Origin of the sequence: Pikeienuella sp. (assembly GCF_046290545.1) — a bacterium.
In the GTDB taxonomy this organism is placed as follows: Bacteria; Pseudomonadota; Alphaproteobacteria; order Rhodobacterales; family Rhodobacteraceae; genus Pikeienuella.
In genome coordinates this window covers 55,105-164,138 of sequence record NZ_JBKAGV010000007.1, presented here as the reverse complement: position 1 = coordinate 164,138, position 109,034 = coordinate 55,105, and the positions used below count along the sequence as shown (strand labels likewise).

109 protein-coding genes, 1 tRNA gene and 1 pseudogene (2 of these 111 only partly in view) are annotated in these 109,034 nt (G+C 70.6%); 49 read left to right on the top strand and 62 right to left on the bottom strand.

Annotation, left to right across the window (positions count from 1 at the left end):
- From ACE37J_RS05855 to ACE37J_RS05840, 4 genes are all read left to right on the top strand, one after another.
- A protein-coding gene (locus ACE37J_RS05855) for an AGE family epimerase/isomerase (RefSeq protein ID WP_409708491.1) crosses the window boundary here: on the top strand, positions 1-904 show its 3' portion. It extends 200 nt beyond the left edge of the window; 904 of the gene's 1,104 nt are visible here — the last part of the coding sequence; its start codon lies off the left edge, out of view; the stop codon is at positions 902-904.
- A complete protein-coding gene (locus ACE37J_RS05850) occupies positions 901-1,806 on the top strand; it encodes an N-acetylneuraminate synthase family protein (protein ID WP_409708488.1) in 906 nt (301 codons plus the stop codon). The genes ACE37J_RS05855 and ACE37J_RS05850 overlap by 4 nt, the downstream gene beginning before the upstream one ends.
- Positions 1,807-1,809: 3 nt before the next feature.
- A complete protein-coding gene (locus tag ACE37J_RS05845) occupies positions 1,810-3,075 on the top strand; it encodes a polysialyltransferase family glycosyltransferase (RefSeq protein WP_409708485.1) in 1,266 nt (421 codons plus the stop codon).
- A gap of 192 nt (positions 3,076-3,267) precedes the next feature.
- Positions 3,268-3,471: a cold-shock protein gene (locus tag ACE37J_RS05840; RefSeq protein WP_409708482.1), complete on the top strand. Its 204-nt coding sequence runs from the start codon at positions 3,268-3,270 to the stop codon at positions 3,469-3,471.
- Between the two features lie 9 nt (positions 3,472-3,480).
- Here the strand turns inward: ACE37J_RS05840 and gatA are convergent, their stop codons facing one another.
- From gatA to ACE37J_RS05785, 11 genes and pseudogenes are all read right to left on the bottom strand, one after another.
- Positions 3,481-4,968, bottom strand: coding sequence for an Asp-tRNA(Asn)/Glu-tRNA(Gln) amidotransferase subunit GatA (gene gatA / locus ACE37J_RS05835; protein ID WP_409708479.1), 1,488 nt, complete (start codon positions 4,966-4,968; stop codon positions 3,481-3,483).
- Positions 4,965-5,252: an Asp-tRNA(Asn)/Glu-tRNA(Gln) amidotransferase subunit GatC gene (gatC, locus tag ACE37J_RS05830; RefSeq protein WP_409708476.1), complete on the bottom strand. Its 288-nt coding sequence runs from the start codon at positions 5,250-5,252 to the stop codon at positions 4,965-4,967. The genes gatA and gatC overlap by 4 nt, the downstream gene beginning before the upstream one ends.
- Positions 5,253-5,281: 29 nt before the next feature.
- A complete protein-coding gene (locus ACE37J_RS05825) occupies positions 5,282-5,971 on the bottom strand; it encodes a ceramidase domain-containing protein (protein WP_409708473.1) in 690 nt (229 codons plus the stop codon).
- On the bottom strand, positions 5,949-7,058 hold the full coding sequence (locus ACE37J_RS05820; RefSeq protein WP_409708470.1) for a 2'-deoxycytidine 5'-triphosphate deaminase: 1,110 nt from the start codon (positions 7,056-7,058) through the stop codon (positions 5,949-5,951). Before ACE37J_RS05820 ends, ACE37J_RS05825 begins: the two co-directional genes overlap by 23 nt.
- Before the next feature lie 58 nt (positions 7,059-7,116).
- Positions 7,117-7,193, bottom strand: a tRNA-Pro gene (locus ACE37J_RS05815).
- 131 nt (positions 7,194-7,324) lie between these two features.
- Positions 7,325-7,690 (bottom strand): annotated as a pseudogene (locus ACE37J_RS05810) (MerR family transcriptional regulator); the annotation flags it as partial.
- A 4-nt stretch (positions 7,691-7,694) separates the two neighbouring features.
- On the bottom strand, positions 7,695-7,985 hold the full coding sequence (gene ihfA / locus ACE37J_RS05805) for an integration host factor subunit alpha (protein ID WP_409708467.1): 291 nt from the start codon (positions 7,983-7,985) through the stop codon (positions 7,695-7,697).
- A gap of 144 nt (positions 7,986-8,129) precedes the next feature.
- Positions 8,130-9,104, bottom strand: coding sequence for a beta-ketoacyl-ACP synthase III (locus ACE37J_RS05800; RefSeq protein ID WP_409708464.1), 975 nt, complete (start codon positions 9,102-9,104; stop codon positions 8,130-8,132).
- A gap of 24 nt (positions 9,105-9,128) precedes the next feature.
- Complete coding sequence (gene plsX, locus ACE37J_RS05795; protein ID WP_409708461.1) at positions 9,129-10,196, bottom strand: phosphate acyltransferase PlsX; 1,068 nt, start codon at positions 10,194-10,196, stop codon at positions 9,129-9,131.
- 51 nt (positions 10,197-10,247) lie between these two features.
- On the bottom strand, positions 10,248-10,454 hold the full coding sequence (rpmF, locus tag ACE37J_RS05790) for a 50S ribosomal protein L32 (RefSeq protein ID WP_409708458.1): 207 nt from the start codon (positions 10,452-10,454) through the stop codon (positions 10,248-10,250).
- 156 nt (positions 10,455-10,610) lie between these two features.
- Positions 10,611-11,243, bottom strand: a complete 633-nt coding sequence (locus ACE37J_RS05785; RefSeq protein ID WP_409708455.1) for a helix-turn-helix domain-containing protein — start codon at positions 11,241-11,243, stop codon at positions 10,611-10,613.
- A 64-nt stretch (positions 11,244-11,307) separates the two neighbouring features.
- Here ACE37J_RS05785 and ACE37J_RS05780 point away from each other — a divergent pair, with 64 nt between their 5' ends.
- The 6 genes from ACE37J_RS05780 (at position 11,308) to ACE37J_RS05755 (ending at position 16,988) form a co-directional block, all read left to right on the top strand.
- Positions 11,308-12,825 carry a class I adenylate-forming enzyme family protein gene (locus ACE37J_RS05780; protein ID WP_409708452.1) on the top strand — a complete coding sequence of 506 codons (1,518 nt, stop codon included), beginning with the start codon at positions 11,308-11,310 and terminating at the stop codon, positions 12,823-12,825.
- Positions 12,826-12,840: 15 nt separating this feature from the next.
- Entirely contained in the window at positions 12,841-13,479 is a 639-nt protein-coding gene (locus tag ACE37J_RS05775; RefSeq protein ID WP_409708449.1) for a DsbA family oxidoreductase, read from the top strand.
- 1 nt (position 13,480) lies between these two features.
- Positions 13,481-14,650, top strand: coding sequence for a serine hydrolase (locus ACE37J_RS05770; protein WP_409708446.1), 1,170 nt, complete (start codon positions 13,481-13,483; stop codon positions 14,648-14,650).
- Positions 14,651-14,672: 22 nt separating this feature from the next.
- Positions 14,673-15,164, top strand: a complete 492-nt coding sequence (locus ACE37J_RS05765) for a hypothetical protein (RefSeq protein WP_409708443.1) — start codon at positions 14,673-14,675, stop codon at positions 15,162-15,164.
- Positions 15,165-15,206: 42 nt separating this feature from the next.
- Positions 15,207-15,569: a hypothetical protein gene (locus ACE37J_RS05760; protein ID WP_409708440.1), complete on the top strand. Its 363-nt coding sequence runs from the start codon at positions 15,207-15,209 to the stop codon at positions 15,567-15,569.
- Positions 15,570-15,635: 66 nt separating this feature from the next.
- Positions 15,636-16,988, top strand: coding sequence for a PepSY-associated TM helix domain-containing protein (locus tag ACE37J_RS05755; protein ID WP_409708437.1), 1,353 nt, complete (start codon positions 15,636-15,638; stop codon positions 16,986-16,988).
- 135 nt (positions 16,989-17,123) lie between these two features.
- Here the strand turns inward: ACE37J_RS05755 and mfd are convergent, their stop codons facing one another.
- The gene (mfd, locus tag ACE37J_RS05750; protein WP_409708434.1) at positions 17,124-20,573 is read right to left on the bottom strand and encodes a transcription-repair coupling factor; all 3,450 of its coding nucleotides are present in this window, start codon (positions 20,571-20,573) and stop codon (positions 17,124-17,126) included.
- A 281-nt stretch (positions 20,574-20,854) separates the two neighbouring features.
- Positions 20,855-21,361, bottom strand: coding sequence for a hypothetical protein (locus tag ACE37J_RS05745; RefSeq protein ID WP_409708431.1), 507 nt, complete (start codon positions 21,359-21,361; stop codon positions 20,855-20,857).
- An 82-nt stretch (positions 21,362-21,443) separates the two neighbouring features.
- On the opposite strand from ACE37J_RS05745, the gene hemB reads away from it, so the two are divergent.
- Complete coding sequence (hemB, locus tag ACE37J_RS05740; RefSeq protein WP_409708429.1) at positions 21,444-22,442, top strand: porphobilinogen synthase; 999 nt, start codon at positions 21,444-21,446, stop codon at positions 22,440-22,442.
- Between the two features lie 226 nt (positions 22,443-22,668).
- Here hemB and ACE37J_RS05735 read toward each other — a convergent pair whose 3' ends face one another.
- From ACE37J_RS05735 to ACE37J_RS05700, 8 genes are all read right to left on the bottom strand, one after another.
- Positions 22,669-24,183: a UxaA family hydrolase gene (locus ACE37J_RS05735; RefSeq protein WP_409708426.1), complete on the bottom strand. Its 1,515-nt coding sequence runs from the start codon at positions 24,181-24,183 to the stop codon at positions 22,669-22,671.
- An 8-nt stretch (positions 24,184-24,191) separates the two neighbouring features.
- Positions 24,192-25,139 (bottom strand): phytanoyl-CoA dioxygenase family protein, encoded by a 948-nt coding sequence (locus tag ACE37J_RS05730; protein WP_409708423.1) that lies wholly within the window; start codon positions 25,137-25,139, stop codon positions 24,192-24,194.
- Positions 25,140-25,359: 220 nt separating this feature from the next.
- Positions 25,360-26,109: a hydroxypyruvate isomerase family protein gene (locus ACE37J_RS05725; RefSeq protein ID WP_409708420.1), complete on the bottom strand. Its 750-nt coding sequence runs from the start codon at positions 26,107-26,109 to the stop codon at positions 25,360-25,362.
- Positions 26,106-26,753, bottom strand: coding sequence for an aldolase (locus ACE37J_RS05720; protein WP_409708417.1), 648 nt, complete (start codon positions 26,751-26,753; stop codon positions 26,106-26,108). Before ACE37J_RS05720 ends, ACE37J_RS05725 begins: the two co-directional genes overlap by 4 nt.
- Positions 26,754-26,844: 91 nt before the next feature.
- Complete coding sequence (gene otnK, locus ACE37J_RS05715; protein WP_409708414.1) at positions 26,845-28,107, bottom strand: 3-oxo-tetronate kinase; 1,263 nt, start codon at positions 28,105-28,107, stop codon at positions 26,845-26,847.
- Positions 28,107-29,000 carry an L-threonate dehydrogenase gene (ltnD, locus tag ACE37J_RS05710; protein ID WP_409708411.1) on the bottom strand — a complete coding sequence of 298 codons (894 nt, stop codon included), beginning with the start codon at positions 28,998-29,000 and terminating at the stop codon, positions 28,107-28,109. The genes otnK and ltnD overlap by 1 nt, the downstream gene beginning before the upstream one ends.
- A 90-nt stretch (positions 29,001-29,090) precedes the next feature.
- The gene (locus ACE37J_RS05705) at positions 29,091-29,669 is read right to left on the bottom strand and encodes an NAD(P)H-dependent oxidoreductase (RefSeq protein ID WP_409708408.1); all 579 of its coding nucleotides are present in this window, start codon (positions 29,667-29,669) and stop codon (positions 29,091-29,093) included.
- Positions 29,670-29,734: 65 nt separating this feature from the next.
- Positions 29,735-31,048 (bottom strand): adenylate/guanylate cyclase domain-containing protein, encoded by a 1,314-nt coding sequence (locus tag ACE37J_RS05700; protein ID WP_409708405.1) that lies wholly within the window; start codon positions 31,046-31,048, stop codon positions 29,735-29,737.
- A 256-nt stretch (positions 31,049-31,304) separates the two neighbouring features.
- Between ACE37J_RS05700 and ACE37J_RS05695 the strand changes: the two genes are divergently transcribed.
- From ACE37J_RS05695 to aat, 5 genes are all read left to right on the top strand, one after another.
- Positions 31,305-32,642 carry a M48 family metalloprotease gene (locus ACE37J_RS05695; protein WP_409708402.1) on the top strand — a complete coding sequence of 446 codons (1,338 nt, stop codon included), beginning with the start codon at positions 31,305-31,307 and terminating at the stop codon, positions 32,640-32,642.
- Positions 32,643-32,664: 22 nt separating this feature from the next.
- Complete coding sequence (locus ACE37J_RS05690) at positions 32,665-33,408, top strand: DsbA family protein (RefSeq protein ID WP_409708399.1); 744 nt, start codon at positions 32,665-32,667, stop codon at positions 33,406-33,408.
- Positions 33,409-33,516: 108 nt separating this feature from the next.
- Positions 33,517-33,993 (top strand): acetyl-CoA carboxylase biotin carboxyl carrier protein, encoded by a 477-nt coding sequence (gene accB / locus ACE37J_RS05685; protein WP_409708396.1) that lies wholly within the window; start codon positions 33,517-33,519, stop codon positions 33,991-33,993.
- A 9-nt stretch (positions 33,994-34,002) separates the two neighbouring features.
- Complete coding sequence (gene accC, locus ACE37J_RS05680; RefSeq protein WP_409708393.1) at positions 34,003-35,340, top strand: acetyl-CoA carboxylase biotin carboxylase subunit; 1,338 nt, start codon at positions 34,003-34,005, stop codon at positions 35,338-35,340.
- A 43-nt stretch (positions 35,341-35,383) separates the two neighbouring features.
- Positions 35,384-36,046 carry a leucyl/phenylalanyl-tRNA--protein transferase gene (gene aat, locus ACE37J_RS05675; RefSeq protein ID WP_409708390.1) on the top strand — a complete coding sequence of 221 codons (663 nt, stop codon included), beginning with the start codon at positions 35,384-35,386 and terminating at the stop codon, positions 36,044-36,046.
- Here aat and ACE37J_RS05670 read toward each other — a convergent pair.
- The 6 genes from ACE37J_RS05670 to ACE37J_RS05645 form a co-directional block, all read right to left on the bottom strand.
- Complete coding sequence (locus ACE37J_RS05670) at positions 36,004-36,477, bottom strand: DUF2155 domain-containing protein (protein WP_409708387.1); 474 nt, start codon at positions 36,475-36,477, stop codon at positions 36,004-36,006. The two genes, aat and ACE37J_RS05670, sit on opposite strands and share 43 nt — an antisense overlap.
- A complete protein-coding gene (locus ACE37J_RS05665; protein ID WP_409708384.1) occupies positions 36,474-37,223 on the bottom strand; it encodes a class I SAM-dependent methyltransferase in 750 nt (249 codons plus the stop codon). The genes ACE37J_RS05670 and ACE37J_RS05665 overlap by 4 nt, the downstream gene beginning before the upstream one ends.
- A gap of 2 nt (positions 37,224-37,225) precedes the next feature.
- Entirely contained in the window at positions 37,226-37,669 is a 444-nt protein-coding gene (gene mlaD / locus ACE37J_RS05660) for an outer membrane lipid asymmetry maintenance protein MlaD (RefSeq protein WP_409708381.1), read from the bottom strand.
- Between the two features lies 1 nt (position 37,670).
- Positions 37,671-38,048: an NADH:ubiquinone oxidoreductase subunit NDUFA12 gene (locus ACE37J_RS05655; RefSeq protein WP_409708378.1), complete on the bottom strand. Its 378-nt coding sequence runs from the start codon at positions 38,046-38,048 to the stop codon at positions 37,671-37,673.
- 63 nt (positions 38,049-38,111) lie between these two features.
- A complete protein-coding gene (gene tgt, locus ACE37J_RS05650; protein ID WP_409708375.1) occupies positions 38,112-39,239 on the bottom strand; it encodes a tRNA guanosine(34) transglycosylase Tgt in 1,128 nt (375 codons plus the stop codon).
- A 45-nt stretch (positions 39,240-39,284) separates the two neighbouring features.
- On the bottom strand, positions 39,285-40,493 hold the full coding sequence (locus tag ACE37J_RS05645) for a methyl-accepting chemotaxis protein (RefSeq protein WP_409708372.1): 1,209 nt from the start codon (positions 40,491-40,493) through the stop codon (positions 39,285-39,287).
- 131 nt (positions 40,494-40,624) lie between these two features.
- On the opposite strand from ACE37J_RS05645, the gene ACE37J_RS05640 reads away from it, so the two are divergent.
- The 4 genes from ACE37J_RS05640 to tpiA all read left to right on the top strand — a co-directional run bounded on the left by ACE37J_RS05640 (position 40,625) and on the right by tpiA (position 43,147).
- Positions 40,625-40,975: an SUF system Fe-S cluster assembly protein gene (locus ACE37J_RS05640; RefSeq protein ID WP_409708369.1), complete on the top strand. Its 351-nt coding sequence runs from the start codon at positions 40,625-40,627 to the stop codon at positions 40,973-40,975.
- Positions 40,976-41,259: 284 nt separating this feature from the next.
- Complete coding sequence (locus tag ACE37J_RS05635; protein WP_409708366.1) at positions 41,260-41,628, top strand: HesB/IscA family protein; 369 nt, start codon at positions 41,260-41,262, stop codon at positions 41,626-41,628.
- A gap of 92 nt (positions 41,629-41,720) precedes the next feature.
- Complete coding sequence (locus ACE37J_RS05630) at positions 41,721-42,086, top strand: H-X9-DG-CTERM domain-containing protein (RefSeq protein WP_409708363.1); 366 nt, start codon at positions 41,721-41,723, stop codon at positions 42,084-42,086.
- A 317-nt stretch (positions 42,087-42,403) separates the two neighbouring features.
- Positions 42,404-43,147, top strand: a complete 744-nt coding sequence (gene tpiA, locus ACE37J_RS05625) for a triose-phosphate isomerase (RefSeq protein WP_409708360.1) — start codon at positions 42,404-42,406, stop codon at positions 43,145-43,147.
- Here the strand turns inward: tpiA and ACE37J_RS05620 are convergent.
- Together ACE37J_RS05620 and ACE37J_RS05615 are read right to left on the bottom strand one after the other, a co-directional pair.
- The gene (locus ACE37J_RS05620) at positions 43,120-43,707 is read right to left on the bottom strand and encodes a DUF6456 domain-containing protein (protein ID WP_409708357.1); all 588 of its coding nucleotides are present in this window, start codon (positions 43,705-43,707) and stop codon (positions 43,120-43,122) included. The genes tpiA and ACE37J_RS05620 overlap by 28 nt on opposite strands.
- Positions 43,704-44,249 (bottom strand): hypothetical protein, encoded by a 546-nt coding sequence (locus tag ACE37J_RS05615; RefSeq protein WP_409708354.1) that lies wholly within the window; start codon positions 44,247-44,249, stop codon positions 43,704-43,706. The genes ACE37J_RS05620 and ACE37J_RS05615 overlap by 4 nt, the downstream gene beginning before the upstream one ends.
- 199 nt (positions 44,250-44,448) lie before the next feature.
- Here ACE37J_RS05615 and ACE37J_RS05610 point away from each other — a divergent pair, with 199 nt between their 5' ends.
- The gene (locus tag ACE37J_RS05610) at positions 44,449-44,721 is read left to right on the top strand and encodes a DUF6477 family protein (RefSeq protein WP_409708351.1); all 273 of its coding nucleotides are present in this window, start codon (positions 44,449-44,451) and stop codon (positions 44,719-44,721) included.
- Between the two features lie 3 nt (positions 44,722-44,724).
- Here ACE37J_RS05610 and ACE37J_RS05605 read toward each other — a convergent pair whose 3' ends face one another.
- On the bottom strand, positions 44,725-46,281 hold the full coding sequence (locus ACE37J_RS05605) for a trimethylamine methyltransferase family protein (RefSeq protein WP_409708348.1): 1,557 nt from the start codon (positions 46,279-46,281) through the stop codon (positions 44,725-44,727).
- Between the two features lie 153 nt (positions 46,282-46,434).
- On the opposite strand from ACE37J_RS05605, the gene ACE37J_RS05600 reads away from it, so the two are divergent.
- Entirely contained in the window at positions 46,435-47,661 is a 1,227-nt protein-coding gene (locus tag ACE37J_RS05600; RefSeq protein ID WP_409708345.1) for an MFS transporter, read from the top strand.
- Here ACE37J_RS05600 and ACE37J_RS05595 read toward each other — a convergent pair.
- The 11 genes from ACE37J_RS05595 to ACE37J_RS05545 all read right to left on the bottom strand — a co-directional run bounded on the left by ACE37J_RS05595 (position 47,650) and on the right by ACE37J_RS05545 (position 58,647).
- Complete coding sequence (locus ACE37J_RS05595; protein WP_409708342.1) at positions 47,650-47,958, bottom strand: antibiotic biosynthesis monooxygenase family protein; 309 nt, start codon at positions 47,956-47,958, stop codon at positions 47,650-47,652. The genes ACE37J_RS05600 and ACE37J_RS05595 overlap by 12 nt on opposite strands.
- Complete coding sequence (locus tag ACE37J_RS05590) at positions 47,943-48,749, bottom strand: ATP-binding cassette domain-containing protein (protein WP_409708339.1); 807 nt, start codon at positions 48,747-48,749, stop codon at positions 47,943-47,945. Before ACE37J_RS05590 ends, ACE37J_RS05595 begins: the two co-directional genes overlap by 16 nt.
- Positions 48,742-49,794 (bottom strand): FecCD family ABC transporter permease, encoded by a 1,053-nt coding sequence (locus ACE37J_RS05585; RefSeq protein ID WP_409708336.1) that lies wholly within the window; start codon positions 49,792-49,794, stop codon positions 48,742-48,744. Before ACE37J_RS05585 ends, ACE37J_RS05590 begins: the two co-directional genes overlap by 8 nt.
- Positions 49,791-50,636, bottom strand: coding sequence for a hemin ABC transporter substrate-binding protein (locus ACE37J_RS05580; RefSeq protein WP_409708333.1), 846 nt, complete (start codon positions 50,634-50,636; stop codon positions 49,791-49,793). Before ACE37J_RS05580 ends, ACE37J_RS05585 begins: the two co-directional genes overlap by 4 nt.
- A complete protein-coding gene (locus ACE37J_RS05575; RefSeq protein WP_409708330.1) occupies positions 50,633-51,685 on the bottom strand; it encodes a hemin-degrading factor in 1,053 nt (350 codons plus the stop codon). The genes ACE37J_RS05580 and ACE37J_RS05575 overlap by 4 nt, the downstream gene beginning before the upstream one ends.
- A 10-nt stretch (positions 51,686-51,695) precedes the next feature.
- Positions 51,696-53,783, bottom strand: coding sequence for a TonB-dependent receptor domain-containing protein (locus tag ACE37J_RS05570; protein WP_409708327.1), 2,088 nt, complete (start codon positions 53,781-53,783; stop codon positions 51,696-51,698).
- 144 nt (positions 53,784-53,927) lie between these two features.
- Positions 53,928-55,235 (bottom strand): HlyC/CorC family transporter, encoded by a 1,308-nt coding sequence (locus tag ACE37J_RS05565; protein WP_409708324.1) that lies wholly within the window; start codon positions 55,233-55,235, stop codon positions 53,928-53,930.
- A gap of 55 nt (positions 55,236-55,290) precedes the next feature.
- Positions 55,291-56,202: a DMT family transporter gene (locus ACE37J_RS05560; RefSeq protein ID WP_409708321.1), complete on the bottom strand. Its 912-nt coding sequence runs from the start codon at positions 56,200-56,202 to the stop codon at positions 55,291-55,293.
- On the bottom strand, positions 56,199-56,585 hold the full coding sequence (locus tag ACE37J_RS05555) for a hypothetical protein (protein WP_409708317.1): 387 nt from the start codon (positions 56,583-56,585) through the stop codon (positions 56,199-56,201). Before ACE37J_RS05555 ends, ACE37J_RS05560 begins: the two co-directional genes overlap by 4 nt.
- 78 nt (positions 56,586-56,663) lie before the next feature.
- Positions 56,664-58,094, bottom strand: a complete 1,431-nt coding sequence (locus ACE37J_RS05550) for a GntP family permease (RefSeq protein WP_409708314.1) — start codon at positions 58,092-58,094, stop codon at positions 56,664-56,666.
- Between the two features lie 76 nt (positions 58,095-58,170).
- Positions 58,171-58,647: a DUF2076 domain-containing protein gene (locus tag ACE37J_RS05545; protein WP_409708311.1), complete on the bottom strand. Its 477-nt coding sequence runs from the start codon at positions 58,645-58,647 to the stop codon at positions 58,171-58,173.
- 123 nt (positions 58,648-58,770) lie between these two features.
- Between ACE37J_RS05545 and proC the strand changes: the two genes are divergently transcribed.
- Both proC and ACE37J_RS05535 read left to right on the top strand, forming a co-directional pair.
- Entirely contained in the window at positions 58,771-59,577 is an 807-nt protein-coding gene (gene proC / locus ACE37J_RS05540; RefSeq protein WP_409708308.1) for a pyrroline-5-carboxylate reductase, read from the top strand.
- A gap of 92 nt (positions 59,578-59,669) precedes the next feature.
- Positions 59,670-60,848, top strand: coding sequence for an LLM class flavin-dependent oxidoreductase (locus tag ACE37J_RS05535; RefSeq protein WP_409708305.1), 1,179 nt, complete (start codon positions 59,670-59,672; stop codon positions 60,846-60,848).
- On the opposite strand, the gene ACE37J_RS05530 is transcribed toward ACE37J_RS05535, so the two are convergent.
- Complete coding sequence (locus ACE37J_RS05530) at positions 60,806-61,291, bottom strand: NUDIX domain-containing protein (protein WP_409708302.1); 486 nt, start codon at positions 61,289-61,291, stop codon at positions 60,806-60,808. The two genes, ACE37J_RS05535 and ACE37J_RS05530, sit on opposite strands and share 43 nt — an antisense overlap.
- Before the next feature lie 114 nt (positions 61,292-61,405).
- Here ACE37J_RS05530 and ACE37J_RS05525 point away from each other — a divergent pair, with 114 nt between their 5' ends.
- From ACE37J_RS05525 to ACE37J_RS05515, 3 genes are all read left to right on the top strand, one after another.
- Positions 61,406-62,401, top strand: a complete 996-nt coding sequence (locus tag ACE37J_RS05525) for an Hsp33 family molecular chaperone HslO (protein ID WP_409708299.1) — start codon at positions 61,406-61,408, stop codon at positions 62,399-62,401.
- The gene (locus tag ACE37J_RS05520; protein ID WP_409708296.1) at positions 62,398-63,138 is read left to right on the top strand and encodes a hypothetical protein; all 741 of its coding nucleotides are present in this window, start codon (positions 62,398-62,400) and stop codon (positions 63,136-63,138) included. Before ACE37J_RS05525 ends, ACE37J_RS05520 begins: the two co-directional genes overlap by 4 nt.
- Before the next feature lie 64 nt (positions 63,139-63,202).
- A complete protein-coding gene (locus ACE37J_RS05515; protein WP_409708293.1) occupies positions 63,203-63,565 on the top strand; it encodes a DUF305 domain-containing protein in 363 nt (120 codons plus the stop codon).
- 4 nt (positions 63,566-63,569) lie between these two features.
- Here ACE37J_RS05515 and ACE37J_RS05510 read toward each other — a convergent pair whose 3' ends face one another.
- Positions 63,570-63,839, bottom strand: coding sequence for a hypothetical protein (locus ACE37J_RS05510; RefSeq protein WP_409708290.1), 270 nt, complete (start codon positions 63,837-63,839; stop codon positions 63,570-63,572).
- Positions 63,836-64,765 (bottom strand): class I fructose-bisphosphate aldolase, encoded by a 930-nt coding sequence (locus ACE37J_RS05505; RefSeq protein ID WP_409708287.1) that lies wholly within the window; start codon positions 64,763-64,765, stop codon positions 63,836-63,838. Before ACE37J_RS05505 ends, ACE37J_RS05510 begins: the two co-directional genes overlap by 4 nt.
- Before the next feature lie 168 nt (positions 64,766-64,933).
- Between ACE37J_RS05505 and ACE37J_RS05500 the strand changes: the two genes are divergently transcribed.
- Positions 64,934-65,155, top strand: a complete 222-nt coding sequence (locus ACE37J_RS05500) for a hypothetical protein (RefSeq protein ID WP_409708284.1) — start codon at positions 64,934-64,936, stop codon at positions 65,153-65,155.
- Positions 65,156-65,157: 2 nt separating this feature from the next.
- Here ACE37J_RS05500 and ACE37J_RS05495 read toward each other — a convergent pair whose 3' ends face one another.
- The 3 genes from ACE37J_RS05495 to ACE37J_RS05485 all read right to left on the bottom strand — a co-directional run bounded on the left by ACE37J_RS05495 (position 65,158) and on the right by ACE37J_RS05485 (position 67,855).
- The gene (locus ACE37J_RS05495) at positions 65,158-65,757 is read right to left on the bottom strand and encodes an SOUL family heme-binding protein (RefSeq protein WP_409708281.1); all 600 of its coding nucleotides are present in this window, start codon (positions 65,755-65,757) and stop codon (positions 65,158-65,160) included.
- 45 nt (positions 65,758-65,802) lie between these two features.
- The gene (locus ACE37J_RS05490; RefSeq protein WP_409708278.1) at positions 65,803-66,597 is read right to left on the bottom strand and encodes an SDR family NAD(P)-dependent oxidoreductase; all 795 of its coding nucleotides are present in this window, start codon (positions 66,595-66,597) and stop codon (positions 65,803-65,805) included.
- Between the two features lie 67 nt (positions 66,598-66,664).
- Positions 66,665-67,855: a phosphoglycerate kinase gene (locus ACE37J_RS05485; protein ID WP_409708275.1), complete on the bottom strand. Its 1,191-nt coding sequence runs from the start codon at positions 67,853-67,855 to the stop codon at positions 66,665-66,667.
- Between the two features lie 90 nt (positions 67,856-67,945).
- On the opposite strand from ACE37J_RS05485, the gene ACE37J_RS05480 reads away from it, so the two are divergent.
- Entirely contained in the window at positions 67,946-68,833 is an 888-nt protein-coding gene (locus ACE37J_RS05480) for a haloalkane dehalogenase (protein ID WP_409708272.1), read from the top strand.
- Between the two features lie 55 nt (positions 68,834-68,888).
- Here the strand turns inward: ACE37J_RS05480 and ACE37J_RS05475 are convergent, their stop codons facing one another.
- Genes ACE37J_RS05475 through ACE37J_RS05455 form a run of 5 tightly spaced genes read right to left on the bottom strand, consistent with a single transcriptional unit; the run spans position 68,889 to position 73,551 of the window.
- Positions 68,889-70,100, bottom strand: a complete 1,212-nt coding sequence (locus tag ACE37J_RS05475; protein ID WP_409708269.1) for an ABC transporter substrate-binding protein — start codon at positions 70,098-70,100, stop codon at positions 68,889-68,891.
- A 25-nt stretch (positions 70,101-70,125) separates the two neighbouring features.
- Positions 70,126-71,148, bottom strand: a complete 1,023-nt coding sequence (locus ACE37J_RS05470) for a branched-chain amino acid ABC transporter permease (protein ID WP_409708266.1) — start codon at positions 71,146-71,148, stop codon at positions 70,126-70,128.
- A gap of 1 nt (position 71,149) precedes the next feature.
- A complete protein-coding gene (locus tag ACE37J_RS05465; RefSeq protein ID WP_409708264.1) occupies positions 71,150-72,028 on the bottom strand; it encodes a branched-chain amino acid ABC transporter permease in 879 nt (292 codons plus the stop codon).
- A 9-nt stretch (positions 72,029-72,037) separates the two neighbouring features.
- Entirely contained in the window at positions 72,038-72,751 is a 714-nt protein-coding gene (locus tag ACE37J_RS05460; protein ID WP_409708261.1) for an ABC transporter ATP-binding protein, read from the bottom strand.
- Positions 72,748-73,551, bottom strand: a complete 804-nt coding sequence (locus ACE37J_RS05455; RefSeq protein WP_409708257.1) for an ABC transporter ATP-binding protein — start codon at positions 73,549-73,551, stop codon at positions 72,748-72,750. The genes ACE37J_RS05460 and ACE37J_RS05455 overlap by 4 nt, the downstream gene beginning before the upstream one ends.
- A gap of 245 nt (positions 73,552-73,796) precedes the next feature.
- On the opposite strand from ACE37J_RS05455, the gene ACE37J_RS05450 reads away from it, so the two are divergent.
- From ACE37J_RS05450 to ACE37J_RS05435, 4 genes are read left to right on the top strand one after another with little or no spacing between them, the layout of a single operon-like run.
- Positions 73,797-75,353, top strand: coding sequence for a class I adenylate-forming enzyme family protein (locus ACE37J_RS05450; protein WP_409708254.1), 1,557 nt, complete (start codon positions 73,797-73,799; stop codon positions 75,351-75,353).
- A gap of 4 nt (positions 75,354-75,357) precedes the next feature.
- The gene (locus ACE37J_RS05445) at positions 75,358-76,044 is read left to right on the top strand and encodes a hypothetical protein (protein WP_409708250.1); all 687 of its coding nucleotides are present in this window, start codon (positions 75,358-75,360) and stop codon (positions 76,042-76,044) included.
- Entirely contained in the window at positions 76,041-77,159 is a 1,119-nt protein-coding gene (locus tag ACE37J_RS05440) for an AAA family ATPase (RefSeq protein ID WP_409708247.1), read from the top strand. Before ACE37J_RS05445 ends, ACE37J_RS05440 begins: the two co-directional genes overlap by 4 nt.
- Positions 77,156-78,331 carry a DUF2201 family putative metallopeptidase gene (locus ACE37J_RS05435; protein WP_409708244.1) on the top strand — a complete coding sequence of 392 codons (1,176 nt, stop codon included), beginning with the start codon at positions 77,156-77,158 and terminating at the stop codon, positions 78,329-78,331. The genes ACE37J_RS05440 and ACE37J_RS05435 overlap by 4 nt, the downstream gene beginning before the upstream one ends.
- Before the next feature lie 236 nt (positions 78,332-78,567).
- Here ACE37J_RS05435 and ACE37J_RS05430 read toward each other — a convergent pair whose 3' ends face one another.
- Entirely contained in the window at positions 78,568-80,970 is a 2,403-nt protein-coding gene (locus ACE37J_RS05430; protein WP_409708241.1) for a ligase-associated DNA damage response DEXH box helicase, read from the bottom strand.
- The gene (locus tag ACE37J_RS05425) at positions 80,967-82,217 is read right to left on the bottom strand and encodes a lytic murein transglycosylase (RefSeq protein WP_409708238.1); all 1,251 of its coding nucleotides are present in this window, start codon (positions 82,215-82,217) and stop codon (positions 80,967-80,969) included. Before ACE37J_RS05425 ends, ACE37J_RS05430 begins: the two co-directional genes overlap by 4 nt.
- 220 nt (positions 82,218-82,437) lie before the next feature.
- Here ACE37J_RS05425 and ACE37J_RS05420 point away from each other — a divergent pair, with 220 nt between their 5' ends.
- Complete coding sequence (locus ACE37J_RS05420) at positions 82,438-83,877, top strand: oligosaccharide flippase family protein (RefSeq protein WP_409708235.1); 1,440 nt, start codon at positions 82,438-82,440, stop codon at positions 83,875-83,877.
- Between the two features lie 6 nt (positions 83,878-83,883).
- On the opposite strand, the gene ACE37J_RS05415 is transcribed toward ACE37J_RS05420, so the two are convergent.
- Positions 83,884-84,837: a glycosyltransferase gene (locus ACE37J_RS05415; protein ID WP_409708232.1), complete on the bottom strand. Its 954-nt coding sequence runs from the start codon at positions 84,835-84,837 to the stop codon at positions 83,884-83,886.
- Positions 84,838-84,957: 120 nt separating this feature from the next.
- Positions 84,958-85,164, bottom strand: coding sequence for a hypothetical protein (locus tag ACE37J_RS05410; RefSeq protein WP_409708229.1), 207 nt, complete (start codon positions 85,162-85,164; stop codon positions 84,958-84,960).
- A 53-nt stretch (positions 85,165-85,217) separates the two neighbouring features.
- Here ACE37J_RS05410 and ACE37J_RS05405 point away from each other — a divergent pair, with 53 nt between their 5' ends.
- Positions 85,218-85,823 carry a hypothetical protein gene (locus ACE37J_RS05405; protein ID WP_409708226.1) on the top strand — a complete coding sequence of 202 codons (606 nt, stop codon included), beginning with the start codon at positions 85,218-85,220 and terminating at the stop codon, positions 85,821-85,823.
- On the opposite strand, the gene ACE37J_RS05400 is transcribed toward ACE37J_RS05405, so the two are convergent.
- The 4 genes from ACE37J_RS05400 to ACE37J_RS05385 form a co-directional block, all read right to left on the bottom strand.
- A complete protein-coding gene (locus ACE37J_RS05400; RefSeq protein ID WP_409708223.1) occupies positions 85,810-86,973 on the bottom strand; it encodes a saccharopine dehydrogenase family protein in 1,164 nt (387 codons plus the stop codon). The genes ACE37J_RS05405 and ACE37J_RS05400 overlap by 14 nt on opposite strands.
- Positions 86,970-87,821, bottom strand: a complete 852-nt coding sequence (gene phaZ, locus ACE37J_RS05395) for a poly(3-hydroxyalkanoate) depolymerase (RefSeq protein ID WP_409708220.1) — start codon at positions 87,819-87,821, stop codon at positions 86,970-86,972. Before phaZ ends, ACE37J_RS05400 begins: the two co-directional genes overlap by 4 nt.
- 77 nt (positions 87,822-87,898) lie before the next feature.
- The gene (locus tag ACE37J_RS05390) at positions 87,899-89,596 is read right to left on the bottom strand and encodes an alpha/beta fold hydrolase (protein ID WP_409708217.1); all 1,698 of its coding nucleotides are present in this window, start codon (positions 89,594-89,596) and stop codon (positions 87,899-87,901) included.
- 103 nt (positions 89,597-89,699) lie between these two features.
- Positions 89,700-90,455, bottom strand: coding sequence for a hypothetical protein (locus ACE37J_RS05385; RefSeq protein WP_409708214.1), 756 nt, complete (start codon positions 90,453-90,455; stop codon positions 89,700-89,702).
- 121 nt (positions 90,456-90,576) lie between these two features.
- Between ACE37J_RS05385 and ACE37J_RS05380 the strand changes: the two genes are divergently transcribed.
- The 10 genes from ACE37J_RS05380 (at position 90,577) to ACE37J_RS05335 (ending at position 101,853) form a co-directional block, all read left to right on the top strand.
- The gene (locus ACE37J_RS05380; protein WP_409708211.1) at positions 90,577-91,308 is read left to right on the top strand and encodes a TSUP family transporter; all 732 of its coding nucleotides are present in this window, start codon (positions 90,577-90,579) and stop codon (positions 91,306-91,308) included.
- Positions 91,308-92,042, top strand: coding sequence for a TSUP family transporter (locus tag ACE37J_RS05375; RefSeq protein WP_409708208.1), 735 nt, complete (start codon positions 91,308-91,310; stop codon positions 92,040-92,042). The genes ACE37J_RS05380 and ACE37J_RS05375 overlap by 1 nt, the downstream gene beginning before the upstream one ends.
- Positions 92,039-92,944, top strand: coding sequence for a hypothetical protein (locus ACE37J_RS05370; protein ID WP_409708205.1), 906 nt, complete (start codon positions 92,039-92,041; stop codon positions 92,942-92,944). The genes ACE37J_RS05375 and ACE37J_RS05370 overlap by 4 nt, the downstream gene beginning before the upstream one ends.
- 89 nt (positions 92,945-93,033) lie before the next feature.
- A complete protein-coding gene (gene xsc, locus ACE37J_RS05365) occupies positions 93,034-94,812 on the top strand; it encodes a sulfoacetaldehyde acetyltransferase (RefSeq protein WP_409708202.1) in 1,779 nt (592 codons plus the stop codon).
- Positions 94,813-95,016: 204 nt separating this feature from the next.
- Entirely contained in the window at positions 95,017-96,093 is a 1,077-nt protein-coding gene (locus ACE37J_RS05360) for an acetate kinase (protein WP_409708199.1), read from the top strand.
- Positions 96,090-96,851 (top strand): sulfite exporter TauE/SafE family protein, encoded by a 762-nt coding sequence (locus ACE37J_RS05355; RefSeq protein ID WP_409708196.1) that lies wholly within the window; start codon positions 96,090-96,092, stop codon positions 96,849-96,851. The genes ACE37J_RS05360 and ACE37J_RS05355 overlap by 4 nt, the downstream gene beginning before the upstream one ends.
- A gap of 73 nt (positions 96,852-96,924) precedes the next feature.
- Positions 96,925-99,762 (top strand): molybdopterin oxidoreductase family protein, encoded by a 2,838-nt coding sequence (locus ACE37J_RS05350; protein ID WP_409708193.1) that lies wholly within the window; start codon positions 96,925-96,927, stop codon positions 99,760-99,762.
- Between the two features lie 302 nt (positions 99,763-100,064).
- A complete protein-coding gene (locus ACE37J_RS05345; RefSeq protein WP_409708190.1) occupies positions 100,065-101,015 on the top strand; it encodes an MBL fold metallo-hydrolase in 951 nt (316 codons plus the stop codon).
- Complete coding sequence (locus ACE37J_RS05340) at positions 101,012-101,539, top strand: DinB family protein (RefSeq protein ID WP_409708187.1); 528 nt, start codon at positions 101,012-101,014, stop codon at positions 101,537-101,539. Before ACE37J_RS05345 ends, ACE37J_RS05340 begins: the two co-directional genes overlap by 4 nt.
- 110 nt (positions 101,540-101,649) lie before the next feature.
- A complete protein-coding gene (locus ACE37J_RS05335; RefSeq protein ID WP_409708184.1) occupies positions 101,650-101,853 on the top strand; it encodes a hypothetical protein in 204 nt (67 codons plus the stop codon).
- 43 nt (positions 101,854-101,896) lie between these two features.
- On the opposite strand, the gene ACE37J_RS05330 is transcribed toward ACE37J_RS05335, so the two are convergent.
- Positions 101,897-103,780 carry a PhoX family protein gene (locus ACE37J_RS05330; RefSeq protein ID WP_409708181.1) on the bottom strand — a complete coding sequence of 628 codons (1,884 nt, stop codon included), beginning with the start codon at positions 103,778-103,780 and terminating at the stop codon, positions 101,897-101,899.
- Positions 103,781-103,981: 201 nt separating this feature from the next.
- On the opposite strand from ACE37J_RS05330, the gene ACE37J_RS05325 reads away from it, so the two are divergent.
- Entirely contained in the window at positions 103,982-105,544 is a 1,563-nt protein-coding gene (locus tag ACE37J_RS05325; RefSeq protein WP_409708178.1) for an FAD-dependent oxidoreductase, read from the top strand.
- A gap of 1 nt (position 105,545) precedes the next feature.
- Positions 105,546-105,740 carry a DUF2783 domain-containing protein gene (locus ACE37J_RS05320; protein WP_409708175.1) on the top strand — a complete coding sequence of 65 codons (195 nt, stop codon included), beginning with the start codon at positions 105,546-105,548 and terminating at the stop codon, positions 105,738-105,740.
- A gap of 100 nt (positions 105,741-105,840) precedes the next feature.
- Here ACE37J_RS05320 and gyrB read toward each other — a convergent pair whose 3' ends face one another.
- Entirely contained in the window at positions 105,841-108,291 is a 2,451-nt protein-coding gene (gene gyrB, locus ACE37J_RS05315; protein ID WP_409708172.1) for a DNA topoisomerase (ATP-hydrolyzing) subunit B, read from the bottom strand.
- A gap of 119 nt (positions 108,292-108,410) precedes the next feature.
- On the opposite strand from gyrB, the gene ACE37J_RS05310 reads away from it, so the two are divergent.
- Together ACE37J_RS05310 and ACE37J_RS05305 are read left to right on the top strand one after the other, a co-directional pair.
- A complete protein-coding gene (locus ACE37J_RS05310) occupies positions 108,411-108,587 on the top strand; it encodes a hypothetical protein (RefSeq protein WP_409708169.1) in 177 nt (58 codons plus the stop codon).
- 77 nt (positions 108,588-108,664) lie between these two features.
- Positions 108,665-109,034, top strand: partial view of a sulfatase gene (locus ACE37J_RS05305; RefSeq protein WP_409708166.1) — the start only. The gene runs 1,016 nt beyond the window's last position; 370 of the gene's 1,386 nt are visible here — the first part of the coding sequence; its start codon is at positions 108,665-108,667; the stop codon falls past the right edge of the window.

The window sequence follows — 109,034 nt, the reverse complement described above, 5'->3', positions numbered from 1 at the left end:
CTGGGGGACGGGCGACCTGAAGCTGGCGGAGGCGCTCTTCGCCGCGGTGCTGGAGCGCGGGTTCGAGCCGGGCTCCGGCGCCCTCGCCAGCCTCATGGCGCGGGACGGAACGATCCTCGCCGCGCCGCATGACCTTTACGACGTCGCCTTCCTCCTCCTTGCGGAGGCGGCGCTGAAGCGGGCCGGCGCGGCGCCGGGAGAGACGGGGGCCGCGGCGCTCGCGCGTCTCCGGGCCCCGCGCGGCTGGCGCGAGCGGCTCGGCGAGCCCGCCATCCCCCGCGGCCAGAACGCCCACATGCATCTCTTCGAGGCGGCGACGGCGAAGGCCGAGGCGGGGGACGAGGCCTGGCTCTCCGTGGCGGAGGAATGCCTCGCCCTCTTCCGCGGGGCGTTCCTCGGCCCGGACGGCGCGGTGCGGGAGTTCTTCGACGCGGACTGGCGGCCGCTTTCCGCCGGGCAGCGGGTCGAGCCCGGCCATGTCGCCGAATGGATCGTGCTGATCGACCACTGGGAGCGGCTGACGGGCCGCGCCTCCGGCGTCGACCTCGCCCCGCTCTGGCGCTTCGTGGAGCGGGAGACCGGCGCCGACGGGCTTCTGCCGGACGCATCCGAGCCGCGGGAGGAGAGCCGCCGCCTCTGGCCGCAGACGGAGCGGTTCCGCGCCGCCCGCGTCGCCGCCCGCCGCCTCGGCGCGGCGGAGGACCTCTCCGCCCTGCCCTTCGCCCCCTATCTCGCGACGCCCGCGCCGGGCGGCTGGTTCGACCGGCTGGACGCCTCGGGGCGCGTCACATCGTCCGTCATGCCGGCCTCGACGGCCTACCATATCGCTCTTGCGTGCCTTGCGGAGATGGACCATCAGGGCGCGGCGACGCGAAAAAAGCGAGACAGGAGACCGGAACCATGAGCAACGCCCGCCAGAAGGTGCAGGTCATCGCGGAGATCGGCTGCAACCACAAGGGCGACCTCGACATCGCGAAAGAGATGATCCGGGTCGCCGCGCATGTCTGCAAGGCGGACGTGGCGAAGTTCCAGAAGCGCTACAACCGGGAGTTGCTGCCGCCGGATCAGTACGACGCCCCGCATCCCGTGCCGGAGAATTCCTACGGGCCGACCTATGGCGCGCACCGCGAGTTCCTCGAATTCGACACGGAGCAGCACCGGGAGCTCATCGCGGAATGCCGGGCGAACGGGATCGCCTATTCCACCTCCGTATGGGACCTGACCTCCGCGAAGGAGATGGCCGCGCTGGAGCCGCCGCTGCTGAAGATCCCCTCCGCCACGAACCAGCATTACGGGCTTCAGGAATATCTCTGCGCGCATTACGGCGGGGAGATTCACGTCTCCACCGGCATGTCGACGCGCGCGGAGATCGAGGGCGTGGTGAAGTTCTACGAGGAGCGCGGGCGGGCGAAGGACGTGGTGATCTACGCCTGCACCTCGGGCTATCCTGTCGCCTTCGAGGATGTCTGCCTGTTCGAGATCGGGCGGATGATGGAGGCCTTCGGCGAGAGGGTGAAGGGGATCGGCTTTTCCGGCCATCACCTCGGCATCGCGGCGGACATCGCGGCCCTCGCCATCGGGCGGATGAAGGAGGCGGAGGGCCATGGCCGCTTCTCCCATATCGAGCGCCATTTCACGCTCGACCGGACCTGGAAGGGCACGGACCACGCCGCGAGCCTAGAGCCGGACGGGTTCCGCCGTCTCTGCCGCGACGTCGCGAATGTGGACCTTTCCCTCGCCGGGAAGCGGGAGGAGATCCTGCCCGTCGAGGCGGTGCAGCGCGCGAAGCTGAAATGGCGCGGCTGATCCGTGAAGGGGGCGTCGCGCGCGGCTGAGCCGGCGGGGCGCCTCTTCGTCGCGGAGACGGTCGGCCAGGTGCGGAACGCCGCCGCGGCGGCGGCGCAGGCGCCGGGCGGGCCGGCCGCGCTCCTCCTGCTCCTTCCCTCGGGCAATCCCGGCCTCGCGGCGCGGATGGAGGCCTTCGCGGCGGGCTCCGGCCTGACGATCCGCGCCGTCACCCTCCCCGAGACGCCGCACCGCCCCGCCCCCGCGGTGATCGCGCGCCACCTCGCCGCCTTCGCGCCCGTTGTCGAGGGGCCGGCGCCCGAGGAGCTCTGGGTCGCCAACGGCCGCTTCCACCTCGCCTGGCTCGCGGGCCGGATGGAGAGGCGCGGCGCGCGGATCGTTCTCTTCGAGGACGGGCTTTCAAGCTATCGACGCGCCGACGATCCCTCCTTCGACATGCCGGGCGCGGCGGAGGCGCTGGCCCGGGCGCGGGAGAAGGCGGGGGCCGATCTCGTGATGATCCGCCGCGCGCTCGGCAAGGGGCGCCCTGGCCGCGCCTTCGACGCCGCGCGCTGGATGGCGGGCGGCCTCGCCGAGGGCGCGGCGCGCGCCGCGATGGCCTCCGCCGCCGGCCGCGCCGCCGCGCGGCTCCGCGCCGGGCCCGAGGCCGCCGCCTTCTTCGCGCGGCGGCGGCGCTTCGACGCCGCCTGGATGGCCTTTCCCGAGGCGTTCGACGCGGCGGGCTTCGGCGTTGGCGCCGCGCGGCGGCTCGTCATCGCGCCCTCGCCCGAGGCGATCGAGCGGGCGCGGGCGGCGCTCTCCCCCGTCGAGCCGGGGGAAGCGCTGCATGTCAGCCAGGTCTATGGCGGCGGCGCATTGCGCCGGGCCGTGGCGAAGGCGCTCGCCGCCGCCGGCGCGCGCCGCCTTCTCGTCAAGGCGCATCCGCGGGAGACGGAGGCGGAGCGCGCCGCGCTCCTCGCCGATCTCGCGAAGGCGGGCGTCTCGGCGCGGAGCGCGCCCGCGGCGCTCGACGAGATGGAGGCCGAGGCGCTGATCGAGACGGGCCTCTTCCGCACGGTGTTCGGCCTCACCTCCACCGCGCTCCTGCATGGCATGGCCCGGCGGCCGGATGCCGACTTCGTCGCGGTCGGGGAGGATGCGCTGGCGCGGCTGGCGAAGGCGGGGCGCCCGGAGCGCCTGCACGAGCGTTTCGCCGCCGATGTCGCGCTCTTCGCAAGGATGCGCCGCGTGATCCTTTCCGCGCCGGGCGCCGCTTCGCCGGGGCGCTGAGCGCAACGCGCACAACTTGTCCGGAACAAGGGATTGCTTGTGATTCGGGCAGTTTCCTGCCACGTTAACGAAGCGACGTCGATGTAATCTCATCGGCTCGGCGCCGGGCCCCTCGGCCCGGAACGCGAGAAGGAGGACGTTGACGGCGCATGACCGCCGCCCACGGGCGGCCCGACTTCGAGGAGCACGTGCATGCCGACGGGCACCGTCAAGTGGTTCAACGTCACCAAGGGCTATGGCTTCATAGAACCGGCGGATGGCGGGAAGGACATATTCGTTCACATCACCGCGGTTCAGCGTTCCGGGATGGAAGGGCTGACCGAGGGGCAGAAAGTCTCCTACGAACTGGAGGAAGGGCGAAACGGCCGTCTCGCCGCCACCAATCTCAAGGCCTGACCTGCCCCGTCACCACCAGCGCTCCGGCTTCGCGGAGATACCCGCCCGATCCTCGATCGCGCGGGCGATGGAGAGCATGCCCGCCTCTTCCCAGGGGCGGCCGATAAGCTGTAGGCCGAGGGGCAGCCCCTGCGGGTCCGTCCCGGCCGGAACCGACACGCCGGGCAGGCCCGCCAGGTTCACCGTCACGGTGAAGACGTCATTGAGATACATCGCCACCGGGTCGTCCGCCCCGACCTCGCCGAGCGCGAAGGCGGCCGAAGGCGTCGCCGGGGTCAGGATCGCGTCCACCCCCGCGGCGAAGGCCTCCTCGAAATCCCGCTTGATGAGCGCCCGCACCTTCTGCGCGCGGAGATAATAGGCGTCATAGTATCCGGCGGAGAGCACATAGGCGCCGGTCAGGAGCCGCGCCTTCACCTCGGCGCCAAACCCCTCCGCCCGCGTCCGCTCGTAGAGCGCCGTGATCCCCTCCCCCGGCCGGATCTTCGCCCGCGCGCCGTAGCGCACGCCGTCATACCGCGCGAGGTTGGAGGAGGCTTCCGCGGGCGCGATGATGTAATAGGCGGGGAGCGCGTATTTCGTGTGGGGGAGCGAGATTTCCCGCACCTCGGCGCCTGCATCCTCCAGCATCGCCCGGCCCTTCGACCAGAGCGCCTCGATCTCCGCCGGCATCCCCTCCACGCGGTATTCGCGCGGCAGGCCGATCACCTTGCCCCTTATGTCGCCTTCGAGCGCGGACTCGAAATCGGGAACGGGGAGGTCGGCGGAGGTGCTGTCGAGCGGGTCGTGCCCCGCCATCGCCCGCAGCATGATCGCCGCGTCCCGCACCGTCTTCGTCATCGGGCCCGCCTGGTCAAGCGAGGAGGCGAAGGCGACGATCCCGCGGCGGGAGACGCGGCCATAGGTCGGCTTCACGCCGACGATGCCGGTGAAGGCCGCGGGCTGGCGGATCGAGCCGCCGGTATCCGTCCCCGTCGCGGCGAGGCAGAGATCGGCGGAGACCGCCGCCGCCGAGCCGCCCGAGGAGCCGCCCGGCGTGAGCGGCGCATTCGAGCCCGGCCGCCGCCAGGGCGAGATCGCGGGGCCATAGGCCGAGGTCTCGTTGGAGGAGCCCATCGCGAACTCGTCCATGTTCAGCTTGCCGAGCATCACCGCGCCGTCCCGCCAGAGCTGCGCGGTCGTCGTGCTCTCATAGGGCGGCAGGAACCCGGCGAGGATGTTCGACGCGGCCTGCGATTGCACGCCCTCGGTGCAGAAGAGGTCCTTGATGCCGAGCGGCAGGCCGCACATGTCCGGCGCGCCCCCGGCGGCGAGGCGGGAATCCGCCGACTTCGCCATCTCCATCGCCTTTTCCGGCGTCGGGCAGGTGACGGCGTTGAGCGCCTTCGCACCCTCCATCGCGGCGAGGCAATCGGCCGTGATCTCGGCCGAGGTGAAATCCTTCCGGCGGAGCCCGTCGCGCGCTTCGGCGAGGGTGAGGCGGTTCAGCGCGGTCATTCCACCACCTTCGGCACAGCGAAGAAGCCCTGGCGCGCATCCGGCGCGTTGGCGAGGATCTTCTCCCGGATGCCGCCGTCCGTCACCACATCGTCGCGCATCTTCAGGGCCATGGGGGTCACCGAGGTCATCGGCTCGACGCCTTCGACGTCCACCTCGGAAAGCTGCGCGGCGAAGTCGAGAATGGCGGAAAGCCGCGCCGCAAGCGCGGGCAGCTCCGCCTCCTCCACCCGGATGCGGGCGAGATGCGCCGCCCTCCGCGCCGTTTCCTGATCGACCGACATGCGCCCTCCGCCTCAGCGATGGCGGGGGTTTAGCCGCGGGCGGTCCGCATCGCAAGCCGCGCCCCGCCCCGCGCGCCGTGCCGGATGAAGGCGAGCATCACGATCCCCAGCAGCACGCCGTTGAGGATGTGCCAGAGGAAATGCGTCCCCGTCGCGAAGCTCCCGCAAACCGGCCCGTCGATGCTCCGGAAGGTGAGTGAGACGAAGAACACCCCCGCGGCGGCGAAGAGCCATGAGGCGGCCGGATGCCCCCGCATCCTGAGCACGGCGCCATAGGCGGCGAGGGCGACGAGCACGGGAAGATAGGCCTGGGAGAACCGCACCCCCGGCAGGGCGATGGCCCATAGCTGCAGGAACGCCGCCGTGAACGGCACGAAAAGCACCGGCGCCAGCAGCGCGAGCCAGACCGGCAGGCCGAGGAAGCGCCGCGTCGCCGCGTAGAGATAGAAGAGGATGAAGAGGAGAATGGGGATCGTGTCCGCCAGCCCCGCCCAGCGCGTCGCGAAGGTGTGGAAAAGGAAGGAGCCCGTGCCGACGCAGAGCGCGAGGAAGATCATGCCGACGGAGAGGAACTCCACCCGCCCCTCCCGCCGCGCGGCCGAGAGCGCGACGAAGGCGGCGATGAAGAAGGCGATGTTGGTGACCGCATTCAGAGGCTCGGCCCAGAACGAGGGGTCGATCCGCTCGCAATAATTGTCAACGCGCGTCGTGAGGTCCATGAGCCGCCTGTCGGAACTGCTTGGCCAGCTTCAGGCCCTGCCCCTGATAGTTGGAGCGGAGCCCCGCGCCGTAAAGGGCGGCGGGCCGCGACGTCATCCGCTCGTAGACCAGCCGGCCGACGACCTGCCCGTGCTCCAGCGCGAAGGGCGCCTCGTGGCAGCGCACCTCCAGCACGCCGCGCGCGCCCGCCCCGCCCGCCTCCGCATGGCCGAAGCCGGGGTCGAAGAAGCCCGCGTAATGCACCCGGAACTCGCCCGCGACGGCCATGTAGGGCGTCATCTCGGCGGCGAAGAGCGGCGGCACATGCACCGCCTCCCGGCTCACGAGGATGTAGAACGCCCCCGGGTCGAGAATCACGCCGCCGCCGGCGAGCGGGCGGACCGGGGCGAAGAACTCCTCGGGCGCGTAATGCCCGATCCGGTCGAGATCGATCAGCGGCGCGTTGTCGAGCGCGCGCCAGCCGACGATCCCGCCCTCGCGGGGCGCGAGATCGACAGAGAAGGCGAGCCCGCCGTCGATCCGCGCCTCCCCGTCGACCAGCCGCGCCTCCGCGTGGAGCGCGACGAGCGCCTCATCGTCGAGCGCGGCGCGGCCGCGGCGGAAGCGGATCTGGTTCAGCCGCGCGCCTGGCCGGACGAGGACGGAGAAGGCCCGCGGGCTGATCTCCGCATAAAGCGGGCCTTCGTAGCCTTCGGGAATCGTGTCGAACTCCACGCCCCGGTCGGTCACCAGCCGGGTGAAGAGGTCGAGCCGCCCGGTGCTGCTCTTGGCGTTGGCGGCGGCGGAGAGGCCGGGCGGCAGGCGCAGCGCCTCCTGCAGCGGGGCGAGATAGACGCAGCCCCGCTCCAGCACTGCGCCGCCTTCGAGGCTGATCTCGTGCATGGCGAATTCCGCCAGCCGCTCCTCCACCCGCCGCCCCGCGCCCGCGAGGAAGCTGGCGCGCACGCGCCAGGCGCGGGGGCCGAGCCGGAGGTCGAGGCTCGCGGGCTGGACCTGCCCCTCGGCGAGCGGCGCATCGGAGCGGATCGCGCCTGCGTCATGCAGCGCGCGGATCTCGTGGTCGGGGAGGACGCCGGGAAGGGTCATGCGGAGCGCCCCGGAAAGACGTCTGGAAAGACAGCGGCGGCTTGCGCAGCGCCGCGAATGGTCGGGCCAGCAGGATTCGAACCTACGACCTCCCGTCCCCCAGACGGACGCGCTACCAGACTGCGCTATGGCCCGTTCGCCGCGCGGGTTTACGCGCGCCCGCGCGCTCTGGCAAGCGCGAAAGGCGGGGCGCGGCGCGGCCCCCGTCAATTCCCGCGGAGCCGGTTCCGGAGCGCTTCGAGCCGCGCGACCGTCGCCTCCACATCGGCGGAAGCGGGGGCGGCGGCCGGGGCCGGGGCGGGCGCTTCCGGGGCCGCGACGCCGGCGACATGGCGCTGCCCCCGCTCGCGCAGAACCTTCTGCACGCCCTTGATGGTCAGGCCCTCGTCATAGAGCAGGCCGCGGATGCCGCGCAGCAGCGCCACGTCCTCCGGCCGGTAATAGCGCCGCCCGCCGCCACGCTTCAGCGGCTTGATCTGGGAAAACTTGCTCTCCCAGAAACGCAGGACATGCGCGGGCGTGTCGAGCAGTTCGGCGACCTCGCTGATCGTCCGGAAGGCCTCGGCGGCCTTCTCGGGCGCGGCGCGCTCCTCCGCCGTCCCCTCAATATTGCGCGCGCGCTCTTCCTGCATCGGATCAGGCCCCGTTGATCTTGTCTTTGAGGATATGCGAGGGGCGGAAAACGAGCACGCGGCGCGGCTCGATCGGCACTTCCTCGCCCGTCTTGGGGTTGCGGCCCATCCGCGCCCCCTTTTCCCGCACGCTGAACGTGCCGAAGGACGAGATTTTCACAGTCTCCCCGGCGACGACCGCATTGGAGATGTGCTGCAGGATGCTCTCAACCAGATCGGCGGATTCGTTGCGAGAGAGACCGACGGCGCGATACACCGCCTCGCTCAGGTCCGCGCGTGTAAGCGTTTTCGCCATTAAGCCGCCTCCCGGTCGGTGCGAAGACTTCAATCTAATCAGCGCAGGCCGAATTTCGCCGCGACAGAGTCGAAACGTCACTCAACGGCGAAAGAGAGTCAATATCAACGGCTTGCAAAGCGGTCTTTCGGCGCCTGCGAACGCCTACCAGCGGAGGAGCGCGGCGCCCCAGGCGAGGCCCCCGCCGATGCCTTCCATCAGGAGAAGATCGCCGCGCCGGACGCGCCCGTCCGCCACCGCGACGGAGAGCGCGAGGGGAATCGAGGCGGCGGAGGTGTTGCCATGCTCCTGCACCGTCACCACCACCTTTTCCATCGGCAGGCCGGACTTCTTCGCGGTCGAGGCGATGATGCGGAGATTGGCCTGGTGCGGCACCATCCAGTCGACATCCGCGCCCGAGACGCCGGCCGCCTCCATCACCTCATGCGCGATGTCCGCGAGCTTGACGACGGCGTGCTTGAAGACTTCGGGCCCCTCCATCCGGACCTTGCCGGCCTTGCCGGTGGTCGAGGGGCCGCCGTCCACATAGAGGAGGTCGCGATGCGCGCCGTCGGAGCGGAGCTTCACGCCGAGCACGCCGCGATCCGCAGTCCCGCCCGCCCCCTCCTCCGCACGGAGGATCAGCGCGCCCGCCCCGTCCCCGAAGAGGACGCAGGTGCGCCGGTCCGTGAAATCGAGGATGCGGGAGAAGGTCTCGGCCCCGATCACCATGATCGTGCGCGCCTGCCCGCCGCGGATCAGCGCGTCCGCCGTCGCCAGCGCATACATGAACCCGGCGCAGACGGCCTGCACGTCGAAGGCGAAGCCGCCGGCGCCGATCGCCTGCTGCACCTGGGTCGCGGTGGCGGGGAAGGTCGCGTCCGGCGTCGCCGTGGCGAGGATGATCGCGTCGATCTCCCGCCCGTCGATCCCGGCATGGGCGAGCGCGGCGCGCGCGGCGGCGATGGCGAGGTCGGAGGTCGCCTCGCCCTCGGCGGCGAAATGGCGCCGTTCGATCCCCGTCCGCTCCCGGATCCACTGGTCGGACGTCTCGACCTGGCCGGCGAATTCGGCGTTCTCGACGATGCGTGCGGGGAGATAGTGGCCGCAGCCGAGGGCGACGGCGCGCGTTACGGTCATTGCGGTCTCATCCCCCTCGCAGCCTCAGCCGCCATGCCCGTCGGCGGCGACGGCGCGGCGCCCGGCCGGGAGCAACGCCACACGGTCCGCCACGCGGCGGGCGAATCCGGTCTCCCCCATGCGGAAGGCGAGCTTCACCGCGGCGGCGACGCCGGTGGCGTCCGCCGAGCCGTGGCTCTTGACCACCGCGCCGTTGAGCCCGAGGAACACGCCGCCATTCACACGCCGCGGGTCGATCCGCTTCTTCAGCCGGGTGAGCGAGCCGAGCGCGATCAGCGCGGCGAGGCGGGAGAGGATTCCCTTGGAGAAGGCCTGCCGCATCGAATCATTGATGAAGCGCGCCGTCCCCTCCGCCGTCTTCAACGCGATGTTGCCGGTGAAGCCGTCCGTCACGATCACGTCCACCCGGTCGGAGACGATGTCGCCCCCCTCGACGAAGCCGACGAACTCGAACTCCCCGGCCGAGGGTCCGATCTCGCCGATCAGCGCGGCGGCCTCGCGGATGTCGGGCCTGCCCTTGGTGTCCTCCGAGCCGACGTTGAGAACGCCGACGCGCGGCCGTGCGAGGTTGAAGGAAAGGCGCGCGTATTCCGCCCCCATCACCGCGAACTCCGCCATGGTGTGCGCGTCCGACCGCACGTCGGCCCCGACATCGAGGACGATGTTGTAGCCGTGCGGCGCATGGCTCGGCCACATCACGGCGATGGCCGGCCGGTCCACCCCCGGCGCGGTGCGGAGCCGCAGCATGGAGAGCGCCATCAGCGCGCCGGTATTGCCGCAGCTCACGGCCACCTGCGCCTCGCCCGAGCGCACGGAATCGAGCGCCCCGAGCATCGAGGTGCCCGCCGCATGGCGGATGACGTAGGAGGGTTTGGCGTCCATCGGCACGACGCCGCCGGCATGGCGAATCTCGGAAATGGCGCGCAAGGTCGGGCGCCGGCGCAGGAGGCCTTCCAGCGTCGCCTCGTCCCCGTGCAGGATGTAGCGGATCGCCGGATTCTTCTTCGCCGACTTGGAGAGCCCCGCGAGGATCGTCCCGGGTCCGCGGTCTCCGCCGGTCGTGTCGACGGAAATGACCGTCTTGCCGTCCATTCCGTCACCGCCTCCGCGCCCGCGCCGGAAGGGCGCGGGATCTGCGCCGTCTTACGCCGCGTCTTCTTCGAGGTCGACTTCCGGCGTCATCGCCACGACTTCCTTGCCCGCATAATGGCCGCAGGCGCCGCAGACATGATGCGGGCGCTTCAGCTCGCCGCAATTCGGGCAGTCGAGATAAGACGTCGCCTTCAGCGCGTCGTGGCTCCGGCGCATGTTGCGCTTGGACGGGGTCTTTCGGTTCTGGGGGACCGCCATGATCCTGATCCTTCATCGCGCCGGTCCACGCCGGCATTCGGGCTTCCGCTCCGCCCGCGCCCTGCGAACGTCCCTCGGCCCCTGAAAAAGAGAGGCGGAACATACGCGAATCCGCGCCCTCCGCAACCCCCCGCCGCAAAGGAGATTTCCGGCCCCTCAGCTTGTCGTCACCCAGAGGATCGTCGCATCCTCCGGCCCTGTCGAGATCACGCAATGGCCCATCGCCCCGTCGTAATAGGCGCTGTCCCCCTCGCCCAGCTCCGCCGGCTCGTAGAATTCCGTATAGAGCCGGATCGAGCCCGAGAGCACGAGCAGGAACTCCTCCCCCTCATGGCGCACCCAGTCGTCGAACTCGCCGAAATCGCGGGCGTGAATCACCGTCTTGTAGGGCAGCATCCGCTTGCGCGAGAGCTCGGGCGCGAGAAGCTCGTGTTCGTAGGTCGCGGTCGGATGCGGGCGCCCGGCCCCGGCGCGCGTCACCGCCCTCCGGCCCGATACGCGGTCGAGCGGCGCGGGCTGGAAGAGCTGCGGAACGTCTATGTCGAGCCCGCGGGCGAGCTTCTGCACCGCGTCGAAGGTGGGGGACATCTGCTCGTTCTCGATCTTGGAGAGCGTGGAGCGGGCGAGCCCGGCGCGGCCCGCGGCCTCCTCCAGCGTCCAGTTGCGCGCGCGGCGGATGGCGCGCACCCGCTCCCCGAGCCGGAGCGGGGCGACGCGCGGCCCCTCCCCCTCATGCGCGGCGATGCGCAGGAGGTCTCGCGCCTCGCGGGATTGCTCGCCGTCGCTCATCGGTCCATCCTCCACGCCCCGACGCCAGAAATAGCCCGCTCCGGGCGCCCATGCGAGCCTTTCCATGCCTCTCCGCCTCAGCGAATGCGATTTCGGCCCGCCGCCGCCCTGCCCCGCCCGATTCAACCTCGCGGCGCACACGATGGGCGCCGGGCCGGAGGCGAAGGTCGCGCTGACGGTCGCGCGGAGCGCGGGGGACCCTTCGCCGGAGCGGCTGACCTATGGCGATCTCCGCCGCCGGGTCGCCCGCGCCGCCGGCGGCCTCCTCGCGCTCGGCGTCGGGCCGGGTGACCGGGTGATGCTGCGGATCGGCCATACGACCGACTTTCCGATCCTCTTCCTCGCCGCCGCCGGAATCGGCGCCGTCCCCGTCCCGACCTCGACGATGCTGACCGGGCCGGAGCTGGAGCATATCCGGGCGGATGTGGGCGCCCGCCTGATCGTCTCCTCCGAACCCCTGCCCGGCGCCGTTCCGCCGGAGGAGATCGACGGGCCGGAGGCCGGCTTCGCCGACACGGGCGCGGACGATCTCGCCTATATCGTCTACACCTCCGGCTCCTCCGGCCGGCCCAAGGGCGTCGCCCACGCCCACCGCGCCGCCTGGGCGCGGCGGATGATGTGGCGCGGATGGTATGGCATGGGGACGGAGGACGTGATGCTCCATGCCGGCGCCTTCAACTGGACCTACACGCTCGGCGCCGGGCTGATGGACCCCTGGGCGATGGGCGCGGCGACGCTGATCTACGCCGGCCCGCGCGACCCCGGCATATGGCCCGCCCTCGCCGCCGAACACGGCGCGACGATCTTCGCCGCCGCGCCGGGGGTTTACCGGCAGCTCCTCAAGTCAGGCGCGAGCCTCGAAGGCTTCGCCGGCCTCCGCCACGTCCTTTCCGCCGGGGAGACGATGGCCGCGCCGCTCCGCGCGGACTGGGAGGCGCGGGCCGGGAAACCGGTCTACGAGGCCTTGGGGATGACGGAGGTCTCCACCTACATCTCCTCCTCGCCCGACCATCCGCCCCGCCCCGGCAAGGCCGGGCGCCCGCAGGAGGGCCGCCGCGTCGCGCTCCTCCCCGTCGAAGGGGGCGAGGAGCCCGTGCCGCTGGGGGAGCCCGGAATCATCGCCGTCCACCGCTCCGACCCCGGCCTCACGCTCGGCTATTGGGGCCGGGAGGCGGAAACCGCGGCCTCGATGCGCGGCGAGTGGTTCCTGACCGGCGATGTCGCTGTGATGGACGAGGACGGATACATCGCCTTCCACGGCAGGGCGGACGACCAGATGAACGCCCTCGGCTACCGCGTCGCGCCGGAGGAGGTGGAGGCGGCCTTCCTCTCCCATCCCGCGGTCACCGGGGCCGCCGCGGTGGAGCTTCCCGTCCGGGCCGATCTCTCCGTCATCGCCGCCTTCCTGACCGTGGAAGGCGCGCAGGAGCCCGCCGCGCTCGAAGCCCATGCAGCGGCGCGACTCGCGGACTACAAGCGCCCCAAGATCGTCCGCATCCTGCCCGATCTCCCGCGCAACCCGAACGGAAAGCTGCGGCGGCGCGATCTCGTCGCGGCGCATGGTTACAAACCCGCCGGATGAGGCCATATTGATCCGATGATCCAGCTCGACGTCATCTCCGATCCGATCTGCCCCTGGTGCTACATCGGCAAGGCCAATCTCGACGCGGCGACGCGCGCGAAGGGGCGGAACCCGTTCGACCTCTCCTGGCGCCCGTTCCAGCTCAACCCCGACATGCCGAAGGGGGGCATGAACCGGCGCGCCTATCTCGCCGCGAAGTTCGGGACCGAGCGCGCCGAAAAGTTCTACAAGCAGATCGAGGATCACGCCCGCGAAGCCGGGCTCGACGTCCGCTTCGACCTGATCGAGACGACGCCGAACACGTTCGACGCGCACCGCCTCATCCGCTGGGCCCGCTCCGCCGACGTGCAGACCCGCGTGGTGGAGGATCTCTTCCTCCGCTATTTCACGAAGGGCGAGAACATAGGGGACCGTGACCTCCTGCTCGACGTGGCGGAGAGCGCGGGGATGGACCGCGCCATCGTCTCCGACCTGCTGGAGACCGACGCGGACCGCGACCTCGTCGCGAACGAGGAGGCGACGGCGCGGAAGATCGGCGTCAACGGCGTGCCGACCTTCATCCTCGCCGGCAAGCATGTCCTCACCGGCGCGCAGCCGCCCGACCTCTGGGAGCGGGTGCTGGACGAGCTGGCCGGCGCCGCGTCTCCGGCCTGACATGCGCGTGCGGTCGCGCCGCCTCGCGCTCATCGGCCTCGCGCTCATTTTCGCGCTCGGCGCCGCCGCGCTCTGGCAGCGGGAGGCGCTGACCCGGCTCCACGCCGTCCTCACACTGTTCGAGCCGGACCGGATCGTCTCGAATTTCGGCCGGATGGGGGAGATCTTCGAATCCCGCCCGATCCCCGTCTCCGGCCCGCCCGCGCCCTTCCCCGAAGGCGCGCCGCTCACCCCGCCCCCGGGCTGGGAGGCGTGGCTGGAGCGCCGCGCGGTCACCGGGATCGTCGTGCTGAGGGACGGCGCCGTGGCGCTGGAGGCCTACCGAATGGGCACGGGGCGGGAGGACGCCCGCATCTCCTGGTCGCTCGCCAAGTCCTATCTCTCCGCGCTGATCGGCATCCTGCTCGAGCGGGGCGAGATCGAAAGCCTCGACGACCCCGTCACGCGCTACGCCCCCGCGCTCTCGGGCGGCGCCTACGACGGCGCCACGGTCCGCAACGTTCTCCGGATGTCCTCCGGCGTCGTCTTCAACGAGGATTATCTCGACTTCTGGAGCGACATAAACCGGATGGGCCGCGTCCTCGCCCTCGGCGGCTCGATGGACGCCTTCGCCGCCGCGCTGAAGGAGCGGGACGCGGAGCCGGGCGCCGCCTGGCGCTACGTCTCCATCGACACCCATGTGCTCGGCATGGTCGCGCGCGGGGCGACGGGGCGGAGCGTCGCGGACCTCATGGCGGAACACCTCCTCGGCCCGATGGGCGCCCACGGCGCACCGCACTACGTTACAGACGGTTACGGCGTCGCCTTCGTGCTCGGCGGGCTGAACCTGACGCTCCGGGACTACGCCGCGCTTGGCGAGCTTTTCCGCAATCACGGCCGGATCGGGGAGCGGCGCATCCTCCCCGAGGCCTGGGTCGTGGAAAGCGCCACGCCCTCCGCCAACACCGCGCCGGGCGAGGCGCAATACGGCTATCAATGGTGGATGCCGGCGGACGCCGGCCCGCGCGAATACATGGCGCGGGGCGTCTACGGGCAGTATATCTATGTGAACGAGCCTGCGGGGCTGGTGATCGCCGTCACCGGCGCGGACCTCGCTTTCCGCGAGCCGGGCGCTTTCGAGGACAGCCTCGCGATGTTCCGCGCCCTCGCGGCCGAGGGCGGCGGCTCCTGACAGCGAGAGGAGGGACGAAGCGATGGACATGATCTTCGGCGGCGTCGCGATGCTGAAGCATGACTGGCGGGCATGGATCGTCATGGCGCTCGTCGCGCTGAAGGCGGCGCATTCCGTCTGGCTCTATTTCCGCTGCCCGGTCGTCTGCGGCCGGCACGAACCCTCGCCGGAGGACATCGCGGCCGCCCGCGCCTATCGCTTCAAGCCGCCGCTGAGCTACCTCATCCTTATGCTCCTCGGCATGGGCCTCGCGATCGGCGGGCTCTACCTCCTCGGCGACCCGCGTCTCGGCCCCATCGCGCTCGGCCTCCTCGTCCTCGGCGTCTTCATCTTCTCCTCCGAGCCCAACCGCCTCACCGTGCAGGGCGCGATGAAGGAGGTGATCGCGACGACGGGGGCCTCGGGCGATGCGAACATCCTGGCGCGGGACAATCTTCGCACCGCCCACCGCGCCCGCGCGGTGATCGAGGTGATCATCGTCGCGGCGGTGGGGGCGCTGCTGTTTCTGCTCTGACCGGGCTGGCGCGGCCGCGCGCCCGGCGCCAAACTTCGGAGCATGATTCGACGCTGGAGACGAGCGCTGCGCCCCGCCGGCGGCCTCTGGGCCGCGCTCGCGCTGTTGCTCCTCGCCTTCCGCGCCTCCGCCTCGGGCCTTGCCCCCGCGCCCGAAGGCTATGTGCCGATCTGCAAGGACGGCGGCATCGTCTGGATCGCGCTGGACGGCGGGCCGGACAAGACGGCGGAGGAGGGCGTCCCCTGCCCCTGGCTCGGCCTCGGCCCGGCGCTCCCCGCCGAAGCGCCCGCCGCCCCCGCGCCGCCCGAACGCGCCGCGGAGGCCGCGCCGCTTGGCTTCGTGGCCGCCCCGGCCGCCCGCGCCCCGCTCCCCTATCGCTCCCGCGCCCCGCCGCCTCTCGCCTGACGCTGCAAGAGACCATGCGCGCCGCCCGCTCCGGGCGGCCCTTCCCCTGCATCCGAAAGACGAGACATGACCGACATCACCGCATCCGCGGCGCCCACGGGCGCGCTCTACCGCGCCGTCTGGCGCTGGCATTTCTACGCCGGGCTCCTCACCCTGCCCTTCATGATCCTGATCGCCGTCACCGGCGCGATCTATCTCTTCAAGGACGAGATCAACGACGCGCTCCATGCCGATCTCCGCCGGGTGGAGCCGCAGGCCTCCGCCCCGCTCGCGCCCTCGCTCCTCGTCGCCGCCGCGCTGGAGGCGGTTCCGGGGACCTTGCGCGGCTACCATCCCCCCGCCGCGCCGGACCGCGCCGCGGTCGTGAAGCTGAGGGACGGCGCGGGGGAGAAGGTCGCCGTCTATCTCGACCCCTATGACGGCGCCGTGCTCGGGCATCACTGGGATGCGGGCTTCGCCGGCTCCCGCGCGATCTGGGTGGTGCGGAAGCTCCACTCGCTCGAATATGTGGGCTGGGTCGGCAACCGGATGATCGAGGCCGTCGCCGGCTGGGCCGTGATCCTCGCGGGAACCGGGCTCTATCTCTGGTGGCCGCGCGGGCGGAAGGTCGGCGTCTTCGCCCCGCGGAAGGCGAAGGGCCGCCCGTTCTGGCGCGACCTCCATGCGGTGACGGGCGCCTACGCCGCGCTCTTCATCGTCTTTCTCGCCATCACCGGGCTTCCCTGGTCCGGCTTCTGGGGCAAGCAGTTCTATGACTTGTCATACAAGGCCGGGATCGGGATGCCCGACGGCTACTGGGAGTCCTATCCCGTCTCGACCGTGCCGACCGGGGAGGCGCTGGAGCGCGCGCCCTGGATTCTGGAGGGCCAGCCCATGCCGCAATCCCTCGCCGCCGCGGGCGTGCCCGTCGGCATGGACCAGATCGTCGCGAAGGCGGAGGCGATGGGGGTCCATCCCGGCTTCGCGCTCAACCCTCCCTCGGGGCCGGAGGGCGTCTTCACCGTCTCGGTCTATCCGGACGACATCACGCATGAGCGGGTCGTGCATTTCGACCAGTATTCGGGCGAGGTCCTCTTCGACATGAAGCTGGCCGATCTCGGCGCCCTCGGCCGCGCGGCGGAATGGGGGATCAGCGTGCATATGGGGCAGGAATTCGGCGTCGTGAACCAGATCGCGATGCTGCTCGCCTGCATCGCCATCGTGCTGATGTCCGTCGCCGCGATGGTTATGTGGTGGAAGCGGCGGCCCGCGGGCGGGCTCGGCGCGCCGTCCATGCCGGCGGATTTCCGCGTTACGAAGGGGATCGCGCTCGTGACGCTCGCGCTCGCCGTCTTCTTTCCGCTGGTCGGGCTCAGCCTCGCGGTCATGCTGCTGATCGACCTCGTGCTGCCGCGCGCGCTCCGGGCGCGGTTGGCGTAGGGGCGCCGTCAAAGAAAGCGTCGGGCCGTCGCCCCGCGTATCGGCCCGACGCGGCGGGTGGCGCCTCGGCCTCGGCATCTCTCCACTGGAGATGCTTCGAGGCCGTGGCGAGGCGACCGAAGGTCGACGCCCGCCCTACCCCGCCAGCGCCTTCGCCAGATCCCGCGCCACGGCGAAGGCGCCCTTCACCTTCGCCTCGCCGTCCTTCCAGTCCCGCCGGATGACGAGCTTGTTCTCGCGCAGCTTGGCGAGCCCGCGCTCCCCCTCGATATAGCCGACTAGCCCCGCCGGGTTCGCCACCTTGTCCCCCCGGAACTGGACGACGCAGCCGCGCTCGCCCGCATCCAGCTTCTCGATATTCGCCTTCCGGCACATCGTCTTGATACGCACGATCCGCAGCAGCGTCTCCACCTCCTCGGGCGGCTTGCCGAAGCGGTCATGCAGCTCCGCCGCGAAGCCTTCGAGGTCGCGCCGCGTCTCCAGAGACGAAAGCCGGCGATAGAGGCCGAGGCGGAGGTCGAGGTCCTCCACGTAAGTATCGGGAATAAGGACCGGAACTCCGAGGCTGATCTTGGGGGACCAGGTCTCCTCAAGCTCCGTCAGCCCTTCGACCTCGCCGGCGCGGAGCTTGGCGATCGTCTCTTCCAGCATCTCCTGATAGAGCTCGTATCCGACCTCCCGGATATGCCCCGACTGCTCCTCGCCAAGCAGGTTCCCCGCCCCGCGAATGTCCATGTCGTGACTCGCCAGCGTGAAGCCGGCGCCGAGCGAATCGAGCGAGGAAAGCACCTTCAGCCGCTTGTCCGCCGCCGGGGTCAGCGGCTTCTTCGGCTCGGTCGTGAAATAGGCGTAGGCCCGCACCTTGGAGCGGCCGACGCGCCCCCGGATCTGGTAAAGCTGCGCCAGCCCGAACATGTCCGCCCGGTGGACGATCAGCGTGTTCGCCGCCGGAATGTCGAGCCCCGATTCGATGATCGTCGTCGCCAGCAGCACGTCATACCGCCCGTCGTAGAAGGCGTTCATCTTCTCGTCGAGCTCGCCCGCCGCCATCTGCCCGTGGCAGGTGACGAAGCTGACCTCGGGCGCGTCCTTCCGGAGGAACTCCTCGATCTCCCCGAGGTCGGAAATGCGCGGGACGACGAAGAAGCACTGCCCGCCGCGATAGCGCTCCCGCAGCAGCGCCTCCCGCACCGTCACCGCGTCGAAGGGCGCGACATAGGTGCGGACGGCGAGCCGGTCCACCGGCGGCGTCGCGATGATCGAAAGCTCGCGCACGCCCGACATGGACATCTGCAGCGTGCGGGGGATCGGCGTCGCCGTCATCGTCAGCACATGGACGTCGGAGCGGAGCCGCTTCAGCCGCTCCTTGTGGGCGACGCCGAAATGCTGCTCCTCGTCGATGATGAGGAGCCCGAGATTGCGGAACTTCACGCCCTTGGCGAGGAGCGCATGGGTGCCAATGACGATGTCCACCGTCCCGTCCGCCAATCCCTCCCGCGTTGCGTCCGCCTCCCGTTGCCCGACGAAGCGGGAAAGCTGCCGCACCTTCAGCGGCAGGCCCTTGAACCGATCCGCGAAGCCTGCCGCATGCTGCCGGGCGAGGAGCGTCGTGGGGCAGATCAGCGCCACCTGCACGCCCGACATGGCGGCGACGAAGGCGGCGCGGAGCGCGACCTCCGTCTTGCCGAAACCCACGTCGCCGCAGACGAGACGGTCCATCGGCCGGCCCGAGGAGAGATCCTCCAGCACGTCCTCGATGGCGCGGAGCTGGTCCTCCGTCTCCTGCCAGGGGAAGCGGGCGCAGAACTCGTCCCAGGCGTGGTCGGGCGGCGTGAAGCGCGGCGCCTCGCGCAGCATCCGCTCTGCGGCGACGCGGATGAGCTTCTCCGCCATGTCGCGGATGCGCTCCTTCAGCTTCGCCTTCTTCGCCTGCCAGGCGCCGCCGCCCAATCGGTCCAGCAACCCTTCCGAATGGCCGTAGCGGGAGAGAAGCTCGACATTCTCGACCGGGAGATAGAGCCGGTCCCCCCCGTGATACTCGACCTCGAGGCATTCATGGGGCGCGCCGAGCGCCTCCACCGTCTTCATCCCCTGATAGCGGCCGACGCCATGCTCCACATGGACGACGAGATCGCCGACGGAGAGCGTGCCCGCCTCGGCGATGAAATTCTCCGCCTTCCGCCGCCGCGTCTTCCGCACGAGGCGTTCGCCGAGAATGTCCTGCTCCGCGATCACCGTCAGGTCGCCGGCGACGAACCCTTCCTCCAGCGGCCAGGTGACGAGCCGGAGCGCGCCCGTCTCCGCCGCCTCCACCTCGCTCCAGCGGCCGGCGGGCTTCGCGCCTGCGAGCCCGTGATCCTCCAGCATGGCGGCGAGCCGCTCCCGCGCCCCGTCCGACCAGGCGGCGATGACGACGCGGCCCTTCGCCCGCCGGTCCCGCACATGGTCGGCCAGCGCGTCGAAGACGTTGACGCCCTCCATCTGCCGTTCGGGCGCGAAGTTGCGCCCCGCCCGCGCGCCGAGGTCGATCACGCCCGGCCCCGGCGCCTCCCGGTGCGGCGTGAAGCGGCGCACGGGCCGGCCCCGGAGCGCCGCCTCCATCTCCGCGGGCGGGAGGTAGAGCGCGGCGGGCGGCGGGGCCTTGTAGGCGGCGCCGCCGCCCTTGCCCTTCGTCGCCGCGCGGCGCGCCTCGTAATGCTCCTCGACCTGCGCCCAGCGCGCCTCCGCCGCCTCCTCCGCGCGGTGGTCAAAGGCGACGGGCGCGCCCGGAAGATAGTCGAACAGCGTCTCCATCGCCTCATGGAGGAGCGGCGCCCAATGCTCCGCGCCCTGATGCTTCCGCCCCGCGCTCACCGCCTCATAGAGCGGGTCGTCCAGCCCCGCCGCGCCGAACATCTCGCGATAGCGGCGGCGGAAGCGGGCGATGCTCTCCGCATCGAGCGGCGCCTCGGTGGCCGGGGCGAGGTCGATGCGTTTGATCCGCTCGATCGTCCGCTGGCTCTCCGCCTCGAAGCGGCGCGCCCCGTCCAGCACGTCGCCGAAAAGGTCGAGCCGGACGGGGTGCTCCGCCCCCGGCGGGAAGATGTCCACGATCCCGCCGCGGAGCGCGAAATCGCCGGGCTCCGTCACCGTGGAGGCGCGGTTGTAGCCGGAGCGGCTCAGATAATCCGTGAGCGCTTCGAGGTCGATCCGCCCGCCCACGGCGGCGGAGAAGCTCCCCGCCCGCACCGCCTCCCGCGCCGGCGCGCGCATCGAGGCGGCGTTCACCGTCGTCAGCACGACGGAGGGGGCGGAGAATCCCTCCGCCAGCGCCGCCAGCGTCGCCATCCGCGCGGCGGTGATCTCCCCGTTCGGGGAAATCCGGTCATAGGGCGTGCAATCCCAGGCGGGGAAGCGGAGCACGGGCAGTTCCGGCGCGAAGAAGGCGAGCGCGTCCGCCATCGCCGCCGCGCGCCGGTCATCCCGCGCCACATGGACGACGGGCCCGCCATGCGCGCGCGCGAGATCGGCGACGACCTTGCCGTCGAAGCCTTCCGGCGTGCCGCCGACACGGAGGTCGGAGGCGGAGGGGGCTTCATCCTTCATCTGGGCTGGCTCCGGAAGGGGCGCACCCGCGCCACGCGGCGCGACCTAGCGCGCATCGGCCCCCGGCTCAACCCTTCGCGCCCGCCGAAGCCGGGGCGAAGCGCTCCCCCACTTCACTTGGCCCGGGCGACCAGCCCGGGCCGCGGCCTCCCTCCCCCCAGGGAGGCCGCATCGCAACGGCGCAAGATGAGCAACCGTTCGAGTTCATGACGACATAAACCGCTGAGCCCGACCGCTCCGAAGCGCCCTCCCGAGGGAGCCCGCGCCCCTCCGCGCGCCGGTCAGAAGCCGCGGAGCAGCGCGTCCGTCCAGCCCGGCCCGTGACGCGCCCCCGCGGCGGAGGCGGCGGCGAGCATGGAGAAGACAGCCGCGGCGGCGGACCAGAGCCGCGCCCGCTCAAACAGTCGCAGCAACCCGTCCCTGCCCGGCGAAGCCTCCGCCGCCCGCATGATCGCGAGGCCGCCCCAGGCCGAGAGCGCCGCCGCGGGCGCAAGAAGGATGAGGAGCCCGAGCGCCGCCTCGCTCCCGCTCCGCCAGGCATAGGTGCCGAGCAGCGCCAGCACGAAGGCCCCCGCACCCGCCGCGAAGCCCGCGCGCCGCCGGATCGTCCGCGCGAAAAGCGAAAGGTTCCGCCGCGCGAAGCGCTCGAACAGCGCGGCGTCCTCCCCGCCCCGCCGCGCCCGCACGAAGAGCTCGTTCGGCACCCCGAACGTGTAATTGCAGACGAGCCCCCAGAAGAGCACGCCGAAGACCCAGTACCAGGGGCTCAGGAATGTCGCATGCGTCATCATCGCGAAGCTGACCCACAACTTGCCGCTTGCAGCATCGCATGGCACGAAGGGGGAGGCAAAGCGCAAAAAGGCGTCACTTATGGTCCAGACTCTCGCCGCTCCCTTCCCCCACACCCGCCCGCGGCGGACCCGTCAGGCCCCCTGGGTGCGGGACCTCGTGCGCGAGAACACGCTCACCGTGGGCGACCTCATCTGGCCGATCTTCGTGCGCGAAGGCGCGGACGGGGAGGAGCCGATCCCCTCCATGCCCGGCGTCTCCCGCCTCACGGTGGACCGGGCGGCGGACGCGGCGGCGCGGGCGGCCGATCTCGGCATCCCCTGCGTCGCGCTCTTCCCCTACACACCGCAGGAGAAGCGGACGGAGGACGCGGCGGAGGCCTGGAACCCCGACAACCTCGTGAACAGCGCAACCCGCGCGATCAAGCGCCTCCGCCCCGGCCTCGGCGTGATGCTGGACGTGGCGCTCGATCCCTATTCCTCCCACGGGCATGACGGCATCCTGAGGGGCGACGAGATCGCGAATGACGAGACGCTGGTGGCGCTGGAGCGGCAGAGCCTCTGTCAGGTCGAGGCGGGGGCGGACATTCTCGGCCCGTCGGACATGATGGACGGCCGCATCGGCGTCATCCGCGCCGCGCTCGAAGCCAACGACTTCACCAACACGCTCATCATGTCCTACGCCGCCAAATACGCCTCCGCCTTCTATGGGCCCTTCCGGGACGCGGTGGGGGCCAGCGGAACCCTGAAGGGGGACAAGAAGACCTACCAGATGGACCCGGCGAACGGAGACGAAGCCCTCCGCGAGGTCGCCATCGACCTCTCCGAAGGGGCGGACATGGTGATGGTGAAGCCCGGCATGCCGTATCTGGACATCTGCCGGAGGGTGAAGGCCGAATTCGGCGCGCCCACCTACGCCTACCAGGTGAGCGGCGAATACGCGATGCTCGCCGGCGCCTGCGACGCGGGCTGGATGGACCGGGGGCGCGTGGTTGCGGAAAGCCTGATGGCGTTCAAGCGGGCGGGGTGCGACGGCGTGCTGACGTATTTCGCGGTGGAGATGGCGGAGGGGTTAAGGTGAGCGGGCGCACGCGGAAGCGTTCGCTGACCTGGCGCGATGCCGTTCAATAATGTCGAAACTCTAGGGTCAGAGATCCGATCAGTGTCCTCAGAGGGCTTCGTCGACGAGTGAATCCCATCCGGCGGGCCGGCGCCTGCGTCGGCATCTTCCGCCGCCAAACCTTGGCGGCGTTCGCCAACGGGCGGAGGCTCGCGTCGATGACGGGCGACCGATCCCTCGCCGCCGCCTACATCACCGCGCCGATCTGCCAGGGCACGAACTCGTAGTCCCCGAGCCCCTGCGCCTCCGACTTCGTCATCTCGCCGGAGGCGACGCGGAGGAGCATCTCGTAGATCTCCCGCCCCACCTCCTCCACGCTCGCGCCTTCGAGGATGCGGCCGGCGTTCACGTCCATGTCCTCGACCATCCGGCCATACATCTCGGAATTCGTCGCGATCTTCACCGAGGGCGCGGGCTTGGCGCCGAAGGCGCTGCCGCGGCCCGTGGTGAAGGTGACGAGGTTGCAGCCGGAGGCGATCTGGCCCGTCACCGAGGCCGGGTCGTAGCCGGGGCTGTCCATGAACGTGAAGCCCTTCGCCGTCACCGGCTCCGCATATTTGTAGACGCCGGTCAGCGGCGTCGTGCCGCCCTTCGCCTGCGCGCCGAGGGACTTTTCGAGGATCGTGGTGAGCCCGCCCTTCTTGTTGCCGGGCGAGGGGTTGTTGTCCATCGAGCCGCGGTTGCGGGCGGTGTAGTCCTCCCACCAGCGGATGAGGCCGATCAGCTTTTCCCCCGTCTTCCGGTCCACGGCCCGGCGGGTGAGGAGATGCTCCGCGCCGTAGATCTCCGGCGTCTCCGCCAGAACGCCCGTCCCGCCCTGCGCCGCGAGAAGGTCGCAGGCATAGCCGAGCGCCGGATTGGCGGTGACGCCGGACCATGCGTCGGAGCCCCCGCATTGCAGCGCCACCATCAGCTCGGAGGCGGGGCACGGCTCCCGCCGCGCCTCGTTCGCGATCGGGAGCATGGCGCGCACCTTCTCGACGCCGAGCTCGATCGTCCGCCTCAGCCCCGCGACGTCCTGGATGTTCATCGTCTGGAACAGCGGCCCGCGTTCGAGCCCGTAGGCCTCCAGCAGCCAGTCGATCTGGTTCATCTCGCAGCCGAGGCCGACCATGAGCACGCCGGCATGGTTCGGATGCTTCGCATAGCCCCACATCACCCGCTGCAGCGCCTCGAACCCCTCGCCCGAGCCCGCCATGCCGCAGCCCGTGCCGTGGACGAAAGCGACGACGCCGTCCACGTTCGGATACTGCGCCATCTCCTCCGGCCCGAAGGCGGCGGCGATCTTCCGCGCCGCGGTGGCGGAGCAGTTCACCGAGGTCAGGATCGCGATGTAGTTGCGCGTTCCCGCCCGGCCCGACTTGCGGCGGTAGCCCATGAACGTGTCGATCTTGGCCGCCGGCGCGGCGGGGCGGAGATCCGTGGAGAATTCATACTCCACCTCCGTCGCCCGGAATTCGACATTGTGGGTGTGGACATGGGCGCCGGCCGCAATGTCCTCCGCCGCGTAGCCGATGACCTGGCTGTATTTCCGCACCACCGCGCCCTTCGGGATCGGCGCGGTCGCGACCTTGTGGCCCCGCGGGATGAGCGCGAGCGCCTTCGCGCCCTCCACATCCGCGCCGACCTCGAGCGGGCGGATCGCGGTGACGACATTGTCGGACGGGTCGAGGCGGACGGTTGCGGCGGCTTGATCTGCCATGATGCTCCTCAGGCGCAGGCGGGCGCGTCCGCGCTCCACCGATGGATCGGGATATGCGGCGCGCGGGCGAGGCGGGCGCGCGCCTCCTCCCACATTCCGCGCCATTCGTCGGCGCTTTGCAATTCGGTTTCGGGCGCCCTGCGGCTGCGGGCGACGAAGCTCGGAAAATGGCTCCGGCCCGTGGGTTGCCCGGTGACGTTATAGCGAACGTCGAAGGACCAGCGGAACCCTTCGGTGCGGTTGACGAGGGAGGCGTGGGCCGTGCCCGGATGGAAGATCACCACGCCGCCCGACTTCACCGGGAGCGGAACGGCGCGCGCGCGGTCCAGCGCGGATTCGGGGATCGAGAGCTGGATGCCCGCCGGGCAATGCGTCTTCAGCGCCTCAAGATGCGTGCGGGGCGCGACCTGGAGGCAGCCGTTCTCCGCCGTCGCGTCGGATATCGCGATCCAGACGGTGACCATCTCCGTCCCGTCCGCCTCGTCATGCGTCACGCCCCGGTCCTGGTGCCAGTCGGTATAGGTGACGTGCGGCCGCACCTCGTCCGCCTTCAGCAGATGCGCGGGCGGCTTGATGCGGACATGCTGGATCGGGTTGGAGGTAATCTCCGGCCCGATCAGCCGCTCCACCACGTCGAGAATGGCCGGGTGGCGGAGGAGCGCGAAGATCGCCGGGCCGAAATGCATCGGCGTCTCCGCCTCGATCACCCCGCCGGGAAGGGAGATGTCCATCGGCTGGAACCAGTCCAGCCCGGCGACATAGGCGGCGCGGAGCCGCCCCTCGAAATCGAGGTCGAGGGTTTCGGCGGCGAGGCGGCCCTCCGCGATCCAGCCCGTGCAGAGGGTTTCGAGAAGCGCGGCGTATTCCGCCTTCACGGCGTCTATCGCGCTCTCCGGAAAGACGTTTTCGAGGACGAGAAACCCCTCCTCGTCCAGCCGCCGCCGCAGATCGTCCATCGCTTCGCTCCCGCCGCCGGCTTCCCCGGCTTCAGCGGACATTCGCGCCGGGCGGGGATTTCCGCAAGGGCGCCCGTTTGCGCTTCCTCCCTCCCGGCGGGAAGGTGGGTGGAGTGAGGGCGCCCGGAGCGCAAGGTCCCGGACCTGATCCGGGACCCCGACGAACGGAGCGCCGCGCGCCACCCCGCGAGGCCCCGGATCAGGTCCGTGGCCTTGGCTTTCAGAGGTAACCCTTCATCCAGCCGAGCCCTTCATCCGTCGTCCCCTTCGGCCGATACTCCGCGCCGAAGAAGCCCTTCCACCCGAGCGCCTCCATCGCGGGCAGGAGCCGCTCATAGGCGATCTCGCCCGTATCGGGCTCCCCCCGCCCCGGCGCGGCGGCGAACTGGACATGGCCGATGAAGGGCATCAGCGCCTCGAACCGGCGGAGGATGTCTCCCTGCATCACCTGCACATGGTAACAGTCGAACATGATGCGGATATTCGCCGCGCCGGTGCGGATTATGATCTCCGCCGCCTGCTCCACCTCGGTCAGGAAATAGTCGGGCGCGTCGCGGGCGTTCAGCGGCTCGATCAGGATCGTCTTGCCGAGGTCGCGCGCCTCCTCCGCCGCGTAGCGGAGATTGGCGATGTAGGTCGCCTCGTCACCGAACCGCCCGGCCATGACATGGACGGCATGCGCGCCCGTCTCGTCCGCCCATTCGAGCGCCTGGTCGATGCCGGCGCGGGCCTCCGCCTCCCGCCCCTTCAGCGCGGCGAGGCCGTTCTCCCCCGCCTCGCCCCGCACGGTGTTGACGCCGAGGAGCGACAGCCCCGTCTCCTCCAGCGCGGCGCGGGCGACCTCGGCGTGCGTCTCGTAGGGCCAGTGCATCTCCACCGCCTGGAAGCCCGCCGCCTTCGCGCGCCGGATCGCATCCGTCAGCGCCAATTCAGTCCAGAGAAACCCGAGATTGGCCGAAAAGCGCATCATTCCCCCCATTCCGCCCCGAACGTCCTTACAAGGTCGGCGATCTCCGCATCGTTAAGGCCGCGCGGGGCCATGCCGCGCGTGAGGAGCGCGAGCTTCGCCGTCTCCTCCAGTTCCTCCATCGCGAAGACGGCGGCTTCAAGGTCCTTCCCCGCCACGACCGGCCCGTGATTGGCGAGGAGGACGGCGGAGCGGCGGCCCGCAAGGCTCCGCACCGCATCCCCCATCGCGGGGTCGCCGGGCCGGAAATAGGGAAGAAGCTTCACCTTGCCTACGCGCATCACCGAATAGGCGGTGAGCGGCGGCAGCACGCAATCCGGGTCCGTTTCCGGCAGGATCGACAGCGCGACGGAATGGACGGAATGGAGGTGGACGACCGCCCCCGCCCCCGCCCGCGTCTCGTAGAAGGCGGAGTGGAGCGGCATCTCCTTCGTCGGCGGATCGCCGGAGAGGAGCCGCCCCGCCGCGTCGAGCCGGGAGAGGCGCGCCGGGTCGAGCGCGCCGAAGCCGGAGCCGGTGGGCGTGACGAGGAGCCCGCCATCCTCCGTCCGCGCGGAAATGTTGCCTGAGGAGCCGGGCGTGAGCCCCCGCGCATGGAGCGAGGCGGCGAAGCGGCAGATCGCCTCGCGGAGGGCGCACTCGGTCATCGTCCGAAGGCCCCAAAGAAGGGGCACTCGAAATTATCCTTATGAATCAACGAAAAAATGCCTATAACCATGGTTATGCCGGCGCGGGGCCTCATCCCTCCCCCCCTTTTCGCGGCGGGGCGAGCGCCGCGACGGCGCGGGCGAAGAAGTCCTCGCCCCCGAAATTGCCCGACTTGAGGGCGAGCGCGAGGCCCCTGCCCTCGGCCTTGAGCGCCGGCACGCCCGGGTCGATCTCCGGCCCGATCTCCAGCGCCGCGACGCCGAGCGCCTCGACCACGGCGCCCGAAGTCTCCCCGCCCGCGGTGACGAGGCGGGTGACGCCGCCCTCGACGAGGGCGACCGCCGCCTCCCCCATCAGCCGCTCGATCCGGCCGGCGACCTCCTCCCGCCCGAACCGCTCCTGAGCGGCGGCGACCACGGCGGGATCGGCCGAGGAATAGACGAGCGGGACACCGCGCTGCGCGAGCGCCCATTCGGCCGCCTGTCCGCCGTCGATCTCCCCGGCCATGACAGCCTCAGCCGTCACCTCCAGCTTCGGCCCGTCATGCGCCGCGACCTGCCCGCGCGTCGCGTTCGAGCAGGAGCCGGAAAGGATCGCGGCGCGCCCCAGCACGCCGGCCCATGCGCCGCCGCCGCCCTTCAGGAGCCCGGCGCGGCGGAAATTCTCCGGCAGGCCCATCGCAATCCCGGAGCCTCCCGTCACCAGCTTCAACCCGTCCGCCGCGGCGCCGAGCGCCAGCAGGTCCGCATCCGACGTCGCGTCCGTCACGATCAACCGCCGCCCCGCCTCCGCCTCCGCCTCGAGCGCGCGGCGGATCGCGGCGGCGCCGGCGGAGACCGTCTTCGCCGGAACATGGCCGACCTTCATCCGCGTCTGCCGGGCGAGCCAGCGCCGGATGTCCGGGTCGGTCATCGGGGTGAGCGGGTGTTTCTCCATCCCGGATTCGGAAAGGAGCCTCTCCCCCACGAAGAGATGCCCCTGGAAAATCGTGCGCCCGGCGCCAGGAAAGGCGGGGCAGACGATCACCCGCGTCTCCCCCAAGGCCTTCGCCATCGCTTCCGCCACCGGGCCGATATTGCCTTCGGGCGTCGAATCGAAGGTCGAGCAATACTTGAAGACGAACTGCCTGCACCCCTGTTCCGCCAGCCATTCCAGCGCGAGGAGGGAGAGGCGAACGGCCTCCTTCGGATCGATGGTGCGGGACTTCAGCGCCACGACGCCCGCCTCCACTCCCGGCGCGGCTGGGCCTGTCGGCACGCCGGAATACTGCGTCACCCGCATCCCCGCCTTCGCCAGCGTGTTGGCGAGGTCGGAGGAGCCGGTGAAATCGTCGCCGATGCAGCCGAGCAGCATCACGCATCCCCCGGCAGCTTGAGACCCGCATTGCGGGCGTAGACCTTGGCGACCGCCGAATCGTCCTCCCGCCCGAGGCCGGAGCCGGAGGCGGCGACGAATTGCTGGAGCGCGGCGGCGGTAAGCGGGGCGGAGAATTTCGCGCGCCCCGCGATGTCGAGCACGATGCCGAGATCCTTCAGCCAGATGTCCACGGCGGAGAGCGGCGTGTAATCCCCGTCGCGGATATGCGGCCCCCGGTTCTCGAAGGCCCAGGAGGTTCCGGCGCATTTCGAGATCACGTCGAGCGTCTGCTCCGGGGAGACGCCCTGAGTCATCCCGAAGGTGATCGCCTCCGCCGCCGCAGCGATATGGACGCCGACGAGAAGCTGGTTGACCGCCTTCATCGCGCTCCCGGCCCCCGGCTCCGCGCCGAGGCGGAACACCGTCTCCGCCATCGCATCGAGCGCGGGCGCGGCGGCGGCGAAGGCGGCTTCGGAGCCCGAGGCGAGGATGGTGAGCCTCCCGGCCCGCGCCTTGCCGGCGCCGCCGGAGATCGGCGCGTCGAGATAGAGAAGCCCCATCGCCTCCGCCCGCGCCGCGAGGCTCCGGGCGAAATCGGGGGAGACGGTCGGGCAGCAGACCACCGCCGCGCCCTTCCGAATGAGCGGCGCAAGGCCCTCCGGCCCGAAGAGCGCCGCCTCCGCCTGCGCGCCGTTGAGGACGACAAGGACAAGGATGTCGAGCGCGGGCGCGACTTCCGCCAGCGGCGCGGCCCCGCCGCCCTCGCTCCGGAAGGCGGCGAGCGCCGCCTCGTTCAGGTCATGCCCCGTCACCTCATGCCCGGCTTCGAGACAGGCGCGCGCCATGCCGCCCCCCATCGCGCCGAGCCCTACGACACCGATCTTCGCCATGCGTCCTCCCCTGACCCTCTTTCGAGATAACACCCATTCGGGGGGCGGGGGAAAGGGCGGCGATTCACAAAGCGGGGCGGAGCGGCGCGCTCAGCCCGCTGCGGCGCCGAGGCGGCGAACCTCCTCCAGCCATTTCGCGCGGGTCCCGGGCGCGGCGTCGTCTATCCCGCCGAACACCATGTCCCGCACCGGGCTCATGCCGACGAAGCCGAGGATATGGCGGCGGAGCAGCTTCGTCGCCGCCGAGCCGTAGACGAGCCGGTAGACGAGGCGCGGCATCTGCATGGTGACGATGGACCGGGCGCTCCGCCCGGTCAGCAGCGGGCGGAAGAAGCGCGGCTTCTCGATCTCCTCCATCGCAAAGCCCATCGTCAGCGACCGTTCGAGGAAGCCTTTCAGGATCGCCGGCATGTCGCCGAACCAGAGCGGCCAGACGAGGACGAGATGCTGCGCCCGGCCGATCGCCTCCCGCGCGGCGGTCAGCTCCGGCTCTTCGGGCTCGTGCGGCGTGAAGCCGGTGCGGAGCACCGGGTCGACGGGCAGCGCGCCGAGGTCGATCCGCTCGACCTCATGGGCTGCAGAGCGGGCGCCGGCCTCGTAGGCGTCGGCCAGCGCGGCGCAGAAGCTGGCGGGTTTCGGGTTTCCGTTCACGATCAGGATTCGGGTCATTGCGTCTCCCTCCGCATGGATCGGGGGAGTATCCGGCGCCGCGCCGCGCGGCGCCTTGAGCGAGATCAGGCGCGGGCGAGCGTGGCGGGGCCGAAGGCGACGAGATCGACGCGAGCGGCGACGCCCTCCACCCGCTCCGCCGGCAGATCGTCGAAGGCGCCCGCGCCGGCGAAGCCCTGCGAGACGGCGCGGCGCAGCGTCTCCGCCGTCGCGAGGCCGGGGCGGAGGGCGGCCTTGCAATGCTTCTCGACCCTGGAGGCGAGATTCACGACCTCCCCCAGAACCGTGAATTCGAGCCGCGACTCGACGCCCGTGACGCCGACCAGCGCCTCCCCCGCCGAGACGCCGATCCCGAGCGCGACGGGCGGCTCCCCCCGCCCGCGCCGCGCCGCGTTCCAGGCCTCCGCGGCTTCGAGCGCGGCGAGGGCGGCGCGGAGCGCGTCCGCCGCGTGGGTATCGCTCGGGCGCGCGGCGCCGAAGGTGGCGAGCACGCCATCCCCGAGATACTTGTCGATCACGCCGCCATTCGCCTCCACGGCCGGAACGACGCAGGCGTGGAACCCGGCGAGGAGCGCGATCGTTCCCTCCGGCCCGAGGCGGGCGGAGCGGCTGGTGAAATCCCTGAGATCGAAGAAGACGACCGCCATCTCCCTCAACGCCGCCTCGCCCGGCCGGTGCGCAAGGTCCGCCCCCCTGATCTCCCCGGCCACGTCGGCCGCAAAGAAGCGCGAGAGGGCGGCGGCGGCGTGGGCCTCGCTGGCCGAGCGCTCCATCAGCCGCCGCGCACGCACGACCGCGAGCGCGAGCACGGCGGTGACGGCGACGATGGAGATGATCTTGTCCACCTCGGCGCCGATCAGGATCGAATGCGAGGTCATGTATTCGGCGAAGCTGTTGGTGATCTTCATCTCACCGCCCGTGACCACGGCGTAAAGCACGAGGACGAGCCAGCCGACGACCGCCGCGGCGCCGGCGAGCAGCACGTAGCCGACCTCGAAGCGGAGCGTCCGGAGCGCGATGAGGATGAAGACATAAAGGAGCGTCGGCGCCTTCAGATAGATCGTCGCCGGCTCCTCGTATTGCAGGTGGAAGCTCCAGATCGTCACCATCAGCACGGCGACGTCCACCACCACCGAAAGCCCGAGGAAGACCGGGCCGAGCCGCCCGGCGAGGGCGAGCCAGAGCCGGATTCCGGTGAACACCGCATAGGCCGCGAGCGCGAGCGGCACCGGCTCGAACATGACGTCGGGGGGAAAGGCCTTCGGGGTCAGCGCGTAGAAGACGCCGAAGACGGCGATGGCGGCGAATTGCGCGAGGCAGACGAGCACCTCGCTCCGCGCCTGGTCGCGCTCGATCGCGCGCCGCGCCTCGGCCGGCATCCTCGCCGGCGATGGCGGGCCGAGGAGGAGACGCGGGAGCAGGGAACGGCGACGCTGGCGCGCCGCCGCGCGGTTTGGATCCGGTTTCAGCTCCTCCTCCTTTCCGCGACCCGCCGCGACCGACCGTAGATGGGCGTTCTCGGCTGAAACACCTTTCAGAAAGGCGTGATGAGCGCCAGCCGCCCGTCGGCCCCACGCCTTGAAAAGAGGCCCTCCGCGCGCCTAAGTGGACGAGGGGCGAGACAGGGAGAGGCCAGTGCGACGCATCCTCCGGTTCGGCGCCGCGGCGCTCGTCGCATTCTCCGGCCAGGCGGATGCGCGCACGCTCATCCGGGATGCGGAGATCGAGGCGACGCTGGAGCGTCTCTCCCGCCCGATCTTCGAGGCTGCGGGGCTGGCGCCCGAATCCGTCGACATCTTCATCCTGCAGGACAATTCGCTCAACGCCTTTGTCTTTGGCGGGCGGAACATGGTGTTCCATACCGGCCTCCTCTCCCGCATCGAACGGCCCGAGGCGCTGATGGGCGTGATCGCGCACGAGACGGGGCACATCACCGGCGGCCATCTCGTGCGCCGCCAGATCAATGCGGAGAACCTGCAGGGTCCGCTCGCGCTCGGCCTCGCGCTTTCCGCCCTCGCCGGCGTGGCGAGCGGGAGCCCGCAAGTCGGCATCGCCGGCGCGCTCGGAACCGAAAACGCGATCCGCCGCAGCTTCCTCGCCTATAGCCGCGGGGAGGAATCGGCGGCGGACCAGGCGGGCGCGACCTACATGGAGCGCGCCGGCGTGGACCCGGGAGCGGTGCTGGACGTGCTGCGCATCTTCCGCGGTCAGGAGGTGTTCCAGGCGGGCAACATCGACCCCTACGCCGTCACCCACCCGCTCTCGCGCGAGAGAATCGCGCTGCTGGAGGACAGGGCGGCGTCGAGCCCGGCGCGCGGCGCGGCGGCGGGGCCGGACCTCGCCTACTGGCACGCGCGGATGCGGGCCAAGCTCGACGCCTTCATCAACTCGCCGGACCGGACGCTCGCCCGCCTCGACGCGGAGGGGAACCCGCGTGACGAGCTGAGCGAGCTGAAGCGCGCAGTCGCGCTCCATCGCCGGCCCGACACCGAGGGCGCGCTGGCGGCGGTGGACCGGCTGATCGCGCTCCGGCCGGAGGACCCTTTCTATCACGAGCTGAAGGGCCAGATCCTCTTCGAGAGCGGGCGGGGCGCGGCGGCCGTGGAGCCGCTGCGCCGCGCCGTCGCCCTCGCGCCGGGGGAGGCGCTGATCCGCGGCGCGCTCGGGCGCGCGCTCCTCGCGCTGAACGACCCGGCCTCGGACGGCGAGGCGCTGGAGACGCTGGAGGCGGCGACGCGCGGCGGCGCGTCGGAGCCGGCGGTGCTGCGCGACCTCGCCCTCGCCTATGCCCGCGCCGGGCGGGACGGAGACGCCGCGCTCGCCACGGCGGAGCGCTTCGCCCTCGTCGGCGAGCCGCGGGACGCGCTCAGACACGCGCGCCGCGCGCTCGATCAACTTCCCGTGGGCTCGCCCGGATGGCTCCGGGCGGACGACATTCGGGCTGTCGCGGAGCGCACGCTCTCTGCTAACTGAGGGCGACGAGAAAGGACCGCCCATGATGAAACGCCTCGCCGCCCCGATCTTCGCGCTCTGCGCGCTCCTCGCCGCCCCCGCCTCCGCCGAGGGGCTGGACGACGCCGCGCGGGCCGAGATCAACGCCATGATCCGGGACTATATCCTAGACAATCCGGAAGTGATCGTGGAGGCGATGCAGGTTCTGGAGCAGCGCCAGAAGGCGGCGGAGGCCGGGCGCGACGCCGACATGATCGCCGCCAACGCCGACGCGATCTACGAGGACGGCTTCAGCCATGTCGGCGGCGCGCCGGACGGGGACGTTACGGTCGTCGAGTTCATCGACTACCGTTGCCCCTACTGCAAGCGGGCGCACGCCAGCGTCGCCGAACTCATGGAGGCGGACCCGAAGGTGCGGCGCATCATCAAGGAATTCCCGATTCTCGGGCCTGAAAGCACCTATGCGAGCCGCGCGGCCATCGCCGCCATGATGCAGGGCGGCGCGATCTACGAGGCGTTCGGCGACGCGATGATGACGCATCAGGGCGAGCTGAACGAGCGCGCCGTCCTGCGCCTCGCCGGGGAGGCGGGGGCGGATGTCGAGCGGCTGAAGGCGGACATGGAGAAACCCGAGATCGCCGAGAACATCCGCAAGACCTACGCCCTCGCCCGCCAGCTCGGCATCAGCGGCACGCCAGGCTTCATCATCGGAGAGCGGATCGTGCGCGGCTTCGTGCCGGCGGACGCGCTCCGCGATCTCGTTGCGGAAGCGCGCCGCGCGGGGTGAGCCGCGATTGACCGGAAGCCGCACGCGCGTATAACGCGCCGCACGCAGAGCGCGCGACGCGCCGGATACGCGCCTGAACCGCGCCGGGCGCGATAGAGAGGGAGCCGCATGGCCGGACATCAGGACGAGGATGTGGGGTTCATCGAGGCGCTCGCCCGCCTCCTCCGCGAGCATGACCTCACCGAGATCGAGGTGAACCGGGAGGAAGGCGAGGAGCGGGCGCTCAATGTGCGCCTTTCCCGCCAGATTGCGGCGGCTCCGGTCTATGCCGCGGCGCCGGCGCCGATGGCGGCCGCGCCGGCCGCCCCTGCGGCTGCGGTCTCGGCGGCCCCGGAAGACCCGGCCCAGCATCCGGGCGCGGTGACCTCGCCGATGGTCGGCACCGTCTATCTCTCGCCCGAGCCCGGCGCGCCGGCCTTCGTGAAGACCGGCGACCAGGTGAAGGAGGGGCAGACGCTCCTCATCGTCGAGGCGATGAAGACGATGAACCAGATCCCGTCGCCCCGCACCGGGACGGTGCGGCGGATCATGGTCGATGACGGCCAGGCCGTCGAATACGGCGCGCCGCTCGTCATCGTCGAATAGGCGGCGGCGATGGTCACCAAGGTTCTGATCGCCAACCGGGGCGAGATCGCGCTCCGGATCCAGCGCGCCTGCCGCGAACTCGGCATCCAGACCGTCGCGGCGCATTCGACGGCGGACGCCGACGCGATGCATGTGCGCCTCGCGGACGAGAGCGTCTGCATCGGCCCGCCCTCGGCGGCGCAGAGCTATCTCAACATTCCGGCGCTCATCACCGCCTGCGAGATTTCGGGGGCGGACGCGATCCATCCCGGCTACGGCTTTCTTTCCGAGAATGCCGGCTTTGCCGAGATCGTGGAGGAGCACGGGCTGATCTTCATCGGCCCGACCGCCGAGCATATCCGCCAGATGGGCGACAAGATCGTGGCGAAAGAGACGATCGCGAAGCTCGGCGTGCCCTGCGTGCCGGGCTCGGACGGGGCGGTGACCTCGCTGGAGGCGGCGCGGCGCATCGCCGGGGAGATCGGCTATCCCGTGCTCATCAAGGCCGCGGCGGGCGGCGGCGGGCGCGGCATGAAGGTCGCGCGGAGCGCGGCGGAGATTGACGTCGCCTTCGGCGCGGCGCGGTCCGAGGCGAAGGCCGCCTTCGGCAACGACGAAGTCTACATGGAGAAATACCTCTCCCGCCCCCGGCATATCGAGATCCAGGTCTTCGGCGACGGGCGCGGGAACGCCGTGCATCTCGGCGAGCGGGATTGCTCGCTCCAGCGCCGTCACCAGAAGGTGCTGGAGGAGGCCCCTTCCCCCGTGATCGACGCGGAGACCCGCGCGCGCATCGGCAAGACCTGCGCCGACGCGGTGGCCGCGATGGGCTATCGCGGGGCGGGGACGATCGAGTTCCTTTTCGAGGACGGCGAGTTCTATTTCATCGAGATGAACACCCGGCTCCAGGTGGAGCATCCCGTCACCGAGGCGATCTTCGGCGTCGATCTCGTGCGCGAGCAGATTCGCGTCGCCTCCGGCCTGCCGCTTTCGTTCCGGCAGGAGGAGCTCGTGGTGAACGGCCACGCGATCGAGGCGCGGATCAACGCCGAATCCTTGCCCAACTTCGCGCCCTCGCCTGGGCGGATCACGGCCTATCACGCTCCCGGAGGCCTCGGCGTGCGGATGGACAGCGGCATCTACGCCGGCTACTCGATCCCCCCCTATTACGACAGCCTGATCGGAAAGCTGATCGTCCACGGGGCGGATCGGGAGACGGCGCTGAACCGCCTCGCGCGCGCGCTGTCCGAGCTTGTCGTCGTCGGCGTGGACACGACGGGGCCGCTCTTCATGCGGCTTCTGGCCGAGCCGGAAATTCGATCAGGTGAATACAACATCCACTGGTTGGAAAAGTTCCTGGAGCGGTAAGCGCCGTGTTGCCCTCGTTCAACCGTTTGGCGAACGTCCGGGCATGTCAGATCGCGCGGTCATCATAGAGTTGACACCCTCGATCCTCCTGAGGGCCTACGCGGCCGGCGTTTTCCCGATGGCGGAATCCGCGAATTCCGACGAAGTGCTCTGGATCGACCCCGAGCTTCGCGGCGTGATCCCGCTCAACCGCTTCCACGCGCCGCGGAGCCTGCTGAAACTCGTTCGGCAGGGCCGGTTCGAGGTGACGGTGGACTGCGACTTCGAGGCCGTGATCGAGGGCTGCGCGGACCGCGCCTCGACCTGGATCAATGACGAGATTCGGCGGCTTTATGTCTCGCTGCATCGCATGGGCTACGCGCATTCCATCGAAGCGCGGCGGGCGGGGCGGCTCGTGGGCGGCCTCTACGGCGTGAAGCTTGGCGGGGCGTTCTTCGGCGAAAGCATGTTCAGCGACGAGACGAACGCCTCCAAGGTCGCGCTCGTCCACCTCGTCGCGCGGCTGAAGAGGGGCGGGTTCCAGCTGCTCGACACCCAGTTCGTCACGGAGCACCTCGCGCAGTTCGGGGCGCGCACGATCTCCCGCGCCCGCTATCACGACCTTCTGGAGCTTGCGGTCGCCGCGCCGGCCGATTTCGACGCGCTGGGCGACAGGCCGGACCCTCAGGAGGTCGCGCAGCTCAGCGCCCAGAGGTCGTATCTCTGATGGTCCATGGCGGAGAGCGCCGGGCTCGATGCGAAGATCCAGCCTGAAAAGACCGGCTCGGCCCCGCTCTTCGAATCCACCACTTCGAGCCAGACGAAGGCGTCCGCCCCCTGCCCTTCCGGCGGCTCCCGGCAGTCCCGCACGGTGATGGTCAGCCGCTCATAGGTCACGGGCTGGCCGACCGGGGCGGTGATGTCCGTCACCCGCCCGGCGATCTTGTCGAGCCCGCGGAGACGGGCGACCGGGCGCTGGACGCCGCGCCATTCCGGCCGCTCCTCCTCGATCAGCTCCTCCACGAAGCCCTGCGGCGCGTCGCCATAGACGACGCCGGGCGGCGCGGGGCGGAAGAGCGGCGCGGGCTCCTCCGTCGCCGCCTGGCCGAGCAGCGGCGCGGGCGCGAGCGCGGCGAGAAGAAGGAGAAAGCGCCTCATGCGAGGCGCGCCCGAAACCGGAGCCGCGCATAGTCCGCCGTCCATCGCCCCGCGGAATCCCGAAGCGCAGGCGCCGCGAGCGCCGCCGCGCGGGCGCGGGCGGCGGGCCGATCCGCCTCCGGCAGGCGCGCAAGCGCGGGGGCGGCCAGCGTCTCCAGCCAGCCTTCCATCTCCGTCGGCAGCGGGGTCGGCCGCGGGTGGATCGCGACCTCCTCCACGATGAAGCCCGCCGCCTCCAGCCGCGCGCGTTGCTCCTCGGCGGAGGGGAAGGACCAGACGTCCGAAAGGTCCGTCTCAACCCCCGCCTCGGACAGCGCGGCGACAAGGGCGACGCGGATCGCCGCGACATTGCCATGCCCGCCCTGCTCCGCGACGAAGCGCCCGCCGGGCCGGAGCGCGCGGGCGACACCTTCGATCACCGCCTCGGGCCTTGTCATCCAGTGGAGCGCGGCGTTGGAGAAGACGGCGTCGAATTCCGCGTCGAAATCGAGCGCATGCCCGTCCATCACCCGCGCGTCCACGCCGCGCGCCCGGGCGGCGGCGACCATGTCCGCCGAGGAATCGACGCCGACGACGGCGCAGCCGAGGTCGGCGAGCCCCTTCGCGATGGGCCCGTCGCCGCAGCCGAGATCGAGGATGCGCTCGCCCGGCTTCGGGTCGAGAAGCGCCAGCACAGGGCCGGCGAGGTCGGTCACGAAACGGGCGGCCGCCTCGTAACGCGCGGCGGACCAGTGATCCTCCGGCATCGTCAGTTCCCCGAAACGGCCTTGCTGAGCAGTTCGATCAGATCGACGGAGCCCTGCGTGTTCTCGATCTCTCCGCCCGCTTCGAGGAAGAAGTCCGAGGCCCCGGGGTCGATGGCGATATAGGCCCCGCCGAGCAGGCCGTCGGACGTGATCGCGGCCACGCTGTCTTCCGGCAGCTTCACGCCCTCGCGGATCGAGAGGGCGGCGATGGCGCGGTATGTCTGCGGGTCGAGCGTCAGCGAGGCGACCGTGCCGACCTTAACGCCCGAGACGCGGACATCGGCGCCGACGGCGACGCCGGAGGCCTTCCGGAACCCGGCGTTCACCTCGTAATAGCCGGAGCCGACGCCGCCGAGATCGACATTCTGCGCCGCATAGACGAGGAACCCGCCCGCCACCGCGAGCACCGCCGCGCCGATCAGCGTCTCCGCCGCGTTCGAGGCCATGTCAGGGGCTCCAGGCTTCGTAATCGCCGGAGACGCGGGGCCGCGTCTCGGGCGTGCGCAGGCTGCCGGGAGGCGCATAAGCCGCGGGCGTTCCCGTCGCGTTCGCCATATGGTCCTTTTCCCAGGGCTTGCGCTTGAGCGGCGCCGCGCTCGGCGGCTCATCCCAGGTATGGTGGAGCCAGCCGTGCCAGTCCGGCGAGACACGGCTCGCCTCGACGTCGCCATTGTAGATGACCCAGCGCCGCGCGCCGCCGGCCGTCTGGAAATAGACGTTGCCGCCTTCGTCCTCCCCGACCTTCTCGCCGAAGCGCGAGGTCCAGAGCTGTGTGCCGATGGTGGAGCCGTTCCACCAGGTGAAGATCCGCCTCAGGAGGCTCATGCGCGCGTCCTTTCCTGTCCCCGTCCTTCTAGCACAAGCGCCGGGCCGGTCCACCCGCCGCGCTCAGAGCGGCTCGATATCGCCCTCCGCCCGCTTCGCATGGAAAGCCGCCGCGAATGCGGCGAGCCGCCCGGCCGCGATCGCCTCCCGCAGCCCCTGCATCAGTTCCTGATAATAGTGGAGATTGTGCCAGGTGAGCAGCATGGAGGAGATGATCTCCCCCGCCTTGAAGACATGGTGGAGATAGGCGCGGGAATAGGAGCGGCAGGCGGGGCAGAGGCACTCCTCGTCGAGCGGGCGCGGATCGTCCTGATGCCGCGCGTTCTTGATGTTGACGGCGCCCCGCCGCGTCAGCGCCTGCCCGGTGCGGCCGGAGCGGGAGGGGAGCACGCAATCGAACATGTCGATCCCGCGCTCGACCGCGCCCACGATGTCGTCCGGCTTGCCGACGCCCATGAGGTAGCGCGGCCGGTCTCCGGGGAGCATTCCGGGCGCGTAGTCGAGCACGTCGAACATCGCCTCCTGCCCCTCCCCCACGGCGAGGCCGCCCACGGCGTAGCCGTCGAAGCCGATTTCCTTCAGCGCGGCGGCGGATTCTTCCCGCTGGTCGCGGAAGACGCTGCCCTGCTGGATGCCGAAGAGCATGTGGCCCGGCCTCTCCCCGAACGCTTCCCGGCTCCGCCGCGCCCAGCGCATCGAGAGCCGCATGGAGGCTGCCGCCACGCCCTCCTCCGCCGGGAAGGGCGTGCATTCGTCGAAGCACATCACGATGTCGGAGCCGAGCAGGCGCTGGATCTCCATCGAACGCTCCGGCGTCAGGTGATGCTCCGATCCGTCGATATGCGACTTGAAGCGCACTCCCTCCTCGTCGAGCTTCCGGAGCCCGGCGAGGCTCATGACCTGAAAGCCGCCCGAGTCCGTGAGGATCGGCCGCTCCCAGTTCATGAAGCGATGGAGCCCGCCCATCCGCGCGACGCGCTCTGCCCCGGGCCGCAGCATCAGGTGATAGGTGTTGCCGAGGAGGATGTCCGCCCCCGTCTCCCTCACGCTTTCGGGCCGCATCGCCTTCACAGTCGCGGCGGTGCCGACGGGCATGAAGGCGGGCGTGCGGATCTCCCCGCGCGGCGTGTCGATCCGGCCAAGCCGGGCGGCGCCGTCCGCGGCGAGGAGGGTGAAGCGGGCTTCGGTCATGCCCGCCCATTACGCCGCGCCGCGTCCGGGCGCAAACGGGCCTGATCAGGCCGCCATGCTTCGCGGCTTCGGCGCGGGCTTCGCGGCATGGGCGGCATGGGCGGCGGCGTCCACCTCCAGATTTTCGGTGTCGGTCATGTCCGCGATGATGCGCCGGAGCCCGTCGGCGCTCGTCATCAGCTCCTGCGTCGTCTCGGAGGCGGTGCGGGCTGCTGCGGCGTTGCCCTGGATGCCCTGGTCGAGCGAGCGGATCGATTCGTTGATCTGCTCCGCGCCCACGTTCAGCTCCCGCATCGCGGCGCTGATCTCCTGCACGAGATCGGCCGTGCGGCGGATCTCCGGCGTGAGCTGCGTGATCTTTTCGCCCGCCTCCTGCGAGGCGGAGACCGTCTCGCCCGAAAGCGCGCCAATCTCGGCGGCGGCGACGCGGCAGCGCTCCGCGAGCTTCCGGACTTCCGCGGCGACGACCGCAAAGCCCCGCCCGTGCTGGCCCGCCCGCGCCGCCTCCACCGCGGCGTTGAGCGCCAGGAGGTCGGTCTGCCGCGCAATCTCCTGCACGATCCCGATCTTCTCCGCGATCGCGGTCATCGAACCGACTGCGCGCGCGACGACCTCGGCGGAAGAAGTGGATTCCTGCACCGACTTCAGCGCGATCTTCTCCATCGCCGCCGCATTGTCCGCGCTCTGGCGGATGCTGGCGGACATTTCCTCCATCGCGCTCGAAGCCTGCTGCGCTGCGGCGGACTGCGTAGAAGCGCTCTCGCTTACGTCGGCGGCGACGGAGGTGAGGCGGGCGCAAGCGGCGGCGACCCCGGTGGAGGATGCGCCAAGCTGGGAATCGAGCCTCTCCATCTCCGCCGACATGTCGCGCACGAAGGCGGAATACCCCCATCCGTCCGCCATTCTGATCTTCGAGAGCGCGAGGCTGACGGCGACGCGCCCGCCATCCTTCCGGTGGAGGGCGATGCGACGGCTGCTGCCGACGATCTTGTTCACGCCGCTCTTACGGTTCGCGTCAATCATCGAATCGTGCGCGCCACGGATGGCGTGCGGCACAAGCATGTTGACGTTGTTGCCGATTACTTCCGCGCGGGACCAGCCCCAGAGCCGCTCCGCCGCGTCGTTGAAGAACGTGACACGGTTCTTCGAATCGATCAGAACCACTGCGTCGATCGCCTGCTCAAGGGCGCTCTTGAGCATCGAGGCTTCCGGCTCCGCTTTCACCGCGTTGCGGCGGAAGAGTTTTCCGAGCATGTCCATCCCTCTTTCGCATATCAGGCCGCCTCTTTTGTTCAAGCCGCATGAATTGCTGGTGAACGCGCGCCGCCTTTACGCAGGGGGTGTGCAGCAATATGTCTACGATTGCAGCGATGAGGATCGGCGACATGGCAGACGGCGAAGGCGAACCGCTCATTCCGGCTTCGACGATGGACCACCCGCTCTACGAGGCGGTGTGCGACGCGTGCCGGACAGTGCATGACCCGGAAATCCCGGTGAACATTTTCGACCTGGGCCTCGTCTACTCGATTCGCATCGACGAAGAGAGCGCCGTGGCGATCGACATGACCCTCACGGCGCCGGGCTGCCCGGTGGCCGGGGAGATGCCGGGCTGGGTGCAGGACGCGGTGGAGGCCGTTCCCGGCGTGAAATCCGCCGCGGTGGAGCTCGTATGGGACCCGCCCTGGGGGATGGACATGCTCTCGGACGAGGCGAAGCTGGAGCTCGGCTTCATCTGAACGCTGCACTTTTTCGGATTGGCCGAAAGTCGCGCTTTCAACCCTGGGTGTTTTCGGGTTAACGTCCCTCCATGAACGCGCGCAGCCTCAAGGCGCGCGGTGAACGGGGGGACGCAGGCGGTTCGGCCGCCATCATCGGGATCGAAGGTCTCTCCCTGGGCCATGTCCGGCTTGCCGGCATGGTCTTACTGACCGCTTCCGGCGAAAGCCGGAGCGGTCCTTTTCCCGCGCTTGAGAGATGGGGCCGGAACGCTTACCTTCACACGGAAGCGAAGGAGACGGCGATGTTCGGCATACCGGGAAAGCAGGCGGTGACGCTGACAGATACGGCGGCTGCGCAGGTGCGCGCGCTGATGAGCGATTCTGGAGGCCGGGTGAAGGGCCTCAAGATCGGCGTGAAGAAGGGCGGCTGCGCCGGGATGGAATATACGATGGAGTACGCTGAGGCGCTCTCCGCCCATGACGAGGTGATCGAGCAGGACGGCGCCCGCGTCATCATCGCGCCGATGGCGCAGATGTTCCTGTTCGGGACGGAGATCGACTATCGGACTTCCCTGCTCGAATCGGGCTTCGTGTTCAACAACCCGAACGTCTCCGAGAGCTGCGGCTGCGGCGAGTCCGTTTCGTTCAAGGTCTCGCCCGACGCCGCGTGAGAAACATCACCGGCTGTGATCTAGGTTAAGCTTCGGATTTCGCGCCTCTTTCCGCACGGGCTCCGCTCCCCATCTCCGCTCCATCGCTAACAATGGAGACGAAGATGAGCAATAATCTGAAGCAGATCGGTCTCGGGCTTCACAATTTCACCGACACAAGCGACTCGTTCGCGTTCGCTATCGCGGATGGAACGAGCAACACCGCCGTCAGCGGCCCGCATGTGAAGGTGTTCGACGGCGCGGGCGCTTCCGGCGACGGCGTGCCGGACGTCATCACCGTCGCCGGCCCGGGCGGCGGGCCGCGCATGACGGTCTTCGACGGTTCCGGGGCCGACGCCTCCACCGGCGGCTCCGCACATTCCGGCGGAACGCACTTCCTCTTCGGCGACGGCTCGGTGCGCGATGCGATGGGCGACGGGTCTGTCCACTTCCTGTCCGACTCCATCGATCTCTTCTGAAGCGCCGCGCCGGCGGATTGCGAAAAGTCACATCCCAGTCAGGCCGCTTCGTGGTCAAAGACCGATGTGAGTTTGGCCTCGCCAGAGTGCGGCGGGGTTTGTGGGAGAGAGAGCGGGGGCGGGGCAATCCCCCACGCTTTTCCCCTCAAGAGACGGAACGTCGGACCCCCACCTTCCGGCGCTTCCTGCGCGGCGGCCTCGCCTTCCGGCTTGTTTGTGGGGCCGGGCCGAGGCTACGAAACGGTCGCCGCGCCCCCCCTTCTTTGCGTCCCCGGCCCGGCTTTGCTAAGCGCAAGCGAGCCTTGGGAGGACCGAAGATGACGCGACGCATCCTGATCGCCGGAAACTGGAAGATGAACGGCCTCGCCGCGGCGGCGGCGGAGATCGACGCCATCGCCGCCGGCGCGCCCGAGGGGCCGGAGCTGGTGATCTGCCCGCCCGCAACGCTTCTCTCCCGCCTCGCCGGGCGCGGCGTCGCCCTTGGCGGGCAGGATTGCCATGCCGCGGCGAACGGAGCGCATACCGGGGACATCTCGGCCGGAATGCTGGCCGATGCGGGGGCGTGCGCCGTCATTCTCGGCCATTCGGAGCGGCGCGCGGATCATGGCGAGACGGACGAGGCGGTGCGGGAGAAGGCCCTCGCCGCCCGCAGCGCCGGGCTCCTCGCCCTAATCTGCGTCGGCGAGACGGAGGCGGAGCGGGACGCGGGCGAGGCGCTCGCCGTCGTGACCCGGCAGATCGACGGCTCGGTTCCCGACGGGGCGAAGGCGGCGGACACGGTGATCGCCTATGAGCCCGTCTGGGCCATCGGCACGGGCCGCACGCCGTCGGTTCCGGAGGTCGAGGAGGTGCACGGCGCCATCCGCGCCCGGCTCCGCGCCCGGTTCGGCGCGGAGGGGGAGGCGATGCGGGTGCTCTACGGCGGTTCGATGAAGCCCGGCAACGCGGCCGAGCTTCTCGCGGCGGCGGACGTCGACGGAGGGCTCGTCGGCGGCGCCAGCCTGAAGGCCGCCGACTTCCTCGCCATCGCGGATCAGGCGGCGCAGCGCATGAGGCCGTAATGATCCGCCAGTCGCTGAAGCGCGAGCTTCAGCACGACCTTGGCGGAGCGCGCCGACCAGCCCATGCGGCGTTCGGTCGCCTCCAGCCCTTCATGGAAGCAGCAGATGCGGATCGCCGCGTCCGCGAGCCCCGGCCCGAGGACGGAGGCCGCCTTTCCGAAGCGCTCGCGCGCGAACATCGGGCCTTCTGACGGGCCGCGGCCGGGCCCCGACTGCCGTTCTGCCGGCGCGAGGAACCGGGACCAGTCCTGCGCCACTTTCGGCCCGATCTGCGCCATCTCGAAATCCTCGCGCAGCCGCTCGCCGGCCTCCACCTCTTCGGCGGAGAGGAGCGAAAGCCCGTTTCCGTCCTTCCGCCGCGCCAGCCAGCCGAGCGGCGATTCGCCGAGATTGACCCGGATCGTCTCGATCTCCCCCGTCACGGGATTGGCGACGCGCCGTTCCCCCGCCATCTGGTGCTGGCCCGCGAAGACGGACGGCGCCTCGGCGAAGCCCGGATTGGGGTTCGGAGCCTCCGCGACCTCGCGCCGCCGAAGCATGGCGCGGCCCGTCGCCGTCATCGCATAGCGGGCGGAAATGTCGGTGCGCGAGACGCACTTGACCCAGTCTTTCGTAAGAAACCGCGTCGCGGCCGCGACCGGCACGAGCGCGACGGGCTTCCGGAACCCGTTCTGCGACGTGAAGACGCCCGCCTTTTCCGCACCGTTCGCAACGAGAAGAAAGGAATCCGGCTCGGCGAGCCGTTCGAGCGCGGCGCGCTCCCTGGCAGCCGCGGGCCGCGGCGGGAGGGGCGGGCGGAGTCGGTCTGCATCGTCGTGTCCTTCTTCACGATGGAGCGGGAAAGCGAGAACGCCTCCTCCTCGAGCGTCGTCAGCGCGCGTTCGAGGAGCGGATCGTCGCGCAGCGCCTCGATGCGGCGGATCGCACGCATCACGGTGGAGGGCTGGCGCCCCCTGGCGCGGGCGAGGGCGCGCATCGGCACGCCTGCGCCCACATGGGCGAGATAGAGCGCGACATCCCGCGTGCGGCGGTCGCCCGATGCGGCGAAGGCGGCGCGGGCGTAGCCTTCGCAGCTTGCGAGAGCGTCTTCGGTCGTCAGCATGTGGATGCCCCAGACTTGATTCAACTTTTAGACAGTCACGGTACTACCTCCGGTTGATGAACATAGGCTTAACGGTGTTTCATCATTATCCTTCGTTTACAGACCGTTACGAGCTATCGCGCGATCCCTGCTCGAAGAAGCAACACCCGCATAACGTGCGCTAATGAAGGAGCGTCATCCAAAACGGAGAAAAATCGACATGACCCGCACCCTCCGCCGCCCCCGCCTCCTGAGCCGCGCCGCCGCCGCCGGAGCCGCGCTCTATCGCCGTGAGCGCGACCTTGCGCGCATGCTGCCGAAGATGTCCGGACGTGATTCGGCATCCGTCCTGCCGGCGCTCGCCGCCGCGGAGGAAGCCTGCGAGGAACAGCGCAAGGCCGGCGCGGCCGGATACTCCATCACCCGCCATGTCGGCCTGCTGACGGCGCTGGTCGCCGAGCTGGGCGCCGTAGCGGCGCGCGCTCCGGCCTGAGCCTCAGACGAAGGCGTCAGGCTCCGCAGCCTTCCGCCGCGCGACGAAGTCGCGGAGCGCCTCCGCGACCCCCTCGTCGAGCGGCGGGGCCTGATAATCGCCCAGAAGCCGGGCGACCCGCGCGGAGGCGAGCGCCTGCGTGTCCCGCGCCCCTTCCTCCGCCCAGGTCTCGAAGGGCTTGTAGTCGAAGAGGTCGGAGCGCCAGAAGGCGGACTTGAAGTTGGCTTGCGTATGCGCGCAGCCGAGATAGTGGCCGCCCGGCCCTACCTCCCGCATCGCGTCCATCGCCTGCCCGTTTTCGGACATGTCGATCCCGGCCGCGAGGGAATGGAGCGCGCCGAGCTGGTCCGCATCCATCACGAACTTCTCGAAGGAGGAGACGAGCCCGCCTTCGAGCCAGCCGCAGGCGTGGAGCATGAAGTTGACCCCGCCCATCAGCGCGGCGTTGAGCGTGTTCGCGCTCTCGTAGGCCGCCTGCGCGTCCGGCAGCTTGGAGCCGCAGAGCCCGCCGCCCGAGCGGAACGGCAGGTTCATGCGCCGCGCGAGCTGCCCCGCTCCCCAGAGAATCTTGCTCGCCTCGGGCGTTCCGAAGGTCGGCGCGCCGGAATTCATGTCGATCGAGGCGACGAAGGCGCCGAAGATCACCGGCGCGCCGGGGCGGATCAGCTGCGAATAGGCGACGCCCGCGAGCACCTCCGCCAGCACCTGCGTCAGCGTCCCCGCCACGGAGACAGGCGCCATCGCCCCGCCGACGATGAAGGGGGAGATGATCGTCGCCTGCCCCGCCGCGGCGTAGACTTCGAGCGCGCCCATCATCGTCCCGTCCAGCGTCAGCGGCGAGTTGATGTTGATAAGCGAGGTCATCACGGCGTTTTCCGCCACGAACTCCTTCCCGAACAGGATCTCGCACATGGCGACCGAATCGGCCGCCCGCTCCGGCGCCGTCACCGAGCCCATGAAGGGCTTGTCGGAGAGCCGCATATGCGCCAGCAGCATGTCGAGATGCCGCTTGTTCACGGCGATGTCGGTCGGCTCGCAGACCGTGCCGCCGGAATGGTGGAGCCATTTCGACATGTAGCCGAGCTTCACGAAGCTCTCGAAATCCGCCATCGTCGCATAGCGCCGCCCGCCCGCCGCATCCCGCACGAAGGGCGGGCCGTAGACCGGGGCGAAGATGGTGGTTTTTCCTCCGATCTCAACGCTCCGCTCTGGATTCCTCGCGTGTTGCGTGAAGGTGGAGGGCGCCGTCGCGCAGAGCTGGCGGGCGAGGCCGCGGGGGATGCGCACCCGCTCGTCCCGCACATCCGCCCCCGCTGCGCGCCAGCGCTCCAGCGCGGCCGGATTGTCGGTGAAGGCGACGCCGATCTCCTCCAGCACCGTCTCCGCATTGCGCTCGATGATCTCCAGCGCCTCGGTCGAGAGGATCTCGACGCTCGGGATCGCGCGCTCGATATAGCGCGCCGCCTCGATGCGGACGGCGGACCGCTCCGCCCGGCGCGCCGCGCCGCCGCCTTTCGCGCCCCGGGCGCGCCGCGCCCCCGCTTCCGCGACTTCAGACATGACGGCGCCTCCGGCTGACTTCCCGCTCCTTCACTACAGAAGCCCCGGCGGCCCACGCCGCCGGTTTTCGCCGCTCAGGCGCCCGGCGGCGACATCGCCCGCCGCTGGACCCGCCGGAAGCCCCGGAATAACGCTGGAGCCGAGGAAACGAGGATGACCCGAATGGGCGCCGGAGAGGGGCTGTTCCACAACCGCCGCTATGCGCGGATCTGGCTGGTCGGGTTGCTGACTGCGCTCGTCCGCTGGCTGGAGATGCTGGCGCTCGGGCTCTGGGCGCTGGACGAGACGGGCTCGCCCGCCCTCGTCGCCGCGCTCGTCATCCTCCGCTTCCTGCCGATGGCGCTGGCCGGGCCCGCGCTCGGCGGGCTGGCGGACCGGGCGGAGCCTGTCGGGCTCCTGCGGTTCGCGCTGCTCCTCGTCCTGCTCGTCTCGCTCGCGATGTGGGCGCTTTTCGCTGCGGGCCTCGCCACCTATCCGATGGTGGCGCTGGCGGCCTTCGGCTCCGGAATCTTCTGGGCCTCGGACCTGCCGATCCGCCGCAAGATCGTGGGCGAAGCCGTTGAGCCCGCGAAGCTCGCGCAGGCCATGGCGCTCGACGGGGCGACGAGCAACGGGATGCGGATGGCCGGGCCGCTCTTCGGCGGGCTCCTCTATGGCGCGGCGGGGGCGGAGGGGGTTTACGCCCTCGCCGCCTGCGCCTACGCGGCGGCCTTCATCGTCGCGCTCACGCTGGCGCGGGAGCCTGCGGCGGAGACGGCGCGGGACCCGGCCGAGGGCGGCGCCCTCGCCGCGCTCGCCCATGCCTGGGCTTCGCCGGACGCGCGGCGCATCCTCCTCGTGACGGTCGCCTTCAACCTCTGGGGCTTTCCCTATCTCGCGATGGTCCCCGTGATCGGCCGGGAAAGCCTCGGCCTTTCGCCGGGCGTCGTGGGCGCGATCACTTCGATAGAGGGGCTCTTCGCCCTCCTCGGCGCCTTCGCCGTCGCCCGCTTCGCCCGGCCCACGGGCTGGCGGCGGCTCTATGTGGGCGCGACGGGATTGCTCTTTCTCGTGATCCTCGCGATGGGCGCGCTCACGAGCCTCCCCGCGCTCGTCATCGGCCTCGCGCTTGGGGGGGCCTGCACTTCCGCCTTCGGGGCGATGCAGGCGACGCTGATCTACCAGGTTGCGCCCCCTTCGATGCGCGGCCGCTATCTCGGGCTGATGACGCTCGCCATCGGCGCCGGCGCGCTCGGCTTCCTGAATGTCGGGCTGACGGCGGAACTTGTGGGGGCGGAGCGGGCGCTGATCCTCCTCGGGCTGGAGGGGCTGATCCCCCTCCTCCTGATCGCCCGCGGCTGGCGCGCGCTCCGTTCCGGCCCGCCCGGCTCAGGCGCCTGAGACGGCCTCGAACCCCTCGAATTGCGGATGGCCGAGATAGAGCCCGTCATGCCCGCCCGCATTCCTGTGCGCCTCCCGGAACTGTTCCGAGCGCGTCCACGCCTCGAAGGCGGCGCGGCCCGACCAGATCGTGTGCGAGGCGTAGAGCGTATGCTCCTCCGCTTCCGGTCCGCGGAGGAGGTGGAAGGCGCGGAAGCCCTCCATCTCCGGCAGGCGGCTCTCCCGCCCCTTCCAGACGGCTTCGAACTCGGCCTCGCGGCCCTTCGTGACCCGGAATCGGTTCATCGCGACGAACATGGCGCATCTCCTTGCGGCTCTCTGTAAAGCGGGGTGATGGACAGCGCGCCGGACAGCTGCGCGACATGGACGGGAAGGCCATAGATCGCAGCGAGGCGCTCCGGCGTCAGCACCGCTTCGGGCGCGCCCTCCGCCACGATCCGGCCCGCGACAAGCAGCGCGACCCGGTCCGCCATCGCGGCGGCGAGCGACAGATCATGCAGCACGGCTAGCACCCCGGCCCCCCGCTCCGCCGCCCGCCGTGCGGCGCGGAGCGCGGCGGCCTGGTGCGCGAGGTCGAGGCTCGCGGTCGGCTCGTCGAGGAGGAGCCAGCGCCCCTGCCCCGTCTCCCGCCCGGCGAGATGCTGCGCCAGAGCCCGCGCCATGTGCCCGCGATGCCGCTCCCCGCCCGAGAGCGCATGAAGCGGGCGCGCGGCGAGGGCGGAAAGCCCCACGGCCGAGAGCGCCTCCGCCATGATCGCCTCCGCCCGCGCCGGCGGGATCTCCCGCGGAATGGCGAGCGAGACAAGCGCGGAGAGGGCGAAGCCCCCCGCGCCCTCCGGGCTCTGCTCCAGCACCGCGCGGCGGCGCGCGAGCGCCTCGGGGGAGAGCGCGCGGGGGCTCTCCCCGTCCATCGAAACGGCGCCGCCCGTGGGCCGGAGCGCGCCGGAAAGGCAGGCGAGGAGGCTCGACTTGCCGGCCCCGTTCGGCCCGACGAGCGCCAGAACCTCCCCCGGCCGGACCGCGAGATCGACGCCGCGCAACACCTCCGCCCCGCCGAGCGCGAGTCTCAGCCCCCGCGCCTCAAGCACGGCCGCGCCCCCGGAGAATCATCCAGAGGAAGAACGGCCCGCCGATCAGGCTGAGCGCGAGGCCGACAGGCGGCTCCGCCGGCGGCGCGACGAGGCGGACGAAGAGATCGGCGATCAGCGCCAGCGCCATGCCGTAGAGCGCCGCCACGGGCAGCATCGCGCCATGCGCCGGGCCCACGGTGAGCCGCGCGAGATGCGGCGCGACAAGGCCGATGAAGCCCACCGGCCCCGCCGCCGCCGTCGCCCCGCCGACGCCGAGCGCGGCGGCCAGCGCGACGCGGCGCTTCAGCCGCTCGACATCGACGCCGGAATGGAACGCCGCCCGCTCCCCGAGCTGCATCAGGTCGAGCGCCCGCGCCGCGTGGAGGAAGACGGGCGCGGCGATGGCGGCGAGGGCGAGCGCGGCCAGCGTCACCCGCCAGTCCGCCGCGCCGAAGGAGCCCATCGTCCAGAACGTCAGCTCCCGGAGCTGCCGGTCGTCGGAGATGTAGGTCAGGAGCCCGATGAACGCCCCGGCGACGGCGTTGATCGCGACGCCCGCGAGGATCAGCGTCGCCGTCGCCGTCTCCCCCGCCCGCCGCGCCAGCGCGAAGAGAAGCGCGATAACGATCACGGCGCCGCAGAAGGCCGCGATCGGCAGCAGATAGGGCCGCAGCCCCGCCGGCAGGCCGGAAAGCAGCGCCTCCCCCAGCACGATGACGGAGACGGCGCCCACCGCCCCGCCCGCCGTCACGCCGATCAGGCCCGGGTCCGCGAGCGGGTTCCTGAGCATCCCCTGCAGCGCCGCGCCGCAGAGCGCGAGCCCGGCCCCGACCGAAAGGGCGAGGACAAGCCGCGGCGCCCGCACGCCCTGCACGACGGCGACCTCCATCGCCCCGCCCGCCCCGAAGAGCGCGGCGCCGGCGCGGAGCGGCGAGATCGGCGCCGGGCCAAGCGCCAGCGCCGCCAGCGCGAGCGCGACGACAAGCGCGAGGAGCGCGAACGGGGCCGAAAGCGCGGCGGCGCGGCCCGGCAGGCGCGCGGCGAGACGAAGCGTCAGGCTCAAAGGCCGGCCCCCGCCGCCGCTTCCGGCTGGAGAAGGCGCGCAAGCTCCGCAATCGCCTCCGGCGTCCGTGGGCCGAAGCCGAGCAGCTTCATCCCGTCCATCGCCACGGCGCGTCCCGCCTGCCCTGCGGGGGTCGCCGCAATGTCGGGGCTCGCCAGCACGGCGTCGAGCCCGCCCGCCGCATCGGCGCGGCTCTCCATCATCAGGATCACGTCCGGCGCGACGGCGATCATCCCCTCCCGCCCCATCGGGCGGAAACCCTCGACATCCGCGGCGGCATTCTCCGCCCCGGCGAGGCGAATGATCTCGTCCGCGCTCGTGCCCTCGCCGCCGACGAGGGGCGCGCCGCCCTGCAAGTGGAGGATGAAGAGCACGCGCGGGCGTTCGGGAAGGCGCGCGACCTTCTCCGCGACGGAGGCGAGCGCGGCCTCAGTCTCCGCCGCAAGCGCCTCCGCCTCCGGCACGCGCCCGAGGGCGGCCCCGACGAAGCGGATCTTTTCCGCAATCCCCGCCGCGCCCGGCGCGTCCGGCCCCTTCAGGATCTCCGCCCCCGCCGCCTCGATCTGCGTCAGCGCGACATCCGGCCCGGCGTCCGGCGCGAGGATCAGGAGATCGGGGGCGAGGGAAAGAACGCCCTCCGCCGAAAGGCGCCGGAGATAGCCGATCTGCGGCAGCGTCATCGCCTCCGGCGGATATGTCGCCGTCGAATCGACGCCGACCACGCGCTCCCCGGCCCCGAGCGCAAAGGCGATCTCCGCGAGGTCGCCCCCGGCGATCACGACGCGCTCCGCCGCGGCGACAGGCGCGGCGAGGAGCGCGAGGGCGAGCGCCGCACGGATCACGCCGCACCCTCCGCCGCCGCATGGGCGATCCGGCGCCAATCCTCCCGCTCTACCCCGCCCGCCGGGCGGACGCCGAAGAACTGGCAGGCGAGGCGGCCCCTTGCGTCGAAGAGCTCGAGCGAGGTGATCGGCCCGCGCTGCTTCGTCGGCTTCGTCACCAGCCAGGTCGAGGCGACGAGATCGGTGCGGAGATGGAGGTTGAAGGCTTCGTCCAGCACATTCAGCCACGGCCCCATCATCTTGATTTTGTTCACCTCGCCGCTGAAAATCTGGATACAGCCGGGGTTGCCTGCGAAGCACATGATCGGCACATGCCCCGCCGCCGCCTCCAGCATCCGCCGCGCCGCCTCCGGCCCGGCGGGGCGCGCGAATTCGGGCCCGGCGAGGCGCAGCGCCTGCTCCCGCCCCGCGCCGGTGCGCCGCAGGAGGCCGTGGAAATCGTGCGAATGGTCGAGCGCGCGCCAGCCGGCGCGGAGCGCCTCCAGGTCGATCTCCGCATCCGGCCGGTCGCCCGCCTCGGGTTCTGCGGGCATGTAGGTCAGGGGCGGCGCATCCGGGTCCGCCTCGGCCCGCACAAGCCGCGCCCAGGCGTCCGTGTCCGCCCCTTCGAGGGCGAATATCTTGAGGATCGAGTCGCCCGCCCCGTCGAAGATCTGGATCGAGCGGCGGAGGCCGGAGCGCGTCTCCTCCGCCACTTCATAGGCCGCGCGCCAGCAGCGATAGAAAAGGCGGAGGTCGATCTCCCCCGTCACCTGACCGATCGCCCCCATGCCGGCGGTCTCCCCCGCCCTGCCCTTCGTCTCGTGCACCGCCGCGTCGTTCCGCGTCAGCGTCATCACCCGCCCGAGGCGAGGCAGCGCCGTGACGAGGCGGGAGAGCGCCTCCCCCTCCCCCCGGAGCCGCATGACGCCGGCGCCCCGCCGCGCCTCCGCCAGCGCCCCCTCGGAGACGCCGAGCCGCGCCGCCACGTCCCGCGCGCGGGCGAAGGGGTCGGCCTCCTTCGCCTCGGTCCAGGCGGAGGCGAGCGGGCGCGCGGCGGCTTGGGTCATCGTGTTCTCCTCAGAAGCGTATGGTTGCGGTGAGCTTTCCGGCGATGCCGGGGCTGTTGAGCCCGCTCGGATGGATGCGGAACTCCTTGTCGGTCACGTTGTCGATCCCCGCGGCGAAGACGGCGCCGGCGAGCGGCCCCTCGCTGGGGGCCCAGCTCGCGAAAAGGTCGAAGACGGCGGCGCCGTCCACCGGCGCGACGCCGGCAGGCAGGTCTCCCGCGTCGAGCTCCCGCAGAAGCGTCGCCCGCCCGCCGATCTCGACATCGGGGAAGGGCCGGAGGCCGCCGGTCAGCACCAGCCTGTCCTGCGGCACGGAGGCGAGCTCGCCGCCGTTCCGGTCCGACCCGCGCGGCAGCGTGAGCCCGAGGCCGAGGAACCAGTCGCCCGCGTCATAGGTCGCTTCCGCCTCCAGCCCGTAGAGCTCGGCGTCGACATTCCGGGTCGACGTCGTGCCGCCCACCTCGAACTGCCCGCTCACCGGGTTGAAGGCGCCGGTGGAGAAATCGGTGAAGGTCACCACCTGCTCGATGAAGTCGTCCACCTGCGCATAGTAGATGTTGGCGGAGAGGCGCAGCACATCCCCCGGCTTCACGAGGCTGAACGCCTCGTAGCGCCCGCCGAACTCGAACTGCGTCGCGCGCTCGGGCCGGAGATCCGGGTTCGGCACGAATTCGTTAATCCCGGTGAACACAGTCCCCGGCCCGAGCGGGAAGCCCGGCGTCGAGAAATGCACGCCCTGCGGGAAAAGCTCGGTCAGCGACGGTGAGCGGAAGGAGCGGGAGGCGGAGGCGAAGAGCTGGGCGCCCTCGACGGGCCGCCAGGAGAGCGCGATCTTCGGCGAGACCTCGAAATCGGTGGAGGAGGGCTGCGCCCCGTCCGGGTCCGTCCGCACATGGTCGAACCGCACGCCCGGGATCAGCGTGAAGCCGGAGCCGAGCCCGATCTCCCCCTGCGCGAAGGCGGCGAGGAAGGTCTGGTCCGCATCGGGGACCTGCACCCGCGCCCCGCCGTCCCGCGTCGCCGTCTGCCGATCCCTGTAGGCCTCGACGCCATAGGAGAGCGTGACGGGAAGGCCGGCGTCGAACCGGCTGACATTCGTCGCCTCGAAGCCGAGCGTCTCGGCGCGGGACTTGTCGAACCGGCCGTCGAAGAGCCGGTCCTCCTCCACCAGCGTCTTGTTGTAGTAGACGAGCGTGGTGAGGTCGACGAGATCGTTCCCCTCCGGGTTGAAGGTCCAGCCGAAGCGGAGGGACTGGTTGGTGAGGTCCCGGTCCACCGTGCTCGTCGGCGTTCCCTGAACGTTGGTGTTGGGCGGCGTCTCCCCGCCGTCGCGGTAGAGCTGATAGGCGGCCTCCACGCGGTGGCCCGGCGCAATGGCCCAGCCGAGCTTCATCAGGCCCGACAGGCTGTCGATGTCGCTGTCGATGATCGGGTTTCCGGAGCCGTCCTCGAGGTCGGAGAAGCGGGGGCGGCCGGAGATGAAGCCGAGCGCGTCGAAATCCCCCTCGCGCATGGCGAAGGTCGTCGCCGCCTTCAGCTCGTCGCCCTGGCTGTTGTAGCCGAACGTGACTTCAGCCGCCTGCTTTTCGCCCGGCAGGAGCACGTCCTCCACGTCTTTCGTCTCGAGGAAGATGACGCCGCCGAGAGCGCCCGAGCCGAAGAGCGTGGAGGCGCCGCCGCGCAGCACCTCGACCTCCTTCAGCACGAGCGGATCGACGAAGAACCGCCCGCGATGCGCAAGGTTGAAGGTCTGCCGCGCGCCGTCGAGGCGGAGGACGACCTGCTCGTCCTGGAAGCCGCGGATGTTCGGCTCCTGGCTCACGCCGCGGGGGCCGCCGTCTATCGTGACGCCCGGAACGTCCCCGATCAGCTCCTCATATGTGGAGGCCTGCCTGCGCTTCGCCTCCTCCTCGCCGATCACGGTCACGGCGTTCGGCGTGTCGAGCAGCGCCCGCTCGCCCCGCGCGCCGCCGAAGACGGTGATCTCGCGGAGGACGACCGAAGCCTCCTCCGCAGCCGCCCCGCCCGAGATCGCCCCGCCCGAGATCGATCCGGCTGTCAGCGCGGCCAAAGCCGCGCGGCCCATGTCTCTGTTCATCACGCCCACCCCTTCCGGCTCCAGCGAAGACATCGCGTCTGGAGAGCTTCCGGGCGGGGAGCGTGGCTCCCTGCGGGGTGGCGAGTTCCGATGTCGGGAAGGGAGTTATTTTACTTGATCGTTTCGGTCAAGTATCTCGCAGGCCTATTCCACGAGCTGGCGCGCAGCCTCCAGCGGCTTCACGCGGAGCCGGGTGATGCGGTGCCGCTCCCGCGCAACGATCTCGAATCGGAAACCGTGGAAGGAGAAGATCTGCCCGATCTCGGGGATCGTCTGCGCCTCGTGGATCACGAGCCCGGCGACCGTCGTCGCCTCCTCGTCCGGCAGGCTCCAGTCGCGGAAGCGGTTGAGGTCGCGAATCGTCATGTCGCCCTCGACCTCCACCGACCCGTCCGAGCGGGTGGAGAGCGCGGTCTCCTCCGGGTCGTGCTCGTCGGCGATGTCGCCCACGATCTCCTCGATGATGTCTTCGAGCGTGATGAGGCCCTGCAGGTCGCCGTATTCATCCACGACGAGCGCGAAATGGCTGCGGCGGCGCAGGAATTCGCGCATCTGGTCGTCGAGCGAGGTCGTGTCCGGGATGAACCACGGCTCCATCGCCACCTTCATCACGTCGAGGTCCTGCAGCGGCGCGGCGCCCGGCGGGGCCTCGCGCGTCAGCCGGTCCACCTCGCGCAGGAGGTCCTTGGCGTGGATCACGCCGACGATGTTCTCCGGATTCTCCTTCCAGACCGGGATGCGGGTATGCGGCGAGGCGAGGAAGAAGGCGACGATCTCCTCCGCCGGCGCATCGGCGTCGAAGGTCTCGATGTTGCGCCGGTGCCGCATGACCTCTGAAACCTCGCGCGACTTGAGGTCGAGCGCGGCGAGCAGCCTGTCCCGGTCCGCCTTCTCCACTCCGCCCTCGGAATGGTGGAGGTCGATGGCGCCCCGGATCTCTTCATGCGCGCCGAGGATGCGGGCGTTCGGGTCCGAGGTCACCCCGAAGAGGCTGAGAACGGCGCGCGCGAGGACGCGCACGACGCTGACGATGGGAGCCGCAAACCGGACGAGGAGGGAGATCGGCCGGGATACGCGGATCGCAACCGTTTCCGGATTCGCGATGGCGTAGGTCTTGGGCGTCACCTCCCCCAGGATGAGGACAAGGAAGGTCATGAACAGGGTCGCGGAGGCGACGCCCGCCTCCCCGAACAGCGCCGTGAAGAATTGCGTGGCCAGCGCCGCGGCGAGGATGTTGACGACGTTGTTGCCAAGCAGGATGCCGCCTATGAGGCGCTCGTTGTCCTCAGTCAGCTTCAGCGCGGTCGTCGCGCCCTTGTTCCCCTTGCCGGCGAGGCTGTGGAGGGCGGCGCGGCTCACGGCGGTAAGGGCGGTTTCCGAGCCGGAAAAGAAAGCCGACAGGCAGACGAGGCCGAGGATCGCGGCCGCTGTCCACCACAAGGCGGGGTCCATCAAAGGGCTCCATCACGGTTTCAGGCCCGCGATATACGGGCGTAAGCCCGGGCATTCAAGCGCCGCCGCGCCGCTCCAGTATGCCCGAGGCGACGAGAACGCCCGCGGAGACGACGGCGACGCCGATCCAGACCAGCGGATTGGCCGCCTCCCCGAGCACGAGAACGGCGGCGAGCGCCACGACGGCGGGCGTCAGCGCCATGAAGGCGGAGGCGCGGGAGGGGCCGAGCCGGATGATCGCAAAGGTGTAGGCGAGGATGGAAACGACGCCGGAGGCGACCTGCGCGAAGGCCGTCCAGGCGAGGAGGTCGAGCGGCACGCCCGAGAAATCGGCGCCGAAGATGAGCGCGGCGATGCAGGCCGCCGGCAGCGTCCAGACCGAGATCAGCGCCGTCGCCTCCAGCGCCGTGAGGCCGGAGCCGCGCTGCGCCACGGCATAGCAGGAGAAGCCGAAGGAGGCGCAGGCGAAGAGCAGGTAGCCCTTCCACGCCCCGTCCGCCCCCGCCTTGAGCGCATCGAACCCGCCAACGGCGAGAACGCCGACCGCGATCAGCGCGAAGCCGAAGACGCGGAGCGGGCCGATCTTCTCCCCGAGGAACACGACGGAAAGCCCGGCGACCCAGAGCGGCAGAAGCCCCGGCGCGAAGACCCCGCTGGAGCCCGCGGGCGCGAACTGGAAGCCGAGCGGCATCAGCGCCATGAAGCCGATCCCGGCGCCCACCGTCATCACGAGGAAACGCCCGAAGGCGAGCCCCTTCGGATAGATCCCCATTCGCCAGAGCACCGGCAGGAGCGCGAGGGAACAGGCGACGGAGCGGAGCAGGCCGACCTCGACGATCCCGAGGCCGAATTGCACCACGGCGCCGGTGGAGATCAGGAAATTCGCCCAGATCGCGACGGTGAAGAGCGCCGCGAGAACGGCGATCCCCTTGCCCGCGGCGGGGGTCGGCGCGGCGAGATCGGTCATTCGCCAGTCCCTTCGCCGCCGCGGAAGCGGAGGATCGCCGCCCTCAGGTCATGCATCGCCATCAGGAGCGCCTCCGCCTCGCCTTCCGCCTCCGGCCCGGCCGGGGCGGCGCGGAACCACTCCGCCGCCTCGTTCATCGCCTCCGCCGCGCGGGCCGGCGCCTCCGCCGCGCGGGCGGCGAGGCGGGCTCGGCGCGCGGCGATCCAGGCCTCGATCTCCGCCATCTCCGCCGCGCCGATCTCCGCCCCGCCGCGCGGCCTGACCGCGCCGGAACGAAGCGAGACATCCGCGAGCGGCGCAAGGTCTAGCCGGCGGCGCGCGGCGTCCTCCACCGGGCGGAACACGGTCGCGCCGCCTTCGCGGATGCGGAAATAGAGGCTCATGCGCCCGATCTATCGCGGATGGCGCGCTTTGGGGAGGGCCGCCCGCGCATGGCTGCCCCGCCACAGGCGGGACGCGGCTCAGAACGAGCCAAAGACGGAGGCGAGCGCGATCACGAGCGCAAGCGCGGCGAGCGGCCCCAGGCAGGCGACGACGAAGATGTCGCCATAGGCCTCCCGGTGCGTCGCCCGGCAGACGGAGAGGAGCGTCACCACCGCCCCGTTATGCGGCAGCGCGTCGAGCCCGCCGGTGGCGATGGCCGCGACCCGGTGCAGGAGTTCGGGAGCGACGCCCTCCGCCGCGCCGAGCGCGAGATAGAGCGGCCCAAGGGTCGAGAGCGCGATGCTGAGCCCGCCCGAGGCGGAGCCCGTGACGCCCGCGAGGATGTTGACCGAGAGCGCGAGCGAGATCAGCGGGTCGCCCGCCGCGATGTCGAACGCCGCCTCGCGGATCAGCGCGAAGGCGGGCAGCGCCGCGACAACGGCGCCGAAGCCGACGAGCGAGGCGGTGTTGAAGGCCGGCCCCGTCGCCGCATTCGCCCCGTCCGAAAGGAGCGCGCCGAGCCGCGGCAGCCGGCGCCGGTTCAGCGCGATCATCAGGAGGATCGCCCCGGCCAGCGCCGCGAGAATGGCCCAGACGCCGCGCAGCGCTTCGAACGAGGCGGCGCCATAGGGCGGCTGGCCGAGATAACTCGTGTCCATCATCGGCAGGAGATGCGCCGAGAGGAGATAGTTGAGCCCGATCACGGCGACGATGGGCGCCGCTGCGACAGCGGCGGAGGGCCGCTCTTCCGCCGCCGCGCCGCCGATCTCCGCGATGTCGTAACCCTCGCCCTGCGCCCGCTCCCGAAGCGCCCGGATGTCCGGCGCGGCGCCGGCGGGCGGAGCCTCATGCGGGAGGCGGCGGGCGCGCCAGCCGAGCCAGGCGAGCCCGATCGCCGCCATCGCCGCGCCCGCGACGAGGCCGAGGCCCGGCGCGGCGAAGGCGGTCGTCCCGAAATACGGCATCGGGATCGCGTTCTGGATCGCGGGCGAGCCAGGCAGCGCCGTCATCGTGAAGGTGAAGGCGCCGAGCGCGATGGCGGCGGGGATCAGCCGCGTCGGCAGCGCCGCCCGCGCGAACATCGCCGCCGCAAGAGGCTGCACCGCGAAGGCGACGACGAAGAGCGAGACGCCGCCATAGGTCAGCACCGCGCAGGAGGCGACGACGGCGGCGACCGTGCGCGCCTCGCCGAGCCGGTCCACGATGGCGACGGCGAGCGCCTCCGCGGCCCCGGTCGCCTCCATCAGTTTCCCGAAGATCGCGCCAAGCAGGAAGAGCGCGAAATACTGCGCGATGAAGCCGCCGAGCGCAGGCATGAAGATCTGCGTGAAGGCGGCCAGAACCGGCGCCCCCGCCGCCAGAAGGGCGAGCGTCGCCATCAGCGGCGCCGCCACGAGCACGGAAAGCCCGCGCCAGGTCAGCCAGATCAGCAGGCCGAGCGCAATGAGGATTCCCGCAAGCCCGAGCATCCGCCGCTCCCTTCCCTTCGCAGGCGCACACTAGCGCCGGGCGCGAAGGGGCGTGATGCGGCGCGGCGGCGCGGGCTCAGAGATCGAAGTCGAAATCCCCGCCGCCGTCCCCGCCATCCTCCGCTCCGCCCCAGTCCGACGCCTCGGCGACGCCCCCGAAGGCGCCCGAGATCATGTCCGCGACGAGGAAGCCGCCGGCGACGCCGAGCGCCGTCTGCGCCGCGCCGGCGAGGAAGCCGCCGCGCTGCGCGGCCTGCGGCGGCGGGGCGGCCGGGCGCGGCCGCGGCGCAGGGTCCGAACCGCCGAAGAGATCGCCGAGGAAGGAGCCGCCGGAGCCCCTGGCCTCCAGCGCCTCGATCCGGCGCGCGGCCTCCTCCAGCGCGCGCTCCTGCGCCACGATGGTCTGCGCCATGCGATAGGCGGCGCCGCGCTGGCGCGCGAGCCCGCCCTCGATCATCGCCTCCGCCTCCGGGTCGCGGGGCGGCGCGCTCTCCTCCACCTGGCGAAGGCGGGCGAAGAGGTTTTCGATGGCGGCGCGGTCGTTATGGTCCATGTCGTCATCTCCCTTGCGGTTTGTCCTGAAATGGGGGCGGCGCGCCGGATTGACCAGCCCGGGCGGCGCCTTGACGCCGCGCAGCGCGCCCTGCCCTATCGGCCCCGAAAGAAGGAGGCGGATATGGGCGAGACGCTGGTTCTGGCCGGATGCGGCAATATGGGGCGGGCGATGCTCGCCGGCTGGATGAAGGCGCGGCCCGGCCTCGCCGTCCATGTCGTCGAGCCGGCGGACGCGCTCCGCGAGGCCGCCGCGGCGCTCGGCGCCCGCGCCGTCGCCGCGCCAGGCGAACTCCCCGAAGGGCTCGCGCCCGATCTCGTATTCCTCGCCGTGAAGCCGCAGGTCATGCCCGCCGTTCTGCCGGACTACGCCCGGCTCAAAGGCGCCGTCTTCGTCTCCGTCGCCGCCGGAACCACCATCGCGACCCTGCGCGCCGGGCTCGGCGCCGCTGCGCGCGTGATCCGCGTCATGCCCAACACGCCCGCCGCCATCGGCGCCGGCATGAGCGTCCTCTGCCCCACGCCCGAAGTCCCCGAAGCCGCCGTCGCGCTCACGGAAGCGCTGATGGCGACGACTGGGGATGTCGCGCGGATCGACGACGAGGGGCTGATGGACGCCGTCACCGCCGTCTCCGGCTCCGGCCCCGCCTATGTCTTCCACCTGATCGAGACGCTGGCGGCGGCGGGCGCGGCGGCGGGGTTGCCGGAGGCGCTCTCCCTCCGCCTCGCGCGGCAGACGGTGATGGGCGCGGGGAAGCTCGCGGCGGAGAGCGCGGCGCCTCCCGGAACGCTGCGCGAGCAGGTGACGAGCCCGAACGGCACCACCGCCGCCGCCCTTTCCGTCCTGATGGCGGAGGACGGCCTCGCCCCGCTCATGCGCCGCGCCGTCGCCGCGGCGAAGGCGCGGGGCGAGGCGCTCGCGCGGGAGTAGATCGCGGCTCGCGGAAAAGTCGTCGACATTCGCGCCCCGGCGGCCCTAACCTCCGCCCAACCCGCAAAGACGGGAGCAATGGAGGAAACGCGATGACCGACCGCATGCGCTTCGGGATTTTCCTGGCGCCGTTCCACAAGCCGGGGATCAACCCCACCCTCGCCCTCGAACAGGATCTCGAACTCGTCCAGTGGCTCGACCGCTGCGATTATGACGAGGTCTGGTTCGGCGAGCATCATTCGGCCGGCTCCGAAATCTCCGCGAGCCCGGAGATCATGATCGCCGCCTCCGCGCCCCGCACGCGGCGCATCCGGCTCGGCACCGGCGTCGTCTCCGTCAGCTATCACAACCCGCTCTGGGTCGCGGAGCGGATCGTGCAGCTCGACCACCTCACCCGCGGCCGCGCCATGCTCGGCCTCGGGCCCGGCTCCCTGCCGACGGATGCGGCGATGATCGGCCTCAGCCAGGCCGAGACGCGCGGCCTGCTGGCGGACGGGCTCGACATCATCACCCGCCTCCTCCGCTCCGAGGAGCCGGTGAATTTCGAGAATGACCGCTGGGTGCTGAAGGATGCGCGCCTCCATCTCCGCCCCTATTCGAATTTCGACCTCGCGACCGCCGCCGTCGCCTCACCGACCGGGCCGAAGCTCGCCGGGCGCTACGGCACCGGCATGATCTCCATCGGCGCGACGACCGCGGCGGGGTTCGACGCGCTGGCGCTGCACTGGGACGTGATCGAGGCGGAGGCGAAGCATTACGGCCAGCAGGTGGACCGCTCCAAATGGCGGCTCGTCGGCCTCTGCCACATCGCGGAGACGGCGGAGCAGGCCCGGCGGGACGTCGAATACGGGATCGAGCACTGGTTCAACTACTTCCAGGAAATCGCCGCCTTCCCGCAGATGTCCATGCCCGGCCAGAACGCAAAGGAGATGATCGACTTCATCAACGATTCGGGCTTCGGCGCCATCGGCACGCCGGACATGTGCCGCGCGCAGATCGACCGGCTCTGGGCGCAGTCCAACGGCGGCTTCGGCGCCTATCTGATGCTCGCGCACAACTGGGCGAATTTCGACGCGACGCGGAAAAGCTACGAGCTCATCGCGCGGGAAGTCTTCCCGCATTTCCAGGGCCAGCACCGCTCCACGATGGAGGCCGCGATCCGCGCGCAGAAGATGCGCCCAGCCCTCGCCGCCGTGCACGAGAAGGCGGTGGAGGACGCGAAGTCCCGCTACGCGGCGGAAACGGCGAGCCGCGGCGCCGCGGCGGAGTAACCGTGGGCGAGGCGCATCGCCTCGGCGAAAAGCGCCCGCTCCCCCTCGATGCTGAGCGCGGCGGCGGCCATCTCCGCCGCCGCCCAGACGGGGCGATGGTCCGGCTCCGTAGGCTCCGCCACGCGCCTGACCGCGGCGCAGAGCCAGACATGGCAGATCTTCTCCGCATGGAAGCCGTATTCCGGCATGTAGGTGAAGCGGCGATAGGCGCCGACGCGGCGGAGCGGGCGGATGCGCCAGCCCGTCTCCTCCAGCGCCTCCCGATGCAGGGCCTGCAGCGGCGACTCGCCCGGGTCGATCCCGCCGCCCGGCAGCGCCACCTCCTCGCCCGGGCTCTCGTTGAGCGCGAGGAGCACCTCCCCGCCCCGCACCACGACGCCATAGGCGCCGGGGCGAATCCGGTGCCGCACGCCGGGCCGCGGCCAGTCTCCGAATCTCCGCATCGCGTTCTCCCCTGTCGCGCCCGACCCTCGCCGCGCCGCGCCGCCGCTTCAAGGCCGCGGTTTGCGCCGCATGCGGTTCGGCCTTATGAGGGCCGCGTTCATGGCGGAGGCGAGATGAGCGCGGCCGAAGGCATATCGGGAACCAATCCGGGGGATGACAGCATCCTCCCCTTCCAGCTCGACCGCGCGGGGATGCGCGGCCGCGTCGTCCGGCTCGACCGGACGCTGGACGCGATCCTCTCCCAGCACGATTACCCGGCCCCGGTCGCCGCGCTCGTCTCCGAGGCGGCGCTGCTCACGGCGCTGATCGGCCAGGCGGTGAAGCTCCGCTGGCGCTTCTCCCTCCAGATCCGGGGCGAGGGCGCGATCCGCCTGATCGCGACCGACTATTTCGCGCCGGAGCAGGAAGGCGAGCCCGCGCGGATGCGCGCCTGGGCCGGGTTCGACGCGGAGGCGCTGGCCGCCGACGCGCCCGCCTTCGCGCAGATCGGCGCGGGCGTCATGGGCGTGACCATCGACCAGGGCCCGGACATGATCCCCTATCAGGGCCTCACCCCCCTCGTCGGCAGCTCCCTCTCCGCCTCGATGGAGACCTATTTCGCCCAGTCCGAACAGATCGCGACCCGCTTCGCCGTGACCGCCGCCCTCGCCGAGGCGCCGGGCGAGGCGCCGGCCTGGCGCGGCGGCGGCGTGATGATCCAGCAGATGCCCGGCGAAGGCGGGATCGCGCCCGACGCGCCGGGCGGAGAGGACGGGTTGATGAGCGCGGAGGACGTCGCCGGCATGGAGGGCCGGGAGGAAGACTGGAGCCGCGTCGCCATCCTCCTCTCGACCGTGGAGACGCATGAGCTGGTCGGCCCGCTCGTGCCCGCCGAAAACCTGCTCGTCCGCCTTTTTCACGAGGAAGGCCCGCGCGTCTGGCCGCCGCAGGCCGTGCGCTTCGGCTGCACCTGCTCGGCGGACCGGGTGGAGGGCGCGCTCGCCGGCTTCAGCGCCGAGGAGATCGCGGAGATGACGACGCCCGAGGGCCATGTCGCCGCAGACTGCCAGTTCTGCGGCGCGCGCTACCGGCTCGACCCGGCCGCTTTCGCGGCGGGGGCCGGGCGATGAAGGTCCTCCTCGCCACGCCGACGACCCAGGGTTCCGTCACGACCGCCTACGCCCACACCCTCGTCGCAGCCACGCAGGCGCTGACCGAGGCGAAGGCCGCCTACAAGCTGATGATCGTGGACGGGGCGGACGTTGTGCTCGCCCGCACGATCATGGCGCACGCATTCCTCGAGGATGAAAGCCTTACGCATCTCCTCTTCATCGACAGCGACATGGCGGTGGACATTCAGGTCATCCGCCATTTCCTGAGCCTCGGCGCCCCCATCATCGGCGCCGCCTATACCGAAAGGCGGCTCGACCTCGAGGCCTTCGCGAAGGCGATGGCGGAGACGCCGGACATGGACCGCGCCCGCGCCCTCTCCGCCGCCTTCACCCTCCGGCTCACCCCGGGGCGGAAGGAGGTGCGCAAGGGCATGATGGAGGCGGAGGGGTTCGGCTTCGGCTGCGTCCTCATCGCGCGGGCCGTCCTTGAGCTGATGATCGAGCGCGGCGTCGCGCGGCCGAAGACCTCGGCCAAGCTCCGGGCGAGCGGCCTGAAGGGCGAGATCTGGAACTTCTTCGACCCGATCGAGCGGCCGGACGGAGACCAGCTTTCCGAGGATTACGCCTTCTGCGCCCGCGTGCGCGAGCTTGGCGACGTGCCGCTTCTCGCCTATGTCGGCCCGGGGGTCGGCCATGTGGGCCCCTTCACCTACGGCGCGGCGTTCATCGAGCGCCTCAAGGCCGATCGCGGCTGAAGGCGCTTGACCTTCCCATGATGGGAACCCCCATATCCGCGTCTCCGACAGGAAAGGAGACGCAATGAACAAGACCATCCCCGCCCTCGCCCTCGCCCTAATCGCCACGGGCGCGCTTGCAACCAGCCATGGCGGGCATTCCGGGCATGGCGGCCATGCCGGCCACGGCGATGCGCCCTCGACGAAGGCCTACATGGAGGCCAACGCGGCGATGCATCACGGCATGGCCATCGAGTTCACCGGCGACGCGGACGCGGACTTCGCCCGCGGCATGATCCCGCATCACCAGGGCGCCATCGACATGGCGAAGGTCGTGCTGGAACACGGGAAGGACCCGGACTTGCGGAAGCTCGCCGAGGAGATCATCGCGGCGCAGGAATCCGAAATCGCCTTCCTGCGGGAATGGCTGGCGAAATCCGGGCGCTGAACCCTCAGCGCCGCCGCGCGCCGCGCCGCCGCGGCGGGGGCGTCTCCGCCCCCTCCCGCAGCACCGCCGTCATCGGATGCTCCGGCGCCTCGGCCTCGTAATGGCGGAGGAGCGCGGCGGCGTCCGCCGCCATGTCCCGCCCCGGCGCGACGCCGAGCGCCCAGTCGAAGAAGATGGACCGGCAATCCGCCGCCACGATCCCCTCGATGCGATAGGCTTCGAGGATCAGCGCGCGCGGGTCGAGATCGCCGGTCGGTCCTTCGTTCTTTCTCACGCGCGCCCTTTGTAGATGTCGATGATCTGGGAGAGCATCTTCAGCGCGTCCTCGCGCGGGCGCTGGAAGGTGTTGCGCCCGATGATCGAGCCGTTGCCGCCCCCGTCCCGGATCGCGCGGGCGTCGTCATAGACCGAGTCCTCGCCCTTCTTAGCGCCGCCGGAGAAGACGACGATGCGCCGCCCGCCGAAGGCCGCCTGCATGCAATGCGCGACGCGCGCGGCCTGGGTGGAAACGTCGATCCCCTCCGCCTCGTAGACCTTCTTGGCCTCCTTCAGCTCAAGATGGTCGGTGGAGAGCTTGATCTTGATGATATGCGCCCCGATCAGCGCCGCGATCTGCGCCGCATAGGCGGCGATGTCGATGGCCGTCTCCCCGTCCTTGGAGATCGCCTCGCCGCGGGGATAGGACCAGATGACGGTGGCGATTCCCTTCGCCGCCGCCTCCTCCCGCATCGCCGAAATCTCCTCGAACATGTCGAGCGCCATGTCCGAGCCCGGATAGATCGTGAAGCCGATGGCCGAGCAGCCGAGGCGCAGCGCGTCGTCCACGCTCGCCGTCACCGCCTGATTCTTGCCCGCCGTGTCGGACATCAGCGAATTGGCGCTGTTCGCCTTGAGGATCGTCGGGATCTGCCCGGCGAAGGCGCCCGCCCCCGCCTCCAGCATCCCGAGCGGCGCGGCGTAGGCGTTCAGCCCGGCGTCGATGGCGAGCTTGTAGTGGTAATGCGGGTCATAGGCCGCCGGGTTCGGCGCGAAGCTCCGCGCCGGCCCGTGCTCGAAGCCCTGGTCCACGGGAAGGATCACCATCTTGCCGGAGCCGCCGAGCTTGCCGTTCATCAGCATCCGGCAAAGCTGGCCCTTCACGCCGGGCGTGTCGGCCTCGTAGTTGGCGAGGATTTTCTGAACGATGCGAGTGGCCTTCATCTCGGTCTCCGTACCCCAAGGTCGCGATGCTTCGCCGCGCGGCGTAGCGCGGGGCGGCGCGCGCGGTCAAGCGAAAGCGGGGGCGGCGCGGGGCGGATCGTCGCGCCCCGTCGCCGCGGGCGCGCGCCGCCCCATCTCCCGCCTCCTGTCGCAGATGCAGGAGCAGACATGTCGAGCCTCGAAGACCGCAAGCGCCTCCAGGAGGCGAAGCCGCTCACACCCGCCGAGCATCGGGAGATGCTGCGCCATGAGGTGAACGATCTGTTGTTCGGCGGCTTCTGGGCCTTCGCCACCAGCAAGGCGGGGGAACGGATGCGCCAGGGCGCGCTCACCTTCTTCATGATCGTGGCGACCATCGCCGCCATCGGCGGGCTCAACCGCTACGGCTGAATTCACCCCGCCGGGGCGAGGTCGAACAGCACCTCGTTCCGGCGGAGGAAGCCGGGCGTCCACGGATCGTTGTAATAGGCGTATTCGGGCGGCCCGGCGGGCTCCAGCCCTCGCGCCGCGAGAAACGCGCGCAACTTCGCCTCTTCGGCCGCGATCAGCGCATCGTCCGCCCGCCCTGAAAAGCGGATCGCGGCGCGGCGCATCGGCGGCAGGGGCTTCAGGCTCACCTCGGCCCCCGCCGGAAGCGGCAGGTCCTCCAGACGGTATTCCGAGGGCATGATGAACCGCACCGCCCAGGCCTCGCCCGCCTGCCGCTGGGTGACCGGGGCGGTCATGGCGATCTTCTCGCCCTCCCGCTCCCGCGCGAAGATGTAGCCGGCCAGCGGGCCGAACCCGGCGCGCACCGCCTCGCCCCGGCTCCCCGCCCGCTCCACCTCGGCGACGACAAGCGCCGGATAATCCCGGATCTCGACCGCCCCTTCCGCCTCGACGAGCGCATAGGACGGCTGTTCGACATTGCCCATGACGTAAAGCCACCCTCCCGCCGCCAGCGCGAAGAGGAGGAGGAACGCCGCCCCGGCCCAGATCATCGCGCGCCTCATGCCCGGCTCCCTTCGCAAGGAGAGATAGCGCGATCCGCCCGCGCGTCAGACCTTGGCCAGCACCTTCTTCGTGATCGGCGCGACCAGCGCGCTCGGCAGGAGCCTCGTCGCCCAGCGCGCCACGATGTTGAGCGCGCCGGTGACGGCGACGGAATCGCCCCGGATCGCAGCGTCATAGCCTTCCTCGGCCACCTCCCTCGCGGTCATCGGCTTGCCGATCTGCGTGATGCGGGCGGAGCGCATGTTGGCGGACTTGAAGAATTCCGACTCGGTCGCGCCGGGGCAGAGCGCCGTGACCGTCACGTCGGTGTCGGCCAGCTCCTCCTTCACCGCGCGGCTGAGGGAGACGACATAGGCCTTCGTCGCGTGATAGACGGCCATGCCCGGCCCGGGCGTGAAGCCGGCGAGCGACGCGACGTTCAGAACCCTGCCCCGCTCCGCCTCCTTCAGATGCGGGATCGCCAGCTTCATCAGCGCCGTGAGCGCCACGACGTTGACCTGGATCGAGGCGATCTCCCGCTCCCACCCGCCATCGCCCGGCGTCTCCGCATCGAACGGGCCGTGGCGGCCGAGGCCGGCATTGTTGACGAGGAAGTCGATCTTCCGCCCGTCGCTCGCCTTCGACCAGAGCGCCTCCGCCCCGCCCGGCTCCGCGAGATCGGCCGGGATCGCGATGGCCTGGACGCCATGCTCGGCGGAAAGCTCCGCCGCCAGCGCCTCCAGCCTCTCCGCATTGCGGGCGGAGAGGATCACGTTGCGCCCGCGCGCCGCCGCGATCTTCGCGAATTCGCGCCCGATGCCCTCGGAGGCTCCGGTGATGAGGGTGAAGGTCTCGGTCATCGCATCTCTCCCTTGTCCTTGGCTTTAGATAAGCGCGCCGGGGCGGCGGGGAACAGTGACGAATTCGTCACGCCTCCAGCGCCGCGACCCCGGGCAGCGTCTTGCCCTCCAGCCATTCGAGGAAGGCGCCGCCCGCCGTCGAGACATAGGAGAACCGCGCCGCCGCGCCCGAGGCGTTGAGCGCCGCCACCGTGTCGCCCCCGCCCGCGACCGTGAGGAGACGGCCCGCCTCCGTCAACGTCGCCGCGGCGAGCGCCGCCGCGTTCGTCGCCGCGTCGAAGGGCGGGATCTCGAACGCGCCGAGCGGGCCGTTCCAGACAACCGTCTTCGCCCCCTCGAAGCGCCGCGCGATCTCCGCCGCCGTCTCCGGCCCCGCGTCGAGGATCATCGCATCCGCCGGGCAGGCCTCGGCCGGCAGCGTCTCGGAAGCCGCGCCCGCCCTGAACTCGCGCGCGACCACGATGTCCGTCGGCAGCACGATCTCGCAGCCCGCCTCCGCCGCGCCCGCGATGATCGCCCGCGCCGTCTCCGCCATCTCCGCCTCGCAAAGCGACTTGCCGACCTCGATTCCCTTCGCGAAAAGGAAGGTGTTGGCCATGCCGCCGCCGATCACGATCTGGTCCACCCGCTTCGAGAGATTGCCGAGCAGTTCGAGCTTGGTGGAGACCTTCGCGCCGCCGACCACGGCGATGACGGGCCGCTCCGGCGCCGTCAGCGCCTTCTCCAGCGCGGAAAGCTCCGCCGCCATCAGCCGCCCCGCAGCCGAGGGCAGAAGATGCGCGAGCCCCTCGGTCGAGGCGTGGGCCCGGTGCGCCGCAGAGAAGGCGTCGTTCACATAGAGATCGCCGAGCGCGGCGAGCGCCTTCGCGAAGGCGGCGTCGTTCGCTTCCTCGCCGGGGTGAAAGCGCGTGTTCTCCAGCAGCAGCGCGGCGCCCCCGGGCAGCGCGGCGATTGCGTCCGCGGCTTCCTCCCCCGTCGTCGTCCCGCAGAAAACGACCGGAACGCCGGTCGCCGCCGCCAGCGCGGGCGCGATGGGGGCGAGGGATTGCGCCGGGTCCGGCTTCCCCTTCGGCCGCCCGAAATGCGCCAGCAGCACAGGCTTGCCGCCCTTCGCGATCACGTCCCGGATCGTCGGGCCGACCGCCTCCAGCCGCGTCGCGTCGGTCACCACGCCGTCCTTCACCGGCGCGTTGAGGTCGACGCGGATCAGAACGCGTTTCCCCGAGATTGCGAGATCGTCAATGGTCCGGAAGGTCATGCCGCTTTCCCCTGTCTCACAGTTGCGCTTTCCTGCCCCGAGCCGCCGCGGCGGCGCAAGAGTGGAAACAATGAGCCGGAGACCCCCGACATGGAGATTCTGAGAACCCCGGACGAGCGCTTCGCCGGCCTCCCCGGCTGGAGCTTCGCCCCGCACTATGTCGAGATTGCGGGGATGCGCATGCACTATGTGGACGAAGGCCCGCGCGATGCGCCGCCCGTCCTCATGCTGCACGGCGAGCCGACCTGGTCCTACCTCTATCGCCGCATGATTCCGCTTTTCGCCGGCGCCGGCTTCCGCGCCGTCGCGCCCGATCTCTTCGGCTTCGGCCGGTCGGACAAGCCCGCCGACCGGGCGGCCTATACCTACCTGGCGCATGTGGACTGGCTGAAGGCCTTCCTCGCCGCGCTCGACCTCCGGGGGATCACGCTGATCTGCCAGGACTGGGGCGGCCTGCTCGGCCTTCGCCTCGTCGCGGAGGAAGGCGACCGCTTCGCCCGCGTCGTCGCCGCCAACACCTTCCTGCCGACGGGGGACGAGCCGGAGAACCCCGCTTTCCTCAAATGGCTGAAATTCTCGCAGGAGGTTCCGGAGCTCCCCGTTGGCGGCATCGTGCAGGGCGGAACCGCGCGCGGCATTTCCCCGGAAATCCGCGCCGCCTATGACGCCCCCTTCCCCGATGAGCGCTTCAAGGCCGGCGCCCGCGCCTTCCCCGCCCTCGTGCCGATCACGCCCGACAATCCGGCGAGCGCCGCGAACCGCGCCGCCTGGGCCGCGCTCGAACGCTTCGAAAAACCCTTCCTCACCGCCTTCTCGGACAAGGACGCGGTGACGGCGGGCGGGGAGAAGCCATTCCGCCGCCGCGTGCCGGGCGCGGCGGGCCAGCCTCACGTGACGATCGGGAACGCCGGCCATTTCCTGCAGGAAGACGACGGCGAGGCGCTCGCCGCCGCCGCGCTCCGCTTCATGGCCGGCTGAAACGGAAACGGCCGCCCCCGGAGGGGCGGCCGCCGCATTTTCGCTGATGACCGGATCAGCTCGATTCGGCGGCGATCACGTCGCCGAAGAGCTCATAGGTCGTGCCGTTGAACTTCTGCAGCCGCATCGACTCGATCGGGTAGAAGTCGGTCGGCGAGGTGGAGACGGTCACGCCCGGCAGCAGCAGCGGGATGCGCACCTGCCGGAGATTCGCGGCCTCCTTCATGATGTTCTCGCGGCTCAGATCGTCGCCCGCCTGTTTCAGCACCTGCTCCAGCGTCGCCGCGACCGCGTAGCCATAGGCGGTGAAGCTGGAAGTCTGGTCGCCGGAGGGGTGATACTTGTTCATGAAGTCGCGCCAGGCGACCATTTCCGGGTGATCCGCGAACTGCGGATCGGTCGGGTCCATCTGGTAGCCGGCCGTGATGATATCGACCGAGGCTTCGAGGCCGGCCGGTTTCAGGACGGAGCCGACGGAAGAGGAAACGTTGTTGAGGAACTGGGTCGGCTTCCAGCCGATCTCATGCGCCTTCTTGATCGCCTGCGCCGCGAATTTCGGCGTGGTGATGTTGAAGAACACGTCCGCGCCGGAGGCCTTCAGCGAGATGATCTGGCTGTCGACGGTCGGATCGGCGACCTCGTAGGGCAGCTCCGCGACGATCAGGGACGTCTTGTCGCCCAGCCCGTCCTTGAAGCCCTTGAGGTAGTCCTTGCCGTAATCGTCGTTCTGGAAGAGGATGCCGACCTTCGCGTTCGGCATGTTGTCCAGAATGTACTGGGCGTAGATCTTCGCCTCGGTCTGGTAGTTGGGCTGCCAGCCCATCGTCCAGGGGAAGTTCTCCGGGTCGCCCCACTTGGTCGCGCCGGTGGCGACGAAGAGATGCGGCACCTTCTTCGCGTTCATGTACTTGTGGATGGCGGAGTTCGGCGGCGTACCGAGCGGCTGGAAGATGAGGGCGACCTCGTCGCTCTCGACCAGCTTGCGCGCCTGCTCCACCGTCTTCGGCGGCGAATAGGCGTCGTCATAGCTGATGTATTCGATCATCCGGCCGTTCACGCCGCCATTGGCGTTCACCATCTCGAAATACTTGCCGATGGTCTCCCCGATCTGGCCATAGGCCGAGGCCGGGCCGGAATAGGGCATGATGTTGCCGATCTTGATCGACGTGTCGGTGACCCCGACCACCGTCTGGGCCGAACCCGGCCCGGCCGCGAAGGCGAGCGCCGCCGCCGCCGCCGCGATGAGGGAAGTGCGTCTCGTCAACATGCGTCAGTCTCCCTTTTTTGCTGTTTCACCGGCTGCCAAGCAGCCGTTTCACCCGCCCCACGCCAGCGCGGAGCAGCCCTCCCGCGCCCTGCGGCGCAAGGTAGATCACGAGGATCAGGAAAAAGCCGAACACGGCGCCGGAGAGGCCCTTGGAGATCTCCTCCGCCACGTTCGGCACGAAGACGATGAAGGTCGCGCCGATCAGCGCGCCGGGCAGCCAGCCCACGCCGCCCACCACGAGGCCGACGAGAAGCACGATGGACAGCGCGAAAGTGAAGCTGTCAGGCGCCACGAACTTCACGGCGATGGCCGAAAGCGCGCCCGCAACGCCGGTGAAGAGCGCCGAAAGGCCGAAGGCCAGCGTCTTGTAGAGCGCGATGTTCACGCCCATCGAGCGCGCGGCGATCGGATTGTCCCGGATCGCCATCATCGCCCGCCCCGTCCGGCTCGCCACGATGTTCCGCGCCAGCCAGAAGAGGAAGGCGCCGACGAACAGCGTGAAGAGATAGGTCCAGGTGCCCGGGTCGAAAGGCAGGCCGAAGGGCACTTCCGGGTCGAAAGTGTCCGAAAACACGATCACGCCCTGCACGCCGCCCGTCAGATGCTCGATGGGCGAGAGCTTCAGCAGCTGCGGCATCGCGATGGCGAGCGCAAAGGTCGCAAGCGCGAGATAGATGCCGTCGAGCCGGAGCGCCGGCAGCCCGAAAAGGAAGCCGAAGACGAAGCAGATCAGCCCGGCGACCGGCAGGGTGAGCATGTAGTTCACCCCCATCATCTCAACCATGATCGCCGTCGTATAGGCGCCGACCGCATAGAAGGCGCCGTGGCCGAGGGAGAACTGGCCGTTGATCCCGGTCAGCAGGTTCAGCCCGAGGATGGCGATGGCGTAGATCAGCAGCTTCGTCACCTGGAAGACGAAGAAGCCCTTCGAGAAGAACGGCAGCGCCACCAGCCCGATGAACAGCAGGAGATAGACCACCCGCTCCGCCGTGATGAAGGGTTTCGGCGCGGCGGCCGCGCCCGCGGCGTATGTTTCGCTCGTCGCCATGTCAGACCCTCTGCACCACGCGGCGGCCCAGCAGGCCCTCCGGCTTCACCACCAGCACCACCACGATCAGGAAGAGCGCGATGGGGAGTTTCAGCTCCCCGCCCACGACCGGGATGTAGGTGCCCGCGAGATTCTCCACGATGCCGACGGTGAAGCCGCCGATCACCGCGCCGAGCGGGCTCGTGAGCCCGCCGAGCACCGCCCCGGCGAAGCCGTAGAGCAGGATCGAGAGCATCATGTTCGGCTCGAGGAACACCACGGGCGCGATCAGGATGCCCGCCACCGCGCCGATGGCGGAGGCCATGCCCCAGCCGAGCGCCGTCATGAAGCTGACGCGGATGCCGACGAGCCGCGCGCTCTGCGGGTTCGCCGCCGCCGCCCGCATCGCGAGGCCGACCCGCGTGAAGCGGAAGAAGGCCCAGAGCAGCACGAGCACAAGCATCGTCACCGCGATCATTCCGGTCTGGTGCTTGCTGAGAAGGCTCCCCTCATAGAGCGGCCCCTCCCCGAAGGCGCTCGGCACCGGCTTGATCGAGAAGTCCCAGATGAAGCCCATCGCCGAATTGAAGATCGCGAAGAGCGCGATGAAGATGACGATGTGGGAAAGGACGGGCGCGTTCTCGATCGGCTTGAACACCACCCGCTCCACGACGAACCCGCCGATGAAGCTGAGCCCGATGGCGAGCGGGATGACCGCGAAATACGGCAGGCCCCAGGCGAGCAGCTGCCAGGCGATGAAGGTCGAGAAGGTCGCCATCTCGCCCTGCGCGAAGTTCAGGTGATGGATCGCCTGATAGATCATCACGACCGAAAGCGCCATGCAGGCATAGATCCCGCCGGTGGCGAAGCCCGAGACGATCTGCTGGAGAAAGAGGTCCATGTCGTCTCCTCAATAGCCGAGATAGGAGGCGCGGACGCTCTCGTCCTCGCGGATCGCCTTCGCCTCGCCCGAGATCACGATGGAGCCGGTCTCGATCAGATAGGCGTGGTCGGCGAGTTCGAGCGCGAGGGAGGCGTTCTGCTCCACGATCAGCATGGAGACGCCGGCCTCCCGCTTCACATCCGCGAGAATGTCGAAGATCTGCCGCACGATCAGCGGCGCGAGGCCGAAGGAAGGCTCGTCCAGCAGCATCAGATTCGGCCGCAGCATCAGCGCGCGGGCGATGGCGAGCATCTGCTGCTCGCCGCCCGAAAGCGTGCCGGCCTGCTGGTTCCGCCGCTCCTTGAGCCGCGGGAAGAAGCCGTAGCAGCGCTCGATATCGGCCTGGATGTCCGAATTGTTCGGCCGCGTCATGGCGCCGAGCTGGAGATTCTCCTCCGTCGTCAGCGTGCCGAACGTGCCGCGCCCCTCGGGGATATGCGCGACGCCGAGGCGCACCACGTCCTCCGTCCCCAGCCGCTCGATCCGCTTGCCGTCGAAGGTGATCTCGCCCTTCCGGCGGATCATGCCGCAGATCGCGCGGAGCGTCGTCGTCTTGCCCGCGCCGTTCGCGCCGAGGAGCGCGGTCACGCCGCCCTTCGCGACTTCGAAATCGAGGCCCCGCAGCACCTGGAGCTGCCCGTAGGAGGCCTCCAGCCCCTTCACTTCGAGAATGGCGCTCATGAAGCCCCTCCGAGATAGGCCGCAATCACGTCCGGGTTCTTCTGCACGTCGGCGGGAACGCCCTCCGCGATCTTGCGGCCGAAATTCATCACCACCACCCGGTCGGAGACCGACATGACGAGGGACATGTGATGCTCGACGAGCAGCACCGTCACGCCCCGGTCGTCCCGGATGCGCCGGATCAGGCGGCCGAGTTCCGACACCTCGTCATGGTTCAGCCCGCCCGCAGGCTCGTCGAGCAGGAGGAGCTTCGGCTTCGTGGCGAGCGCGCGGGCCAGCTCCACCCGCTTCTGCCAGCCGAAGGGCAGGCCGGCGACCGGCTGGTCCGCCACTTCCCCGAGATGGAGCCAGCCGATCAGCTCGTTCGTCAGCCGGTCGATCTCCGCCGCCTCGCGCCGCGCGCGGCCGAGGCGGAACGCGTCCGTCACCATGTCGCCTGCGGATGCGGAATGGGCGCCGACGCGGATGTTGTCCCGCACCGAAAGATTCGCGAAGGCGGCGACGTTCTGGAACGTGCGCCCGATGCCGAGCCCGGCGATCCGGTGCGACGGCAGGCCGAGAATCGACTGGCCGTCCATCGTGATTTCCCCCTCGGTCGGCGTGTAGAGCCGGCTGAGGCAGTTGAAGAGCGTCGTCTTGCCCGCGCCGTTCGGCCCGATGAGGCCAAGCACCTCGCCGTCGAGGATGTCGAAGCTCACCCCGTCCAGCGCAACGATGCCGCCGAAGCGGACCGTCACGTCCTTGACCGAGATGACAGGCGCGCTCCGCGCCGGTGCGGCGCGCATCGCAGCGCCGCTCATGCGCGCCGCTCCCGCGCCGCAAGATTCGCCTTCGCCGAAAAGTCGGTCGTCACTCGCGTCTCCCTGTCTTCCCGCCACTGACCGGGCGGGTAATTTTCTTAAAGAGACAGATAGTGCCTCGGCAAGCAAGCGTCTACAGCCCATTGCGCCGCGGCGTTCGAGGAATGATGAGAATTTTGCCGTCGCGCGCTACCTTCCCCGCCGAAGGCCGCGCGCGACGGCCGGGAGGAGGAAGACGACAGCCCATGCAGACCCCCGAGATCGACGACGCGCAGGTCTTCCTGCCCGACCTTTTCGAGACCCATGCCCGCCATCGCCGCGATCAGGAGGCCGTCGTCTGCGGCCCCGTGCGGCGGACCTGGGGAGACTTCGCCGCCAACGTGAACCGCATCGCCAACGCCCTCCTCGCCGGCGGCTTCGCGAAGGGGGAGCGGGCGGCGGTGATGATGGGCAATTCGGTCGAGATGCTGGAGGCGACCTTCGGCATCGTCCGCGCCGGCGGCTGCGCCGTGCCGCTCTCCGGCCTCCTGACGGGGGAGCAGCTCGCCGGCCTCGTCGCGGACAGCGGCGCCGTCCGCGCCTTCGTCTCGCCCGAGTTCCGGGAGCGGATCGAGCCGCACCGCGCCCGCCTCTCCGCCGTGGCGGACTGGGTCGCCTTCGGCTTCGAAGGCGAAGGCTGGCGCGACCTCGCCGCGATGCGGGGCGCCGCCTCCGCCGCCACGCCCCCCGTCCGCCATGCGATGACGGACGCCTTCAACATCATCTATTCCTCCGGCACGACCGGCCTGCCGAAAGGCATCGTCCAGACCCACCGCGCGCGGCAGCACTGGGCCTGGTCGAACGCCGTCGAGATGGGATTCGGCGCCGATTGCCGCGCGCTGACGACGACGGCGCTCTATTCCAACGGCACCTGGCTGATGATGCTCCCCGCGCTCTTCGCGGGCGGGACCGTCGTCGCCATGCCCGCCTTCTCCCCCGCCGGATTCCTGGAGGCGGTCGCGGCGGAGCGGATCACGCACAGCTTCATGGTGCCCGCGCAGTTCATCGGAGTCCTCGCCGAGAAAGGGCTGGACGGGGCGGACCTCTCCACCCTCCGCGCCCTCCTCTCCGCCGGCTCGCCGCTGAGGCGGGACACCAAGCGCGAGGCGATGCGCCGGATCACCCCCGCGCTCTACGAGCTCTACGGCTATTCCGAAGGCTTCGCGACAATGCTCCGCCCCCACCAGCACGCGGAAAAGTTCGAGACGGTAGGAACGCCCGTCCTAGGTTTCGAGCTCAGGATCCTCGACGACGAGGGGAACGTCCTTCCCCCCGGCGCGGCGGGGGAGATTGCAGGCTACGGCGCGGGCATGATGAAGGAATATCACGGCAGGCCGGAAGAGACGGCAGGGCTCATCTGGCGGGACGAACGGGGCCGCACCTTCCTCCGCTCCGGCGATGTCGGCGCGCTGGACGAGGACGGCTACCTCACCATCCTCGACCGGAAGAAGGACATGATCATCTCCGGCGGCTTCAACGTCTTCCCCTCCGACGTGGAGGCGGTGGTCGGCGGCCACGAGGCGGTGGCGGACGTCACCGTGATCGGCGTGCCGCACGAGAAATGGGGGGAGACCTGCCTCGCCCTCGTCATCCCCAAGCCGGGCGCCGAAGCCGCGCCGGAGGCGATCCTCGCCTGGGCGAACGAACGCCTCGCCAAGCATCAGCGCCTCGCCGCCGTGTCCTTCCGGGAGGAATTCCCGCGCAACGCGCTCGGCAAGGTGCTGAAGCGGGAGCTGCGCGCGCTCTACGCCGAAGGGGCGTGAGCGCTTGTTCGTCGTCTCCCCCACCACGATCTGGAACGCCGCCGCGCTCGAGACGCGGAGCGCGCCGAAGACGCTGATCGGGCGCATGACCGTGCTGCCGCGGGTCGGCGGCTCCGTCCGCCTCTGGCTCCGCATCCTGTTCGAGAGCCAGATCTTCCGCTTCTCCGCCGCGCTCTCGCCCTTCGTCGTCGGCATCTTCGTCTGGCCGGACCTTGCGCTCCCCATCGCCCAGGCGCCCATCGCCATGCTCATCGTCGTCGGCGTCGTGGAGATGCGCGTCCTCCGCGTGAAGGACGAGAACCGCGTCAAGCTCGCGACGGCGGACGAGGCCGGCCGCGCGCTCGACGCGCTGCGCTTCCGGGGGGAGAAGGCGCTGTCGAAACTCGCCGCCCGGCGCGGCCTGCAATCCGGGGAACTGATGCTGGTGGTCGAACAATCCGAGCTTGCGCGCGTCGCGCCCCTCACCTTCGTCTCCGTCCAGGTCGGCGGCGCCGCGCCCGAGGTCCTGCCGCTGGACGAGGCGGAGCGGGCGATCCTGCACGAGACGCTCTTCGCGGAGGGCTTCACCGAGGCGGCGCTGCACCGCGCCAACCTGCGGGAAAACCGCTTCCTGCGGACCGTCACGCTGGAGGCGCGCGCCGTCTCCGCCCATGCCCGCATGGCGGCGCTCATGGCGGCGGCCGGGCGATGAGCGTCAACGCCCCGCCCGTCTCCGCCGGGGAGGCGTTCGAGATCCTGCTCGCGGGCTGGAAGGCGCAGGAGGCGGGCGGCCTCACCGCCTCCTGGATGCTCCACGGCCGCCCCGGCGTCGGCAAGACGGAGATCGTGCGCCAGCTGGCGGAGCGCATCGGCGCCCGCCTCTTCGACCTCCGCCTTACGACGATCGAACCGCAGGACCTGCGCGGCCTCCCCTATTTCGACCACGAGACGAAAAAGACGATCTGGTATCGCCCCGAGGACCTGCCGGACGACCCCGCAACCCCCTCCGTCCTCTTCCTCGACGAGCTGACCGCCGCCTCCCCCTGGCTCCAGCCCACCGTCTACGGCCTCCTGCAGGAGCGGCGCGTCGGCCGGCATGAGGTGCCGCCCTCCGTCTTCATCGTCGCCGCCGGGAATGACGTGGAGGATGGCGCGGTGGCGCACGAGCTCGGCACCGCACTTTCCGACCGGCTGATCCACCTCCTCGTCCGCGCCTCGGCGCCGGACTGGCTGGCGAACTACGCCGCGCGCCGCGGGCTCCACCCCGCCGTCTCCGCCTTCATACGCGCCCGGCCCGACCTTCTGGAGACGACGGAGGAGGCGATGCGCCGCGGCTGGGCCATCGCCTGCACCCCCCGCTCGTGGGAGCGGGTGAGCCAGGTGCTCCGCGCCGCGCCCGAGCGGCGGGTGAGGGACGCGATGGTCGCCGGCATCGTCGGGGAGGCGGCGGCGGCGGAATTCGCCCGCGTGGCGGACGATGTGGAGGCGAGCGTCCGGATCGACGCGCTCCTCGCCGCCCGGCCGGCGGATCGCCCGAACCTCTATCCCGAAAGCCTCGACGGCCTCAACGCCCTCGTCTACGGCCTCGTCGGCGCGGCGGACGAGGCGCGGATCGGCCGCGCCATCGAGGTGATGGCGGAGCTGCGCCGCCTCGCCCGGCTCCGCCCCATCCCGGTCTTCAGCCGCGCGCCGCTGGCGGAACTCACCGCTTTCGGCTTCGAGATGATGATGCGGAAGGCGCTGGACGAAGGGCTCGAATCCGCCTTCCTCTCCTCTCCCGCCTATGCGGAATACGTGGCGGAGCGGCGCCTGGCCGGGCTCGAATGAGCGTCCATTCCGCCCGCGCCGCCCGCGCCCTCGCGATCCTTGCGGAGGCGGACCCGGCGCTCGGCGCCCTCTCCCTCTGGTGCGCGCACCGGGACGGGGAGGGGGAGACGCGGACGGAGGGGGAGACGATCCTCTACGGCCCCGCCTTCGCGCTCCTCGCCCCGTCCGAACAGGCGGGGCTCGCGGCGCGGCATGTGCTCCATGTCGCGCTTCGCCATTCCTTCCGCATGGCGGCGGAGGCGGCGCGGCTCGGCCCCGCCTTCGACCCCGGCCTCTGGGCGCTGGCGGCGGAGGCGCTGGCGAACGAGGCGGCGCGCGCCGGCGGCCACGCCCCGCCGCGCCCCGCCCCCGGCCTCGCCGACCTCCTGCCGAAGGAGAAGCCCGCCCCCGTCCTCGCGGAATGGGACGTGGAGAAGCTCTACGCCCGCCTCCGCGCCGAGGGGCGAAAGGGCGGCGAGGGGCGCCGCACGCTCGCGCCAGCCCCCGGCGGCGAGGGCGAGGACAAGGGCGCGGCGGACTGGCGCGGGCGCCTCACCCGCGCGGTGGAGGCGGGCCGCATCGCCGGGCGCGGGATCGGCCGGCACGCCGCCTTCCTCGCCGCCCTGCCCCTCTCCCGCACCCCGTGGGAGGTCGTGCTCCGCCGCCTCCTCGCCAAGGCGCTCTCCGAGACGCCGCGCCTCACCCATGCCCGCCCCACCCGCCGCTGGCCCGCGATGGAGGCGGAGGCGCGGCGGAGCGGCGGGCCGGAACCCGCCTTCGAGCCCGCAAGGCTGATGGACGCCCGCCGCCCCCGCATCGCCGTCGGGCTCGACACGTCGGGCTCCGTCACGGATGACGATCTCGCCCTCCTCGCCGGCGAACTCGCGGGCATCGCCCGGCGCACGGGCGCCGAAATCCACGCCCTCGCCTTCGACGAGACCGTGCACTGGGAGGCGCGGCCCGAGCCCGGCCGCCTCGACGCCGCGCTCCGCGCCGCCCCCCTCCGCCGCGGCGGCGGCACCGCCTTTCTCGACGTGGTGGACCGCGCCGCCGCGCTCGACGCCTCGGCCGCCGTGATCCTCACCGATCTCGACGGCGCCTTCGGCAAGCCCCCGCGCCTCCCCGTCATCTGGGCCGTGCGCGAACACCCGGCCAAGCCGCCGCCCTTCGGCAAGGTGCTGGAGATCGGGTAGCTCAAGGGCGGACACCGGCCGGGCGGCAGCGCCGCGCTCCCCGAGTGACCCTTGGCCCGGGCGACCAGCCCGGGCCGCGGCCTCCCTCCCGCATGGGAGGCCGCATTGCAACGCCTCAAATCGCTCAACCCTCAGAATATCTTACGCCATAAACCGCCGAAACCGACCGCCCCGAGGCGACTTCCCGAGGGAGCCCGCGCCCCTCCGCGCTCCGCTCGAAGGTCGGCCGGCCAGCCTCATCCCGTCCCGAATTCCGCCGCCATCGCCGCCGCCTCCGCCGCGATCAGCCGCTCCGCCGCCTCTCCCCGCACCGGCAGCCGCCCCGCCTCCAGGATCAGCGGCGCCGAGAGCGGCGTGAGATGCGGGGCGCGGACATGGGCGATCCGCCCCGCGCTCCGCGCCAGCATCTCCTCGATCCGCTCGAAATCGACCATGCCCCGCGCCGCCTCCGCCCGCGTCGCCTCGATGAGAAGATGCCCCGGGTCGAACCGGATCAGCGTGTCGTAAAGGATGTCGGAGGAAAACGTCGCCTGCCGCCCGGTCTTCTGCATCCCCGGCAGCCGCCGCTCGATCAGGCCCGCCACCGTCGCCGCCTGCCGGAAGGCGCGCTTCACGACGAGGCTCTGGCTCATCCAGTCCTCCAGCCCGTCCCGCAACCCTTCCGCGGCGAAGAGCGGCGCAGGGTCCCGCACCTCCTCCAGCCCCCAGATCATCAGGGCGTAATCCGTCGCCACATAGCCGAGCGGCGCCAGCCCCGCCGCCTCCATCCGCTTCGTGACGATGAGGCCGAGCGTGTGATGCGCGTTCCTGCCGGCGAAACCGTGCGCCGTCATGTGCCAGCGATCCGCCCGCGGAAATGTCTCCACCAGCAGCGCCCCAACGCCCGGCAGGCGGGAGATGCGCTTCTGCAGCCGCAGCCATTCCGCCACCGCGCGCGGCAGGGTCTCCCACCGCGCCTCGTCGCCCAGAAACGCGATCACCCGATGCGCGAGGAAGGTGGAGATGGAAAGGCGGGCGCCGGAAAAGACCGGGATCATCGGGTCCTTCCCCGGCGCCGGCGTCACCCGCACCGTCATCTCCCTGATCGCGTCGTAGCGCACCGTCTCGCCGCCGATGAGGAACGTGTCGCCCGGCCGCAGCTCCGCCGCGAAGCTCTCCTCCACCTCGCCGAGCGCCCTGCCCCCCATGCCCTTGCCGGAGCGCACCGCGAGCTTCTCCGCCTCCACGATCGTCCCGATATTCATCCGCAGCCGCTGCGCCGCCCGCGGGTCCCGCAGGCGCCAGCCCTCCGGCGCCTCCATAAGCCGCCGCCAGCGGTCATAGGCGCGGAGCGCGTAGCCCCCCGTCGCGCAGAAATCGAGGCAGCGGTCGAACGCCTCCCGCGTCAGCCCGTCATAATGCCCGGCGCCGCGAACCTCTTCGAAGAGCGCATCCGCGTCGAACGGCCCGGCGCAGGCCGTCAGCAGGATATGCTGGCAAAGCACGTCGAGCCGCCCCTCCGCCATCGGCTCCCCGTCCAGCGCCCCCTCCTCCACCGCGTCGAGCGCGCAGCGGCATTCGATCAGCTCGAACCGGTTGCCGGGGACGAGAATGGCGCGGGAGGGCGCGTCGAACCGGTGGTTCGCCCGCCCGATCCGCTGCACCAGCCGCTTCACCCCCTTCGGCCCGCCGACCTGGATCACGAGATCGACCGCCCCCCAGTCGATCCCGAGGTCGAGCGAGGCGGTGCAGACGACGGCGCGCAGCTCCCCCCGCGCCATCGCCCCCTCCACCCGCTCCCGCGCCTCGCGCCCGAGCGAGCCGTGATGGAGCCCGATGGGGAGATTCTGTTCGTTCTCCGCCCAGAGCGCCTGGAAAAAGAGCTCCGCCAGCGCCCGCGTGTTGAGGAAGATCAGCGCCGTCCCCGCCTGCTCCACCTCCCGCATCACCGCCGCGGCGGCGTAGCGCCCGCCGTCGCCCGCCCAGGGCGGGTCCCCCGCCGTCTCCAGAATCCGGATGTCCGGCTTCGGCCCCGGCGGCGCGCGAAGCAGCCGCGCGCCCGAAGGGTCGAGCCAGCGGCCCAGCGCCTCCGCATCCTCCGTCGTGGCCGAAAGCCCGATCCGCCGATGTTCGGGCGCGAGCCGGCGCAGCCGCGCGAGGCCGAGCGCGAGCTGGTCTCCCCGCTTCGTCCCCGCCATCGCATGCGCCTCGTCCACGATCACGGCGCGGAGCCCGGAGAAGAGCCGCGGTGCATCCTCGTAGGAGAGGAGCAGCGCAAGGCTCTCCGGCGTCGTCAGCAGGATATGCGGCGGGTCCGCCCGCTGCCGCCGCCGTGCGGATTGCGATGTGTCCCCCGTCCGGTCCTCGACGCGGACGGGCAATCCCATCTCCGCCACCGGCGTCTCCAGATTGCGCCTGATATCCGCCGCCAGCGCGCGGAGCGGCGAGATGTAGAGCGTATGGAGCCCGGCCCGCGGCGCGGCGGCGAGGTCGACGAGGGAAGGGAGAAACCCCGCCAGCGTCTTGCCCCCGCCCGTCGGCGCGACGAGCAGTTCCGCGCCCCCCTCGCCTGCGCGGGCGAGAAGTTCGAGCTGCCAGTCATGCGGGGTCCAGCCCCGCCCCCTGAACCAGCCCGCGAAAGGTTCCGGGAGCCCGGTCATCCCCCCGCTTGCCGGAGCGCCGCGAGAAGCCGGGCGGAGGCGTAGCCGTCCGGCGCCAGCCCGCGCGCGCGCTGGAAATCGCGGATCGCGGCGCGGGTGAGCGGGCCTATCACCCCGTCCGCCCCCTTCGTGTCATGGCCGAGCGCCGTCAGCCGCTCCTGCATCTCCACGGTTTCGGAGCGGGAAAGCGGCGGCTCGCCCCGCGGCCAGTCCGCCCGGAACGGCGCGCCGCCCGCGATCCGGTCGGCCAGGTGGCCGATGGCGAGCGCATAGGAAGTCGCGTTATTGTAACGCCTTATCACATCGAAATTGCCGTAGAACGCGAAGACGGGCCCGCCCGCCCCTGCGGGGAGCAGGAGCCCGGCCGATCCATGATCGGGCAGCGGCCCGCCATCCGCGGCGGTCACGCCCAGCGCCCGCCATTCGGAGACGGGCCGCGCCGTCTGGTCCGCAAGCGCGAAGTCGAACCCGGTCGGCAGCCGCGCCTCAACGCCCCAGGGCTGGCCCCGCGTCCAGCCGAACCGGGCGAGGTAATTGGCGGTGGAGGCCAGCGCATCCTCCGGCGCCTCGCCCCAGATGTTCCGCCGCCCGTCCCCGTCGTAATCCACGGCGTAATCGGCGTAGGAGGTCGGGATGAACTGCGTGTGCCCCATCGCCCCCGCCCACGAGCCGACGAGCCTGTCCTGCGTCGTCTCCCCGGCTTCGAGGATGCGGAGCGCGGCGAGGAGCTGCGCCTCCGCAAAGTCCCGCCGCCGCCCCTCCCAGGCGAGCGTGGCGAGGCTGTCGACCACCGACATCGAGCCGCGATTGGCCCCGTAGGCCGATTCGAGCCCCCAGACTGCGATGACGACCTCCCGCTCGACCCCGTATGTCGCCTCGATCCGCGCCAGCGCCGCCCCGTGCGCGGCGAGCTTCTCGCGCCCGTTCGCGATCCGGGCGGCGGAGACGGCGCTGTCGAGATAGTCCCAGATCGGGCGGGTGAATTCCGGCTGGAAGGCGTCGAGCTCCAGCACGCGCGGAACCGGCCGCGCCGCCGCGAGCGTGCGCTGCGCGACGCCGGGGGCGATCCCCGCCGCCACGGCGCGGGCGAGGAAGCCCGCGCGCCATTCCTCGAAGCTCATCTCGGGCGCCTCCGGCCGCGGGGCGGCGGCCGGCGCGGGCGCCGCGGTCGGCGCCTCCGCGACGCCGGGCGCGGCGCAGCCCGCAAGCGCGAAAAGCGCCGGGGCGAAAACGAAAAGTCTCAGCATCCTGCTCCGCCTCTCATTCGGGCCTTTCGCACAGCATACCCCGCCGCCGCGCCCCGCGCGAGGGCCGAGGCGCAAGGCGGCGGCCCGCAGGGATTGCGTCGAATTGCTCCGGACATCCGGCTTTCCTATCCGCCCGATCGGGGATACGAGAGCCGGACTCGGCGAAGGCAGCCGCGCGGCGCCGCCTCCCTTCGCCGCGCGAAGCGCGAGGGGCAGGCGATTGGGTCTTCTGAAGGGAGCCGTGCAGCTCAGCTCGCTCGTCGCCATCGGCGCGATCCTGCGATTCGGGCGCAATGTGCTGATCGCCCGCCTCCTCGGCGTCGAGGAATACGGGATCGTCAGCACCTATTTCATCGTGCTCGCCTTCGTCGAGTCGATGACGGCGCTGTCCCTCGGCCAGTTCCTGATCCGCGACCCGGAAGGGGACAAGCCGCGCGTCCTCGCCGTGGTGCAGTTCCTGATCTTCGTGCGCTCCTGCGCGGTCGCGCTGCTCATCCTCATCGGCGCCGGCCCCATGTCCGAATTCCTCGGCCATCCCGAGCTTGTGAACGCCTACCGGCTGCTCGCGCTCGCGCCCTTCATCGGCGGCTTCATCCATGTCGAGCGGATCCGGAAGGAGCGCGGGCTCGACTATGCGATGACCGGCAAGATCGAATGCGGCGGCGTCGTCGCCTCGCTCCTGCTCGTCACGCCCTTCGCGCTCTTCTTCGCGGATCACCGGATCTTCCTCGCCTACCTGATCGTCGATGTCGCCGGCAAGGCGGCGATCTCGCTCTGGCTGGCGCCGGAGCGGCTGCGCTTCTCCTGGGATCGGGGGGTCGCGCTCCGCGTCCTCTCCTTCAGCTGGCCGCTGCTGCTGACGAGCCCCGTGGTGTTCGCGACCATGCAGGGCGACAGGCTGATCGTCGCCAACCGCTTCACCGCGGCCGATCTCGGCCTCCTCAGCGCGGCGGTGACGCTGGCCGGCACGCCGGTGCACATGCTTCGGCGTATCCTCGGCCCGCTCTTCTATTCCGCGATTTCCCGCGTCCGGAATCTCGGCGGGGCGATGGGAGAGATGCTCGACTTCGCCTTCCAGGCGCAGGCCTTCGCCGGCGCCGCCGCGGCGATCGTCATCGCCGTGGTCGGCCCGGCCGCGCTGATCATCGTGTTCGGGGAGCCGTTCCGCCCCGCCGCGGGCCTGATCGGGATCGTCGGGGTCGGCGCCGTCCTGCCGCTCCTTCGCGGCGGCTTCACCAGCTTCGCCATGAGCGCGGGCAGGACGGTCGAGCCGCTCCTCTCCAGCATCCCGCGGCTTCTCGCCGTCGCGGTCGCCTTCTATGTCGCCGCGGGCGGCGGCGGGATCGAGGCCGTGCTGCTGGTCGGCATCGCGGGGGAATTCGCCTCGGTCCTCCTCGCGATGGCGCTCTTCGCGAGGATCGCCCCCGGGCCGGAGGTCCGGCGCAGCGTCGCGCGGCTCTTCGTCCTCACCTTCGCCGTGCTCGGCGCCGCGCTGGCGCTGCACTGGGCGCCCCCGGCCGCCCTCGGCCCCTTCCCCGCGCCGCCGCTGGAGGCGACGCTTGGCGCGACGGCGGCGCTCGCGATCCTCTTCGCGGCCTCCGGCGCGCTGAGGGCGCGCATCCTCGCCGTCATCCGCAAGCGGCTCCTCCGCCGCCGCTGAGCCCGCTCAGCTGAGGAGGAGGAACGCGATCCGCCGCTCCAGCCGCCGCGGCAGCGCGCCGGATCGCGCGCCGCGCAGGATCCTGAGCGGCAGGAACGCCCCGCCGATGGCGGCGAAGGCTTCGAGCCGCGCGCGGTCCTCCGCCGGCATCTCCGCGCCGTAGCGTTCGAGGAAGGCGCGCGCCTGGCCGATGACCCGGCCATAGACGCGGCGCTGCTTCCCGAGATTGCGGAGCAGCGAGATCGCCCGCCGGGCATAGCTCCCCACCGGATAGGCCCGCCCCCCGCCGGAAACATTCGCCGAATGCCGGATATAGGTGAGCTTCCGCACGTCGAGATAGCGCCGCACCGCGAACTGCGCCGCGACCAGCTCCACCCAGTTGTCGTATTGCATCGCCTCGCGCGGCACCGGCCGCGCCTTGTCCCGCAGGGCGCCGTTGATGAGGGTCGAGCTGCCGGCCGTCGAGAAATAGAGGAGATGGCCGAAGAGCCCCGGCCCCGTCTCGTCCGGATGCACGCCCTGATGGCGCCAGAAGGACTCGGCGATGAGCCGCCCCGCCTCGTCCACCATCCGCCGGTCGGTGGAGACCATCGCGGGCCGGGCCGGCCCGTGCTCCGCCTCGATCTCCTGCATCGCCTCCATGGCGACGGCGAGCTTGTCCTCGTCCCACTCGTCGTCCTGGTCGCAGAAATTGCAGTAGGGCGCGTCGGATTCCAGCATGAGGGCGGAGAAGTTCTGCTGCGTCCGGAGGTTCCCCCGCTCGTCCCGCACGATGCGGACCTTGCCGGGATGCGCCGCGCCGAACGCCTCGATCACCGCGAGCGTCCCGTCCGTCGAGCCGTCGTCGCGGACGATGAGCCGCCAGTCCGTCCAGGTCTGGGCCGCCAGCGTGGCGAGCTGCCGCGGCAGCCGCTCCTCGCCGTTATAGGTGGCCATGAGGATGTCGACGGTTCCGCCCATGCTCTCCCTCCGCCGGGCCGGCCGGCGCCGGCCCCGGCGGCGCTTGTTTGCACAGGACGCGCGGGGCGTCAAAGCCGGAATGAGGCGCTTTCGGCGGAAATTCCGCGGCGCTTCCTGCCCTTACCCCTCGATCCGGAAGGCGAGCCCCGCACGGGCCTCGAGCTGGGGGATGAGCGCCGCGCCGAAGGCCGCCGCCGGCGTCAGCACGCCGCCGGAGCGTCCGGAAGCCTCTTTCGGCCGCGCCAGCGCGCACTCCGCCATCGGCGCGCGCGGCGGGTCGAGGCCAAGGCGAAAGGAATATTTTGCGGCGCCGGCGCGGCAGGTCATTGCGCGGGTCTCGGGCGGGGCCATATCCGCGCTTCGGCAGGAGATCAGTAACCATGACAAACGAAGACGCCGGGGCGAACGCCTCGGTGCTGGACGAAATAGTGTCCGCAGCCGCGCGTCTGGTGCGGGAGAATCCGGTGAACGCGCTCACATTCGAAGCCGTCGCGGAAGCGTCGCGTCTACCGCTCGGCGCAATCTCCGCCCTGTTCGCGACCCCGCGCGACATCTTCGCAACCATCCTGCGGCGTCGGCATCCCCTGCGGGGGCGCCTCGCCGTCCGTCGCGGCGAAGATGCCGAGACGCTCTGGCGAGAGATGGAACAGGTGTTCGACGAGTATCTGAGTCCGGAGAAACTTCCGGACGTCTCCTCCATCTTCTCGCTCGCGACCCTCATAGGAGCCGTCGCGGAGGCGCAGGATCCCGAACTGAGCGCCGCCTGGGCCGAAGGTTTCAATTCGATTCTCGACGAGATGGCGCGCGGCCAGGAGGCGGATCCGGAGCGGCCCGAATGGGCCGCCGCGCTGATGCACGCCTCGGCCGCGATCACCGCCGCCCAGTCCGCGCCGGAAGAGCGCCGCGCAGCTGTTCTCGCCGCCGCACGCGCGGAGATGAGTTCGATCCTCGCGCCCCTCGCGCCAACCCCGGTCAATCGCGCCTGAAGGCGAGCCCCGCATGGGCTTCGAGCCGGGGGATGAGCGCCGCGCCGAAGGCCGCCGCCGGCGTCAGCACGCCGCCCTTCCGCCCCGAAGCCTCCTCCATGAGCGCGAGCGCGCATTCCGCGATCATCTTCGAGGTGGAGCCATAGCCCGGGTCCCGGTCGCCGGTGACGACCGCGCGGAGGCTCCGCCCGTCCGGGAACTCGCCGATGAAGAGGAGGTCATAGAACCCCGCCTCCCGCTCCTCCTTCGAGGGGCCCTCGCCCGGCTTCGGCGCGTTCGGCTCCGTCCCCATCGGCGGGGCCTTGGCGATGCCCTCCGCGATGGCGCGGCCCTTCTCGCCCGGCCCGGTGAGGATCATCTCGTCATAACGGAAATCCGGGCCATAGGCGCCGCCCATCAGATGATTGGAGCGGTGCACGTTCTTCGTGTTGATGATCGCCATGACGAAAGGCGCGACCCAGCCGCCCGCCGCCTGGTCCTCGTGCGGTTTCCCGCCATGCGGCTGCGCCGGCCCGGTCGCCCCCTCGCAGAGCGCGAAGGGGTCGAGGAGCGCGGCGCGCACCGCCGGGTCCGCCATCGCCGCCTTCATCGTCTCCTGTCCGGAGGCCGCGGTGCCGCCGGAGAACGTGCCCTTCATCTTCCGCACGCGCCCCTTCACCCGCGGGGCCGGCGCGCCGAACTGCGCCTTCGCCGCCTCCTGCAGGAACAGGACGCCAAGGTCGAACGGCACGGAATCGAACCCGCAGGAAAAGACGATCCGCGCGCCCGTCTCCTTCGCCTTCGCCCCGTGCGCCGCGATCATCGCCGCCATGAACGGCGGCTCGCCGCAAAGGTCGACATAATCCGTCCCCGCCTCGACGCAGGCGGCGACGAGCGGCGCGCCGTAGCGCAGATACGGGCCGACCGTGGTGATGACGACGCGCGCCCGCCCGGCCAGGGCGCGGATCGAGGCTTCATCCGCCGCGTCCGCCTCGATGAGCGCGGCGTCGGCCCCAAGCTCGGCTCGCACCGCCTCCAGCTTCGCGAGGCTCCGTCCCGCCATCGCCCAGCGCTTCCCGTGGCCCCGGCCCGCGAGATACTCGGCAACCAGCTTCCCGGTGAAGCCCGTCGCCCCGTAAACGACGATGTCGAATTCGCGATTGGGGTTCATGCGCCTGCCTCCATCGGGTCCGCGGCCTTGAGAAACGCCTCCACTGTCGCCGCGCTCTCCTCCGCGCGGGTGACGAGGAAGAGATGCCCGTTATCGACGAGATGCAGCCGCGCCTTCGGGATCATCCTGTGCAGGAGCCGCGCATTGGCGACCGGCACCAGCGGGTCGTCCGTCCCCGCCATCACCAGCGTCGGCTGGCGGAGCGACCAGAGCCAGGGAAGCGAGGTCCAGCCCGCCATCGCGGCGAGCTGCATGAGATACCCTTTCTGCGATTGCGGCCGCATCCCCGCCGCATGGCGCTCGATATGCGTCGGGTCGGCGCGGAAATCCCCGCCATAGATCTCCGCCGCGATGCTCCGCATGTAGCCCCGATCCGTATAGCGGCGGATCGACGCCATCTTGGAGAGCACGTCGGGCTTGCCCGGCACCATCGTCCAGCCCGGCGCCGTCGCGGCGAGCACCAGCCGGCGGCAGGCGCGCGGATACTGAAACGCGAATTGCTGCGCCATCCCCCCGCCCCAGGAGACGCCGGAAACGTCCACCGCCTGATGCCCGAGCCGCTCGCAAAGCCCCTTCGCCCAGCGCGCCAGCGTCCGCGGGCGGTAGGGCAGCCGCGGCAGCGGCGAGCCGCCGACGCCCGGCACGTCGAAGATGATCGCCCGCGTCTCGCCGAGCGCATTCAGGAACGGAAAGCCGAGTTCGAGATTGGCGCCGATCCCGTTGAACATCAGGAGCGGCGGCCGCTCCGCCGGCCCGCCCTTCACCGCGTAGCGGAGGCGCTGGCCGTCCACCTCCATCTCGTCGATCACGATGCCGGGCGCCTCCGCCCGATCCTCAGCCGCCGCCATGCGCGCCTCCCGCATTTTTCCCGCATTCCGCCCCTCGGCGGGCCCGCGCGCAAGCGGAACGTGGCGTCAGGGGGGTGTCAGGGCTCGAAAACGTAGGTCCCCGGCGCCGGCCCGATGACGGGATGCGCCTTGCTCCCCTGCAACTTCGGCGCCGGGAGCGTCTCGCCCGAACGCTCCCCGAGGAACGCCGCCCAGTCCTCCCACCAGCTCCCGGCCTTCTTCTCGCCGGTCTCGAGCCAGGCCTCCGGGTCCGCCGCCCCCGCCTTGCCCTTCACATACCAGGCCTTGGGGTTGCCCGGCGGGTTCAGGAGGCTCTGGAGATGCCCGGAATTCGAAAGGATGAACGTCGTCTCCGGCCCGAAGAGCCGCGCCGTGCCGTAGACTGCCTTCCACGGCGTGATGTGGTCCGTCGTCCCCGCGATCACATAGGTCTCATGCCGCACCTTCGTCATGTCGATCGCATGCCCGCCGAGAGACATCGCGCCCGGATTGACGAACGGGTTGGTGAAGATGAGGTCGAGGAAATCATGGTGCAGCCCCGCCGGCAGCCGCGTCGTGTCCGCGTTCCAGAACAGCACGTCGAAGGCCGGCGGCGACTCGCCGAGGAGGTAATTGTTGACCCAGTAGTTCCAGATCAGGTCGTTCGGCCGCATCCAGGCGAACATCTTGGCGAGTTCCTGCCCGTCCAGCACGCCCCGCATCTCCGACATGCGCTTCGCCGCCATCACCGTCTCCGGCGTCACCAGCTGCGCCATGTCGCTCTCGGTCTGCGCCTCCGTATCGAGCACGCAGACGGCGAGGATCAGCGCGCCGATCTTCTCCCCCTCCCCCTTCGCCGCCAGCCAGCCGGCATAGGAAGAAAGCGTGATCCCGCCGGAGCAGGAGCCCATCATGTTGACGGCTTCCGCCCCCGTGATCTCCCGCGCCGCCTCCACCGCCTTGTCCAGCGCCTCGACATAGGTCTGGAGCGTCCAGTCCCGCTGCTTCGCGGTCGGGTTCCGCCAGCTGACGCAGAACGGCTGAAAGCCCTGCGAAAGCAGGAACCGGACCATCGACTTGGAGGGCGCGAGGTCCACCGCGTAATACTTGTTGATCTGCGGCGGCACGATCACGATCGGCCTGCGCCGCACGTCCGGCGTCGTCGCCGTGTAGTGAATGAGCTCGATCACCTCGTTCCGGAACACCACCGCCCCCGGCGTGTTGGCGAGGTTGCCCCCCACCTCAAACTTGGAGCGGTCCACCGAGGCCGGCAGCCCGCCATTCTTCACCACGTCCTCGACAAGGTTCTGAAGGCCGGAAAGCGCGCTCGCCCCCTTCGTCTCATAGAGCTTGCGGAGCGCGGCGGGGTTCAGCATCGGGTTGTTGGAGGGCGCCATCGCGTCGACGAAGATGGAGGAGACCAGCCGCGCCCGCGCCGCATCGCGATCCGGCAGGTCGAGCTGCTCGACCGTCTCGTTCACCGCCTTCGCCCAGGCGTGCCAGGCCTGCATCGCGCCCTTGGCCGCCACGTTCTCGCCCCAGCCCGGGTCCGCGAAGCGCCGGTCCTTCGGGTCGGGCGCCAGCTCGGAGCGTTGCAGCACGATGTCCGCGAAGGCGGAGGCGAAGCCCATCCACTGCTTCGCCAGAAGGTCGGGCCGCCCCGCCATCGAGCGCATCAGGTTGAACCCCGCCGCGGCGAGGTCCTCCCCCCGGAGGCCCACGATGGGGTTGAGCGCCAGCGTCGTCTCCGCCGCGCTCCGCGCGAGGTCGTTCCCCTCGCCTTCGGGCTTCGCCATCCTCGCCTCCCCTGTCGCGCCGGGTCAGGCCCGGCTTTGCGCCAGTATGCGCCGCCGCCCCGGCGCCCGTAAAGCGGCCCACTGCCATGACGTGGCGGCGGGTTCAGCGCCCGGCGGCCGTCTCGCCGAGAAGATCGCGGTCGAAAGGCCCCGGCGCGGGGCAACGCTCTTCGAGCCGGGCGCGAACCGCATCCCGCGCCTCCGGCGCCTCGTCCGCGGCGAAGGTCGCAAGATAGAGGCTCTCGCTGATCTCATAGGCGCATTCCCGCGCCGCATAAACGAGGTCGCCGACGCCGCATCGCTCTTCCCCGATCAGCGCGGAGGGCCGGCAGGCGCAGCGTTCCAGCACGCCAGCGGCCGGCGCGCCGCGGATCGCCAGGTCGAATCCCCGCGTGAGGCATTTGTCCAGGGGAACGAGGATGCGGCGCACGAGGCGCTGTTCGATGTGATTCTCCATGCGCGTGTAGGAGGGGCTGTCCAGCACCTCCCGCGCGCCGAGCATGGTCGACTGGATGCGCGTGTTCCACGCCACGAACTCATCGTCATAGGCCGCCTTCCGCGCGCTCACCTCCTGAAGCGAGGCTTCGCTCGGCGCCGCGTCGTGGCGTCGGAGCCCGGAGGCCAGCATCGCCGCCCGCGCGGCGCGCGCATACATCGCGTTCGAGATTGCGCGGACGCTCTCCCGCCGCCGCTCCGCAATTTCCGCCGCGCGGAGGGCCGCGCGCGCCTGCTCGTCAGAGTCCCGGATGCGAGCCTCGAGCAGGAATCCGATGGCGGCGAGGAGGAGCGGCGTGGCGATCGCCGCCAGAAGCTTCGCAATTTCAAGGCTGTTCCACAGCCGCGCGCCGTCACTCGCCATCGCCGCCTCCCACTTGGCCCAAGGGCGACTATGCAGGAGCGCGCCCCGGCGGGCGAGCCGTCGTCGCACATCGTCGCCAGTCCGCTTGACGGGGCGCGGGCGCGGGCCTCCTATCCCGCCCATGCTTCTCGCCGGCCTCCCGCCCCTTTCCTTTCTCGCCGTCGCCGCCGCCATCTTCGCCGGGGTGATCGTGCAGCGCGTCTCGGGCCAGGCCTACGGGATGATCGCCGCGCCCGTCGTCGCGCTCGTCGCGCCGGAGCATCTGCCGGCGGCGGTGATCCTCCTCGGGGTCGTCGTCGGCGCCGGCGCGATCTCGATGGACCTTTCCGCCGTGAACTGGCGGGAGGCGGGGCCGGGCTTCGCCGGCCGCGCCGCCGGCGCCTTCGCCGGGGCCGGCATCGCCGCGGCGCTGACCGACCGGGGCGGGTTCGGCGTGGCCGTCGCGCTCCTCGTCCTCCTCGCCGTCGCGCTCTCCTTCTCCGGCCTCCGCCTCCCGATCCGCCCCGTCACGCTCGCCGGCGCCGGGCTCGCGGCGGGGATCATGGGGACGATCACCGCCATCGGCGCCCCGCCCATGGCGCTCCTCTACGCGCATGAGGAGGCGAGGCGGAGCCGCGCGATGCAGAACCTCTTCTTCATGTGGGGGATGATCTGGTCCATCGGCGCGCTCGCCCTCGCCGGGCTCGTCCGCGCGCCGGACCTGATCCTCGTCGCCGCGCTCCTCCCCGTCGCGCTCCTCGCCCTCCTCGCCGCCCGCCCCGCGGCGCGGGCGCTGGAGGGGCGGCCCGTCCGCCCGCTCGCGCTCGGCCTCGCCAGCCTCGCGGCGCTCACGATCCTCGCCCGGTCGCTCTGATGACGATCCTCGGCGCCGCGCCCCCCGCCCTCGCCGGCCTCGCCGCGCTCGTGATCCTCGCCGCCGCGCTGCACCGGCTCGGCGGGCAGGGCTTCGGCACCGTCGTCGCGCCCTTCGCCGCGCTCCTCGCGCCGGACATTGTTCCGGCGACGGTGCTTCTTCTCGGCGCGGTCGTCACCGCGCTCGGCGCCGGGTTCGACGTTCGCGGCGTCCGCTATGCGGAGATCGGCTGGGCCGCCGCGGGCCGCTTCGCCGGAACGATCCCCGCCGTCGCGGTCGTCGGCGCCGTGGCCGGCTCGCCCCTGCTGGGCCCGTCCGTCGCGCTGATGATCCTCCTCGGCGTCGGGCTCTCCCTCGCCGGGATCACGCTGCGGAAGACGCGGGGAACGCTCCTCGGCGCCGGCATGCTTTCCGGCTTCCTCGGCACGCTCACCTCGGTCGGCGCGGCGCCGATGGGCCTCATCTACCAGAACGAGGCGGCGAAGGCCGCGCGGGGCACGCTGAACCTGTTCTTCCTGCTCGGCGTCCTCTTGTCCATCGGCGGCCTCGCGACGGCGGGGCTGGTGACGCGGGAGCATCTCCTGCTCGCGCTTCTCCTCTCGCCCTTCGTCCTGATCGGCTTCCGCCTCTCCGGCCCCCTCGCGCGGCGGACGGAGGCGCTGCCGCTGAAGCCCGCCGCGCTCGGCCTCGCGACGCTGGGCGCCCTCCTCCTCATCGGAAAGAGCCTCATATGACCGCCGCGCTCGGCTGGGTCGGCGCGCGGGCGCGGTGGATCCTCCTGATCGGGGCCTTCGCCGGCCTCGCCCTGCCCGGCGCCGCCTCGTTCCTCCGCCCCGCGCTGCCGTTCTTCGTGGCGATGGTCTACGCCCTCGCCATGCTCAGGATCGACCCGGTGGCGGTCCTCCGCGGCTTCGCGCGGCCCGCGCATCTCGCGCGGCTGACGGCGCTCGTCCTCGCCATGCTCGTCGTCAGCCCGGTTGTCGCCTTCTTCGCCGCCCGCGCGCTCGGCCTCGGCCCGGAATTCGAGGCGGCGCTCCTCTACACGCTCGCCGCCCCGCCCATCGCCTCCTCCGCCGCGATGTGCCTCATCGTCGGCTTCGACGGGCGCCGCGCGCTGGAGCTGACCGTCCTCTCCTCCCTCGTCATGCCCGTCACCGGCCCCGCCCTCGCCGGCCTCCTGCTGGGGGACGCGCTGGCGCTCGATCCGCTCGCGCTCGGCCTCCGCATGGCGGCGATGATCTTCGGCGGCTTCGCGGCGGCGATGATCCTCCGCCGGATCATGGGGCCCGCGCGCATCGCCGCGAACGCACCGCAGCTTGACGGGCTGGCCGCGCTCGGCTTCCTCCTCTTCATCATGCCGCTGTTCGACGGCGTGGGGCCGAGCATCGTCGCCCTCCCCGGCCTCTCCCTCGCCTTCCTCGCCCTCTCCGCGCTCCTCGTCCTCGGCGCCATCGCGCTCGGGCTGCGGCTGGCGAAGACGCGGGAGGCGGGCGGCGCGCTCGGCGCGGTCTGGGGCACGCGCTCCGTCGCCATCTACCTCGCCGCGCTGCCGCCGGACCCGCTCTTCACCCTCTATGTCGCGCTCTACCAGCTCCCCATGGCGGCCATCGCGATGGTGTTCCGCCGCCGGGGCTGAGGCCCGTGTCACATGGAATTGCGCCGATCTGGCTCTAACCCATCGGGCCGGCGAAGGGGCATTGAAGCCCCGAAACGGGAGGAAGAACCATGCGCATGACGACCGAGGAAGCCTTCGTGAAGGTGCTCCAGCGGCACGGGATATCCGAAGCCTACGGGATCATCGGCTCCGCCATGATGCCGATCTCGGACCTTTTCCCGAAGGCCGGCATCCGCTTCTGGGATTGCGCGCATGAATGCAACGCCGGCTACATGGCGGACGGATACAGCCGCGCCACCGGCAAGATGTCGATGATGGTGGCGCAGAACGGCCCCGGCATCACCAATTTCGTCACCGCGGTGAAGACCGCCTACTGGAACCACACCCCCCTCCTCCTCGTCACGCCGCAGGCGGCGAACAAGACGATCGGCCAGGGCGGCTTCCAGGAAGTCGAGCAGATGAAACTGTTCGAGGACATGGTGGCCTATCAGGAGGAGGTGAGGGACCCGTCGCGCATCGCCGAGGTCCTCAACCGCGTGATCCTGAAGGCGAAGCGCGCCTCCGCCCCCGCCCAGATCAACGTGCCGCGGGATTACTGGACGCAGGTGATCGACATCGAGCTTCCCGCCATCGTGGAGTTCGAGCGGCCCTCGGGCGGCGCCGCGGCGCTGGACGAGGCGGCGCGGATGCTCTCCGAGGCCGCCTTTCCGGTGATCCTGAACGGCGCCGGCGTGGTGCTGGCCGGCGCGATCCCGGCCTCCGCGGCGCTGGCGGAGGCGTTGTCCGCCCCGGTCTGCTGCGGCTATCAGCATAACGACGCCTTCCCGGGCTCCCACCCGCTCTTCGCCGGCCCGCTCGGCTATAACGGCTCGAAGGCGGCGATGGAGCTGATCGCGAAGGCCGATGTCGTCCTCTGCCTCGGCACAAGGCTCAACCCGTTCTCGACCCTGCCCGGCTACGGGATCGACTACTGGCCCAAGACGGCGAAGATCATCCAGGTTGATCTCAACCCGGACCGGATCGGGCTCACCAAACCCGTCACCGTCGGCATCGTCGGCGACGCGAAGCAGGTCGCCGAAGGCCTCCTCGCCCGCCTCGCCCCCGGCGCGGGCGACCGGGGCCGCGCGGACCGGCTGGCGCTCGTCGCGCAGACGAAATCCGCATGGGCGCAGGCCCTCACCTCGATGGATCACGAGGATGACGATCCGGGCACGACCTGGAACGAGCGCGCCCGTGTGCGCGAGCCGCAGAAGATGTCCCCCCGCATGGCCTGGCGCGCGATCCAGTCCGCCCTGCCGAAGGAGGCGATCATCTCCTCCGACATCGGCAACAACTGCGCCATCGGCAACGCCTACCCGACCTTCGAGGAGGGGCGGAAATACCTCGCCCCCGGCCTCTTCGGCCCCTGCGGCTACGGCCTCCCCGCCATCGTCGGCGCGAAGATCGGCAAGCCGGGCGTTCCCGTCGTCGGCTTCGCGGGGGACGGCGCCTTCGGCATCTCGATGAACGAGATGACCGCCATCGGCCGCGGCGAATGGCCCCCGATCACGATGGTGATCTTCCGCAACTACCAGTGGGGCGCAGAGAAGCGGAACACGACCCTCTGGTTCGAGGACAATTTCGTCGGCACCGAGCTTGACCAGCGCGTGAGCTACGCCGCCATCGCGAAGGCCTGCGGCCTCGAAGGCGTCCAGGTCTCGACGATGGACGACCTCCGCGCCGCGCTCGACAAGGCGGTGACGGCGCAGATGGAGGAGGGCAAGACGACCTTCCTCGAAGTCCTCCTCAACCAGGAACTCGGCGAGCCCTTCCGCCGCGACGCGATGAAGAAGCCGGTGAGCGTGGCCGGGATCGACCCGGCGGACATGCGGCCGCAGGCCGGGGCGTGAGGGCCGCGGAGGCGCGAACCCTCTATCCCGCGTGAGCGATATGGCGGAGCGCCCCTCTCCCGTCGGGGCAATGCCCCGACCCCCTCTCCCGCGGGGAGAGGGGAGGCGAAAAAGTCGCCACAGGCGCTTCCTCCCTCCCGCGGGGAGGGAGGGTCGGGGCATTGCCCCGACGAGGGAGGGGCGGTCGTCCGGAGACCGCACGTCATGACCATCCTCGTCCTCAACGCCGGCTCCTCCTCCCTGAAATACGCCGCCTTCGACGCCGCCCTCCGCTGCGTCGCGGGCGGGCAGGCCGCCGGGCTCGGAGAGGGGCGCAGCCATGCCGAGGCGGTGGCGGAGGCCCTCGCCGCCCTCGGCGGCGCCCCCGTCTCCGCAATCGCCCACCGGATCGTCCACGGCGGCCCCTCCCTGACCGCGGCGGCGGAGATCGACGCCGCGACCCGCGCGCTGATCGAGGGAGCCGCCCCCCTCGCCCCGCTCCACAACCCGCCCGCCCTCGCCGCTTTGGACGCAGCCGCCGCCGCCTTGCCCGGCGCCCGCCATGTCGCCGTCTTCGACACCGCCTTTCACGCGACGAACCCCGAAGTCGCCCGCCGCTACGCCCTGCCCGAGAGGCCGGAGACGGCGGGGCTGAGGCGCTACGGCTTCCACGGGATTTCCTATTCCGGCCTCGTCCGCGCCCTCCCCATCCTCTCCGGCGCGCCGCTCCCCCGCCGGCTCCTTGCCTGCCATCTCGGCGCCGGCGCGAGCCTTTGCGCCATTCTCGAAGGCCGCTCGGCGGCGACCACCATGGGCTATTCCCCGCTGGACGGGCTGACGATGGCCGGCCGCGCCGGCGCGCTCGACCCGGAGGCGGTGCTGACGCTGGCGGAGCGCGTCGGCGTCCCCGCCGCCCGCGCGCTCCTCAACGGCGGCGCCGGCCTCCGCGGCCTCGCCGGAACGGGGGACATGCGCGCGCTGCTGGCGGACCCCTCGCCCGAAGCCGCCTTCGCCGTCGAGCATTTCTGCTACTGGGCCGTCCGCCACGCCGGCTCCATGATCGCCGCGATGGGCGGGCTCGACGCCGTCGCCTTCACCGGCGGGATCGGGGAACGGGCCGCCCCAATCCGCTCTCGGATCATGACCGGGCTCGGCTGGGCTGGCCTCGCGGCGGACGCGGCGGCGAACGAAGCCGGCGGCCCGCGCCTCCACGCGGCGGGCTCCCCCGTCTCCGCCTGGATCGTCCCGGCCGAGGAGGAGGCGGAAATCGCCCGCAGCGCCGCCGCCCTCCTCGCCCGATGAGCGCCCAACTCGCCGCCTGGCTCGCCCTGCCCGAGGGCGAGGCGCTGACGCTCCTCCTCATCGTCCTCCTCGCCGGGATCGTCCGCGGCTTCTCCGGCTTCGGCCTCTCCGCGCTCACCATGGCCGCGGCGGCCCTCATCGTTCCGCCCGTCCAGCTCATCCCCGCGCTCTGGTTCGTGGAGCTGACGGCGAATCTCCTCCTGATGAAGGGCGGCTTCCGCGACGGGGACCTGAAGGTCGCCTTGCCCCTCTTCATCGGCGGCACGGCGGGCTGGCCGCTCGGCCTCTTCCTCACCACCAGCGTCTCGACCGAAACCTCCCGCCTCGTCGCGCTCCTTCTCGTCGCCGCGCTCGCCGCGCTGCAACTCGCCAACATCCGCATCCCCGCGATGGCGACGCGCCCCGGCCTCTACGGAACCGGCCTCCTCTCGGGCGTCGCCTCCGGCCTCGCGAGCATCGGCGGCATGGTCGTCGCCGTCTACATCCTGTCGAGCGGTCAGCCCGCTTGGCGGATGCGGGGCTCGATGGTGATCTACCTCGTCCTCGGCTCCGCCACGAGCCTCGCGATCCTCCTCGCCTTCGGCCTTATGGACCGAGAGGCGCTCATGCGCGGGCTCGTCCTCTCCGTCCCCGGCGCGCTCGGCGTCCTGGTCGGCGTCCGGCTCTTCACGCCCCGCCTCGCGCTCTGGTACCGGCCCTTCTGCCTCGCGCTCATCGCCGGCCTCGCGCTCTGGGGCGCAGGGAGGGCGCTCTGGTGAGCCTTTCCCCCCGCTTTCGCTGTGGAATTCCCGCCCGCGCCTCTCTAGGCTCCGCCCCGGGGAAGGAGACGACATGAGCCCGAAAGATCTGGACCTCAGCCCGCACGTGGCGGACGAGGTGCGCAAGACGACCTGCTACATGTGCGCCTGCCGCTGCGGGATCGACGTGCATATCCGGGCCGACGCCGAAGGCGTCCCCCGCATCCGCCATATCGACGGCAACCGGGACCATCCGGTGAACCGCGGCGTCCTCTGCGCCAAGGGCTCCGCCGGGATCATGCAGCACTACGCGCCCTCCCGCCTCCGCGCCCCCCTCCGCCGCACCGGCGAGCGCGGCGAGGGGAAATTCGAGGAGATAACGTGGGAGGAGGCGCTGGACCTCGCCGCCTCCTGGCTCGCCCCCATCCGCGAACAGGCGCCGGAAAAGCTCGCCTTCTTCACCGGGCGCGATCAGTCCCAGTCCTTCACCGGCTGGTGGGCGCAGCTTTTCGGCACGCCGAACTACGCCGCGCATGGCGGCTTCTGCTCCGTGAACATGGCCGCCGCCGGCATCTACACGATGGGCGGCGCCTTCTGGGAATTCGGCTCGCCGGACTGGGAGCGCACGAAGCTCTTCATGCTCTTCGGCGTGGCGGAGGACCACGATTCGAACCCGATCAAGATCGGCCTCGGCAAGCTGAAGGCGCGGGGCGCCAAGGTCATCGCCGTGAACCCGATCCGCACCGGCTACAACGCCATCGCCGACGAATGGATCGGCATCACGCCGGGGACGGACGGTCTCCTGATCCTCTCCATCGTGCAGGAACTGCTGAAGGCCGGGAAGGTCGATCTCGACTATCTCATCCGCTACACGAACGCCCCCTTCCTCGTGAACCGGGACCCGGCGTCGGACAGCTTCGGCCTCTTCATGCGGGACGAGGCGGGAAAGCCTCTCGTCTGGAGCCGGGAAGCCGGCGAGGCCGTCCCCTTCGATGCGCCCGGCGTGAAGCCCGCGATGAAGGGCGACTTCCCCGGCCCGAACGGCGGCCGCTGCACCCCCGTCTTCGAGCTTCTGGCGCGGAAATATCTCGAACCCGAATACGCGCCGGAGGCCGTCGCCGCCGAGACGGGCGTGAGCGCGGAGACGATCCGCCGCCTCGCCGCCGAACTCGCCCGCGCCGCCTTCGAGGAAGAAATCGTCATCGAACAACCGTGGACGGACTGGAAGGGAGAGCGGCACGAGCGCATGGTCGGTCGCCCCGTCTCCTTCCACGCCATGCGCGGAATCTCCGCCCATTCCAACGGCTTCCAGACCTGCCGCGCGCTGCACCTCCTGCAGATTCTCCTCGGCTCGGTGGAATGCCCGGGCGGCATGCGCTTCAAGCCGCCCTACCCCAAGCCCTTCGAGGCGCACCCGCCCCCGCATCACAAGGTCACGCCCGGCGCCGCGCTGGACGGGCCGCATCTCGGCTATCCCCGCGGGCCCGAGGACCTCGCGATAGACGCCGAGGGCCGCGCGAAACGCATCGACAAGGCCTTCACCTGGGAGCATCCGTTCTCGGCCCACGGCCTCATGCACATGGTCATCTCCAACGCCGCGGCGAAGGACCCGTACCGGATCGAGGCGCTGTTCCTCTACATGGCGAACATGGCCTGGAACTCCTCCATGAACACGGCGGAGACCATGGAGATGCTGACCCGGAAGGAGCCGGACGGCTCCTACACGATCCCGAAGATCATCGTGGCGGACAGCTACTCGTCCGAGACCGTCGCCTTTGCCGATCTCGTCCTGCCCGACACGACCTATCTCGAACGGCATGACTGCATCAGCCTGCTCGACCGCCCGATCTGCGAGCCCGACGCGGCGGCGGACGCGATCCGCTGGCCCGTCTTCGAGCCGGATCGGGACGTGCGGGGCTTCCAGTCCGCCCTCATCGACCTCGGCGTGAAGCTCGGCCTCCCCGGCCTCGTGACGCCGGAGGGCGCGCGCCGCTATCGCGACTACGCCGACTACATGGTGAACCACCAGCGCCGCCCGGGCGTCGGCCCCCTCGCCGGCTGGCGCAACGAGGACGGTTCGGGCGAGGGCCGCGGCGAGCCCAACCCGAAGCAGATCGAGCGCTACATCGAAAACGGCGGCTTCTGGACGCGCCATGTCCCCGACGAGGCGCGCTTCTTCAAGCCGTGGAACGCCGCCTATCAGGACTGGGCGGTGGAGACGGGCTTCTTCGACAAGATCCAGCCCTATCTCTTCAACCTCTATCTGGAGCCGATGCGGAAATTCCAGCTCGCCGCCGAGGGCAAGGGCGCGGTCCAGCCGCCCGAGCATCTCCGCGCCCGCATCGCGGAGGCGTTCGATCCACTCCCCGTCTGGCTCCGCCCCTTCGAGGAGCGGGCGGTGGCGGAGGGCGACTTCCCGCTCCACGCGCTCACGCAGCGCCCGATGGCGATGTATCACTCCTGGGGTTCGCAGAACGCCTGGCTCCGCCAGATCCACGGGCATAACCCGCTCTATGTGCCGGGCGATGTCTGGCGCGAACACGGCTTCGAGGAAGGGGACTGGGCGTATCTGACCTCCGCCCATGGGCGCATCCACGTCCCCGTCGCGCTCATGGAGGCGCTGAACCCGAAAACGGTCTGGACATGGAACGCCATCGGCAAGCGCCGCGGCGCCTGGGCGCTGAACGAAGGGGCGGACGAGACGGAAAAGGGCTTTCTTCTCAACCACCTGATCCACGAACTTCTGCCCCCGAAGGGGGACGGGATGCGCTGGGCGAATTCCGACCCTGTCACCGGGCAGGCCGCCTGGTATGACCTCCGCGTGAGGATCGAAAAGGCCCCCCGCGCCGCCGCCTCCGGTCCCCACACCGGCCGCCAGCAAAGCCCGGTCGGGACCGGACCCGAGCGCGTCCGCTATGGCGAGGGCTGGTGAGGCGGCAGAACGAGGCCGGGCGCAAGCGCCGCGCTCCCCCACATCCCTTGGCCCGGGCGACCAGCCCGGGCCGCGGCCTCCCTCCCCCCAGGGAGGCCGCATCGCGACGTCGCAATCAGCACAACCGTCAGAGTTCCTGACGCCATAAACCACGCCGACCAATCGCTCCAAGGCGACCTCCCGAGGGAGGCCGCGGCCCTCATCACTCCGCTCGCGCCGGGGCCGGCCTCTCCCCCGCGCGCCCTGTTTCCATCCGCCCGATCTTCGCGCTAGGAAGGCGCTGAGACCGGGAGGAAACGGACATGGCGAAGGCCTTCGCATCGCAGGGCGACCTGACGGAGAAGAAGATCAGCTTTGACGAGATCGGGGAGGGCCTCTGGGCCTTCACCGCCGAGGGCGATCCGAACTCGGGCGTCATCATCGGCGACGATTCGGTGATGATCGTGGAGGCGCAGGCGACCCCGCGCCTCGCCGAGAAGGTGATCGAGAAGGTTCGCTCGGTGACGGACAAGCCCATCACCCATGTGACCCTCACCCATTACCACGCCGTCCGCGTCCTCGGCGCCTCCGCCTACAAGGCGCGGGAGATCATCATGTCCGAGGCGGCGCGCGGCATGGTGGAGGAGCGCGGGGCGGAGGATTGGGCGAGCGAGTTCCAGCGCTTCCCCCGGCTCTTCGAGGGCCACGAATCCATCCCCGGCCTCACCTGGCCGACCACGACCTTCTCCGACCGGATGACGGTTTATCTAGGCAAGCGGAAGGTGGAGATCATGCATCTCGGCCGCGCCCACACCGCCGGGGACGCGGTCGTCTGGGTGCCGGATTCCGGCGTCATGTTCACCGGCGACATCGTCGAATATCACTCCGCATGTTATTGCGGAGACGGCCATTTCGCCGACTGGGGAGACACGCTCGACGCCGTGAAATGGTTCGACCCGGAAGCCATCGCGCCGGGCCGCGGCGCGGCGCTGATGGGGCGGGAGATGGTGGACGCCGCCCTCGCCTCCACCCGCGACTTCGTCGAAAGCACCTACCGCCCCGCCGCCCGCGTCGCCGCCAAGGGCGGCACGCTGAAGGACGCCTGGGACGCCGTCAGAGAGGCTTGCGACCCGAAGTTCAAGGATTACGCGATCTACGAGCACTGCCTCCCCTTCAACGTCGCCCGCGCCTTCGACGAGGCGAGGGGCATCGAGACCCCGCGCATCTGGACCGCCGAACGCGACATCGCGATGTGGGAGGCGCTTCAGGGGTGAGCCTCCTCCCCGCCCTTCGCCTCATGGCCCGCAACAACCGCTACGCCAATGCGGAGCTTCACGGCGCCGTGGCGAGGCTCGGGGCGGCATGGTCTGCGCCGGGCGTCAACTTCTTCCCCTCGATCCGACTGACGCTGGAACACATCCTCGCCGTCGATCTCTATTATCTCGACGCGCTGGAGGAAGGCGGGCGCGGGCGCGCCGTGTTCGATCCGGAGTCGACCTTCGAGCGCGTGGCCTCGCTCGCCGCGGCGCAGGAGGCGGCGGACATGCGGCTCATTGCATTCTGCGACGGGCTGACGGAGCCGGACCTCGCCCGCCGCGTTGTCACGGATCGCGGCGAGCGGGGCCGCGTGGAGGAGAGGGTCGACGCGCTCCTCCTCCATCTCATGCTGCATGACGTCCATCACCGCGGTCAGGCGCACGCCATGCTGGCCGGAACGCCCGTCCCCCCGCCGCAGCTCGACGATTTCTTCCTCGAATACGGGCGAACGGAATCCGCGCGCCGCGCGCTCGCCCTCTAGGCCCAAAAATTTCGAAATTTTCAATTCCCCAACGATTTCTACGCCCCAAGCCCGATTTCCATGGAAATCCCGGCTTTGACCGCCCCGCGGGCCCGCCCTACTCTCCCCCCATGAGCGAAAAATACGGCCCCTCCCGCGGCGAGCACTGGTTCCGCGTCGCCGCCGGCCTCGTCATCCTTGGCGGAGTCGGGGTCGGCCTCTCGATCCACGGTTTTACCGGCGGCCCGGCGATGCTGGAGATCGTGGGCATAGGCGGCGGGCTCGGCCTCTTCCTCGTCATCTCCTCCGGCAGGAAGCTCTGGCGGGGGAAATGAAAAGGGCGGCCCGAAGGCCGCCCTTCCCGCATTCACGGGCCGGTCAGCCGACCAGCGCGCCGTCCGTCCGCGTCACCGCGACGATCGCGGAGCGCGGCGTCGTCCCCGGGCCGCCCGGCCAGGTGCTGACGCTGCCCTCCTCGCCCGGATGCTGGACGCCGACGAACATCGTCCGCCGGTCCGGGCTCCAGGTAAGGCCGGTGATCTCGCAGCCGTTCGGCCCGGTGAGGAAGCGCCGGATCTCGCCCGTCGCCGGGTCGGCGGCGAGCATCTGGTTGTTGCCGTGGCCGGCGAAGTCGCCCTCGTTCTTGTAGTTCCCGTCCGTCTGGATCCAGAGCAGGCCGGTCGAATCGAAGGCGAGGCCGTCGGGCGAGTTGAACATGTTGTCGGCCGTGACATTGGCCGAGCCGGCATAGGCGTCGCTGTGGACGGTCGGGTTGCCCGCCATCACGAAGAGGTCCCAGCGGAACCCTTCCGCCGCATGGTCGCCGTCGGCCGGGAAGAGCCGGACGACCTGCCCGTAATTGTTCTTCGCGCGCGGGTTGGGCCCGCCAACCGTCTGCTCGACGCCGCCGGCATTGGCCTTCTCGCCGCGGTTCCGGTTGTTGGTGAGCGCGACATAGACCTCGGGCGCCCTCGGGTTGGAGGCGACCCATTCCGGCCGGTCCATCGTCGTCGCGCCGACCTTGTCGCCGGCGTAGCGGGCGTGGATCAGCACCTCCGCGAGGGAGGGCATCCCCGTCGTCTCCGGCGTGAGCGCGAGCCAGGTCCCCGTCCCGTCGTCGTTGAACTTCGCGGCGTAGAGCACGCCCTCGTTCATCAGCGCGTCGGTGTCCGCCCCCGGCGCATAGACGCCGTTGGAGACATAGCGATAGAGATACTCGCCCCGCTCGTCATCGCCGAGATAGGTGACGACGCGGCCGGCGCGGCTCAGCACCGTCTCCGCATTCTCGTGCTTCATGCGGCCCAACGCCGTCCGCTTCTTCGGCGTCGCCGCCGGATCGGCCGGATCGACCTCGACGATCCATCCCGCGCGGTTCGGCTCGGTCGGATGCTTGGAGATGTCGAACCGCTCGTCCACCTTGGCCCAGCCATAGCCCCAGTCCTTCGCCGAGACGCCATAGCGCTTCAGCCCCGCATCCGGCTCATGCGCCTCGTCGGCGGCGGAGAAGTAGCCGTTGAAGTTCTCCTCGCAGGTCAGGTAGGTGCCCCACGGCGTCATCGAGGAGCCGCAATTGTTCCAGGTGCCGAGGCTCTTCGTCCCGGTCGGGTCGGCGGCGGTCTTCAGCCAGTCGTGGCCGGCGGCGGGGCCGGTGATCTCCATCTCCGTCGCGGGCGTGACGCGCCGGTTGAAGGGGCTGTCCTTCACCACCGACCAGCGCTCGCCGTCGAAGGCGATCTCCACGAACGAAAGGCCGTGGGCGTACATGCCCTTCCAGATGTCGTCGTCACTCGCCGGCTTGCCCTCGGGCCGGTTGCCCCAGAGGATCTCGATATTCGTGTACTCGTTGTTCGCGGCGAGGATCACATGCTCGCCCGACTGGAAGACATGCATGCCGTCGATATTGTCGCCGAAGGTGACCTTCTGGCTCTCGGCCGTGCCGCGCGTCTCATGGTCGAATTCCGGCGCGTCGGAGGTGATCGGGTCGCCCCAGCTGATCAGCACGTCGGCCTTGTAGCCTTCGGGCACGATGAGCGCGTCGGCCGTGCTGGTCGGCACGCGCTCGAAGGCGAACCGGTTCGCCGCGGCCTGCGCCTTGGGCGCGAGGCCCCCGCCGATCATCGCCGCGCCGCCGAACGCCAGCACGCCGCCGAGGAAGCCGCGGCGGGAGAGCGCGCGCTCCACCACCGCGTCGAACTCGCAGGTCTCGGGTTTCGGATTCACCAGCTCATCATAGGCGTCGAAGCTGAGATTGTGGTCTTTCATCGGGTTCTCCCTGGGTGGTGGGCCTCGGTCGAAGGCGCGATTCCGCGCTTGGCTCCGGCGGTTAGCATCGCTCCGTGACGGCGTTGCGACGGTTTCGTTCCGTATTTTTCATTGCAAATGCAACGATACTCCGACACTCTCCCCACAAGCTCGATCCTGCCGCATTTTTGCGGCCGATCAACTGGAAGATGACACGCCGCCATGCCCTACGACTATGAGGAATTCCCCTATGTGACGCCGCCGCCGCTCCGTGGAATGACGGAAGGGCGGAAGCCCGCCGTCATCGTCGGGGCCGGGCCGATCGGCCTCGCGCTCGCCGTCGATCTCGCGCTCCGGGGCGTTCCTTCCGTCGTGCTGGACGACAACAACGTCGTCTCCGTCGGCTCCCGCGCGATCTGCTGGGCGAAGCGCAGCCTGGAGATTCTTGACCGGCTGGGCGTGGGCGAGCGCATGGTCGCCAAGGGCGTGACGTGGAAGATCGGCCGCACCCGCCACCGGGACGAGGAGGTGTTCCGCTTCGACCTTCTGCCGGAGGACGGGCACAAGATGCCCGCCTTCATCAACCTGCAGCAATATTACGTCGAGCAATACCTCGTGGAGCGCTGCCGGGATTTCCCCGATCTCATCGACCTCCGCTTCCGCAACCGCGTCACCGCCGTGGAGCGCTTCGAAGACCATGCCGTCGCGACGGTCGAGACCCCGGAAGGCCCCTACCGGATCGAGGCGGACTGGCTCCTCGCCTGCGACGGCGCCGGGAGCCCGATCCGCCGCATCATGGGGCTGGATTTCGCGGGGGAGCTGTTCGAGGAGCGGTTCCTCATCGCCGACATCGTGATGAAGGCGGAGTTTCCCGCGGAGCGCTGGTTCTGGTTCGAGCCGACCTTCCATCCCGGCCAGTCCGCCCTCCTCCACAAGCAGCCGGACGACATCTATCGCATCGACCTCCAGCTCGGATGGGACGCCGACCCGGAGGAGGAGAAGAAGCCGGAAAAGGTCATCCCCCGGATCGAGAAGGTGGTGGAGGGCCGGCCCTTCACGCTCGACTGGGTGTCGGTCTACACCTTCCAGTGCCGGCGGCTTGAGCGCTTCGCGCATGGCCGCGTCGTCTTCGTGGGGGACAGCGCGCATGTCGTTTCGCCCTTCGGGGCGCGGGGCGGCAATGGCGGCCTGCAGGACGTGGACAATCTCGGCTGGAAGCTCGCCGCCGTCCTGAACGGGGAGGCCGGCGAGGCGCTGATCGAAAGCTACGATGCGGAGCGCCGCTGCGGGGCCGACGAGAACATCCTCAACTCGACCCGCGCGACGAAGTTCATGACCCCGGCTCCGGGCGTCGAGCGGACATTCCGGGACGCCGTGCTCGCCCTCGCCGCCCATGCGCCCTTCGCGCGGGGGATGGTGAATTCCGGCCGGCTCTCCCTCCCCTGCGCCTATCCGCCCTCGCGCTTTCTCGGGCCGGACGAGCCCGCGCTTCCGGCCGCAACGGCGCCGGGCCGCCCCTGCCCGGATGCGCCGGTCGGGAACGGCTGGCTGCTCTCGCGCCTCGGCGGCGGCTTCACCCTGCTCGGGCTGGATTGCGACCCGCCTGAGATCGAGGGCGCGACGGCGATCAGGCTCGCCGCCGACGAATGGCTCCGCCGCCGCTATCTCGGTGCGGCGGCGGCGGCGGTCTATCTGATCCGCCCGGACCAGCACGTCGCCGCCCGCTGGCTCGCCCCCGCGGCGGAGGATTGCGCCGCCGCCCTCGCCGCCGCGAAGGGGCTCTGACATGGCCGCCCTCGTCACCGCGCCGAACCTGCAAGACCATGACGGCTTCTACGCCGAACTCCTCGCCGCGCACAAAGGGCTGTCCGAGGCCGAGAGCGGCGCGATGAACGCCCGCCTCGTCCTCATCCTCGCCAACCATGTCGGGGACCGGGAGGCGCTGCGCGAGGCGCTGGCGCTGGCGCGGAAGGCGGGCTGAAGCGCAAGACGCGCAGCCCCGGCCTCGAGCCGGGGCCTCGAAGGAATGGGCGCTCCCCTCTGCGAGGCCCCGGATCTGGTCCGGGGCCGAGCGATTGCCGCTATACGTCCAGATTCACCACGCTCAGCGCATTGTCCTGGATGAACTTCCGCCGCGGCTCCACCACGTCGCCCATCAGCGTCGTGAAGATCTCGTTCGCCTCGTCGATATGATCGACCCGCACCTGGAGGAGCGTGCGCGCGTTCGGGTCCAGCGTCGTCTCCCAGAGCTGGTCCGGATTCATCTCCCCGAGGCCCTTGTAGCGCTGGAGGCTGAGCCCCTTCTCCCCTTCGGCCAGGATAAGGTCCAGCAGCTCCAGCGGCCCGCGAACGGGGGAGGAACGGTCCTTCCGCTCCAGCACCGCCGCGCGGTCATAGATCTCGTGCAGGCTCTCCTCCAGCGCCGCGAGCCGCCGCGCCTCGACGGACTGGCAGGCCGCGGCGTCGATCACCCGCGTCTCCGTCACGCCGCGCACGGTGCGCTCGAAGATCATGCCGCCATCCTGCGCGGCCCGGCCCGTCCAGCCCTGTTCGGTCTCGGGCGCGATGGAGTCGAGCCGTCGGGCGACAAGCGCCGCCGCCTCGCCCGCGGGGAGCCGAAGGAGCTGGCCGGACCATCCGGCCTCCGCCTCCTCCCGAGGCCGGCGGCGAAACACGGCGGCGATGGCCGCCTGTTCGAGCACGAAGCGCGGCAGATGCGTCGGGAAGGAGTTCAGGATGCCGCGCGCCGCCCGCGCCTCCTCCACCACGCGCCGCAGGTCCTCCCCCCCGATCTGCGCGCCGGAGGCGAGCCGAAGGCTGACGCCTTCCAGGCCCTCGGAGATAAGATAATCCTCCAAGGCCTTCTGATCCTTCAGATAAACCTCGGAGCGCCCGCGCCCGACCTTATAGAGCGGCGGCTGCGCGATATAGAGATATCCGCCCTCGATCAGCTCCGGCATCTGCCGGTAGAAGAAGGTCAGCAGCAGCGTGCGGATATGCGCGCCGTCCACGTCCGCATCCGTCATCAGCACGATCTTGTGGTAGCGGAGCTTCGAGATATCGAACTCGTCCCGCCCGATCCCGCAGCCGAGCGCCATGACGAGGTTGCCGATCTCCTGGCTGCCGAGCATCCGGTCGAACCGCGCCCGCTCCACGTTCAGGATCTTGCCGCGAAGCGGCAGCACCGCCTGCGTCCCCCGGTCCCGCCCTTGCGTCGCGGAGCCGCCCGCGCTGTCGCCCTCGACGAGGAAGAGCTCCGTCTTGGAGGCGTCCTTCTCCGAGCAATCCTTCAGCTTGCCGGCGAGGAAGGCGACGTCCACCGCCGATTTCCGCCGCGTCAGCTCCCGCGCCTTCCGCGCCGCCTCCCGCGCCAGCGCGGCCTCGACGATCTTGCCGACGACGATCTTCGCCTCCGCCGGATTCTCCTCGAACCATTCGGCCAGCTTCTCGTTCATCAGGTTCTCGACCGCGGGCCGCACCTCGGATGAGACGAGCTTGTCCTTCGTCTGGGAGGAGAATTTCGGGTCCGGCACCTTCACCGAAAGCACGCAGGTCAGCCCCTCCCGCGCGTCGTCGCCCGAGAGCGTCACCTTGTCCTTCTTGGAAAGCGCCGCCGTCGCATAGGCGTTGATCGTGCGCGTCAGCGCGCCGCGGAAGCCGGCGAGATGCGTGCCGCCGTCCCGCTGGGGGATGTTGTTGGTGAAGGGCAGCACGTTCTCGTGGTAGCTGTCGTTCCACCACATCGCGACCTCGACGCCGATCCCGTCCCGCTCCCCGTTCACATAGATCGGCTCGCGGATGAGGGGGCTTTTCGAGCGGTCGAGATATTTCACGAACTCCCGCACCCCGCCCTCATAGAGCATCGTCTCCTCGACCGGCTCGGCCGAGCGCTCGTCGCGCAGCGTGATCCGCACGCCGGAATTGAGGAAGGCGAGCTCCCGCAGCCGGTGCTCCAGCGTCTTGAAGCTGTATTCGATGTTGGTGAAGGTCTCGGGCGAGGCGAGGAAGCGCACCTCCGTCCCCTTCCGCCCGTTCGCCGGGCCGACCACCGTGAGCGGCTTGACCGTGAACCCGCCCTCGAACCGGGCGTAGTGCTCCTTGCCGTTCCGCCAGATGCGAAGGTCGAGCCAGGTCGAGAGCGCGTTGACGACGGAGACGCCGACGCCGTGCAAACCCCCGGAAACCTTGTAGGAATTCGAGTCGAACTTCCCCCCCGCATGGAGCTGGGTCATGATGACCTCGGCGGCGGAGACGCCCTCCTCGGCATGGATGTCGGTCGGGATGCCGCGGCCATTGTCCGTCACGCCGACGGAGCCGTCGGCGTAGAGCGTCACTCTCACCGTGTCGCAATGGCCGGCCAGCGCCTCGTCGATCCCGTTGTCGACGACCTCATAGACCATGTGGTGCAGGCCGGAGCCGTCGTCCGTATCCCCGATATACATGCCGGGGCGCTTCCGGACAGCCTCCAGCCCCTTGAGAACCTTAATCGAATCCGCGCCGTAGCTTTCGCCCGCGCCTTCGTTTTCCGCCATCTGCCCGCCGCCGTTGTTCTTGCCCCCGGAGTATAGACGGCGCGCGCGGCGATGTCATGCCGCGACGGCGAGAAACCGCTTGTATCGCCCGCGCGCCGGGCGGATGCTGCACGGCGGCGATGCGGCGGGCGAACATGCCGGCCGGCGCGTTCAACCTCCGGGAACATCACATGGCCAAGGGCCAGAAGCGCAGCAACAAGGAAATCAAGAAACCGAAGCAGGAGAAGAAGCCCGCGCCCGCCGTGGCCGGCTTCGCGAACGCCTCGGCGACTCCGGTCGGCACGAAGAAGAAGTAGCGCCGCCGACGCTTGGCAAGACGCGTCGGGGCGATGTAACGACCGGGGCGGGCGCGCCCGGCCCGGCGGAGAAGCGCATGAACTTCCTTTTCCTCTCCATCGAGGACCTGAACGATTTCATCGAGCCGCTCGGCGGCCACCCCGAGGTGAGGACGCCGAACATCGCGCGGCTCGCCGCCCGCTCCGCCGTTTTCGAACGCGCCTACGCCACCGCGCCCGCCTGCTCACCGGCCCGCGCCGCGGCGCTCTTCGGCCAGGCGCCGTGGAGGACGGGAATCTACGCCAACGGCCATGACTGGCGCATGGTTCACAAGACCGGCCAGCGGCTCTCGATCGTCGGGCACATGCGGGATGCGGGCTTCGCCACGATCGGCGCCGGCAAGATCTTCCATCTCGCAGAGGCGGGGATCGACCCGGACGAATGGGACGATTACTTCGTCGCCGGCC

Excerpts from the sequence above, each read along its gene's own strand:
- ACE37J_RS05850 (WP_409708488.1), top strand. The coding sequence starts at position 901 with ATGAGCAACGCCCGCCAGAAGGTGCAGGTCATCGCGGAGATCGGCTGC.
- ACE37J_RS05840 (WP_409708482.1), top strand. The coding sequence starts at position 3,268 with ATGCCGACGGGCACCGTCAAGTGGTTCAACGTCACCAAGGGCTATGGC.
- gatA (WP_409708479.1), bottom strand. The coding sequence starts at position 4,968 with ATGACCGCGCTGAACCGCCTCACCCTCGCCGAAGCGCGCGACGGGCTC.
- gatC (WP_409708476.1), bottom strand. The coding sequence starts at position 5,252 with ATGTCGGTCGATCAGGAAACGGCGCGGAGGGCGGCGCATCTCGCCCGC.
- ACE37J_RS05825 (WP_409708473.1), bottom strand. The coding sequence starts at position 5,971 with ATGGACCTCACGACGCGCGTTGACAATTATTGCGAGCGGATCGACCCC.
- ACE37J_RS05820 (WP_409708470.1), bottom strand. The coding sequence starts at position 7,058 with ATGACCCTTCCCGGCGTCCTCCCCGACCACGAGATCCGCGCGCTGCAT.
- ihfA (WP_409708467.1), bottom strand. The coding sequence starts at position 7,985 with ATGGCGAAAACGCTTACACGCGCGGACCTGAGCGAGGCGGTGTATCGC.
- ACE37J_RS05800 (WP_409708464.1), bottom strand. The coding sequence starts at position 9,104 with ATGACCGTAACGCGCGCCGTCGCCCTCGGCTGCGGCCACTATCTCCCC.
- plsX (WP_409708461.1), bottom strand. The coding sequence starts at position 10,196 with ATGGACGGCAAGACGGTCATTTCCGTCGACACGACCGGCGGAGACCGC.
- rpmF (WP_409708458.1), bottom strand. The coding sequence starts at position 10,454 with ATGGCGGTCCCCCAGAACCGAAAGACCCCGTCCAAGCGCAACATGCGC.
- ACE37J_RS05785 (WP_409708455.1), bottom strand. The coding sequence starts at position 11,243 with ATGAGCGACGGCGAGCAATCCCGCGAGGCGCGAGACCTCCTGCGCATC.
- ACE37J_RS05780 (WP_409708452.1), top strand. The coding sequence starts at position 11,308 with ATGCCTCTCCGCCTCAGCGAATGCGATTTCGGCCCGCCGCCGCCCTGC.
- ACE37J_RS05775 (WP_409708449.1), top strand. The coding sequence starts at position 12,841 with ATGATCCAGCTCGACGTCATCTCCGATCCGATCTGCCCCTGGTGCTAC.
- ACE37J_RS05770 (WP_409708446.1), top strand. The coding sequence starts at position 13,481 with ATGCGCGTGCGGTCGCGCCGCCTCGCGCTCATCGGCCTCGCGCTCATT.
- ACE37J_RS05765 (WP_409708443.1), top strand. The coding sequence starts at position 14,673 with ATGGACATGATCTTCGGCGGCGTCGCGATGCTGAAGCATGACTGGCGG.
- ACE37J_RS05760 (WP_409708440.1), top strand. The coding sequence starts at position 15,207 with ATGATTCGACGCTGGAGACGAGCGCTGCGCCCCGCCGGCGGCCTCTGG.
- ACE37J_RS05755 (WP_409708437.1), top strand. The coding sequence starts at position 15,636 with ATGACCGACATCACCGCATCCGCGGCGCCCACGGGCGCGCTCTACCGC.
- mfd (WP_409708434.1), bottom strand. The coding sequence starts at position 20,573 with ATGAAGGATGAAGCCCCCTCCGCCTCCGACCTCCGTGTCGGCGGCACG.
- ACE37J_RS05745 (WP_409708431.1), bottom strand. The coding sequence starts at position 21,361 with ATGACGCATGCGACATTCCTGAGCCCCTGGTACTGGGTCTTCGGCGTG.
- hemB (WP_409708429.1), top strand. The coding sequence starts at position 21,444 with ATGGTCCAGACTCTCGCCGCTCCCTTCCCCCACACCCGCCCGCGGCGG.
- ACE37J_RS05735 (WP_409708426.1), bottom strand. The coding sequence starts at position 24,183 with ATGGCAGATCAAGCCGCCGCAACCGTCCGCCTCGACCCGTCCGACAAT.
- ACE37J_RS05730 (WP_409708423.1), bottom strand. The coding sequence starts at position 25,139 with ATGGACGATCTGCGGCGGCGGCTGGACGAGGAGGGGTTTCTCGTCCTC.
- ACE37J_RS05725 (WP_409708420.1), bottom strand. The coding sequence starts at position 26,109 with ATGATGCGCTTTTCGGCCAATCTCGGGTTTCTCTGGACTGAATTGGCG.
- ACE37J_RS05720 (WP_409708417.1), bottom strand. The coding sequence starts at position 26,753 with ATGACCGAGTGCGCCCTCCGCGAGGCGATCTGCCGCTTCGCCGCCTCG.
- otnK (WP_409708414.1), bottom strand. The coding sequence starts at position 28,107 with ATGCTGCTCGGCTGCATCGGCGACGATTTCACCGGCTCCTCCGACCTC.
- ltnD (WP_409708411.1), bottom strand. The coding sequence starts at position 29,000 with ATGGCGAAGATCGGTGTCGTAGGGCTCGGCGCGATGGGGGGCGGCATG.
- ACE37J_RS05705 (WP_409708408.1), bottom strand. The coding sequence starts at position 29,669 with ATGACCCGAATCCTGATCGTGAACGGAAACCCGAAACCCGCCAGCTTC.
- ACE37J_RS05700 (WP_409708405.1), bottom strand. The coding sequence starts at position 31,048 with ATGCCGGCCGAGGCGCGGCGCGCGATCGAGCGCGACCAGGCGCGGAGC.
- ACE37J_RS05690 (WP_409708399.1), top strand. The coding sequence starts at position 32,665 with ATGATGAAACGCCTCGCCGCCCCGATCTTCGCGCTCTGCGCGCTCCTC.
- accB (WP_409708396.1), top strand. The coding sequence starts at position 33,517 with ATGGCCGGACATCAGGACGAGGATGTGGGGTTCATCGAGGCGCTCGCC.
- accC (WP_409708393.1), top strand. The coding sequence starts at position 34,003 with ATGGTCACCAAGGTTCTGATCGCCAACCGGGGCGAGATCGCGCTCCGG.
- aat (WP_409708390.1), top strand. The coding sequence starts at position 35,384 with ATGTCAGATCGCGCGGTCATCATAGAGTTGACACCCTCGATCCTCCTG.
- ACE37J_RS05670 (WP_409708387.1), bottom strand. The coding sequence starts at position 36,477 with ATGAGGCGCTTTCTCCTTCTTCTCGCCGCGCTCGCGCCCGCGCCGCTG.
- ACE37J_RS05665 (WP_409708384.1), bottom strand. The coding sequence starts at position 37,223 with ATGCCGGAGGATCACTGGTCCGCCGCGCGTTACGAGGCGGCCGCCCGT.
- mlaD (WP_409708381.1), bottom strand. The coding sequence starts at position 37,669 with ATGGCCTCGAACGCGGCGGAGACGCTGATCGGCGCGGCGGTGCTCGCG.
- ACE37J_RS05655 (WP_409708378.1), bottom strand. The coding sequence starts at position 38,048 with ATGAGCCTCCTGAGGCGGATCTTCACCTGGTGGAACGGCTCCACCATC.
- tgt (WP_409708375.1), bottom strand. The coding sequence starts at position 39,239 with ATGACCGAAGCCCGCTTCACCCTCCTCGCCGCGGACGGCGCCGCCCGG.
- ACE37J_RS05645 (WP_409708372.1), bottom strand. The coding sequence starts at position 40,493 with ATGCTCGGAAAACTCTTCCGCCGCAACGCGGTGAAAGCGGAGCCGGAA.
- ACE37J_RS05640 (WP_409708369.1), top strand. The coding sequence starts at position 40,625 with ATGGCAGACGGCGAAGGCGAACCGCTCATTCCGGCTTCGACGATGGAC.
- ACE37J_RS05635 (WP_409708366.1), top strand. The coding sequence starts at position 41,260 with ATGTTCGGCATACCGGGAAAGCAGGCGGTGACGCTGACAGATACGGCG.
- ACE37J_RS05630 (WP_409708363.1), top strand. The coding sequence starts at position 41,721 with ATGGAGACGAAGATGAGCAATAATCTGAAGCAGATCGGTCTCGGGCTT.
- tpiA (WP_409708360.1), top strand. The coding sequence starts at position 42,404 with ATGACGCGACGCATCCTGATCGCCGGAAACTGGAAGATGAACGGCCTC.
- ACE37J_RS05620 (WP_409708357.1), bottom strand. The coding sequence starts at position 43,707 with ATGACGGCGACGGGCCGCGCCATGCTTCGGCGGCGCGAGGTCGCGGAG.
- ACE37J_RS05615 (WP_409708354.1), bottom strand. The coding sequence starts at position 44,249 with ATGCTGACGACCGAAGACGCTCTCGCAAGCTGCGAAGGCTACGCCCGC.
- ACE37J_RS05610 (WP_409708351.1), top strand. The coding sequence starts at position 44,449 with ATGACCCGCACCCTCCGCCGCCCCCGCCTCCTGAGCCGCGCCGCCGCC.
- ACE37J_RS05605 (WP_409708348.1), bottom strand. The coding sequence starts at position 46,281 with ATGTCTGAAGTCGCGGAAGCGGGGGCGCGGCGCGCCCGGGGCGCGAAA.
- ACE37J_RS05600 (WP_409708345.1), top strand. The coding sequence starts at position 46,435 with ATGACCCGAATGGGCGCCGGAGAGGGGCTGTTCCACAACCGCCGCTAT.
- ACE37J_RS05595 (WP_409708342.1), bottom strand. The coding sequence starts at position 47,958 with ATGTTCGTCGCGATGAACCGATTCCGGGTCACGAAGGGCCGCGAGGCC.
- ACE37J_RS05575 (WP_409708330.1), bottom strand. The coding sequence starts at position 51,685 with ATGACCCAAGCCGCCGCGCGCCCGCTCGCCTCCGCCTGGACCGAGGCG.
- ACE37J_RS05570 (WP_409708327.1), bottom strand. The coding sequence starts at position 53,783 with ATGAACAGAGACATGGGCCGCGCGGCTTTGGCCGCGCTGACAGCCGGA.
- ACE37J_RS05565 (WP_409708324.1), bottom strand. The coding sequence starts at position 55,235 with ATGGACCCCGCCTTGTGGTGGACAGCGGCCGCGATCCTCGGCCTCGTC.
- ACE37J_RS05560 (WP_409708321.1), bottom strand. The coding sequence starts at position 56,202 with ATGACCGATCTCGCCGCGCCGACCCCCGCCGCGGGCAAGGGGATCGCC.
- ACE37J_RS05555 (WP_409708317.1), bottom strand. The coding sequence starts at position 56,585 with ATGAGCCTCTATTTCCGCATCCGCGAAGGCGGCGCGACCGTGTTCCGC.
- ACE37J_RS05550 (WP_409708314.1), bottom strand. The coding sequence starts at position 58,094 with ATGCTCGGGCTTGCGGGAATCCTCATTGCGCTCGGCCTGCTGATCTGG.
- ACE37J_RS05545 (WP_409708311.1), bottom strand. The coding sequence starts at position 58,647 with ATGGACCATAACGACCGCGCCGCCATCGAAAACCTCTTCGCCCGCCTT.
- proC (WP_409708308.1), top strand. The coding sequence starts at position 58,771 with ATGGGCGAGACGCTGGTTCTGGCCGGATGCGGCAATATGGGGCGGGCG.
- ACE37J_RS05535 (WP_409708305.1), top strand. The coding sequence starts at position 59,670 with ATGACCGACCGCATGCGCTTCGGGATTTTCCTGGCGCCGTTCCACAAG.
- ACE37J_RS05530 (WP_409708302.1), bottom strand. The coding sequence starts at position 61,291 with ATGCGGAGATTCGGAGACTGGCCGCGGCCCGGCGTGCGGCACCGGATT.
- ACE37J_RS05525 (WP_409708299.1), top strand. The coding sequence starts at position 61,406 with ATGAGCGCGGCCGAAGGCATATCGGGAACCAATCCGGGGGATGACAGC.
- ACE37J_RS05520 (WP_409708296.1), top strand. The coding sequence starts at position 62,398 with ATGAAGGTCCTCCTCGCCACGCCGACGACCCAGGGTTCCGTCACGACC.
- ACE37J_RS05515 (WP_409708293.1), top strand. The coding sequence starts at position 63,203 with ATGAACAAGACCATCCCCGCCCTCGCCCTCGCCCTAATCGCCACGGGC.
- ACE37J_RS05505 (WP_409708287.1), bottom strand. The coding sequence starts at position 64,765 with ATGAAGGCCACTCGCATCGTTCAGAAAATCCTCGCCAACTACGAGGCC.
- ACE37J_RS05500 (WP_409708284.1), top strand. The coding sequence starts at position 64,934 with ATGTCGAGCCTCGAAGACCGCAAGCGCCTCCAGGAGGCGAAGCCGCTC.
- ACE37J_RS05495 (WP_409708281.1), bottom strand. The coding sequence starts at position 65,757 with ATGAGGCGCGCGATGATCTGGGCCGGGGCGGCGTTCCTCCTCCTCTTC.
- ACE37J_RS05490 (WP_409708278.1), bottom strand. The coding sequence starts at position 66,597 with ATGACCGAGACCTTCACCCTCATCACCGGAGCCTCCGAGGGCATCGGG.
- ACE37J_RS05485 (WP_409708275.1), bottom strand. The coding sequence starts at position 67,855 with ATGACCTTCCGGACCATTGACGATCTCGCAATCTCGGGGAAACGCGTT.
- ACE37J_RS05480 (WP_409708272.1), top strand. The coding sequence starts at position 67,946 with ATGGAGATTCTGAGAACCCCGGACGAGCGCTTCGCCGGCCTCCCCGGC.
- ACE37J_RS05475 (WP_409708269.1), bottom strand. The coding sequence starts at position 70,100 with ATGTTGACGAGACGCACTTCCCTCATCGCGGCGGCGGCGGCGGCGCTC.
- ACE37J_RS05470 (WP_409708266.1), bottom strand. The coding sequence starts at position 71,148 with ATGGCGACGAGCGAAACATACGCCGCGGGCGCGGCCGCCGCGCCGAAA.
- ACE37J_RS05465 (WP_409708264.1), bottom strand. The coding sequence starts at position 72,028 with ATGGACCTCTTTCTCCAGCAGATCGTCTCGGGCTTCGCCACCGGCGGG.
- ACE37J_RS05460 (WP_409708261.1), bottom strand. The coding sequence starts at position 72,751 with ATGAGCGCCATTCTCGAAGTGAAGGGGCTGGAGGCCTCCTACGGGCAG.
- ACE37J_RS05455 (WP_409708257.1), bottom strand. The coding sequence starts at position 73,551 with ATGAGCGGCGCTGCGATGCGCGCCGCACCGGCGCGGAGCGCGCCTGTC.
- ACE37J_RS05450 (WP_409708254.1), top strand. The coding sequence starts at position 73,797 with ATGCAGACCCCCGAGATCGACGACGCGCAGGTCTTCCTGCCCGACCTT.
- ACE37J_RS05440 (WP_409708247.1), top strand. The coding sequence starts at position 76,041 with ATGAGCGTCAACGCCCCGCCCGTCTCCGCCGGGGAGGCGTTCGAGATC.
- ACE37J_RS05435 (WP_409708244.1), top strand. The coding sequence starts at position 77,156 with ATGAGCGTCCATTCCGCCCGCGCCGCCCGCGCCCTCGCGATCCTTGCG.
- ACE37J_RS05430 (WP_409708241.1), bottom strand. The coding sequence starts at position 80,970 with ATGACCGGGCTCCCGGAACCTTTCGCGGGCTGGTTCAGGGGGCGGGGC.
- ACE37J_RS05425 (WP_409708238.1), bottom strand. The coding sequence starts at position 82,217 with ATGCTGAGACTTTTCGTTTTCGCCCCGGCGCTTTTCGCGCTTGCGGGC.
- ACE37J_RS05415 (WP_409708232.1), bottom strand. The coding sequence starts at position 84,837 with ATGGGCGGAACCGTCGACATCCTCATGGCCACCTATAACGGCGAGGAG.
- ACE37J_RS05410 (WP_409708229.1), bottom strand. The coding sequence starts at position 85,164 with ATGACCTGCCGCGCCGGCGCCGCAAAATATTCCTTTCGCCTTGGCCTC.
- ACE37J_RS05405 (WP_409708226.1), top strand. The coding sequence starts at position 85,218 with ATGACAAACGAAGACGCCGGGGCGAACGCCTCGGTGCTGGACGAAATA.
- ACE37J_RS05400 (WP_409708223.1), bottom strand. The coding sequence starts at position 86,973 with ATGAACCCCAATCGCGAATTCGACATCGTCGTTTACGGGGCGACGGGC.
- phaZ (WP_409708220.1), bottom strand. The coding sequence starts at position 87,821 with ATGGCGGCGGCTGAGGATCGGGCGGAGGCGCCCGGCATCGTGATCGAC.
- ACE37J_RS05390 (WP_409708217.1), bottom strand. The coding sequence starts at position 89,596 with ATGGCGAAGCCCGAAGGCGAGGGGAACGACCTCGCGCGGAGCGCGGCG.
- ACE37J_RS05385 (WP_409708214.1), bottom strand. The coding sequence starts at position 90,455 with ATGGCGAGTGACGGCGCGCGGCTGTGGAACAGCCTTGAAATTGCGAAG.
- ACE37J_RS05380 (WP_409708211.1), top strand. The coding sequence starts at position 90,577 with ATGCTTCTCGCCGGCCTCCCGCCCCTTTCCTTTCTCGCCGTCGCCGCC.
- ACE37J_RS05375 (WP_409708208.1), top strand. The coding sequence starts at position 91,308 with ATGACGATCCTCGGCGCCGCGCCCCCCGCCCTCGCCGGCCTCGCCGCG.
- ACE37J_RS05370 (WP_409708205.1), top strand. The coding sequence starts at position 92,039 with ATGACCGCCGCGCTCGGCTGGGTCGGCGCGCGGGCGCGGTGGATCCTC.
- xsc (WP_409708202.1), top strand. The coding sequence starts at position 93,034 with ATGCGCATGACGACCGAGGAAGCCTTCGTGAAGGTGCTCCAGCGGCAC.
- ACE37J_RS05360 (WP_409708199.1), top strand. The coding sequence starts at position 95,017 with ATGACCATCCTCGTCCTCAACGCCGGCTCCTCCTCCCTGAAATACGCC.
- ACE37J_RS05355 (WP_409708196.1), top strand. The coding sequence starts at position 96,090 with ATGAGCGCCCAACTCGCCGCCTGGCTCGCCCTGCCCGAGGGCGAGGCG.
- ACE37J_RS05350 (WP_409708193.1), top strand. The coding sequence starts at position 96,925 with ATGAGCCCGAAAGATCTGGACCTCAGCCCGCACGTGGCGGACGAGGTG.
- ACE37J_RS05345 (WP_409708190.1), top strand. The coding sequence starts at position 100,065 with ATGGCGAAGGCCTTCGCATCGCAGGGCGACCTGACGGAGAAGAAGATC.
- ACE37J_RS05335 (WP_409708184.1), top strand. The coding sequence starts at position 101,650 with ATGAGCGAAAAATACGGCCCCTCCCGCGGCGAGCACTGGTTCCGCGTC.
- ACE37J_RS05330 (WP_409708181.1), bottom strand. The coding sequence starts at position 103,780 with ATGAAAGACCACAATCTCAGCTTCGACGCCTATGATGAGCTGGTGAAT.
- ACE37J_RS05325 (WP_409708178.1), top strand. The coding sequence starts at position 103,982 with ATGCCCTACGACTATGAGGAATTCCCCTATGTGACGCCGCCGCCGCTC.
- ACE37J_RS05320 (WP_409708175.1), top strand. The coding sequence starts at position 105,546 with ATGGCCGCCCTCGTCACCGCGCCGAACCTGCAAGACCATGACGGCTTC.
- gyrB (WP_409708172.1), bottom strand. The coding sequence starts at position 108,291 with ATGGCGGAAAACGAAGGCGCGGGCGAAAGCTACGGCGCGGATTCGATT.
- ACE37J_RS05310 (WP_409708169.1), top strand. The coding sequence starts at position 108,411 with ATGCGGCGGGCGAACATGCCGGCCGGCGCGTTCAACCTCCGGGAACAT.